The sequence below is a fragment of the Vibrio paucivorans genome (assembly GCF_054053395.1).
Window position 1 is genome coordinate 230686 of the sequence record NZ_CM133230.1, and the last position, 112810, is coordinate 343495.

Below are 112810 nucleotides of genomic sequence, written 5' to 3' on the forward strand. Positions count from 1 at the left end.
ATCTGTGCAACGGTTAACCGTGACCCTGCGGTCGCAATGTACTCTATGCCGCTGTTGTACCTAAAGGGTTACCATGCTCTGCAAGGTTACCGAGTTGCAAACTGGTTATGGAAACAAGGCCGTATTGCACTGGCTACCTATTTACAAAACCAGATCTCTGTAGCATGCCAAGTGGATATTCACCCTGCTGCGCGAATTGGTAAGGCGATCATGCTCGACCATGCGACAGGTATTGTCATCGGTGAAACGGCAGTGGTTGAAAACGATGTGTCTATTCTTCAGGATGTCACATTAGGTGGTACCGGCAAAGAGTGCGGCGATCGTCACCCAAAAATCCGAGAAGGCGTGATGATAGGTGCAGGGGCGAAAATACTTGGCAATATTGAAGTTGGTGAAGGTGCCAAAATTGGCTCTTGCTCCGTTGTCCTTCAACCTGTACCCGCTCATACCACAGTTGCTGGTGTGCCTGCTAAGATTGTTGGTCGTCCGAAAACGGATAAACCGTCATTGGATATGGATCAGCAGTTTAATGGTAAATCACAAAGCTTTATTGGTGGTGACGGAATCTAAACTGATACCGAGCTGTATACTTAAAGAGTTAGCGTTTTCGCTAGCTCTTTTTTGTTTCAGGTAAACCTTTTGATTCCAATAAAAAAGGCTGCCAATTGGCAGCCTAACTTTTGATTATTGTCATTTAAGACAGTGCATCAAGTTCTGTAAGTGTTTCTTCTGCCCAAGTGATCCAAGCTTGGCGAAGCAGCAGATTGCGACGAAGCGTTAAGCGCTCTAAACGCTGCTGCTTGTCTAGAGTAGCTGGGGTCGCATAGTAAGCTGTTTCAATTTCTTGATAGTGTGATACTAGCTTACGAGACTCTTCAACTAGCTCTGAAAGTTGTGTTTTAAAAGGTGCAGAGGCTTGAACGGCACAAGCCATGAGCTTAGCTGAAAACTCATCACGTACTGTTGGGTGAGCTGTAGGTTGGTCGAACCATTCACCAAGAGCGCTGCGCCCTGAATCAGTGATTGAATAAACCTTACGGTCTGGTTTGCCTTCTTGAGGCTCTAGTACACAGGTGACAAGCTCATTTTGAGCCATTTTGTTAAGCTCACGGTACACTTGCTGGTGGCTAGCTTTCCAAAAGTAACCAATGCTCGCAGAGAACTCTTTAGTAATGTCGTATCCGGTAGCATCACGAGTGCTTAAAACGGTTAGGATAACGTGTGGTAATGACATGTCTTCAATCCAAATGATCAATGATGCCAGTATCAAAAGTAACGAAGAGTATTGGAGGCGGATATCTTTTCTAAGCTAGGCTCAAACTTTCTAAGCTAGGTTTAAAGTAGATAAGGTACGTTCAATACATGCCAGATCGTTTCTATTGAGTGGCACAAATAAAACAATTTTGCTTAAGCGTTAAATGCACTTCTGTGGTGCTTATTTAGTTTCGTTGCTTGAAGCAATACCAACTTTATATTGTCGGTTCTGTCACCTTGGTTAAGCCGTATGTCACCTAGAGTGAGTACCTAGAGAGGTATCTAAGCTACGAGTTATGGGTATTAATTTGTTCTCGTAGTGGAGCAGTAGTATATCTAAATAATAAGCATAAAGTGGAATAGATGGCCAGTTTTGCCTAAAAAGCTGACAAAAAACTCAATAGTGGTTTTGTTATGGTTGATAGTACTGGTTTTGTGGGATCTTTTGTCTGGTTTTTGAATTTAAAATGAAGTGTTGAGCAAATTGGCAGATGAATAAAAAGTATCCATCTGCCAATTGAGCAGGCTGTTAGCCAGTATTTCGCATACCTGCGGCAATACCAGCAATCGTAACCATGAGTGCTTCTTCTAATTCAGGTGAAGACTCCTCATTTTGTCGAGTACGGTACAGCAGTTCTGCTTGTAGCATGTTCAATGGCTCAACGTAGATGTTACGCAAACGAATAGACTCTAGGCCCCATGGGTCGCTTTGCATTAGGTTCTCGTTGTTTTCCACATTCAATACAGCTTTGATGTCCTTTTGCAATTGATCACGTAGACGATCACCCAGTGGAAGTAATGGCTCATCAACAAGGCGCTCATCGTAGTAACGTGAAATCTCCATGTTACACTTGGTATATACCATCTCCAGCATGCCTAAGCGAGTAGAGAAGAACGGCCATTCACGACACATTTCTTCCAGCAGCGCTTGATGTCCTTTATCGACAGAGTATTGAATCGCTTCACCAGCACCTAACCATGCAGGAAGAACAAGACGGTTTTGACTCCATGAGAATATCCATGGGATTGCACGTAAACTTTCTACGCCACCTTTTGGATTACGCTTCGCTGGGCGAGAGCCCAATGGAAGTTTACCAAGCTCAAGTTCAGGAGTGGCTTGACGGAAATATGGAACAAAGTCCGCTTCACCACGCACTACGCTGCGGTAAGACTCACAACTAACTTCAGATAGCACGTTCATTAGATCGCGCCACTCTTGTTTAGGCTCTGGTGGTGGCAGTAAGTTTGCTTCTAAGATTGCACTTGCGTACAAGCTAAAGCTGTTGACTGCCACTTCTGGTAAGCCAAGCTTGAAGCGAATCATCTCACCTTGTTCAGTAACACGTAGGCCACCTTTCAAGCTCTTTGGTGGTTGAGAAAGTAGTGCTGCATGAGCTGGCGCGCCACCGCGACCAATTGTGCCGCCACGGCCATGGAATAGAGTCAGTTCTACCCCTTCGTCTTCAGCAACTTTAACTAAGGATTCCATCGCGTGGTATTGAGCCCAACCCGCAGACATTACACCGGCATCTTTCGCTGAATCAGAGTAGCCAATCATGACCATTTGATGATTCTGAATAAAGCCACGGTATAGGTCGATACCCATTAGCTGTTTCACTACCGATTCAGCATTGTTGAGGTCATCCAATGTTTCGAACAGAGGACATACATCCATGCGGTAAGGGCATCCAGATTCTTGCAGGAGTAAGTGAACTGCAAGGACATCGGAAGCAGTGCGAGCCATCGAAATCACATAGGCACCAAAGGCTTCACGTGGTTGAGCAGCTACGATCTTACACGTATCTAGTACTTCCTTAACAGCTTCAGAAGGTTCCCAGTCGCGCGGGAGCAGTGGGCGCTTGGAAGCCAGCTCGTTAGTTAGGAAGGCAACTTTGTCTTGCTCACTCCACTGATCGTAGTCGCCGATACCTAGGTAGCGAGTCAACTCTGACAATACATCGGAATGTCGGGTGCTTTCTTGACGGATATCGAGGCGAACCAGATGTACGCCAAACGCTTTGATACGGCGCAGAGTATCGAGCAACGAGCCATCGGCAATGATGCCCATGCCACACTCATGCAGCGATTGGTAACACGCGTATAGAGGTTCCCAAAGCTGTTCAATTTTTTGTAGTGGCGCTTTCACTGCCAGTTTTTGGCCGTGAATCTTCGCGTCTAGAATATCTTTGGTTTCTGTGAGGAGGGCACGTAACTCTTTCAATACCGCACGGTAAGGTTCATGCTCATCTTCACCAGCAAGCGCGCGTACCGCGTCGTTGCATTGTGTCATCGACAGTTCGCTAACGAGTTCATTGATATCGTTTAGGTAAAGGTCTGCCGCTTTCCATCTCGAAAGTAGCATGACTTCGCGTGTGATGGTGTGAGTGACAAATGGGTTACCGTCGCGGTCACCACCCATCCAAGATGAGAAGTGAACAGGTCGTGCGTCAATAGGTAGCCCTTCACCTAGGTAGCCTTCTAGGCGTTGGTCGAGTTCACGTAGGAAATCTGGAACCGCTTCCCACAGTGAATTCTCAACCACAGCAAATCCCCACTTCGCTTCATCAAGTGGTGTAGGGCGCTGTTTACGAATAGTGTCGGAGTGCCAGCTTTGAGCAATCAATTGTTCTAAGCGTCGCTCTGTTTTACGGCGTTCTTTTTCTGATAAGTCACCCAGCTCTAGTTTTGAAAGGCACTTATTAATCTTCACTAGTTTGTGAATCATTGTGCGACGAGTAATTTCAGTTGGGTGCGCAGTAAGTACCAACTCAATGTTAAGGTCGCGAACGGCCCGAGCGGTGTCTAGTTTGCTGATGTCTTGCTGGCTTAGCTTTGAGAACAGCGTGTTTAGCGCATCGGGTTCACAAACGTTAGCATCACAGTGGCGAGAAATTGTGTGGTATTGCTCGGCCATGTTGGTCAGGTTGAGAAATTGGTTGAATGCATGAGCAACTGGGGTGAGCTGTTCATTCGGCAGGCTTTTGATTTCTTCAATCAAGCTGTCGCGATCTTGTTGATTGCCTGCGAGGGCGGACTTGGAAAGTTTACGAATGGTTTCTACTTTCTCTAGAAGTACGTCACCATGTGCATCCTTGATGGTGTTGCCGAGCAAGTGTCCTAGCATGCTCACATTGCTTCTAAGAGCGGAGTATTTCTCGTTCATTGTCATCCTGCCTTGTAAAAAAATTACATCCAATGTTCCTTGTTAAGTACACAATCTAGCGAAAAGTGTTGTATGGAGTCAAATAAAGCCGTCTAAGATTGCATTTATTATGCAAGTGAGTGTTGATAAGCTTTTGAAGCAGTTAGTTTTATTGATATTGAAATTTTATTACAAGGAGTGAAGGGCGTTTTTAGCTCAGGAGAAAAAGTTGAAGTGGCTCGAAATAAGTGTAGAGAAAGGATGAGGCTGACAGCAAAGCATCAGCCTCACTGAATTCTAGAAGCAATATTTATGCATCGCCTTGGAAAGAATATCTATGGTTGGGTCGATAAACTCAAATGATAAGAACTCATCAGGCTGGTGCGCTTGGTCAATTGAACCTGGACCTAAAACGAGAGTCGGGCAAAGCTGCTGTAGGAACGGTGCTTCCGTACAGTAGTTCACAGTTTCGGAAGGTGTTTGACAAATTTGCTCTACACCACCGATAAAGGGGTGGTCATGTTGACACTCATAACCTGGAATTGGTTCATGCAGTGGCGTAATAGAGAGTCGCCCCGGCCATTTCGCTTCGACTTCTTTGAGTGCGCCGCGCAGCATATTGTCTAATCCATCTAAGCTGATCCCTGGTAATGGACGTACATCGTAATGCAGTTCACAACAACCACAGATGCGATTAGCGCTATCACCACCATGAATGTGGCCAAGGTTGAGAGTTGGACTGGGAATGGCAAACCCAGGGTGGTGATACTCTTTAATTAACTTGTCTCTGAGCTGCATTAAGGCAAATAGGACTTCGTGCATGATCTCGATAGCATTAACACCTAGCGCTGGATCTGAGGAGTGTCCTGATTTCCCGGTGACGCGTACAGCATTCGCGACATGACCTTTGTGGCCACGAATAGGGACTAGGCTGGTCGGCTCACCGATGATGCAGTAGTCAGGTTGAAACGGTGCATTTTCGGTAAAGTGACGAGCTCCCAGCATAGTGGTTTCTTCGTCACACGTCGCGAGGATATATAAAGGCTTAGTTTGTTTGCTCCAATCGACTTTCTTCACCGCTTCAATAATAAACGCAAAGAAGCCTTTCATGTCAGCTGTGCCTAAACCATAGAATTTGTTGTCTGATTCAGTCAGTGCATGTGGATCGAAATTCCAGCGGCCTTCGTCGAATGGCACAGTATCACTGTGACCTGCTAACAGTAACCCTCCTTCACCCGAGCCTTTTTTCGCAATTAAGTTGTGTTTTCCCGGCTCAACCTCAGTAACGGTTACCTCGAAGCCAACGTCTTTCAGCCAAGTCGCTAACTTTTCAATGACCTGTGCATTGCCTTCATCCCAGCTAGGATCGGTAGAACTGATGGATGAGGTTGAAATTAGGCCTCTATAGACCTCAAGAAAACTTGGTAATTGCATATTATCTTCACTTCTACTGTTGACAGAAATACCTTAAGAAGGTAAAACACATATTAAATCATAATTAATGAATAAAAAATCAAAATAAAGCGGTTTTTTAAAATTAATAGTCATTTAATTAGTGTTGTTTACTTAAGATTTGGATGCCTTAAATGTTAAAAGCTGAGATGCTAAAAACCACAATTATCGGCGCTAGCGGCTACACCGGAGCTGAGCTAGCTGTAATGATACATAAACACCCGCAACTTACGCTATCAGGTTTATATGTGTCCGCCAATAGTGTTGACGCAGGAAAAAGTATTGCTCAGCTGCACGGTAAGCTATCGGGTGTCATCGATACTCCTGTCCAGCCTTTGATTGACGTGAAAAAAGCGGCGCAAGAATGCGATGTGGTTTTCCTAGCTACAGCCCATGAAGTCAGCCATGACCTCGCTCACGTTTTTTTAGAGCAAGGTAGCCAAGTGTTCGACCTGTCAGGTGCGTTCAGAGTTAAAAGCGACAATTTCTATCAAGAATTCTATGGTTTCGCGCACCAGCACGAAGCATGGTTGGATAACTCTGCTTATGGATTGGCGGAGTGGAATGCTGAAGCGATTAAACAGCACCAGCTGATAGCGGTACCGGGTTGCTACCCAACGGCGTCGCAGCTTGCTATTAAGCCTCTAGTTGAAAAGGGGCTGCTAGACCTAAATCAGTGGCCTGTGATCAATGCGACCAGTGGAGTATCCGGCGCAGGGCGCAAAGCTTCGATGACCAACAGCTTTTGTGAAGTGAGCCTGCAAGCTTATGGCGTATTCAATCATCGTCATCAGCCAGAAATTGCGACTCACTTAGGGTGTGATGTGATTTTCACGCCGCATTTAGGCAACTTTAAGCGTGGTATTTTGGCGACAACCACGATGAAGTTAGCGAAAGGCGTGACGGCAGAGCAAATTGCACAAGCATTTGAAAGCGCATACCAAGATAAGCCGGCAGTGCGTCTTATGCAGGGAACTCTGCCGACCATTCAAAATGTGGAGCAAACACCATTTTGCGATATCGGTTGGAAAGTGCAGGGCGAGCACATCATTGTCGTCTCAGCGATTGATAATTTATTGAAAGGTGCGTCAAGCCAAGCAATGCAATGTTTAAACATTCGTTACGGTTTTTCAGAGCTAACCGCTTTGCTGTAATCAATGCAGAAAATAGTGTGAAAAGTAACGTTGTGATAAGTAATAAGCGACAGTAGGGATTAAGAAATGACAAGTAGTAAGCAGAATCCATTAGTGATCAAATTGGGCGGTGCTGCATTATCGTGCACCGATACACTTAGCCAAGTTTTTGGTGCTATCGCAACTTATCAACAACAAGCTCAACGACGAATTGTCATCGTGCACGGTGGTGGCTACTTGGTCGATGATTTAATGGCCAAGCTTCAGTTAGAAACTGTTAAAAAAGATGGTTTACGTGTGACACCTTACGATCAAATCCCAGTCATTGCAGGTGCCTTAGCGGGCACAGCTAACAAGCTACTTCAAGGTCAAGCGATCAAAGATGGCTTAAATGCGGTGGGCCTTAGCCTTGCAGACGGTGGATTGTGCCACGTAGAAGAGCTTGACCCAGAACTTGGTGCGGTAGGTAAAGCGACGCCAGGTAATTCACAGGTACTTCAGGCAATTTTAGCTAGCGGTGCACTGCCGATTATTAGTTCAATTGGTTTAACGAATGAAGGCCAACTAATGAATGTGAACGCCGACCAAGCTGCAGTTGCCGTTGCAGGTGCTTTGGATGCTGAGTTGGTTCTACTGTCAGATGTGAGTGGTGTATTGGATGGTAAGGGCCACCTAATTACTAGCCTAGATGCACAGCAAGCAGAACAGTTGATTCAGGGCAAAGTCATTACTGATGGCATGATCGTAAAAGTTTATGCAGCGTTAGAAGCCGCTAATGATCTGGGCCGACCAATTGAAGTCGCGACATGGCGCTACCCTGAAAAACTGACTCAGCTATTTGCAGGAGAAAGCATCGGTACTCAATTTGTACCCGCTTAAATTAGTGAAAAGAATAGAGTTCGTTGGCAGTATGCCAGCGAGCAAATAAAGAATAGTAATGGAAGTAACCCGAGCACTGACCGCCAAGCGCAGCGCAGGGAATTTGGAGAAAGAAAATGAGTAAAGTTCAAGTTAATAAAGTAGTTGTCGCATATTCTGGCGGTCTGGATACCTCAGTAATTATCCCGTGGCTAAAAGAAAACTACGATTGTGAAGTTGTCGCATTCGTTGCGGATGTTGGCCAAGGTGCTGAAGAGCTAGAAGGCATTGAAGAGAAGGCGAAAGCATCTGGTGCATCTGAGTGTTACATCGCTGATCTTAAAGAAGAGATGGTTGCAGAGTATATTTACCCAACTCTAAAAACAGGTGCTTACTACGAAGGTAAATACCTACTAGGTACCTCAATGGCTCGTCCAATCATTGCTAAAGCACAAGTTGAAGTAGCGCGTAAAGTTGGCGCAGATGCATTGTGTCACGGTTGTACTGGTAAAGGTAACGACCAAGTGCGTTTTGAGGGTGCATTTGCAGCTCTGGCTCCTGACCTACATGTGATTGCCCCTTGGCGTGAATGGGATCTTGTTAGCCGTGAAGAGTGTCTGGATTACCTTGCTGAGCGCAACATCCCATGTACCGCATCTCTAACTAAAATTTACTCTCGTGACGCAAATGCGTGGCATATCTCTACTGAAGGTGGCGTTCTAGAAGATACTTGGAACGCGCCAAACGATGATTGCTGGGCTTGGACGGTTGACCCTGAGCAAGCGCCAAACGAAGCCGAATACGTAACACTGAAAGTCGAGAAAGGTGCAGTTGTCGCTGTGGATGGCGAGACAATGACGCCATATAACGCTCTCGTTTACCTAAACGATAAAGGTGTGAAACACGGTGTTGGTCGTATCGATATCGTGGAAAACCGCCTAGTAGGTATGAAGTCTCGTGGTTGTTACGAAACTCCTGGTGGCACCATCATGATGGAAGCACTGCGTGCAGTAGAGCAACTTGTACTGGATAAGACAGCGTTTGAATTCCGTGAAGAGCTTGGTGTAAAAGCTTCTCACCTTGTTTACGATGGTCGTTGGTTCACTCCACTATGTAAGTCAATCCTAGCCGCTTCTGAAGAGCTGGCTCAAGACGTAAACGGTGAAGTGGTTGTGAAACTGTATAAAGGCCAAGCGACAGTGACTCAAAAGCGTTCGGACAACAGCCTGTACTGTGAAGAGTTTGCAACCTTTGGTGAAGATGAAGTTTACGATCAAAGTCATGCAGAAGGCTTTATCCGCCTGTACTCTCTATCAAGCAGAATCAGAGCGCTAAATGAAGTAAAGAAGAATAAGTAATTATTCTGAACAGCAGAAAGAAAACAAAGCCCGCTAGTCACCTAGCGGGCTTTTTGTATCAAATGCATTTAAATTTGCCTTTGTTGAATAATTATGTGAAATAAGTGAATTTTTACTTTGTTTTTATCTTGAATTGAGGTAAGTTTGAACCATACCAAAAAAGGAACTGATTCCAATCAGCTTCCATCATTGCAAAAGCAATGAATTAAGAGCAATTAGGAGAGACACAATGGCATTATGGGGCGGTAGATTTACCCAAGCAGCAGACACAAGGTTCAAAGATTTCAACGATTCACTTCGCTTTGATTACCGACTGGCTGAGCAAGACATTGTGGGCTCGATTGCCTGGTCTAAAGCACTTCAGTCTGTTGATGTACTCACCGAAGAAGAGCAGCAGAAACTAGAGCTAGCGCTTAATGAACTTAAGCTTGAAGTGATGGAAGACCCAAATCAGATTCTACGCTCTGATGCTGAAGATATTCACTCTTGGGTTGAGCAGCAACTGATTGGTAAAGTCGGAGACCTAGGTAAAAAACTTCATACTGGTCGCTCGCGTAACGATCAGGTGGCGACAGACCTTAAACTTTGGTGTCGTCAGCAAGGTCAACAACTTCTTATTGCTCTTGATCGTCTGCAATCTCAAATGGTTTCGGTTGCAAAAGAGCATCAGGGTACGGTACTTCCAGGCTATACCCACTTGCAACGTGCTCAACCAGTTACCTTTGCTCACTGGTGTCTAGCGTATGTTGAAATGTTTGAACGTGATTACTCGCGTTTGAATGACGCGATTAAGCGTTTAGATACTTGCCCACTTGGCAGTGGTGCTTTAGCTGGTACTGCTTATCCAATGGATCGTGAAAAGCTCGCTCATAACTTAGGCTTCCGCCGTGCGACACGTAACTCATTAGATTCAGTTTCCGACCGTGATCATGTGATGGAGCTAATGTCGATTGCTTCTATCTCTATGTTGCATTTATCTCGTCTAGCGGAAGATATGATTTTCTACAACTCAGGTGAATCAAACTTCATTGAGTTAGCCGATACCGTGACGTCTGGTTCATCGCTGATGCCGCAAAAGAAAAACCCAGACGCGTTAGAGCTGATCCGTGGTAAAACGGGCCGTGTTTATGGCTCTCTTGCTGGCATGATGATGACTGTAAAAGCGCTGCCATTGGCTTACAACAAAGACATGCAAGAAGACAAGGAAGGGCTATTTGATGCGCTTGATACTTGGAATGATTGTATGGAGATGGCTGCACTGTGTTTTGACGGTATCAAGGTGAACGGCGAACGTACGTTAGAAGCGGCGAAGCAAGGCTATGCGAATGCGACAGAGTTGGCTGACTACTTAGTCGCGAAAGGTATCCCATTCCGTGAAGCGCACCATATTGTCGGTGTTGCTGTGGTAGGGGCCATTGCTAAAGGTTGTGCGCTAGAAGAATTGTCGATTGAAGAACTGAAAGAGTTCTCTGAAGTGATCGAATCGGATGTTTACGACATCTTAACCATTGATTCTTGTTTGGAAAAACGTAGCGCTCTTGGTGGTGTATCGCCTAAGCAAGTGGCTTACGCAGTAGACCAAGCAGAGAAGCGCCTGGAAACCAGAGACACACTCGCGGTAAAAGTGCGTTCGGCGCGTTTAACGGATATTGAATCCCTAGAAGGCATGGTGACCTACTGGGCGAATATGGGTGAAAACTTACCACGTTCTCGTAATGAGTTGGTGCGTGATATTGGCTCGTTTGCCGTCTCTGAGCATCATGGTGAGGTAACGGGTTGTGCATCACTCTACGTTTACGACTCGGGCTTAGCTGAAATTCGCTCCCTTGGAGTCGAGGCGGGTTGGCATGGTCAGGGCCATGGTACTGCTATCGTTCAGCACCTAGTCGAAAAAGCGCGTCAAATGGCCATTAAGAAAGTGTTTGTTCTAACTCGTACGCCAGAATTCTTTATGAACCATAGCTTCTTGCCGACGTCTAAGAGTTTGCTACCAGAGAAAGTACTTAAAGATTGTGAGCAGTGTCCTCGCCAGCATGCATGTGATGAAGTCGCACTGGAAATTAATTTAATTGAGAAACTGATTGCTAAGGTAGAGGTTGCGTAACCTGCTGTAAGCTAAGGTGAATTGTGGTTCTCAAAAAAAGATCGAAAAAAAGATCATTTTTCTGGGAACCATTGAGAAAAAGCTCGGTCTATTAAAGTACCACTGCTTTTTCTTAGAAGAATCTAAGAAGGCCCCAAACCAGATTTGGTTTTGGGGCTTTTTTCTTTCTAGAGGTTGGAAAAAATCAGTCGTTGGCAGAGCACCAGTGTTTACCGTCTTTACTGACCTTTCTTTTTACGTTTCTTCCAAGGCAATATCACAAAGCGCATCCATAAGTGGAGAAATAGCAACCCGTTGAAGGCGAAGCCTGCCATGATCAGCGCGATGGACTCAATACTCTGCGGATTTTCTTTAAAGCCAAACCACCAAATGATCCAGCACACCACTGATAACACTGTGAGTTGATCCATACAGCGTTTACAACGGCCAATCTTTTTCCAAAACCAATTTTTTTCACAGTGGTTGCATGTCATGGGGAAAGCATATTAGGTACTATGGAGTTATTCCTATAAAAGTACCGCATTAAAGAAGTGAGAAACATGATAGAACGCCAACAAACTAAACAGCGTATGAGCCGAATTGTAAAGCATAACGGTGTTATTTACCTATGTGGCCAAGTATGTGCTGACGCGACGAAAGGCATTACAGAACAGACCCAAACTATGTTAGATAAAGTAGAAGAACTGCTGCTAGAAGCGGGAAGCGATAAAGAACACATGCTTTCGGCTACGATTTACCTAAAAGATATGCAGGACTTCCAAGCAATGAATGCCGTTTGGGATGCGTGGGTACCAGAAGGTCATGCTCCAGCCCGTGCTTGTGTGACCGGTGATATGGCGCGTGAAGCCTTGCTGGTGGAGATTTCTGTGATTGCGGCTGAAAAGTAATTTTAGCTGAGCGCTATCGTAAACGAAAAACGAGCCTAATGGCTCGTTTTTTAGTGTTGCTTAGCAGCCTGGGCCGCAGTCTAAACAATGCTTAATCATTTCTGGGCCAAGGTGTAACTTGGCGTTGAGGTCCCGAAGTGCTGTACGAACGCCTTCCTCAATGACGGGATGGTAGAACGGCATATCTAGCATTTCTGATACTGTCATCTTATTTTGATGTGCCCAAGCCAGTAGGTGCGCGAGATGCTCAGCATTCGGTCCCATCATTTCCGCCCCTAAAAAGCGCCCGGTGCCTTGCTCACCGTATACGTGTAAGATACCTTTGTTTCTAAGCATTACACGTGAGCGTCCTTGGTTTTCAAACGACACTTCACCAGTAGCGAAGCAGCCACAATTGCCCAGACGAGTGGTTAATTGTTTGTAGGTTTCTCCTACCATCGCGATTTGCGGATCAGAGAACACGGCTGAAATGACGGAACGGCGCAGACCTGCTCGGATATCTGGAAAGCGACCTGCATTGTCACCTGCAATTCGGCCTTGATCGGCAGCTTCATGCAGCAGCGGAATTTGATTGCTAGCATCACCGGCAATAAAGATGTTTTCTGCAGATGTTTGCAGAGTGTAATGATCCGCGTTTGGTACGCCGCGTTCATCAAGTTCTACAGTGGTGTTTTCAATAGCAAGTTTGTCGACATTAGGGCGACGTCCAGTTGCAGCCAACACATAGTCGACAACAAAAGTCTCTAAGTCTCCATCATGATTAATGAATTGAATTTCAACTTTGTCAGTGCCATCAATACGCTTCATGCTCTCGACTTTGACATCAGCATCTAAGTAGAACTCTTCTTTAAACGCTTTGTCTGCGTATTGCATTACTTCTGGATCCGTCAGAGGCCCGACTTGACCCCCAATGCCAAATAGCTTCACCTTTACACCTAGGCGATGTAGCGCTTGCCCTAGTTCTAGACCAATAACACCAGGGCCAAATACGGCTACTGATTCTGGCAAGTCATCCCAGTCAAAAACATCATCATTGATGACCAGTCGGTCGCCGAGATCGTTCCATACAGCAGGGTAAGCAGGACGAGAGCCTGTCGCGATCACAATGCGTTTGGCTGAAATTTGGGTATGGTCATCCACTTGTAGGGTGTGATCATCAATGAATTTGGCGTATCCCGAGACTTTATCTTGAGTAGGGATCTCATCCACCCCTTCTAATACAAAGCCAACAAAGCGGTCGCGTTCGCGCTTTACGCGATCCATGACTTCACGGCCATTGATGACAATTTCACCTTGAGGATGAACACCAAAACCAGGGGCCTTTTCTATTTGATGCACACTCTCCGCTGCAGCGATCAGCAACTTGGATGGCATACAACCGACACGGGCACAAGTGGTGCCATATGGACCACCTTCAACCATTACCACGCTGTTGGTATGTGCTTTAGCAGCGCGATACGCGCCTAGGCCAGCGGTACCACCACCGATGATAGCTACATCAACATTTAATTGTTTCATACTGCACACTCGCTTTGCCTCTGTCGCACCGAGGGCGCAAGAGGTTATCAATGGGTTTGTAAATTTAGATAAGTAGTGGAGTTGAACAACGACAAGCGACTAGTTATCTAAACTCGACTGAGGTTTAAAGTGCCCCCCAACGCCCGAAGGTGATGGGAGGCTGAGGGTTCGGAATTAACCTAAGTACGCTTCCAATTCTTCGCTACCACCAATGTGTTTACCACCGATGAAAACTTGAGGAACGGTCGTGCGGCCTGAAATTGCACGTAGGCTGACAGTCGTTGCATCTTTACCCAACACCACTTCTTCATATTGAAGACCGTGGTCTATCAGATTTTGTTTCGCCTTCATGCAGAAAGGGCAGCCTGGTTTGGTAAATACAGTGATTGATTCTTGAGTTTTGTAGTCTGGTGCCACGTGTTTAAGCATGGTGTCTGCGTCTGATACTTTGAACGGGTCGCCTGGCTCGTTTGGCTCAATAAACATTTTCTCAACCACACCGTTTTTCACTAGCATGCTGTAGCGCCATGAACGCTTGCCAAAACCTAGGTCGTTTTTATCAACTAACATGCCCATGCCGTCAGTAAACTCACCATTACCATCTGGAATAAAAGTAATATTTTCAGCTTCTTGGTCACTCTTCCATGCGTTCATTACAAATGTGTCGTTAACAGATACACACAGAATCTCGTCTACCCCGTGGTCTTGAAATACCGAAAACAGCTCGTTATAGCGTGGCAAGTGGCTAGATGAACAGGTTGGTGTGAACGCGCCCGGAAGGCTGAACACAATCACGGTTTTATTTTTGAACAGCTCGTCAGTTGTTACATTTACCCAAGCGTCACCTTGGCGAGTTGGGAAAGTAACTTGAGGTACGTTTTGGCCTTCTTTAGATGCAAACATAATGGTTTCCTTTATTGGATTCTAAATTTGTGTGGTTGAGTCTTATCAGTGTAGTGACTGTGCTCTGTTTCGATGTAGTTATTATTAAATAAAACCTTTGATAGCTCTAATCGTTTAATGTTATGGTTTTGATAGCTAATTCCTATCTAAACTATTTGCTGCCATTACGGTGGTGAGTCATGTCCTTATGGGGAAATTCATGAACATTCGTGACTTTGAATATCTAGTATCTTTGGCTGAGCACAAGCATTTCCGCAAAGCGGCGGAAGCGTGTTTTGTCAGTCAGCCGACGTTGAGTGGCCAGATTCGAAAACTGGAAGATGAATTGGGAACCACGTTACTTGAGCGTAGTAGTCGTCGAGTATTGTTTACCGATTCTGGCTTGCAATTAGTGGAGCAAGCTAAGCGTATTTTGGGTGAAGTGAAGACTTTCAAAGATATGGCTAGCCAACAAACGGGTGCTATGTCTGGGCCGATGCACATTGGCTTTATTCCAACTGTCGGCCCTTATCTATTGCCGAGAATTGTACCTAGCCTAAAAGAGCAATTCCCTGAACTGGAGTTGTATCTGCATGAAGCGCAGACTCATCAGTTAGTGCGCCAGCTAGAAGAAGGCAAACTCGATTGCTTAGTGTTGGCTTCGGTGACGGAAACAGAAATGTTTAAAGAGATCGAAGTATATAATGAGCCAATGAGTGTCGCGGTGCCTTGCGATCATGAATGGGCCAATCTTGATGAAATCGACATGCTAGAGCTGAACGGTAAAACAGTGTTGGCGCTGGGTGATGGCCACTGTTTGCGAGACCAAGCATTAGGTTTTTGTTTCGCTGCAGGGGCAAAAGATGATGAACGCTTTAAGGCAACCAGCTTAGAAACGCTGCGTAACATGGTAGCAGCAGGGGCGGGGATTACTTTGTTACCCGAGTTATCACTACCAAAAGAAAAAGTTAAAGATGGGGTGTGCTATGTTAAAGCAGCGAATCCGATTCCTTCGCGCAGTATTGTGTTGGCGTACCGACCAGGATCTCCACTGAGAGCTCGTTTTGAGCAGCTTGCTGAGGCAATAAAAAAGCAGCTTGAAAGCGCGGTATAGTTGAAACTAGCACAAATAAAAAAGGAGAGCATAAGCTCTCCTTTTTCCGTTTTGACTTGAGTTAGAACAGTTCTTCGGATTCTGAAGAGCTGTAAATATTGTCGTTAATGCGTTCAGCGACGAACTCTTTTGGTTCTGTACCTTGTAAGAAGTACTCAAACATTGAGCTGGAATCAAACTTGTTAGTGAGTAAGCCAGTTTCGCGGTCGATACGCACTCGAACAATTTCCGGTGGTAGTGCTTTTGGTTGCGCTGGTGTGTCTTGCAGCGCGACCTTCATAAAGTCGACCCATGCAGGTTGAGCGGTCTTCGCACCCGCTTCCGCACCAGAGATCTGGTTGTTGTCCAAGTTTTTATTTGGCTTAGTACGGCCTAACTTACGGTTGTGGTCATCGAAGCCTACCCAAGCTGTAGCGACAATACCTGGGCCGTAGCCGTTGTACCATGCATCTTTAGAATCATTAGTGGTACCTGTTTTACCACCAATATCGCGGCGCTTAAGTGGTTGAGCTCGCCAGCCAGTACCGTTCCAGCCAGTGCCATCGCGCCAGTTGCCGCCACCCCAAATGTTGCTGTACATCATTTCTCGAACTAAGAACGCGGTTTGCTCTGAGATGACTTGTGGTGCGTAGTGTGGAGCATTCTCGTCAACGACAACGTCTTGTTCTGCAAACTCGTTTTCAGCCGTTGTTGTCGCGGTTGATTGTTCAGGACAATCATCACGGCAAATAATGCTAGGGTTTGCTTGGTATTCTAAATCGCCAAAAGGTGTTTCGACACGGCTGATATAGAACGGTTCGACGTAGTAACCACCGTTAGCGAACACTGAGTAGCCTTGCGCCATTTTGACAGGGGTTAAGCTACCTGCTCCTAGCGCTATGGTTTCTGAGCGAGGCAGGTCGTTAATATTGAAACCGAAGCGAGTGAGGTATTCACGCGTTTCGTCTAGGCCGACTTCACGTAGAACACGCACGGCCATCACGTTTTTAGACTGTGCTAGACCAATACGTAGGCGTGTTGGACCAACGTAAGTCGGCGGTGAGTTCTTCGGTCGCCACGCCGTACCTTGGCTCTTATCCCACTGGTTGATTGGTGCATCGTTGATTAGGGTAGCCAATGTCATGCCTTGATCAATTGCAGCAGAGTAAATGAATGGCTTGATACTAGAACCGACTTGGCGAACTGACTGCGTTGCACGGTTAAATTTGTTGTGCACGAAGTTAAAGCCACCGACTAGCGATTTTACAGCGCCGTTCTCAGGGTTCATGGCTACAAATGCAGCATTGGCGTTAGGGACTTGGCTTAAACGCCAAGTTGGTAACGCTTCTAGGTTGTCATCGCTTGCTGGTATTTGCACTGAGCGAACCCATATTTGCTCGCCCACCGCTAGGATTTCGTTTGCTTGTTTCGGCTCAGGACCTTGGCGGTCGTCCGTTAAGAACTTACGTGCCCAATTCATCCCAGACCATTCAATGACTTGCTCGCCTTCATTTTTCACTTGTACAGTAGCCGTTTTACCATCAATGCTGGTCACAACAGCTGGCGTAATTTGGCCGTAAGTTGGTACTCGTCTTAGTGTGCTAGTGATTTCTTCTGGGCTAAGCGCTGTTTGTCCGGCTTTCCATAGCACTGTTTCTGCACCACGGTAGCCATGGCGTTCATCGTAAGCCAATAGGTTATCTATAGTGGCAGTGTTAGCCGCTTCTTGTAGCTTAGAGTCAACGGTTGTGTAGATTCGCATGCCCGAGGTATACGCATCTTCACCATAGCGAGATACCATCCAAGAGCGAGCAAGTTCAGCAACATAAGGGGCGCTTAACTCAATTTCAGCGCCGTGGAAGCGGGATTCAATCTCTTCAGCTCTAGCCTGGTCATACTCTTCTTGTGTAATGTATTTTTCATCCAACATACGTAGCAACACAATGTTGCGTCGGTTAGTTGCGCGTTCCAAGGAGTAAATAGGGTTCATGGTAGACGGTGCTTTCGGCATACCTGCCAAGGTTGCGATTTGGCTCAGCGATAAATCTTGTAGATTTTTACCGAAGTAAGTTTGAGCTGCTGCGCCAAAACCATACGAACGATAGCCAAGGAAAATCTTGTTAACGTACAGCTCTAGGATTTCTTGTTTAGTGAGCAACTGTTCAATGTGGATAGCAATGAAAATCTCTTTGATTTTTCGCATGATCTTCTTTTCATTCGATAAGAAGAAGTTACGCGCAAGCTGCTGAGTAATGGTACTCGCCCCTTGCTTCGCCGAGCCCGACATTGCAACGACAATCGCTGCACGGGTAATGCCAATAGGGTCTATCCCCGGGTGTTCGTAAAAACGGCTGTCTTCCGTTGCGATCAAAGCTTCGATCAAGTGCTGTGGAATTTCGTCATACGTGACTGGAATGCGACGCTTTTCTCCGAATTGGGAAATCAGCTTCCCATCTTGACTGAATACTTGCATTGGAGTTTGCAATTCTACGTCGCGCAAAGTAGCTACATCTGGTAGCTCTGGTTTGACGTGATAATAGAAGCCGAAAATAGTAGTGACTCCAAGAATCATGCAAATCAATGTGAATATAAACAAACGCTTTATGAACTTCACCGGAGAATCCCTGATTAGTTGAGGCTGCGTGATCGCAAACCCTTGTACTCTAAGCTAAAAAGTAGCTCAGATTTTAAGATGGAGCCTAATTAATCCATCCACTATACGCAAAATTGAGCTAGATATAGTCGTTGGAGCATACGCTACATGGGTAAATCATTAATAACTGGTATTGATATCGGCCACCATAGTATTAAAGCCGTGGTGCTAAAGCCAGCAAGTGAAGGGTATTCACTAGTTGGGTATAAACAGCTGCCAGTTACAGCTGACGTATTTTCTGATAATCACACCGTTAATTATCAGAAAATTGTAAAGAAACTCAAAGAACTAAGGAAGAGCCTGCCATTATTTAGTCGATATGTCTCAATATCGGTCCCCGATAGCGCGGTAATTAGCAAGGTATTACAAATAGATAGTGAACTTGAGGAGCGTGAACAGGAGTTCGCGATATTTCAGGCTTTTTCTCATCAATCTCCTTTTCCCATCGAAGAGCTGAATTTGGACTTTGTTCCATTAGATAGCTCACTCGGTCAGCCACTCTCTAGTCGTTCTTATCAAGTCTATGCGACGAAAAAAGACGTAATTGATAGCCGTACACTTGCAGCGACCAAAGCGGGATTTAAACCTGTTTTACTGGATACTCAGGCACATAGTTTGGTGCGCATTTGGCAGCAAGCGAGTCAGCAGCTTGGTCAATCTGATTGGCTGCTGGTGGATATCGGCTATAGCCAAACTTCCTTATGTATTGATTTCCCAGCAAAAGCTCCGTTTTGCAAGGAGATTGCGTTTGGTACTCAGTTTTTAGAGTGTGAGGAGCCTAGTGGAAGTCTTGCACCCGAGCGAACAGAGTTGTTTATCAATCAACTTATAGAACGGCTCCAAAGGCAGATGCAGTTGTTGCTTTCCGTAAGTGGTGCGGCATCGGTAAGCGGTATTTGGCTGACAGGGGGCGGGGCGACAACTCCTTTATTAGTGGAAGAGCTCTCTCGTCGTTTGTCGGTGCAGTGCGAGATACTAAACCCTTTAGCGCTGTTTAAGTGCAAATCTTCCAAGTTCAAGCAGCAAACCGTGCACGCGCAAAGCTTTACTTCTGCGGCAGGGTTAGCGTTACGTGGAGCTGAGTGGGTGGAGGCTAAGCATGCTATATAGCGTTAACTTATTACCTTGGCGGGAGCAGAAGAGGCAGCAGCATCGACAGCGCTTCTATCAACTCCTTATTCTTGCAGTATTGGTAGCTGGCGGCATTCAATATGGGTTTGGTGCATTTATTGGCGAGCAGAACACTATTCAGCAGCAACGGCTGAATTACCTTAAAGATTATAACTCCCGGCTGGATAAACAGTTGTCGAGGCTGAAACTCACTGAGCAAGAGCATCAAGCCTTACTTCAGCGCCTAAGTGTTGTGGAGTCCCTGCAGCAACAGCGTAATAAATCGACTGAGTTTATGAACGCAATCCCAGCAATGATTCCGGAAGGGGTTTACGTCGATAAAATTAAAATGAATACCCTTCATGTTGAGCTGACGGGGATTAGTGACAGCATGGCCCGACTCGCGACCATGTTGGATAACCTTGAAAAATCCCCTTTGCTTGAACAGGTCGAAATGCATTCAATTGTCCATGGCAAGCAGCGTTTTGGTAAGAAGTTCCAAACATTCAAAGTCTCTTTCTCTATAAAGCCCTCACAACTTGCGAATCACAGAGAGGGAAGTCATGGCTAATTTACAAGATCTTGATTTAGATGAGATGCCAGAGTGGCCCCTTCTTCCCCAAATGCTAGTGATCGTTTTACTTATCATCGCGCTTCAAGCCGCGGGGTATTGGTTCTATTTGCAGCCTAAACAGCAGCGACTCGAAAACCTAAAACAGCAAGAGCAAACTCAGAAAGCCACGTTGCGGATCAAAGCCAATAAAGTGGCGGCATTACCCAAGATGCAAGAGCAGCTAGACGAGCTAAAGCAACGTTATGATTTTTTACTTCAGCAGCTGCCAGAGCAAAAAGAGTTGGCGAGTATGTTGGCGTCGGTCAATAACCTTGGCTTAGATAACTCACTGACTTTTACTCGGATAGATTGGGGAGAGCGGCAAAATCAGTCATTTCTGTATCGACTGCCGCTCAATATTGAATTGACGGGTAGCTACCACGATATTGGCAGTTTTTCAGAGGCTATTGCAAAGCTGCCCCGCATCATAAATTTTGACGATATTGATTGGCAGCGAGTTAGCCAAGAAAGTAGCACGCTGCATTTTCGTGTTCGAGCTTATACCTACCAATTCAAACCGGAGGTAAGTCATGAAAAGTAAGTACTGGATCGTCTTGCTGGTCACTGTTGCTGGATGCAGAGCGAATCAAGAGCCGCTTAATCAGTTCATCGCACAAACCGAACAACAAGCACAGCGAGAAGTGGCTCAGTTGGTACCAAGCGAACCCTTTGTTGCTTCTGCCTATCAAAGAACGCAAGCTCGTGAGCCTTTTGTATTACCGAAAGAAGCATTGGTTCAAGATCAACCTGTTGTTAAGAAAGACTGCTGGCAGCCTCAAAAACGCAATAAAACAGGGCAGCTTGAGCGCTACGCTCTACGCAAATTGAGGCTGAAAGGAGTCATGGGTAGCAATGGAGCCGTGTCAGCATTAGTGCAAACCCCACAAGGCAATGTCGTCAAAGTGAAGAAAGGCCAGTACATCGGATTGAACAACGGCCGGGTGACACGAGTGGCATCTAATTACCTAATGATAAATGAGACCCTGCCAGACGGGATGGGGTGCTGGAGCAAGCGTAACGTCAAACTTGCCATGAAATGATTTTAAGTGTTTGGAATACAAGAAATGAATAAAGGACTAACAACAAGAATGGCTAAGCTGTTTAACCGTTTGATAGCGGTGTTCATTATGTTCGCCGCTTTGGTCGCATTTGGAGCGTCAAGTGAGGACGATAACGCCAATCAATTGCGCAATATTGATTTTCGGGTGAACAAAGATAAAGACGCATTAATCATTGTGGATCTCGCTTCTCAATCTGCCGTTGTGGATGTACAGAAAGTTCAGGAAGGGTTGAGTATTGAGCTACTTAAAACGGATGTGAGTGATGCAAAACTGTTTTTGCTTGATGTGGAAGACTTCGCAACCGCAGTGCAGAGCATTGAAGTGTTTCGTAAAGAACCGAGTACGCTGTTGGTGGCATCGATACAAGGTGAGTTTGATTACGATTACAGCTTAAAAGGAAAGTATCTAGAAGTGGTTGTGAGTCAATTGGATGAATCACAACAACCTAAGCCGAAGAGTATCCTTGAGAAAGAAGGCAAGCTCATTTCCATTAACTTCCAAGACATACCAGTTCGTAACGTATTGCAGCTTATCGCTGATTATAACGATTTTAACTTGGTGGTATCGGACTCTGTGAGTGGCAATCTGACTTTGCGTCTAGACGGCGTACCGTGGCAGCAAGTACTCGATATCATTCTCCAAGTCAAAGGGCTAGATAAACGCGTCGATGGTAACGTGATTTTGGTAGCGCCAAAACAAGAGCTTGATCTACGTGAAAAGCAGCAGCTTGAGAAAGCACGATTAGAAGAAGAGTTGGGTGAACTCAGTTCTGACATTATCAAGATCAAGTTCGCCAAAGCGTCTGACATCGCCGATATGATTGGTGGAGACAGTGCTGTGAGTATGCTATCTGAGCGAGGCTCAATCAGTATCGATGAGAGAACCAACTCTTTGTTGATAAGAGAGTTAGATGAGAACATTTCGGTGATTCGCGACATCGTAGAATCGCTCGATATTCCAGTGAAACAGGTCCAGATAGAGGCTCGCATTGTTACTGTTAATGAAGGGAATCTTGATGAACTCGGAGTGCGCTGGGGCTTTACTTCAACTAATGGCGATAACACCGTGGGAGGCTCTATTGAAAGCAACCTGTGGCAGCAGGGGTTGTTAGCGGGTGATGAGTTGCCAGTGGAAGACTTTCTTAATGTTAATTTAGCCGCGGCTTCGCCAAATGCGTCGTCGATTGCTTTTCAGGTAGCTAAGCTAGGTTCAGATATGTTGCTCGATCTTGAGCTCTCGGCACTTCAGCGAGAATCTAAAGCGGAAATCATTTCCAGCCCTAGGCTTATCACGACCAATAAAAAGCCCGCTTATATAGAGCAGGGAACAGAGATACCTTATTTAGAGTCTTCTTCGAGCGGCGCAACCAGCGTCGCGTTTAAAAAAGCCGTGCTGAGTTTAAAGGTGACGCCGCAAATCACGCCGGATAATCGTTTAGTTCTCGATTTAAGTGTTACCCAAGATAGACCTGGTGATGTGGTAAAAACGGGCACGGGTGAAGCTGTAGCGATTAATACTCAAAGAATCGGTACACAAGTGCTGGTGAATAACGGTGAAACGGTAGTGTTAGGAGGGATCTTTCAGCACAGTGTGACCAATACCGTCGATAAAGTGCCATTATTGGGGGACTTACCGTTACTTGGTGCATTATTTCGTCGAACGTATGAGCAAGCCGGTAAAAGCGAATTGCTGATATTTGTTACCCCTAAAGTGGTTATTCAGTAAAGCGCTTGTAGGAATGTTGGTCACAAAATTGATGAGAATATAGACGAACAAAAAATAAATTTGCATTAGTGGCACCTTATCTAGATAATTTCGGGTCTTATCACGAATTATCTGTGAGGAATCGGTGCCACAAGCGTCTATAAAGCCATGTTCTAACTGGCTCTTCTTGTGGCGATGTCATTGAATTAACGTTGTAAATTACTGCTAAACATGGCTGAGAAACGCAATATTTTCCTTGTTGGCCCTATGGGGGCTGGCAAAAGTACAATTGGTCGACACCTTGCTCAACAACTGCATATGGAGTTCCTAGACTCTGATACAGTGATCGAAGAGCGCACTGGTGCTGATATCGCATGGGTCTTTGATGTTGAAGGTGAAGATGGCTTCCGTAAGCGTGAAGAATCTGTCATCAATGATCTAACTGAGCAACAAGGTATCGTACTAGCAACTGGTGGTGGTTCTATTAAGAGCAAAGAAAACCGCAACCGTCTGTCAGCACGTGGCGTTGTTGTTTATCTTGAAACAACGATTGAGAAGCAACTTGCACGTACTAACCGTGACAAGAAGCGTCCTCTATTACAAACGGACAACCCGCGCGAAGTACTTGAGTCTTTGGCTGGCGAACGCAACTCCTTATATGAAGAAGTAGCGGATTATACTGTTCGTACTGACGACCAAAGTGCAAAAGTGGTAGCCAACCAGATCGTAAAAATGCTAGAAGAACGTTAAGTCGTTTTTTTAACTGGAGAGCAAACCATGGAACGGATTACGGTCAGCCTAGGTGAACGTAGCTACCCTATCTCAATTGGTGCCGGATTATTCAATGATTCGGCCCACCTTTCTTTCTTAGAAAACTCAAAATCATCGGTAAAGAAAAAAGTTGTCGTGATCAGTAATGTCACGGTGGCTCCTCTGTATGCCGATAAAATCCTCTCTCAACTTGAGCAGCTCAACTGTGATGCGAGCTTGCTTGAGCTCCCTGATGGCGAGCAATACAAAAGTTTAGAGACGTTTAACACCATCATGACTTACCTTCTTGAAGGCAACTACAGCCGAGATGTTGTGGTTGTGGCACTAGGTGGTGGTGTGATTGGTGACTTAGTCGGTTTTGCGGCTTCTTGCTACCAGCGTGGTGTGGATTTCGTACAAATCCCAACGACTCTGCTGTCTCAGGTGGATTCTTCTGTTGGTGGTAAAACAGCGGTTAACCATCCTCTAGGTAAGAATATGATCGGTGCCTTCTATCAGCCCAAAGCGGTTGTGATCGACACTGAGTGTTTGTCCTCTTTACCTGAACGTGAGTTCGCAGCAGGTATTGCTGAGGTGATCAAATACGGCATTATCTATGATGAAGATTTTTTTGTTTGGTTAGAACAAAACCTCGAGAAACTCTATGCTCTTGATCAGCAAGCATTAACTTATGCGATTGCGCGTTGTTGCCAAATCAAAGCTGAAGTTGTGGCGTTGGACGAAAAAGAGTCTGGAATTCGTGCTTTATTGAACCTAGGTCATACATTTGGTCATGCCATAGAAGCTGAACTAGGGTATGGTAACTGGCTACATGGCGAAGCCGTTTCTTCTGGTACGGTTATGGCGGCAAAAGCTGCTCAACTACAAGGCTTAATTTCCGAACAGCAAGTAGAGCGAATCCTCTCTATACTGAAAAAAGCTAAGTTACCAGTGCACACTCCAGAATCGATGTCTTTCGCTGATTTTATGAAGCACATGATGCGCGACAAAAAAGTATTAGCCGGCGAGCTAAGATTGATCCTTCCTACTAGCATTGGTACGGCAGAAGTAGTGAAAGGTGTGCCGGAATCGGTTCTAGAACAAGCTATCGATTTTTGTCGCACTATTTGATCTTATCTTTGAAAAGCTTAGGTTTTTGATAAACTTAAGCCTTTCATCGACTTAATAGCGACAGGAATCTGTCTGTAGGACGGCTTAATGAGTTTAACGCATGAATCCCGTGTGTTGGAGTTAGAGTCTCAATCAGAACTGCTTGAGCGTTTACAGCTACTCACCAATTTTGGATCTAATCTCGTCACGGTTGGTGGGGAATTAGGCTCCGGAAAATCGTGGTTAGCGCAACGCTACTTAGAAGCATGGGCGTCTGAAAAAAATCAGTCTCTTCTGATGTGTCATCCTAACCAAGATGATGCTCAGCGCCGTTCTACTATTCTCAATCAAATCGTACCCAATTCTCTATTTAGTTCACAAGACCCACTCGTGGACAGCCTTACGCATATTCTTGACGATGAGCCTTGTGATGTGGTTATTGTTGTCGACGATGCTCATCTGCTTAACGAAACTTTCATTTCCGAACTGTGGATGTTGGTTTTGGAAGCGCAAAACAATCCTAAGTGGACCATCAATGTCGTGCTGTTTGCTAAGTCGAACAGTATCGAAGGATTACTGACGCGTTTAAGTTACGGGCAAGACCATAAGCCGGTTGAGTTGGAAATAGAGAGCCTTTCAGAAGATGAAGCGGAACGCTTCTTTGAGTTTTTGGTTATTCGCTTTGTTGAAGACGATATGGAAAAGCGTGTTCGCAATGCATATAAGAAAGTGAACCCGCTACCGGGTGAAATCATGGCGTTAGGGGAACAGAAAGTGGAAAAAAGGATTATTATCCGCTCAATAGTGGGCTCACCTGCGAAAATAGCTGCTTTAGTGGCATTGATCTTGTTGATCATTGCCGGTGGCTTTATTTGGCTGCAAAGCCAACCTGGACCTGATGAAAAAGCGCAGCAGATTGCCAGTAATCTAGAGCAAACCGTGATTCCGACCTTGCCTGATGTCGAGCCGAGTGCTGAATCGGCACAAACGGACCAAAGTCGCGCGGATGAGATGGAAGCTGAAACCGAAGCTAGTTACCAAGGGGCAGAAGACGATAGCTCTTCCTTACCGCCAGATGTCGTTGGAGAGACTGCAAGTGTTGGCTCCACTGACGACGACCAGCAAAGAGTAGTGATTACTTCTGATGTTGTTGATGCTTTGCTTGTCGATAAAGCCGAGAGTGTTGATACTTCGAAAATTGATAATGCAATCGAAGCCGCGCAGCAGCAAGCGGAAGCCGTGGCTGAACCTGTTCCTGAAGTGGAAGTGGTTGAAACGCCGCCTGAAACCATTATTAGTTTCTCGTTTGCACGCGATGAGTTGAAAGCCTTTTCGCCGCGTAGTTACACTCTACAGTTGGCTGCGATGAACTCACTAGAAGAAGTTCAACAATTCATTGACCTGCATAAGTTACAAGACCAAGTTCGTGTTTATCCAACTCTGCGTAATGATGTGGAATGGTATATCGTCACGTACGACAATTATCCAACCATCCAGATTGCGCGTGATGCGGTAGAGACACTGCCTAAATCGCTACAAGAGCTAGGCCCGTGGGCGAAATCGTTAAGTCAGGTGCATCGAGAAATCGATCGTGACAAATAACGCTGAGCTTAGCGTGAAAATATGTTACATTCCGCAGCCTTATTATGTGGTTGATAGATAGAGCAGTAAATGAAGAAGCAACGTGCCTTTCTAAAATGGGCTGGTGGAAAATATGGCCTAGTAGAAGACATTCAACGTCATCTTCCAGCTGCTCGTAAGCTGGTAGAGCCGTTTGTCGGTGCGGGTTCTATTTTTCTCAATACTGATTACGATCAGTATCTGCTGGCTGATATCAATCCTGATCTAATCAATTTGTATAATTTGCTTAAAGAGCAGCCGGAAACCTACATCGCGGAAGCGAAGCGTTGGTTTACTCCGGAATACAATCAAAAGCAGGTTTACCTCGACATCCGCCATCAGTTTAACCACACCGATGATGTAATGTATCGCTCCTTAGCCTTTCTATACATGAACCGCTTTGGCTTTAACGGTCTGTGTCGTTACAACAAAAAAGGCGGTTTTAACGTACCATTTGGCTCATATAAGAAACCGTACTTTCCGGAAGCTGAGCTAGAGTTCTTTGCAGAAAAAGCGAAGAAGGCGACGTTTGTGTGTGAAGGGTATGAAGATACTTTCAAGCGCGCGAGAAAAGGTTGTGTGGTTTATTGTGATCCTCCTTATGCACCGCTTTCCACCACCGCAAACTTTACTTCTTATGCTGGTAATGGCTTCTCACTAGACGACCAAGCTGCGCTTGCTGATGTGGCCGAAAAAACAGCCATGCAGCGTGATATACCAGTACTGATTTCGAATCACGATACCAAGCTGACTCGTCGCTTATATCATGGTGCTGACCTTAGCGTAGTGAAAGTAAAGCGCACTATTAGTCGCAATGGTGCTGGGCGAAATAAAGTTGATGAACTTTTGGCCTTGTTCCACGCTGAAAAGAATCAATCAGTTAACTAATCTCTCTCAAACATTTCTTTTCATTGGCTAGGATCTCCTTGCGAGCTTAGGTAGAATTGCGCTCGATATTAATTCGCTGCGCAATTGTGCTCTACACACTCTTAAGAGGTCAGGTATGAAAGATTTTCTAATCGCTCCATCTATTTTGTCTGCAGATTTTGCTCGTCTTGGTGAAGATGTTGAAAGAGTGCTGGCTGATGGCGCGGATGTGGTTCACTTCGATGTCATGGACAACCACTACGTACCAAACCTGACTTTTGGTGCACCGATTTGTAAAGCGCTACGTGATTACGGCATTACGGCTCCTATTGATGTGCACTTGATGGTGAAGCCTGTCGATCGCATTATCCCGGATTTTGCCAAGGCAGGTGCATCGATGATTACATTCCACGTAGAGGCGTCAGAGCACGTAGATCGCACCCTTCAACTGATTAAAGAACATGGTTGCCAAGCGGGTGTTGTACTGAACCCTGCGACCCCACTTTCTTGTCTTGATTACATCATGGACAAAGTAGATATGATTCTTCTTATGTCTGTCAACCCAGGCTTCGGCGGTCAATCTTTCATCCCGAATACTCTGGATAAGTTACGTGCGGTACGCAAAATGATTGATGAGTCTGGTCGAGATATTCGTTTGGAGATCGATGGCGGCGTTAAAGTTGACAACATCCGTGAAATTGCAGAAGCGGGTGCCGATATGTTTGTAGCGGGCTCTGCCATTTTTAACCAGCCAAACTACAAAGAAGTGATTGACGAAATGCGTGCTGAACTTGCAAAAGTAAATGCATAACGGCCACACGCAGCTTAAGTAAAAGTTAAAACGTTAGGGGCGAATCTCGCCCCTTTTTCAATTAGGAATTTGGAATCATTATGTCGTTAGAAACAATCAAACTTATCGCGTTTGACTTAGATGGTACTTTGCTAGATAGCGTGCCGGATTTGGCTGTTGCGGCAGACCAAGCCGTTCAAGAATTGGGCTTCCCATCGGTAACGGAAGAACAAGTGCGAGATTATGTTGGTAATGGTGCTGATATCTTAATTGGTCGAGCGCTGAGCCAGAACTTAACTGTGTCACCTGATCTGAGTGATGAACTCAGAGCAAAAGCGCGTGTTTTGTTCGATGACTTTTATCAGCAAGGTGGGCACAAGCTAAGCCATCTTTACCCATCGGTAAAGGAGACACTTTCAGAGCTACACAAAGCAGGCTTCATTATGGCGCTAGTAACCAACAAGCCATCTAAGTTTGTACCAGAAGTGTTGGAGCAGCATGGTATTGCGCAATACTTCGTAGACGTGATTGGTGGCGATACGTTCCCTGAGAAGAAGCCAAATCCAATGGCGCTTGAGTGGTTGCTTGAAAAGCACCAAATCGAAGCGAGTCAAATGCTAATGGTTGGTGACTCCAAGAACGACATTCTTGCCGCAAAAAATGCAGGCTGCCATTCGTTTGGTTTAACCTATGGTTATAACCATGGTGAGCCAATTTCTGTGTCTCAGCCAGATTATGTCGCAGATACCATCGCAGATTTAGCAGAAGTCTTAGCTGTTTCAGCTTAATAGCGATAAAAGATCTTTCAAAATACTCGTTAATGAGTACACTGAGTAAACCGTGTGATGAGGTAGTGACTACCTGCGTTTACACGGTTTTTTTCATTTATTCGTAATAAGAAGTCAAAGGAATCATTCCCATGAGCAAACCCATCGTATTGAGTGGTGTTCAACCATCAGGTGAACTAAGTATCGGTAACTACTTGGGTGCTCTACGTCAATGGCAACAGATGCAAGATGACTACGATTGCCAATACTGTGTGGTAGACCTTCACGCGATTACGGTTCGTCAAGATCCGAAAGCACTGCATGAAGCGACTCTAGACGCACTCGCAATCTGTCTTGCTGTTGGTGTTGATCCGCAAAAGAGCACGCTATTTGTTCAGTCACATGTACCAGAGCATGCTCAACTTGGTTGGCTTCTTAACTGTTACACTCAAATGGGCGAGTTGGGTCGTATGACTCAGTTTAAAGATAAGTCTGCCCGTTACTCGAAAGACTCATCTAGCCAGTTTGGTGATGTCAATGTTGGTCTATTTGATTACCCAGTACTGATGGCTGCAGACATCCTGTTATACGGTGCGCATCAAGTTCCTGTAGGTAGTGACCAGAAGCAACACCTTGAGTTAGCGCGTGATATCGCTAATCGCTTCAACAACATCTACTCGCCAGAGCAACCAATCTTCCAAGTGCCAGAGCCGTACATTCCTACTGTGAATGCTCGTGTTATGAGCCTGCAAGATGCAACGAAGAAGATGTCTAAGTCTGATGATAACCGTAAGAACGTTATTACTCTGCTTGAAGAGCCAAAGTCAATCATCAAGAAGATTAACAAAGCTCAGACAGATGCTGAGACACCGCCGCGTATTGCACACGATTGGGACAATAAAGCAGGTATTTCTAACTTGATGGGTTTGTACTCAGCAGCAACGGGTATGAGCTTTGAAGAGATTGAAGCGAAGTACCAAGGCGTTGAAATGTACGGCCCATTTAAGAAAGATGTTGGTGAAGCACTAGTTGCGATGCTTGAGCCGATTCAATCTGAATACCACCGTATCCGTGCCGATCGCGCATACATGGATCAAGTGATGAAGCAGGGTGCAGAAAAAGCCTCAGCTCGCGCAGCAGAGACGCTGAAGAAAGCATACGAAGCAGTAGGTTTTGTGGCTCGCCCATAAGACAAATCAATAGCACGAAAAGCCGTCACATCTGTGGCGGCTTTTTTGTTTGTCTGGCTGTCTATACTTAGGAGTATTCGAACTTTTGGGTCAAGGCAATGTGGCGAATATGGTGGTGCGTTGTAGTGTTGTCAGCCAGTGTTGGTATTCGGGCTGAGCAACTTGCTCTAGCTATGTCGACGGAAGCTTATAAAGCATTTGAGCATACCCAATCTATGCGTTTGGCGTTAGAAGCTTTTACGCTGGCAGGGCATAACGTGACGATTAAAGTCGTCCCCGGAGAAAGGGCGCTAAGGTTGGCGAACAGCGGTGAGTTGGACGGCGATTTGTTCCGTCAGCCCCAGGCGGTCAGTGATTTCCCTCATCTCATTCCGGTTCAGGTTCCAATCCATAAAGCGAAATACTATGTTTATGTCTTCTCCAATCGAGAGTGTCCTCTGTCTATCGATGACATCACTCGACTAAAGCCGATCGGATTGTCTGGGCTTAAGTATTTTGAGCTTGTATACGCGAAAAGTGAGGTTGGCTTTCTTCAGGTCGATGGTATGAAGTTGCTAACCGATAGTCTTCGTAAACGCAGAGCTGATTTTACCGTGGCACCCATTGATTTGTTTGGTGCTTATGACAAGCTCGATGGTGCAGAAGACTTTAAACCTTGTTTTGAACAGCCGTTATTTGAAACCCAGTCTTACATCTATCTTCACGCCAAACATCAGCCGCTAATCCCTGCACTCGAAGCTGCGCTGATTTCACTAGGCCTGAGCTATCCATAGTCGCCAAATCTGTCCGAATTTTTGGGGTATCAACTGACTAAATCGAAAGTTTATGTTGGCATATCCTGTGTCACCTTATTGTTTATTAACCAAATTTTCCCACTATTTACTGGGATTGTTGAAAATATGCGCTGGGTTCAGCTATTCGTGATATTAATGCGATTTCGATCTCGATACTGACTGTGAATGTTTTTCTATTGCAACTAAAAGTCCAACATTGTTCGTGCAAAATTCATTTATAAATTCAACGAACGTGATATGGAACACTTTCTTTGATGTCGACTGAACATTGAAGGAGGATTTTTAGAGGTGGACAATGGAAACCAAACTTACTCCTAGCTTGCTTGCTCTCGCGATTGGCGCAACGCTGTCAGTACCTGCTACTGCTGATGTCGTACTTTCTCAATATGTGGAAGGTAGCAGTTACAACAAAGCCATCGAGATTGCCAATACTGGTGATTCAGCCGTAAGTCTCGACGACTTTGTGTTGGCAAAATCCAGCAATGGCGGTGGATCGTGGGACACAACTTTACCGCTAACTGGTCGAGTGATTGCTGCAAATGATGTACTGGTGCTTTCTCATTCCAGTGCGAACAGTGATATTCAAGCGGTGACAGATGAAAATAACTCGTCGGTCGTTAACTTCAATGGTGATGACCCTGTCGCACTGCTGAATTCGGATGGTAGTGTTCATGACATGCTAGGTGAGATGGGAGATGTTGATTGGGGTAAAGACGCCACGTTAGTTCGCAGTGATCTTACGCCATCAGCGACATATCAAGCATCACAGTGGGCGGTATTGGCGAAAGATAATATCGAAGGGCTTGGTTCACTTGAAGCGGGTGAGTTACCTGAAGCATTTGCTTGTACTCAGGACGGCTCAGAGCCAGTATTCACTTCTATCCAAGATATTCAAGGTGAAGGGGATACGTCACCTTTCATCGACGGCTACCCATATATCACCGATGAAGAGTACTTTGTCAAAGGTGTTGTAAGTGCCGTGACAACAGGTATTACAAAAGGCTTTTACCTACAAGCGCTAGAAGACGACTATAACGACAACACCTCAGAAGGCTTATTTGTTTATACTAATTTGTCCCAGTCCGATCTCCAGCCTGGCGATGTCGTGTGTGTTAAGGGTAAGGTACAAGAGTTTTACAACCTTACTCAGTTGAAGGCGGAGAATAACAATTGGGTGAAGCATGGTGAACAAGCTGCGCCTCAAGCGACTGAAATAACCATTCTAGAGAGCGACGAGGACTTCGAGCAAACGTTAGAGCGCTATGAAGGCATGCTGGTTAAGACCACCGAAGCTTTGGACATGCGTGTTACTCGTACATTTGGCTACGACTACGCAGGTCGCCGCAATAATATGGTATTGGCGCAAGGCCGAATCAACATGCAACCTAACCAAATGTTTGCTGCAGGTTCGGATGAAGCATTGCAACAGTCAGAAGAGAATGCGCAGCGTCGCGTATTTGTCGAATCGGATCAAAAAGCCGCTGATGGCCAAGTTCCATTTTACCCTGAGTTTGGCCGCACTGATGTGGACCAGGATGGTTCAACGGAAGATTACATTCGTATCGATGATACCGTTGTTGGCCTAGAAGGTGTGTTGAGTTACAGCTATAACGAGTATCGCTTAATCGCGACGAACCTTCTTACTCAAGACAACTTTGTTCGCAACGATCCTCGTACTGATAGCCCGGATATGGAAGAGGGGGATCTACGCATCGCAACCTTCAATGTCCTTAACTACTTCAACTCGCCATTTGGTGGTGATGCTAACCAGCACGGTGATAATCGAGGCGCAGACAGTTACGAAGAGTTTGAAGTCCAGCAAGAGAAGATCCTTAATGCGATCATTCGTCTTGATGCTGATATTGTTGGTTTGATGGAAATTGAAAACAACGGCTTTGGTGAAGGTGCGGCGATTCGCCAGCTGGTTGAACAGCTCAACTTACGTATCCCTAAGAAGAAAGATCGCTATGAATTTGTTGCGGTAGACTCAAATGGTGATGGCGTTACTGATGAAAATGATTCTGTCGGCACTGATGCGATTACAACTGGGGTTATCTATCGTAAGAAAGTCGTAAAACTGAAAGATACTCTAGTTATACCAATGCCAAGCCAGCAAGCACCAGAAGTGCTTGATGATTCGGGTAAAGTGATTGAAGACGGTAAAAACTATCAGCGTGATACGCTAGCTCCGACTTTCAAAGTGAAAGCGATGAAGGGAATGAAAGGCGAAGACGATAGAATCACAGTTGCTGTTAACCACTTTAAGTCGAAAGGCTCGAAATGTTGGGAAGACGCAGCACCGGTCGAAGACGGTGGACAAGGTGGTGTTGATGCCGATAAACAAGGTTCGTGTGAGCACTTCCGCGTCGCTGCAGCGGTAGCATTGGGTGATGCGCTCAAAGAGGTTAAAGGGCACAAAGTCATTCTAGGAGACATGAACTCTTACGGAATGGAAGATCCAATGTTGGTTCTGACTGACTACAGCGCAGAGCTATACGGAAAAGAAATCAAAGCCGCACGTAATACATACATCGATGGTGAAGTACAGTTTGGTGACCAAGGTGGTGTGATTACCGAAAGTTACGGTTACATCAATGCCGTCGCAATGAAGCACCCAACCAGTTGGAGTTATTCATACAATGATGAGGTGGGGGCACTGGATCACTTGCTGATCAGCAAAAGCTTAAAACACAAAGTAGTGGATGCGACGGATTGGCATATCAATGGTGGTGAGTCGACGCTGTTTGACTATAACGATGAGTACAAAGGCGACCTACCTAAGTACCAAGACCACTACCGCTCTTCAGACCATGACCCTGCGGTATTGGAACTGAATATGGCGGGTTCCTTTAGTTTTGGAGCTGTGATGTCTTTGTTTGGCTTAGCGTTATGGCGTCGCCGACAATAAGTCACATTAAGCTGTAAACCCTATAGGCCAGCTTATGCTGGCCTTATTTTTACTATTTGCAGACTTAACACTTGCCTTTCCGCCTTGGTATTGCACAATACCGCCCTTAAAATGTTTTCACTTTAGAGCCGTACCTTAAAGTTCATGCTACTTATCATCGATAATTACGATTCGTTTACTTACAACCTGTACCAATACTTCTGTGAGTTAGGTGCTGAGGTGAAAGTGGTTCGTAATGATGAAATTGATATAGCCGGAATTGAAGCATTGAATCCAACCCATCTAGTGATTTCTCCGGGGCCTTGTACTCCGAATGAAGCTGGTATCTCACTGAGTGCCATTGAACATTTTGCGGGTAAATTACCTATCCTAGGTGTGTGCTTAGGCCATCAAGCTATTGCACAGGTCTTTGGTGGTGAAGTAGTTCGTGCTCGCCAAGTGATGCACGGTAAAACCTCCCCAATTCGCCATAACAACCGAAGTGTATTTACTGGTCTGAATAATCCATTGACTGTTACGCGTTACCACTCCCTAGTTGTGAAAGCAGATAGCTTACCGGAGTGCTTTGAATTGACCGCTTGGACGGAGTTTGAAGATGGCAGAATGGATGAAATCATGGGCTATCAGCATAAATCATTACCACTGGATGCCGTCCAGTTTCATCCTGAATCAATCAAGACTGAGCAGGGTCACCAGCTCCTCGCGAACTTTCTTCGCCGATAAATCCTGCTTAGGATCACCTTTCTTAACATTTCTTTCATGAATTTACACTCGGGTAGTCTGTGCAAAACTATTCGCAATACGATTCGCTTTCCCTGTTAAAGCCTTTACTGGCTTATGATTAACCTCAGCTTATGCTAGCTATAAGAATAAATTGCTTCATAAAAGTGATTGCTTGATGCATAAATAGTCATGTGAAATGACTATTGGAATGCCACTGAGGCTGCAAAAAGAATTATTCACTATTGAAATAGTTAATTAAATGTAAATACAATGCTGCAGCAGTAAAAATGCAAAATATTATATGCCTTCATAATGTTGATGGTTAATACGCTTATCTGCTCGCATGCGGTATCAAGAGGGAATGTGCAATGACAGTGGAAAACTCAGGTTGTGAAAATCAACAGGTAGAGCGCGGTTTATTCAATGAGGTAATGGTTCCTTGTTATAACCCAATGGAAATGATCCCAGTGAAAGGCGAAGGTGCCAAAGTATGGGATCAGCAAGGTAACGAATACATCGACTTTGCTGGTGGTATTGCAGTGAGCTGTTTAGGTCACTGTCACCCAGCAATGGTAAACGCATTAACAGAGCAAGGTAGCAAGCTTTGGCATCTGAGTAATGTAATGACCAATGAACCAGCACTTCGTTTAGCAAAAAAACTAACAGAAGTTAGCTTTGCCGAAAAAGTCTTCTTTGCAAACTCGGGCGCAGAGGCGAATGAAGCCGCATTGAAATTGGCTCGCCGCTGGGCAGCGGATGTACATGGTGCTGAGAAGTCAGAAATTATCGCGTTTAAGCAAGGTTTCCACGGGCGTACTTTCTTCACTGTGACAGTTGGTGGTCAGGAAGCGTATTCAGATGGTTTTGGTCCTAAGCCGGGTGATGTCACTCACTTGCCATACAACGACGTTGAAGCATTGAAAGCACATATCTCAGATCGCACCTGTGCAATCATGATGGAACCACTTCAGGGAGAAGGCGGCATTATTTCCCCGACTGACGAGTTTGTGCAAACAGTTCGTGAGTTGTGTGATAAGCACAATGCTCTACTTATCTTTGACGAAGTGCAAACGGGTAATGGCCGTACGGGTAATTTCTACGCATATCAAGGTCTAGGGGTTACACCAGACATCCTAAGCACGGCTAAATCGCTCGGTGGTGGTTTCCCAATTGGCGCGATGCTAACGACGACTGAGCTTGCTCAGCATCTAAAAGTCGGTACTCATGGTTCTACATATGGCGGTAACCCGCTGGCATGTGCAGTAGCAGAAGCTGTAGTCGATGTCGTGAGCCAGCCAGAAACGCTGGAAGGCGTAAAAGAGCGTGAAACGCTATTCCGTGATGGATTGGCTAAGCTTAATGATAAATACCAAATCTTTAGTGAAGTGCGTGGTAAAGGTTTATTACTTGGTGCTGCACTTAACGAGCAGTGGCAAGGTCGTGCTCGCGATGTGCTTGTAGCAGCAGGTCAGCAAGGTTTGATGGTACTGGTTGCAGGTGCAAATGTGGTTCGTTTCACACCATCGCTGGTTATCACTAAAGAAGAAATTGAACAAGGATTGGCTAAGCTAGATAAAGCTCTAGCAACGCTAACACAATAATTAAAAACATCTTATAAGGTCAGGCAATCGGGCTTGACCTTATACCAATATCACTAGCCATATGTTCACGGCTTTCGTGTGTAAAACAATGTGCTATGCATTTAGCACTGAGTATACGCGAGCTAGCAAGTCTAACTTCACCATACTTTTCAATATGGCTTTTGTACTGCTGAACTCCTTAAGGTGAGGGGCTCAGTTGTCGGTGATTTGGTATTAGCATCAGGAGGGAGTATCGATGCTGGTTGTTCGTCCAATTGCAATGTCGGATTACGATGCTTTGCACACATGTGCGGTAGAGTCGGGTCACGGATTCACATCTCTTCCAGTTAACGAAGAACTGTTAACTAACCGAATTAAACACTCAGAATACAGCTTTGGAAAGCCAGACGTTACCGAACCGGGTGATGAAGGTTATCTGATGGTGGGCTTTGATAGCGAAACCGGCGAAGTAGCGGGTTGTACTGGTATTGAAGCCTCTATTGGCTGGGATGTTCCGTTTTATTCTTATCACATCAGCACCGTGGTGCACTCATCGCCAAAGTTAGGCGTGAACAATGTGGTTAAACTGCTAACGTTTGGCAATAACTACACTGGCTGCAGTGAAATTTGTACGTTGTTCTTACGTCCAAGTTTCCGTGGTGGTTTGAATGGCCGCTTAATGTCTAAGTGCCGATTCTTAATGATGGCAGAACATCCACATCGATTCTCAGATACCATCTTCGCCGAAATGCGCGGCGTGTCTGATGCAGAAGGTAACTCACCGTTCTGGCAATGGCTACAAGAACACTTCTTCTCGATTGATTTCACGATGGCAGATTACCTAACAGGTATTGGTAAGAAAGGCTTCATCGCTGACTTGATGCCTAAGTTGCCAATCTACATCAACTTACTGAGTAAAGAAGCCCAGGAAGTGATTGGTAAGGTCCACGACAATACTCGCCCTGCTCTCAAGCTATTGGAGCGCGAAGGTTTCACTTGCCGCAATTACGTGGATATCTTTGATGCGGGCCCTACGGTGGAATGTGACCGTCGTAATATCGAGTCGGTACGCCACTCGTTCCGTGCCAAGGTACAAATCGCTGAGCACACCAGCTCTCAAGATTATCTAATCTCGAATACCTCGTTTGAAAACTTCCGTGCCGGCGCAGCGAAAGCAGCTTACGACCAAGCGACGGAAACAGTGATCATCTCTGCTAGCGTTGCGAAAGCGCTCGAAGTGGAAGAGGGCGGCTATGTCCGCATGTTGGCTCAGTAATAGCCTGTCTTGAAACTGAACTTAGACAGTCGAATTTAGAAGGATAGAAACATGACACAGTGGATTGCAGGTGAATGGGTAGCGGGCCAAGGCGAGGCAATGAACTCAATCAGTCCGTTTAACAACGAAGTGATCTGGCAAGGCGACAGCGCAACACCCGCTCAAGTGGAATCAGCGGTAAAAGCAGCGCGTGAGGCATTTGTTAGCTGGAAAAAGCTCAGTTTCGAAGAGCGTGAAAAAATCGTTTTGGCGTTTGCTGAAAAAGTGAAAGAGAACAGCGAAGAAATTGCGCAGATCATTGCCAAAGAAACGGGCAAACCAATCTGGGAAACTCGCACTGAAGCGGCGGCAATGGCAGGTAAAATTGCCATCTCAATTCGCGCCTATCATGACCGCACTGGCGAAGCGCAACGTGAAGCGGCAGGTAACCAAATCGTACTCCGTCATCGCCCGTTAGGTGTGATGGCGGTATTTGGCCCTTATAACTTCCCAGGCCACCTACCAAACGGTCATATTGTCCCAGCACTGCTTGCGGGGAATACGGTGGTATTCAAACCTTCAGAGCAAACGCCTTGGACGGGCGAATTTGCCATGAAGCTTTGGCAAGAGGTCGGTCTGCCTGCTGGTGTGATTAACCTTGTGCAAGGCGCGAAAGAAACCGGTATTGCTCTGGCGGATGCGAAAGGCATTGATGGCGTACTGTTCACGGGTAGTGCGAATACTGGTCATATCCTACATCGTCAATTTGCGGGTCAACCGGGTAAAATGCTAGCTCTCGAGATGGGCGGTAACAACCCAATGGTGATTTCTGACCAATATGGCGACCTAGATGCAACGGTATACACTATTATCCAATCTGCATTTATTAGTGCAGGCCAGCGTTGTACTTGTGCGCGTCGTTTGTATGTACCTCAAGGTGAGAAAGGTGACCAGCTGATCGTTAAGCTAGTTGAAGCAACCAAGAACATTCGTATCGACCAACCATTTGCAGACCCAGCACCGTTTATGGGGCCGCAAATCTCACAAGCAGCAGCGAAGTTCATTTTGGACGCTCAAGCAAACCTACAATCGCTTGGTGGAGAAAGCCTAGTTGAAGCCCAAGCTGGCGTGGCTGCGTTTGTCTCACCGGGTATCATTGATGTGACAAACATTGCTGACTTGCCGGATGAAGAATACTTTGGCCCACTACTGCAAGTAGTGCGTTATCAAGGGCTAGAGAAGGCGGTTGAATTGGCAAATGACACTCGCTTTGGGTTGTCTGCTGGTTTGGTATCAACTGACGACGCAGAGTGGGATTACTTCGTTGATCATATTCGTGCAGGCATCGTAAACCGTAATCGCCAGTTAACGGGAGCAAGTGGTGATGCACCGTTTGGTGGCCCTGGCGCGTCGGGTAACTTGCGTCCAAGTGCTTACTACGCGGCGGATTACTGTGCGTATCCAATGGCATCTATGGAGGGGCAAGAGACTTTACTGCCAGCGACCCTTAGCCCAGGCCTAGCGCTGTAACGATGTTAAGAGTTAAGTCGCCATGGTATTAAGTCAATGCGGCGACTGAACCACATAAAAATAATAGAAGCCTAAAGAGCTTCAGTGGCTATCTGATTGTGGTGCGTCGTTTTCCTGCAATAGATAGCCATTTTTATACGTAGATTTCCAATAACCACAACCAATTAAGCAACACGCTCTACAAGGAGGCGACATGACGCCAACGGTATTATTTGATTCGCTATGGACAGACTACATTGCAAGGTTATGTCCTTCTGCTGAAAAGGTTCACAAACTGCTAAAAGAAGACGAAGCGTTGATCAATGATCATATTGCTTTGCGTACATTTAATGTCGCACCGCTAGGTATCGAAACGCTGGCGCAGCCGTTTTTAGACGTTGGCTATAAAGCTTGTGGCGATTATGTATTTGAAAGTAAAAAGTTGGTGGCGAAGCATTATGAGCACCCAGATCCTACCCAGCCTAAAGTGTTCATCAGCGAGCTCAAAGTGGAAGAGTGTTCAAAGCAGCTACAGAGCATTGTAGCCAAGCTCGTAGAGCAATTGGATCATAGTAAGCTAAAAGGTCATGAATTCTTGTCTGGTGGGCGATTATGGGAGCTAAGCTATGCTGACTTCCAAACATTGGCCAAAGAAAGTGAGTACGCTTCTTGGCTTGCTGCTCATGGATACGGTGCTAACCACTTTACAGTGAGTGTCAATCAGCTAAATGCGTTTGATGAAGTAAAAGGCGTGAATGACCACCTGCGTGAAGCAGGCTTTACTATCAATGAGTCGGGCGGCGAAGTGAAGGGCTCTCCAGAGGTATTATTAGAGCAATCATCGACGATGGCAGACAAAGTGCCAGTGAACTTTACTGAAGGCGCAGAGGTGATTCCTGGTGGCTTCTATGAATTCGCTAAACGCTACCCTATGGCTAATGGTGAACTCTACCCAGGGTTTGTAGCTGCTTCCGCCGATAAAATCTTTGAGAGCACCAACGGCTAATCGAGCGATAAAGCAGATACTTCGCTTGTGGTATCTGCTTGGTTTCACAATGTCAGAAAAACAAAAAAGCCACCAATGTTTCCATTGGTGGCTTTTAAAATTTTTGGTTTAATCAGTGAAGATTAACGAGTACCGTAAACAACGATAGTCTTACCGTGAGCAGAAATCAGGTTTTGCTCTTCAAGCATCTTCAAGATACGACCTACTGTTTCACGAGAACAACCAACGATTTGGCCGATTTCTTGACGAGTGATCTTGATTTGCATGCCGTCTGGGTGAGTCATTGCATCTGGTTGTTTCGCTAGGTTCAGAAGAGTCTGAGCGATACGGCCAGTCACGTCCAAGAACGCTAGGTCACCTACTTTTTGGCTAGTCACTTGTAGGCGGCTTGCCATTTGCGCAGAAAGGCGCATTAGGATATCTGGGTTAACTTGGATAAGTTGACGGAATTTCTTAAATGAGATTTCTGCAACTTCACAAGGAGATTTAGCACGAACCCAAGCGGTACGCTCTTGGTCTTCTTCGAATAGACCAAGTTCACCGATAAAGTCGCCTTGGTTTAGGTAAGAAAGGATCATTTCCTTACCTTCTTCGTCTTTGATAAGAACCGCTACTGAACCTTTAACGATGTAGTACAAAGTTTCAGCTTTCTCGCCCGCGTGAATCAGCGTGCTTTTTGAAGGGTACTTATGAATATGACAATGTGAAAGAAACCACTCTAGTGTTGGATCGGTTTGAGGTTTACCTAGAACCATAATATCTCACTTCCTCTGCAGGGTACGCTTGCCGCTTTCCATATTTTAGCTAAGCCTTAAATTGACTTACTAGGATAAGAGCACTTTACAAATGCTGCAAGCTAACTTGTGTTTCGGTTAAGAATAGTACCCTTTTCCGGGTACGATTTCTTGATTTTAATCGGGTCATAGCACGGATATTTTAAGCAAAAGTGTGCACATGATCACGGTATGAAAAGTAAACGACTTTTCTGTAGGGTTATCTAGCCAATTTTTCCAGTTTCGATGAGTTGTTGTAGGATTGGCCTTGCAATCAGTTCCATAGCAAAACTCATCTTACCGCCCGGTACAACAAGCGTGTTGTGGCGCGACATAAACGAACCATCAATCATCGCAAGCAAGTATGGGAAGTCGACATTCTTGATGCCACGTAGGCGAATCACGACAAAACTTTCGTCCAAACTCGGGATGCCTTTCGCATTCAATGGGTTAGACGTATCGACCGTGGGTACACGCTGAAAATTAATGTGAGTACGAGAAAATTGTGGCGTGATGTAGTTTAGGTAGTCGTCCATTGAGCGGACAATGGAGTCCATCACGGCTTCACGGGAATGGCCACGATCGCGAGTATCTCGAACGAATTTCTGAATCCATTCAAGGTTAACGATAGGTACCATGCCAATCAGTAGATCGACGTGCTGTGCCACGTTGACTTCGCCATCAACGACACCGCCATGGAGGCCTTCATAAAATAGGACGTCGGAGTCTTCTGGCAAATCTTGCCAAGGTGTAAACGTACCTGGCATTTGATTGTAAGGCACGGCTTCGTCAAAGGTGTGTAGATAACGGCGGACTTGGCCAACCCCTTCGTTACCATACTTACGGAAAAATTCTTCTAGGGTTGGGAAATCGTTGGCTTGCGGGCCAAAGTAACTGATGTGTTTTCCTTGCTCACGCGCTTTACGAATCTCCACATCCATTTCTGGACGTGTGAAGCGGTGGAAGCTATCGCCTTCAACCCATGCAGGTTTTACGTTCATCATATTGAACATTTTGCGGAAGGCTTCGGAAGTGGTGGTGGTTCCTGCTCCTGAAGAACCAGTCACCGCAATAATCGGGTGTTTTGCAGACATGACAAACCTTGTCTTAAAAGTAACTTACTTGTTAGCAAAGCCCACTATAGCACGGCAAAGAAAAACGTCTACTTTGGCGCACTACGTGCGTTATCAGCTTTATAGATGCTTTTTAAGTTGAATATCAACTGTCTCATGCAACTCAGAAAAAACGATGACTGCTTCACCGTTTTGCAGCTGCAATTTAACGTGGTCAACTTTATCTTGTAGCGAAAACTCCATTTCGCCGTAGTCCGTGCCTTCGCGGAGCACAAACTCTTTGATTAAGTTTTCTAGTGTGTCTGGCTGGATGTCTTGCCAAGGGATGATCATAAATACCTCTTCACTTTATGATGCGATTGACTCTTACTTCCACGCGACTTTTCTGATTTGCGCGCTTTTCCTAGTTTATACGTATAGCTGAGCTGCGTCAGAGTTTTCTGCCGCTTCGCTGTCGATAGGAGATTTAGCACTAGTGAAACTTTCGTAATAAGCAGGGAGAGCTTCTTCCAACCAAAAGCGTGGCTTCAACACGCTACCCGTAACGAAGCCGACATGCCCCCCTTGCGCGAATAGGCGGTAATCGATGTTGTCGGGTAGAACGAACTTCGGAATCACTTGATCCGTCATGAAAGGATCGTCTTTGGCATGGATGATCTGAAGAGGGAGCTTAATGTCTTTGAGCTTGTGAATTCCAGAACACTGCTGATAGTAATCTTGTGCGTCTTTAAAGCCGTGTAGCGGAGCGGTGATCAGGTCATCAAATTCATAAAGCTTTGTCACTCGCTTAATACTGTTGTACGACAGCCCCAGTTCACCTTTCAATAAGTGGTGTTTCTGTAGGGCGCTCTTCTTTAGTGAAGAGAGTAAGTAGCGTCGGTACACACGAGAGAACCCCACCTCAATTCGTTCTGAACAGGCGCCTAAATCTAATGGCGCTGATACTATGCTAGCGGCATCGAGCAGTGGCTGCTGATTGTATTTTGCCAAGTAGTTGGCAAGCATGTTACCGCCGAGAGAGATACCCACCGCGATTTTACGTTGATTGGGAAACAGATTATCTAAATGCTCCAAAAACAGTCGAGCGTCTTCTACTTCTCCAGAGTGGTAAGCGCGGGCTTGTTGGTTGGGCTTTCCGCTGCAGCCGCGAAAGTGCATCATCACAGATAGCCAGCCATCTTGTGCGAAGGCATCCATTAACCCATTAGCATAGGGGCTGTAAAAGCAGCCTTCTAAACCATGGAAAAGTACAAAGACAGGTTTGTTACGTGCAGACTCATTGCTCCAGTCTTCGCTCCAAGCGAGATCTAAGAAATCGTTGTCCGGCGTATCCAATGTTTGCCAAATAGGTGAAAACAGCGCCTGCTTGCGGATAAAACGCGGGGCAAGTGTTTGTAGGTGAGGGTTGGTTAGCCCTGTCGCGGCAATAAATTGAGTCATAGGCAGTCTTTGTGGATTAGCTTATTGATTCACTTGTGTCGGAGCTGGCTCTGAAAATGCTTGGAACAGATGTTCTCCACCTAATTGTCTGCAGTAGCGAAGTGTGAGTGGTTCACTTTGGTTGTTGGTAAGCTGCAGTGAGTTCATGCAATCGACTAAATCCGATTGCTGTTGCTTTTCCAACTGTAGCTCAAATTGCAGGGATTCTCGATATAAGGTATCAGGAAGGTGAACCTTAGCTTTGCGTCTAAGCTCACGGAAACTATGCAGGAGTGCTTCTGAGCGCCCTAAACACTCTTCGACTTTATGCCAGTCTTCGTCACGAAAAGAGACCTGCTGTTCATCAAGCCACTTGAGTAGCAGCAGTAGGTTTACATTGCCGTGGAACTGGTTTTGTAGCTGCAAGCACGCCTCTTTCACTTCACGCACGCTGTAGTACTGCAAGCTAAACTGCCATAAGCGCTCCAGTGTTAACGAAATGCGGACGTGCTCTATAGTCATTGTTGGTTGAATTCCTTTTCCATCTGCTCAAGGACTTCTTGTTGTGCCATCCAGTCCATCTCGACGTCTTCTAATTCGAATTTACTGCTGGCTTGAAGTGCGAGTACCTGATTAAGTTTAGCTTTATTTTCTGCTTCATACAGTGAAGTGTCTGATAATTGTGTTTCTGCGTCTTCAAGTGCCTGCGAAAGTTTGTCCATTTTCGTTTCAAGCTGAGTAAGCATCTTACGAATTGGGGCGGTTTGTTTGCGGAAGTCCGCTTCTCTGCGCTTTTGATCTTTTTTCGCTGCTGCACTGTTAGTGGTGTCTTTCGCTGGTTGCTGTGCTTGCGCTTCTTTGCGCTCTGCTTTTTGTTGCTCTGTTAGCCACTTGTAGTAATCATTGAGGTCGCCATCAAATGGTGCGACTTGGCGATCATGGACCAGGTACAAGTCGTCAGTTGTGGCGCGAAGTAGATAGCGGTCGTGCGATACGATCACCATCGCCCCCTCGAAGGTTTGTAGCGCGAGAGTCAGTGCTTGGCGCATGTCCAAATCTAAGTGGTTGGTTGGTTCATCGAGCAGTAATAGATTTGGTTTTTGCCAAACGATCAGCGCTAATACCAAGCGAGCTTTTTCACCACCTGAAAACGGAGCGACTTTTTCTAGTGCTTTATCACCTTGGAAGCCAAAGCTACCTAGGTAGTTACGCAGTTCCAGCTCGTTTTTATCAGGCGCGATCTGTATCATGTGTTGCAGTGGCGTTTCTTCTGGGTGAAGCGTTTCTAACTGATGCTGAGCAAAGTAGCCAATTTTGACGCCTTGCGAGTAAGTTAAATCACCGCCTTGTGGTGTCAGTTCTCCAGAAAGCAGTTTAATTAAAGTCGATTTACCTGCGCCGTTGCGTCCAAGTAGGCCGATACGGCTACCCGGAACGAGGTTAAGGCGAATCTTCTCAAGGATCAGAGTATCGTCGTAGCCAGCAGAAACTTCATCCATCATCATGATTGGGTTGGGTAGTGCGGCAGGCTCTCTGAACTCGAAACTGAATGGGTTATCGAACTGCGCGGGTAACACCTTCTCCATTTTCTCGAGTGCTTTTATGCGGCTTTGTGCTTGGCGCGCTTTAGAGGCTTTGTAGCGAAAGCGATCAATATAGCTTTGCATATGTGCCATTTGCTTCTGCTGTTTTTGGAACATGGCTTGTTGTAGGACGAGTTTCTGCGCACGCTGATCTTCAAATGATGAGTAGTTACCGGTGTACTCATTCATGGTTTGGTTTTCGATATGGACAATGCGTCCTACAATTGGATCAAGGAAGTCTCTATCGTGTGAGATGAGGATCAGCGTTCCTGGGTAATTTTGTAGCCAGCGCTCAAGCCACATAACCGCGTCGAGATCTAAGTGGTTAGTCGGTTCATCGAGTAGCAGTAGGTCTGAACGACACAGTAAAGCTTGCGCGAGGTTTAGGCGCATACGCCAACCACCAGAAAACTGTGTGAGGTTCCAGCTCATTTGCTGCTGGCTAAAGCCTAGACCATCGAGGAGTTCAGCAGCGCGTGATTTGATGGTGTAACCACCAATGGTTTCAATTTTTCCGTGGATCTCTGCAACGAGAGTACCGTTATCGGCCTGTTCAGCGTCTGCAAGTTGCCTCTCTAAATCGCGGTATTCTCGGTCACCATCGATCACGTACTCAAGCGCTGGGCGTTCTAGCGCTGGTGTTTCCTGAGCAACCCAAGCGAGCTCCCAATGAGCGGGTTGGCTAAAAGAGCCAGCATCGATGGACAGTTCATCTTTCATCAAGGCAAATAGCGTTGACTTACCACAGCCGTTTTTGCCGACTAGGCCGACTTTATCGCCGGGATGAATAGTTGCGGATGCTTGCTCTAAAAGAGGTTTGCCGCCACGAAGGAGTTGGATGTCAGAAAAGATAATCATAGAAGTTCAATTTGCGCTGTCGTTTTTAACGCGAAGAATAGTAGGGGGAATACCGATAAATGTCGATCATTATACAATTTGAGTTATCATGCTAAAAACGATAACAAATTGATAACGCATTTTTGCTAGGAAGTCTGCCCAAGGAATGACGGAACATAAAGACGCTATATTACAGTCTTCAACCCCACAGCCTCCAAAAGTTCTGGTGATTTATGCTCACCCGGAACCCGATAACTCGATTGCTAACCAGGTGATGATTAAGAAAATCTCGTCACTAGAGCATGTAAAAATTCACGACCTCTATTCAGAGTATCCCGATTTCTTTATTGATGTGAATTATGAGCACCATTTGTTGCTTGAGTACGATGTCATCGTATTTCAGCACCCTCTCTACATGTATTCATGCCCTGCGTTATTAAAAGAATGGTTTGACCGCGTGCTCGGTAAAGGCTTTGCGTTTGGTAATGAGAGCGCTCTGCAAGGCAAAATCTGGCGTAGCGTCATTACCACTGGTGGTAATAAGGACGCGTTTGGTGCAAGTGGTTATAACAAATATCCGCTAGAGCAAATTCTTCAGCCATTCGAGCTAACGGCAGCATTGTGTCGAATGGAATGGATCGAGCCGCTTGTATTGTACTGGTCTCGCAATGTCAGTGATATGGACCGCTATCAGCACGCTGAATCTTATCGTCAGTGGTTGATGAACCCAACCAAAGAGCTAAGGAGAGAGTATGGCACTTGAAAATGACTTTCTCCAAAGCAGCGTAATTTTCCTCGCTGCTGCGGTTACAGCGGTTCCTATTGCGCAGCGATTAGGCTTAGGCTCGGTTCTAGGATACCTGCTAGCTGGCGTAGCAATTGGACCTTGGGGGCTTGGTTTAATCAGCGATGTAGAAGCAATCCTACATTTCGCCGAGTTCGGTGTAGTGTTGTTATTGTTTTTGATCGGATTAGAACTCAACCCAAAAAAGCTATGGCAGATACGCGGCCCAATATTAGGTCTGGGTGGCGCGCAGGTTGTCATTACCACTGCTGTGCTGGCTTCAATTGCCTATATTGCAGGCGTTAGCTGGCAGACGAGCTTAGTCATAGGTATGGGCTTAGCCCTTTCTTCGACAGCAATTGCTCTTAAAGTGATTGAGGAACAAGGGCTGGCGGGAACGGAAACAGGTCAGTCTGGATTCTCGGTACTGCTTTTCCAAGATATTGCTGTTATCCCTATGCTGGCGTTGTTGCCGATCTTAGCGGGTAACACGGCCGGTAACTGGCTGGATGCAATGTGGATGCTAGGTGGCATTGCTGGCTTGTTGGTCGGCGGTCACTTCTTACTAAGGCCACTGTTCAAGTACGTTGTGCTTAGTGGTGTCAGGGAGTTATTCACGGTTGCAGCTCTGCTATTAGTGATTGGTATTGCTCTGATCATGAAACAGCTAGGTCTTTCGATGGCTCTTGGCACTTTCCTTGCGGGTGTGCTTTTGGCTGAGAGTGAATATCGTCATGAGCTGGAGATAGCGATTGAACCGTTTAAAGGTTTATTACTTGGGCTGTTCTTTATCTCTGTAGGCATGGCGGTAAACCTAGGTCTATTGGCCTTTGAGCCGATTAAGGTCATTTTGGCCGTGATTGGCTTGGTGGCGATTAAAGGTTGGATACTTTACCTATTGGCGCGCTTTTCTGGCACTAGGGCTAAAGCTCGCAGCAAAATGGCGGCCATTCTCAGCCAAGGTGGTGAGTTTGCATTCGTTATCTTTACTGCAGCAAGTGCAGAAGGCTTATTAACGACCGAACAATCTTCTTTCCTATTGGTGGTCGTTAGCCTGTCTATGGTGACCACGCCATTATTGTTAATGGCACAAAAGCATTGGTACGCCAAAGATTTAAACAGCGAGCAAAGCACAGTAACGTCTGATGTAGTCAATAAAGAGCCTAGAGTTATCATTGCCGGCTTTGGTCGTTTTGGTCAGATTATTGGGCGTTTGATGTACGCCAATAAAATTAAAATTACGGTACTAGAAAGTGATGCAAGCCAGATCAAATTGCTTAGAAAGTACGGCTACAAAGTGTTTTATGGCGATGCGACTCAACTCGACTTGCTACGAGCAGCAGGTGCATCCAGTGCTGAAGCAATTGTTATCTGTACCGATGCTCCTGATGAAATTATGAAGATTGTTGAGCTATGTAAACATCACTTCCCTAAGTTGAAAATTCTTGCTCGTGCGCGAAGCCGGGTAGAAGCGTATCAGTTACTCAATCATGGGGTAGAAAACTACTCCCGAGAGACCTTCTTAGGGGCACTTGATTTAGGTAGGCAAGCGCTCACAGAGTTAGGAATGCATCCTTACCAAGCAAAACGCGCTGAAGCCCACTTTAGAAAGCTCGACAATGCCATGCTTAAAGAGCTATTACCTCAGCATGCAGACGATAAACAATTAGCGTTAAGAGCCAAAGAGGCGAGAAAAGAGCTTGAAGAGATTTTTGGCAGGGAAATGGATAAAGACCGCCAGTCAAGAAACTACTGGGAACAGCAGTAGTCACCTTTCTTACCGCAGAGTTGTGCTTACATATAGGTAGTAGGAGTAAATATGAAAGCGAAAAAAAGATTTATTGCCGGAGCAAGTTGCCCGCAATGTAAAACGCAAGATACTTTGCGTTGGTGGATAGAAAACAATATAGAGTTAGTGGAATGTGTTGAGTGTGACTACGCTGAGCAGCGTACGCCAAATCCGCTTGCTAAAGACTCTGTCAACAAAACACAACAAGCCGAGCCAGAAATGATCGGGATTTTTAAACCGGAATAATTGAGTTTCTTTAATTGATCCCCATAATACCAGTGTAAAGATGTAGCTTGAACCAATCTTCAAGCCTTAACCGCCTCGGAGCAATTATGAAAATTGAAAAGAACGTAGTCGTTAGCCTAGCGTACCAAGTAAAAGTTGAAGACGGCGTTGTCGTTGATCAGTCAACTGCAGAAGCACCGCTAGATTACCTACACGGTCACAACAACCTAATCACTGGCCTAGAGAAGCATCTAGAAGGCAAAGTGGCAGGTGACAAGTTCTCTGCAACTGTTGCTCCTGAAGAAGCGTATGGCGAGCACAACGATGCACTTGTTCAACGTGTTCCAGCGAATGTTTTCCAAGGCGTGGAAGAAATCGAAGTAGGTATGCGTTTCCTAGCGGACACTGACCAGGGTCCAATCCCAGTTGAAGTGACTGAAGTCGATGGCGATGAAGTTGTAGTTGACGGTAACCACATGCTTGCTGGCCAAACACTGACTTTTGACGTTGAAGTTATCGCAACTCGTGAAGCGACAGCTGACGAAATCGAACACGGCCATATTCACCAAGCTGGTGGCTGTTGTGGCGGTCACGGTGAAGAAAAAGAAGGCGGCTGCTGCGGTGGCGAAGAAAAAGCTGACGACCACGAATGTTGTGGTAGCGGAAGCTGCAGCTCTCACTAATCTTGAGCAATTTTGTTTACAAGTAGCTCGTTACTCAAAAAACTTGCTACCTTAAATAAATGTAATAAAGCGCTTATCGTTGATTCGATGGGCGCTTTTTGTTTATCTTGAATAAAATCTTTGTTGCGAAGGAAACATTATGTCTCAGCCATTTTCCATTGCCATTCATGGTGGTGCCGGCACGATTTTGAAACAGCAAATGAGTGCAGAGTTAAAGGCATCGATACTCCATGACTTAGAAGCGTCAGTGCGTGCGGGTCACCTAGTTCTAATTAGTGGTGGAGATGCGCTAGATGCTGTTGTGGCTGCAGTGAAGGTCCTTGAGGACTCTCCCAACTTTAATGCTGGTAAGGGCTCTGTGATGACGAATAAAGAAATCATAGAGATGGATGCTTCGGTGATGCATGGTAAAGAAGGAGCTGCTGGGGCAATTGCCGCGGTGAGGCATATTAAAAACCCAATTGAGTTGGCTCGTGATGTAATGAAGAAAAGTAATCACGTACTGCTTATTGGTGAGGGTGCCGAAGAGTTTGCTTTTGAGAATGGCTATAGCTACACCGAGCAAGACTACTTTTACACCGACCGTCGTTATGAGCAACTTCAATCAATGAAAGAGAAGGGGCTGTTCGCCTTATCGGAATCGAAATACCCCGACGACAACAAGTACGGCACGGTTGGCGCAGTGGCGCTCGATCAGCAAGGTAATTTGGCAGCAGCGACGAGCACTGGTGGAGTGACCAATAAACAATATGGTCGTGTTGGTGACTCTTCTATTATTGGTGCGGGAACAGTTGCTGAAAATGGTAATGTGGCCGTGTCGACTACGGGAATGGGGGAGTTCTTCATTCGTAAAATGGTTGCTGGTGATGTTGCAGCACGTATGCGTTATTTGAAAGAAGATGTGCATATTGCTAGCGAGACAGTGATTCAAGGTGAGCTTAAATCGATGGGGGGAGAAGGGGGCCTTATCGCGATTGACAGTGCTGGAGATATACACTTTGCAATGAACAGCTCCGGTATGTATCGCGCCGGTATCGATGTCAATGGCCAAATCAGTGTAAAAATCTATGCGGATGAGTAAACAGCGTTAGTTCGACTTCTTTTCTATTTTTGATCAATAAGTTAAGTCTGTATTGATAAGCCATGATTAAAAAATGACTGCAAGAAATGTGATTCAGTGCTAGAATCCATTTTTAACTAGCAATCAGACTTGGAAAGATGGGAAATAACGTAGTCGTTCTAGGCACCCAATGGGGTGACGAAGGTAAAGGTAAAATCGTAGACCTTTTAACTGAAGATGCAAAATACGTGGTTCGCTACCAAGGCGGTCACAACGCAGGTCACACTCTTGTCATTGACGGTGAAAAAACCGTTCTCCACTTAATTCCATCAGGTATCCTTCGCGATAACGTAAAGTGTGTTATCGGTAATGGCGTAGTATTATCACCTGATGCGCTACTAAAAGAGATGAAGCCTCTTGAAGAGCGTGGCATTCCTGTAAAAGAGCGTCTTTTCATTTCTGAAGCTTGTCCTCTAATTCTTCCATACCACATTGCTATCGACCAAGCGCGTGAAATCGCTCGTGGTAAGAAAGCAATTGGTACGACTGGTCGTGGTATCGGTCCTGCTTACGAAGACAAAGTGGCTCGTCGTGGTCTTCGTGTTGGCGATCTTTTCGATAAAGAAATGTTCGCTGAAAAACTGAAAGAAGTAATGGAATTCCACAACTTCCAACTAGAGCACTTCTACAAAGCTGAAACAGTAAGCTACGAAGAAGTACTTGAGCAGTGCATGGGTTACGCTGACCTACTGACGTCAATGGTTATTGATGTGACTGACGAACTAGACGCAGCTCGTAAGCGCGGCGATAAGATCATGTTCGAAGGTGCTCAAGGTACGCTACTAGATATCGACCACGGTACTTACCCATACGTAACTTCTTCTAACACGACTGCTGGTGGTGTTGCTGCAGGCTCAGGTTTCGGTCCTCGTCATATCGGTTACATCCTTGGTATTACTAAGGCGTACTGTACTCGCGTTGGTTCAGGTCCATTCCCAACAGAACTTTACGACGGTCTAGATAAGCAAGACCCAGTTGGTAAACACCTAGGTGATGTTGGCCACGAGTTTGGTGCAACAACGGGTCGTCTACGTCGTACTGGTTGGTTTGATGCAGTTGCTATGCGTCGTGCAGTACAAATCAACTCGATCTCTGGTTTCTGTCTAACTAAGCTAGATGTTCTTGACGGTCTAGAAGAGCTAAAAATCTGTACTGGTTACAAGATGAAAGATGGCTCAATTCTAGAAGTTTCTCCGATGGCTGCTGAAGCTTTCGAAGAAGCAACGCCAATTTACGAAACTATGCCAGGTTGGTCTGAGACAACGTTCGGTGCTAAATCAATCGATGCGCTTCCACAAGCTGCTCTTGATTACATCAAACGTATTGAAGAACTTACTGGTGTACCAATTGATATCGTATCAACAGGTCCAGATCGTAACGAAACAATCATTAAAGTTCACCCATTTAGCTCTTAATGGTTGATTCTTAAAATGTTCTTAAAGCCGGCTATAACAGCCGGCTTTTTTATATCTGTTTCACGGTTGTTTTTTGTACGCCGTATGGCAAACTGTTGCCAGATAGTGGCAAATTTTGTCTAAAGAGTTTGCGGATGTTGCCGATAAAGAAATCAAGCTAAGCTTTAATAGTGCAAAATGCGCTATTGCGGCGATCGGAACACATTAAGAGTGCAGATATGAAGCTACGTACGGTAGCAGCTTCGTTAATACTGGCGCTAAGCTCATCATTAAGTCATGCCAATGTGGCAGAAGTGGGTGAGCCTGTCCCCATTTATACTGAAGCTGAACTAATTAAACTGATACAACAGAACAAACATCTAGAGCGAGTCAAAGCCGATAACTGCCAGTTGGTAGAGGATATCGTGGCTCGAGCAACGCGGATAAGCTTGCCATCCTATGAATTTTTGTATGGCGATATGTTGGCTTGGGGCGTCTGTGTTGAGCAAGATGTTGAGTTGGGCCTCTACTACATGGAGAATGCTGCGCACCAAGGGTTAGCAACGGCTCTTGAGCAGCTCGGCCGTTATTACTCCCGCGGGACATTAGTTCAGCAAGATAAAGAGCGAGCTATTCCATACCTGCGTGAAGCTGCTGCAATGGGCAACTTAAATGCGCGTATTCACTTAGCTGAACTACTGCTTCGAGATTATGGTAGCCCACTTGACTATGAAGATGCCTACCGCTGGTTGTACAACTCAGTGACAGCAGATCAGAGAACTCATAAACGGATATCTATCTTACGCCAAGGTCTTGAACGGCGAATGCCAGGTAATGTGATTGCCCGGGCTAAACGGCGGGACACGCCTTGGTAAAAATACCGGAATTTTTTAGAAACGCTCTCAGCACTAATTTGATTAGTTGGAGAGCGTTTTTTGTTTCTTTTTCAAAGCTTAACTGTAGCTAATGTATAGAACCGGATATACTAGTTACAAACCCTCCCTCGCTTAAGCAGGCCTGCCTATGTCAGACACAATCAATAACGACCCTTTTGCGGATCGCGAATCAAAGAATTACGAAAATCCGATCCCTAGCCGAGAGTTCATTACTGAATTCCTTACCCAAGCTAATGTGCCAATGAATCGCAATGATCTGTTTGAAGCACTGCAACTTTCGGGAGAGGAACAGTATGAAGGTTTACGCCGTCGTTTAAGAGCGATGGAACGTGACGGTCAGTTGGTATTTACTCGCCGTCAGTGCTACGCCTTGCCAGATAAGCTGGAAATGATCAAAGGCTATGTTATTGGACATAAAGATGGTCATGGTTGGGTAAGGCCAGAAGGAAGTGTGGGGAAAGATGATGATGTCTTACTCCCTCATCATCAAATGCGTACCATCATTCATGGTGACTATGTGCTTGTACAACCAGCAGGTACAGATAAGCGAGGTCGTAAGGAAGGGCGGTTAGTTCGAGTCTTAGAAGAACGAAAAACTCAGATAGTGGGTCGTTTCTTCTTAGAATATGGTTATTCGTACGTGGTGGCCGACGATTCACGCATTAGCCAAGATATCTTAATCCCTAATGAGCATAAGGGCAGTGCCCGTATGGGGAATGTCGTCGTGATTGAAATTACCGACCGCGGTAGTCGATCTAGAGGTATGACGGGTAAAGTGATTGAAGTACTGGGTGAAAACATGGCACCTGGAATGGAAACTCAAATTGCCATTCGTACTCACCAAATTCCTAATGTGTGGCCTGATGAAGTTGACAAGCAGATAGCTAACCTTGGCGAAGAAGTGCCTGAAGAAGCGAAGAAAGGTCGAGTCGATTTGCGCGAGCTACCTTTAGTTACCATTGATGGGGAAGATGCACGTGATTTTGACGATGCTGTTTACTGTGAAGCAAAGAAAAGTGGTGGTTGGCGTCTTTGGGTTGCGATAGCCGATGTGAGCTATTATGTTCGACCAGAGACGGCTCTGGATAAAGAAGCGATTAATCGCGGTAACTCGGTTTACTTCCCGTCTCAAGTAGTACCGATGCTACCTGAAGTATTATCGAATGGATTATGTTCACTTAACCCTCAAGTTGATCGCTTGTGTATGGTGTGTGAAATGACCATCTCGGCAACAGGTAAGCTATCAGGTTATAAGCATTATGAAGCTGTGATGAACTCTCATGCTCGTCTGACTTATAACAAGGTCGGCGCTATCTTAGAGGGAGATGAAGAGCTAAGGCAACGTTATGACAGTTTAATCCCTCATTTAGAAGAGCTGCATAACATGTATAAGGTGCTTAAGAAAGCACGTGACAACCGCGGCGCAATTGAATTTGAAACCGTTGAAACCAAGTTCATTTTTAACGCTGATCGTAAGATTGATAGCATAGAGCCTGTGATTCGTAATGATGCGCATAAGATTATTGAAGAATGTATGATCTTAGCCAATATTGCATCAGCGTCCTTAGTTGAGAAAGCCAAGGAACCTTCGTTATTCCGTATCCATGAATCACCGGGTGAACTTCGCTTACAAGGTTTCCGAGATTTCCTTGGCGAGTTAGGTTTGAACTTAGCGGGTGGGCTTGAGCCATCACCAACGGATTATGCGAACTTAATGAAACAAATTGGTGAGCGACAAGACAAAGAACTGATTCAAACCATGCTGCTGAGATCGATGAAGCAAGCGGTATATAACGCAGACAACTGCGGCCACTTTGGATTGGCACTTAAACGTTATGCTCACTTTACTTCACCAATTCGCCGTTACCCAGATTTACTGTTGCACCGAGCAATCAAGTACCTGATAGCGAAAGAGAACGGTACAGTGAAGGATCGTTGGACACCAACTGGGGGCTTTCATTACTCGTTTGATGATATGGACGTATTTGGTGAGCAATGCTCTATGACTGAACGCAGAGCAGATGATGCGACTCGAGAGGTTTCTGATTGGCTCAAGTGTGAATACATGCAAGACCACGTTGGCGAAGAGCTTGACGGTGTGATTGCTAATGTCACGGGTTTTGGTTTCTTTGTGCGACTAACTGAGCTGCATATTGATGGCTTGGTACATATTTCTTCCCTAGCTAATGACTACTATCAATTTGATCCGATAGGTCAAAGGCTTATCGGTGAAAGCTTCGGAGCTATCTACCGCCTAGGTGATGCAGTCAAAGTAAAAGTTTTATCAGTGAACTTAGATGATCGCCAAATTGACTTTGAATTAGTTGAAACAAGTCGTAAGCTACGCGGCAAAGGAAAAACAGCCAAGAAACGTGCCGCAGAAGCTCAGAAGAAAGCGAAGAGCAAGAAACGTGCGTCAGTAAAAGCGCGTAAGCCTGGCGTGGCGGCAAAACCTTTGGTTGAGCCAACCAAGCGTCCAGATGGAAGTAACGAGGGGAATGCTGAAAAAGGCTCTCGTAAGAAATCTAAGGCAGAAAAAGCACGTAAGAAAAAGTCGCGTACTAAAAATAGTAAGGCTCGCGGCAAGAAATCATAATCGGATTAGAACATGAGTAACGAATTTATCTACGGAATTCACGCAGTGAAAGCCGTATTGGAAAAAGATCCAGCGCGTTTTATTGAAGCGTTCGTATTGAAAGGTCGTCAAGATGACCGACTTCTACCTCTGCTGAATGAACTGCAAGTGTGTGGTGTCTCTATTCAGCAAATGGGGCGTAAAGCGTTAGATGATAAAGCTCGAGGGGCAAACCACCAAGGTATCATTGCCAAAGTTAAGCCTGCAAAGCAGCTTAATGAAAATGACCTTGATGGCATTTTGGCTCAACACGAGCAGCCGCTCTTATTGGTACTTGATGGCGTTACCGACCCGCACAATTTAGGCGCGTGCTTACGTAATGCTGATGCAGCGGGTGTTGCTGCAGTAATTGTGCCTAAGGATAAATCAGCTCCTCTTACGGCAACGGTGAGCAAAGTAGCCTGTGGTGCAGCTGAAACAGTACCTTTGGTCCGTGTGACCAACCTAGCGCGCACAATGAGAGCGTTGCAAGAGCAGGGGATCTGGTTTGTTGGAACGGCTGGTGAAGCCACCCACGATATTTACCAAGCAAAGCTAACTGGTCCATTGGCTATCGTAATGGGAGCTGAAGGAGACGGAATGCGTCGACTCACTCGCGAAACTTGTGATGATTTAATCAAGATCCCAATGGCTGGTAGCGTGTCGAGTTTAAACGTATCGGTTGCCTCTGGTGTTTGCCTTTTTGAAGCAGTTCGCCAACGTTTAGCTTAATCAGCTCCTTCAATCAAAAGCGCAGATTGCTCAGGCAGTCTGCGCTTTATTGTTTTCAGTCGACCACAGGTTAGAAACCTAAATCCTGCCTTATTCTGAAGTGCCACTTTGAAATCCCAATAGAGCAAGGCTAACAATAACCAAGTTTTCCTGCCCCGTTTATTTTTCAAACAACCCTTGCATGTAAAACTGTGATCTGTATAATGCAGCGCACTGGTTAAGCCAGTTGTGAACCAATGAGCATCGAGGAGCTGATAATTCTTAGGATTTATCAGGTAATGTAAACTCAGCTTATGTTCGCGGTTAATACAATTAGCTACTTATTCTCACGAATAACTGCACCGAAGGTGACTTTGGCTTCAGGGGTAGTTTAATCGAAAATTAACTGACAATGCGTCCTAATCTTGGATGCTACGGTTTCACATAAATCAATCGGCATTCTCTCGTCTTGACGAGTTTGAGTGGCGATATTGTTTGTGTAATTTTTAATTATTGGAGCTCTGTCTCATGCAGAACCAACGTATTCGTATCCGCCTAAAAGCTTTCGATTACAAACTAATCGACGCTTCTACTGCGGAAATCGTTGAAACAGCAAAGCGTACCGGCGCACAGGTTCGTGGTCCAATTCCACTGCCTACTCGTAAAGAGCGTTTCACTGTTCTTATCTCTCCACACGTCAACAAAGATGCACGTGACCAGTACGAAATTCGTACTCACAAGCGTTTGATCGACATCGTTGAGCCAACAGACAAAACTGTTGACGCTCTAATGCGTCTAGATCTTGCTGCTGGCGTTGATGTACAAATCAGCCTAGGTTAAGGGAGATTAGAAGAATGATTGGTCTAGTCGGACGTAAAGTGGGTATGACCCGCGTATTTACTGAAGAAGGCGTTTCTATCCCAGTAACTGTTGTTGAGGTTGAAGCGAACCGTGTATCTCAAGTTAAAACTCTTGAGAACGATGGCTACGCAGCAATCCAGGTAACTGCTGGTGCTAAGAAAGCTAACCGTGTATCTAAGCCAGAAGCTGGTCACTTTGCGAAAGCAGGTGTAGAAGCTGGTCGCGGTCTTTGGGAATTCCGTTTAGAAAACGGCGAAGAGTTTGAAGTTGGCGCTGAGCTAAACGTAGAACTTTTCAACGAAGTTAAAAAAGTAGACGTTACTGGTACATCTAAAGGTAAAGGCTTCCAAGGCGCTGTTAAGCGTTGGAACTTCTCTACTCAAGATATGACTCACGGTAACTCTTTGTCTCACCGTGCACCGGGTTCAATTGGCCAATGTCAAACTCCAGGTCGCGTGTTTAAAGGCAAGAAAATGGCAGGTCACATGGGTGCTGAGCGTGTAACGACTCAAAACCTAGAGATCGTACGTGTTGACGCTGAGCGCAATCTGCTTCTTATTAAAGGTGCAGTCCCAGGCGCAACTGGCGGTAACGTGATCGTTAAACCAGCTGTTAAAGCATAACGTCTCAGGAGTAAGTAATGGAATTAATGGTTAAAGGTGCTGATGCACTAACTGTTTCCGAAACTACTTTCGGACGTGAGTTTAACGAAGCTCTTGTACACCAAGTAGTTGTTGCGTACGCAGCAGGTGCTCGTCAAGGTACTCGTGCTCAAAAGACACGTTCAGAAGTTTCTGGCGGTGGCGCTAAGCCATGGCGTCAAAAAGGTACTGGCCGTGCGCGTGCTGGTACAATCCGTAGCCCAATCTGGCGTACAGGTGGTGTTACTTTTGCTGCGAAACCACAAGATCACAGCCAAAAAGTTAACAAGAAAATGTACCGTGGTGCTATGAAGAGCATTCTTTCTGAGCTAGTTCGTCAAGAGCGTCTAATCGTTGTTGATAACTTCTCTGTAGAAGCTCCAAAAACTAAAGAGCTAGTAGCTAAGCTTAAAGAGCTTGAGCTAACTGACGCTCTAATCGTGACTAGCGAAGTAGATGAGAATCTATTCCTAGCGGCTCGTAACCTGTACAAAGTTGACGCTCGCGACGTAGCTGGTATTGACCCAGTTTCTCTAATCGCGTTTGACAAGGTTGTAATTACTGCTGAAGCAGTTAAGCAAGTTGAGGAGATGCTAGCATGATCACTGAAGAGCGTATCCTAAAAGTTCTACGTGCACCGCACATCTCTGAAAAAGCAACTATGGCAGCTGAGAAAGCGAACACTATCGTTTTCAAAGTAGCTAAAGATGCAACTAAAAAAGAGATCAAAGCAGCTGTAGAAAAGCTATTTGAAGTTGAAGTTAAGTCTGTAAATACTCTTATCACTAAGGGTAAGACCAAACGTCAAGGTCTACGCCAAGGTCGCCGCAGCGACGTTAAGAAAGCGTACGTTACTTTGAAAGAAGGTCAAGATCTTGACTTCGTTGGCGGCGCGGAATAACAGGAGTAGTTAAAAATGGCTATTGTTAAATGTAAGCCGACTTCCCCTGGTCGTCGTCACGTCGTTAAAGTTGTTAACGCTGACCTACACAAGGGTAAGCCATACGCACCTCTTCTAGAGAAAAACTCTAAGAACGGTGGTCGTAACAACAACGGTCGTATCACAGTACGTCACATCGGCGGTGGTCACAAGCACCACTACCGTGTAATTGACTTCAAACGTACTAAAGACGGTATCCCAGCGAAAGTTGAGCGTCTAGAATACGATCCAAACCGTAGCGCTAACATCGCTCTAGTTCTGTACGCAGACGGTGAGCGTCGTTACATTATCGCACCTAAAGGTGTTCAAGCAGGTGACCAGATCCAATCTGGTGTTGATGCGCCAATTAAAGCAGGTAACACTCTGCCAATGCGCAACATCCCAGTAGGTTCTACTGTACACTGTGTTGAACTTAAGCCTGGTAAAGGTGCACAGCTAGCTCGTTCGGCTGGTGCTTATGCTCAAATCGTTGCTCGCGACGGTGCATACGTAACTATCCGTCTACGTTCTGGCGAAATGCGCAAAGTACTTTCTGAAGGCCGTGCAACAATCGGTGAAGTTGGTAACTCTGAGCACATGCTACGTGAACTAGGTAAAGCTGGTGCTAACCGCTGGCGCGGTGTTCGTCCAACCGTTCGCGGTGTGGTAATGAACCCAGTAGACCACCCACACGGTGGTGGTGAAGGCCGTACTTCTGGTGGTCGTCACCCAGTTTCTCCTTGGGGTCAGCCAACTAAAGGCTTCAAGACTCGTAAGAACAAGCGCACTGACAAGTACATTGTACGTCGTCGTAACAAATAATCTATAAAGAGGAATCGCCATGCCACGTTCTCTCAAGAAAGGTCCATTTATTGACCTACACTTGCTGAAGAAGGTAGAGAAAGCGGTGGAAAGCGGAGACAAAAAGCCTATTAAGACTTGGTCCCGTCGCTCAATGATCATCCCAACAATGATTGGTTTGACCATCGCTGTCCATAATGGTCGTCAACACGTTCCAGTATTTGTAACTGAAGAAATGATCGGTCACAAACTGGGCGAATTTGCACCAACACGTACTTACCGCGGTCACGCTGCGGATAAGAAAGCTAAGAAGCGTTAAGGAGTAGATGATGGAAGCATTAGCTAAACATAACTTTGCTCGCATTTCGCCTCAGAAAGCTCGCTTAGTTGCAGACCAAATTCGCGGTAAGTCAGTAGACCAAGCACTAGAAATCTTGACGTTCAGCAACAAAAAAGCTGCTGATCTAATCAAGAAAGTTCTTGAGTCAGCTATCGCAAACGCGGAGCACAACGAAGGTGCAGATATCGACGATCTAAATGTCGCTAAAATCTTCGTAGATGAGGGCCCTATCATGAAGCGTATTATGCCTCGTGCTAAAGGCCGTGCGGATCGTATCTTGAAGCGTTCAAGCCACATCACTGTTGTTGTAGCAGATCGCTAAGAGACTAGGAGAGTAAGCAATGGGTCAGAAAGTACATCCAAATGGTATTCGTCTTGGCATCGTTAAGCCTTGGAATGCTACATGGTTTGCTAACACCAAAGATTTCGCTGACAACCTAGACGGCGACTTCAAGGTACGTCAGTTCCTTACTAAGGAACTACAAAAAGCGTCTCTATCACGCATCGTTATCGAGCGTCCTGCTAAGAGCATCCGTGTGACTATTCACACTGCTCGTCCAGGTGTTGTTATCGGTAAGAAAGGTGAAGACGTTGAGAAGCTACGCGCAGCTGTAGCTAAAATTGCAGGTGTACCAGCGCAAATTAACATCGCTGAAGTACGTAAGCCTGAGCTGGACGCACAACTTGTGGGTGACAGCATCGCGTCTCAACTAGAGCGTCGTGTTATGTTCCGTCGTGCTATGAAGCGCGCAGTACAAAACGCAATGCGTCTAGGCGCTAAAGGTATCAAAGTGGAAGTAAGCGGTCGTCTAGGCGGCGCTGAAATCGCACGTTCTGAGTGGTACCGTGAAGGCCGTGTGCCTCTACACACTCTACGTGCTGACATTGATTACGCAACTTCTTCGGCTCACACTCAATACGGTGTGATCGGCATTAAAGTTTGGATCTTCAAAGGTGAGATTCTAGGCGGTATGCCAGCTGCTAACGCAGTAGAGCCAAAAGGCGACAAGCCTAAGAAGCAGCGTAAAGGCCGTAAGTAAGGAGTCGACAGATGCTACAACCTAAACGTACTAAGTTCCGTAAGGTTCAAACTGGTCGTAACCGTGGTCTAGCGAAAGGTACCGACGTAAGCTTCGGTACATTCGGTCTTAAAGCAGTCGGCCGCGGCCGTCTAACTGCTCGTCAGATCGAAGCAGCTCGTCGTGCAATGACACGTCACGTTAAGCGTCAAGGTAAAATCTGGATCCGTGTGTTCCCAGACAAACCAATCACAGAAAAACCGCTAGAAGTTCGTCAAGGTAAGGGTAAAGGTAACGTTGAGTACTGGGTAGCCCAAATCCAACCTGGTAAGGTTATGTACGAAATGGACGGTGTACCTGAAGAATTGGCACGTGAAGCGTTCCGCTTAGCGGCACGTAAACTGCCTTTCAAGACTACATTTGTAACTAAGCAGGTGATGTGATGAAAGCACAAGATCTACGCGAAAAGAGCGTTGAAGAGCTTAACGCTGAGCTATTGAATTTGCTACGCGAACAGTTCAACTTGCGCATGCAAGCTGCAACTGGTCAGCTACAGCAAACTCATACTCTGAAAGCTGTACGCCGTGATATCGCACGTGTGAAAACTGTTTTGACTGAGAAGGCAGGCGCATAATGAGCGAACAAAAACGTACTCAACAAGGTCGTGTTGTTAGCGACAAGATGGACAAGTCTATCGTTGTTTCTATCGAGCGCATGGTTAAACACCCAATTTACGGCAAGTTCGTAAAGCGCACGACTAAAGTACACGCACATGACGAAAACAACGAGTGTGGCCTAGGCGACACAGTTGAGATCGCTGAGTGTCGTCCACTGTCTAAGACTAAGTCTTGGACTTTGGTTAAAGTCCTAGAAAAAGCGAAAATTTAATTTCGGTTTTTCTTCGATAATAAAGCGGCTCCAAATTTTTTTTGGGGCCGCTTGTTTTTTGTCTACCCAATCACAAAAAAGGGTGGTACAATTCGCGTCCCTTTAAAGAGGCAGCCCGACCCGAGAGGGTCTAGTTTTTAATATTTAGCGGAGCACTAACAATGATCCAAATGCAAAGTACACTTGACGCTGCAGATAACTCTGGCGCGCGCAAGGTAATGTGTATTAAGGTTCTGGGTGGCTCACACCGTCGTTACGCACACATCGGCGACATCATCAAAGTTACTGTAAAAGAAGCAATTCCACGCGGTAAAGTTAAAAAAGGTGATGTTCTGAAGGCGGTAGTTGTTCGCACCCGTAAAGGCGTTCGTCGTCCAGACGGTTCTGTCATTCGCTTCGACCGTAATGCTTGTGTATTGTTAAACGACACTACTGAGCAACCAGTCGGCACTCGTATCTTTGGCCCAGTGACTCGTGAACTTCGCAACGCGAAATTCATGAAGATTGTATCACTGGCTCCAGAAGTTCTGTAAGGAGCACGAAAGATGGCAGCTAAAATCCGTCGTAATGACGAAGTAATCGTTCTTGCTGGTAAAGATAAAGGCAAGAAAGGTAAAGTAACTAAGGTTCTAGCAACTGGTAAAGTTATTGTTGAAGGTATCAACCTTGTTAAGAAGCACCAAAAGCCTGTACCGGCTCTAGGTCAACAAGGTGGCATCGTTGAACAAGAAGCAGCTATTGATGCTTCTAACGTTGCAATCTTTAACGCAGCTACTGGTAAAGCTGACCGTATCGGTTTCCGTATCGAAGATGGCAAGAAAGTTCGTTTCTTCAAGTCTAACGGCGAAACCGTTTCTAACTAATAGAAGTAATTTGGAGTTCTACTATGGCGAAACTGCATGATTACTACAAGTCGTCTGTAGTCGCTGAGCTTACCAAAGAGTTCGGCTACACAAGCGTCATGCAAGTCCCTAGGATTGAAAAAATCACCCTAAACATGGGCGTTGGTGAAGCAATCAACGATAAGAAACTGCTAGAAAACGCAGCAGCTGATATGGCAACGATCTCTGGTCAAAAGCCACTTATCACTAAAGCGCGTAAATCTGTTGCAGGTTTCAAAATTCGTGAAGGCTACCCAATTGGTTGTAAAGTAACCTTACGTGGCGAACGTATGTGGGAGTTCCTAGAGCGTTTAATCTCTATTGCTCTTCCACGTGTACGTGATTTCCGTGGTGTTAGCGCGAAGTCTTTTGACGGTCGTGGTAACTACAGCATGGGCGTTCGCGAGCAAATCATCTTCCCGGAAATCGACTACGATAAAGTCGATCGTGTACGCGGTCTTGATATCACTATCACGACGTCAGCTGGTACCGATGCGGAAGGCCGTGCTCTGCTGGCTGCCTTTAACTTCCCATTCCGTAAGTAAGGTGAAGGGTTACTGTTATGGCTAAACAATCAATGAAAGCACGTGAAGTAAAACGTGCAAAGCTAGTTGCTAAGTTTGCTGAAAAGCGCTCAGCACTAAAAGCTATCATCAGCGATGTAAACGCATCTGAAGAAGATCGTTGGAATGCAGTTCTTAAGCTGCAATCTCTTCCACGTGATTCGAGTGCATCACGTCAGCGCAACCGTTGTAACCAAACTGGTCGTCCACACGGTTACCTACGTAAGTTCGGTCTAAGCCGTATCAAAGTTCGCGAAGCTTGCATGAAAGGCGAGATTCCTGGACTTCGTAAGGCTAGCTGGTAATTTGCCACTTAATCATTTGGAGTAAATCTTATGAGCATGCAAGATCCGATTTCGGATATGCTGACCCGCGTTCGTAACGGTCAGGCAGCAAACAAAGTTGCTGTTAAAATGCCTTCTTCAAAGCTTAAAGTTGCAATTGCTGCACTACTAAAAGCTGAAGGTTACATCACTGACTTCGCTGTTGAAGGCGAAGTAAAACCTGAGCTAGAAGTTACACTTAAGTACTTCCAAGCTAAACCAGTAATTGAGCAAATCAAGCGTGTATCACGTCCTGGTCTGCGTGTCTACAAGAACAAAGACTCGCTACCAACTGTGATGGGTGGTCTTGGTATTGCTGTAGTATCCACTTCCAAGGGTCTGATGTCTGACCGTGCTGCTCGCAAAGCAGGTCTTGGTGGTGAAATCATCTGCTACGTAGCGTAATAGGAGTAGAATATGTCTCGTGTTGCTAAAGCACCTGTCGCTATTCCAGCTGGCGTAGAGGTGAAACTAAACGGCCAAGAAATTACTGTTAAAGGCGCTAAGGGCGAACTATCTCGCACTCTTAACGATGCAGTAGTGATTGCACAGGAAGAAAACAACCTTACTTTCGGTCCAAAAGAAGGTGCTGCTAACGCTTGGGCACAAGCAGGTACTGCTCGTGCACTAGTTAACAACATGGTTGTTGGTGTTACTGAAGGCTTTACTAAGAAGCTAACTCTTAAAGGTGTTGGTTACCGTGCTGCTATGAAAGGCAACGCTGTAGGTCTAACACTTGGCTTCTCACACCCAGTAGAGCACGCTCTACCTGAAGGTGTTAAAGCAGAATGCCCTAGCCAAACTGAGATCGTTATTACTGGTTGTGATAAGCAACTAGTTGGTCAAGTTGCGGCTGACATTCGTTCTTACCGTGAGCCTGAGCCTTATAAAGGTAAAGGTGTTCGTTACGCCGATGAAATCGTGCGTACTAAAGAAGCTAAGAAGAAGTAAGGTAACACTATGGATAAGAAAGCATCTCGCATCCGTCGTGCTACACGTGCACGTCGTAAGATTGCAGAACTGGGTGCAACTCGCCTAGTAGTACACCGTACTCCTCGTCACGTGTACGCTCAGGTTATTGCAGCTAACGGCTCTGAGGTTATCGCAGCAGCTTCTACTGTAGAAAAAGCGATCCGTGAGCAAGTTAAGAACACTGGTAACATCGATGCAGCTAAAGCAGTAGGTAAAGCTATCGCTGAGCGCGCTCTTGAAAAAGGCGTTTCTGCTGTTGCATACGATCGTTCTGGTTTCCAATACCACGGTCGAGTAGCGGCGCTAGCAGAATCTGCTCGCGAAGCTGGTCTGAAATTCTAAGGTAGGGTTGGAAGATGGCTAAAGAACAACAAGTTCAAGCGAATGATTTGCAAGAAAAGCTAATCGCAGTTAACCGTGTATCTAAGACGGTTAAAGGTGGTCGAATCATGAGCTTTACTGCACTAACTGTTGTTGGTGACGGTAACGGTCGCGTAGGTTTCGGTTACGGCAAAGCTCGTGAAGTACCTGCAGCGATTCAAAAAGCAATGGAAAAAGCGCGTCGTAACATGACTACTATCGCGCTTAACGAAGGCACTCTTCACCACCCGGTGAAAGGTCGCCACTCGGGCTCTAAAGTTTACATGCAGCCTGCTGCTGAAGGTACTGGTGTTATCGCAGGTGGTGCGATGCGTGCAGTACTAGAAGTTGCTGGTGTACACAACGTACTATCTAAAGCATACGGTTCTACGAACCCTATCAACATCGTTCGTGCAACGATCGATGCACTAGGTAGCATGAAGTCGCCAGAAATGGTTGCTGCTAAACGTGGTCTAACTGTTGAATCTATTTCGGAGTAAGAACACCATGGCAACTATTAAAGTAACTCAAACTAAAAGCTCAATTGGTCGCCTACCTAAGCACAAACTGTGTCTAAAAGGTCTTGGTCTTCGTAAAATCAACCATACAGTAGAACTTGAAGATACACCGTGTGTACGCGGTATGATCAACAAGGTTTACTACATGGTTAAAGTTGAGGAGTAATCAGAATGCGTTTGAATACTCTATCACCGGCTGCGGGTTCTAAGCCTTCTAAGAAGCGTTTAGGTCGTGGTATCGGTTCTGGCCTTGGTAAAACAGGTGGCCGCGGTCACAAAGGTCAAAAGTCACGTTCTGGCGGCTCTGTACGTCCAGGTTTTGAAGGCGGTCAAATGCCTCTGAAACAACGTCTACCAAAATTCGGTTTCACTTCTCGTAAGAGCCTAGTGTCTGCTGAAGTTCGTCTAGCTGAGCTAGTGAAAGTAACTGGTGACGTAGTTGATCTTAACAGCCTTAAAGCTGCTAACATCGTTACTAAGAACATCGAATTTGTAAAAGTTGTTCTTTCTGGCGAACTTAGCAAAGCTGTGACTGTTAAAGGTCTACGCGTGACTAAAGGCGCTAAAGCTGCAATCGAAGCTGCAGGCGGTAAAATCGAGGAATAATCTCGAGGAACGAGGTACAGATGGCTAAGAAACCAGGACAAGATTTTCGTAGTGCTCAGAGCGGCTTAAGTGAACTAAAGTCGCGCTTATTATTCGTAATTGGTGCACTTTTAGTATTCCGAGCGGGCTCTTTTGTGCCGATTCCTGGTATTGACGCAGCTGTACTTGCCGATTTGTTCGAACAGCAAAAAGGTACCATCGTAGAAATGTTTAACATGTTCTCCGGTGGTGCTCTTGAGCGTGCATCTATTTTAGCATTGGGCATCATGCCGTATATTTCGGCTTCGATTGTTGTCCAATTGCTAACTGTAGTTCATCCAGCGTTAGCGGAACTCAAAAAAGAGGGTGAAGCAGGCCGTCGTAAGATAAGCCAATATACACGCTACGGCACGCTTGTACTTGCAACATTCCAAGCTATTGGTATTGCAACAGGCTTACCAAACATGGTCGACAATCTGGTTGTTATCAACCAAACCATGTTTACGCTAATTGCAACCGTAAGTTTAGTAACCGGTACCATGTTCCTAATGTGGTTAGGTGAACAAATTACAGAGCGAGGAATTGGTAATGGTATCTCATTACTAATTTTTGCAGGTATTGTTGCTGGATTGCCTTCTGCAATCGGTCAAACAATCGAGCAAGCGCGTCAAGGTGAATTGCATGTACTTCTTCTATTGCTGATCGGTGTATTAGCTTTTGCTGTAATTTACTTCGTTGTTTTCATGGAGCGTGGTCAACGTCGTATCGTTGTCAACTATGCGAAGCGTCAACAAGGTCGTAAAGTTTTTGCAGCGCAAAGCACTCACTTGCCTCTTAAAATTAATATGGCAGGTGTTATACCAGCGATTTTTGCATCAAGCATTATCCTGTTCCCAGGAACACTGGCTCAGTGGTTTGGTCAGAATGGTGAGAGCAGCGCGTTCGGTTGGTTAACTGACGTGTCTTTGGCTCTTAGCCCAGGTCAGCCTCTGTATGTAATGTTGTATGCAGCAGCAATTATTTTCTTCTGTTTCTTCTACACGGCGTTAGTATTTAACCCGCGTGAAACAGCAGATAACTTGAAGAAGTCCGGTGCATTCGTACCCGGTATCCGCCCAGGTGAGCAGACAGCGAAATATATCGATAAAGTAATGACACGTTTAACCTTAGCTGGTGCACTGTACATTACCTTTATCTGTCTGATTCCCGAGTTCATGATGGTCGCGTGGAACGTACGTTTCTACTTCGGCGGTACATCACTACTTATCGTAGTAGTTGTTATCATGGACTTTATGGCACAGGTACAGACTCATCTGATGTCACAACAGTATGATTCTGTGTTGAAAAAAGCGAATCTGAAAGGGTACGGCCGTTAATCCGGCGGTAGTCTCAGATTTCATTACGGAGTTTAGCAATGAAAGTTCGTGCTTCCGTTAAAAAAATCTGCCGTAACTGTAAAGTTATCAAGCGTAACGGTGTCGTTCGCGTGATTTGCAGTGAGCCAAAGCACAAGCAACGCCAAGGCTAATTAGCAGAAATTTTTACTTGAAATATAAGGTAGTGTCGAGTATATTCCTCGGCCTACCTTTTGCGTGCAAAAGAAGTAGTATCCCACAGCGTATCCATCACGGGCTTTGCTGTGGTTAATTCTTTTATGAAACACTTAGGAGTGAATAATGGCCCGTATAGCAGGCATTAACATTCCTGATCAAAAACATGCTGTAATCGCACTAACTGCGATCTACGGTATCGGTAAAACTCGCTCTCAAGCTATTCTAGCTGACGTGGGTATTGCTGAAGATGTTAAGATCAGTGAACTATCTGATGAGCAGATCGATCAACTGCGTGATGGTGTAGCTAAATACACTGTAGAAGGTGATCTACGTCGTGAAGTATCAATGAACATCAAGCGTCTTATGGACCTTGGTTGTTACCGTGGTCTTCGTCATCGTCGCAGTCTACCACTACGTGGACAGCGTACTAAAACCAATGCTCGCACCCGTAAGGGTCCGCGTAAGCCGATCAAGAAATAATCGGGAAGGTAGAGTACAATGGCTAAACAACCAACTCGCGCGCGTAAACGCGTTCGCAAACAAGTTGCAGACGGTGTTGCGCACATCCATGCTTCTTTCAATAACACAATCGTAACTATTACTGACCGTCAAGGTAACGCTCTAGCATGGGCTACTGCAGGTGGTTCAGGCTTCCGTGGTTCTCGTAAGTCTACTCCGTTCGCAGCACAGGTTGCAGCTGAGCGTTGTGCTGAAATGGCTAAAGAATATGGCCTAAAGAACTTGGAAGTTATGGTTAAGGGTCCAGGTCCAGGTCGTGAATCTACTGTTCGCGCACTGAACGCTGCTGGTTTCCGCATCACAAACATCGTTGATGCTACACCAATCCCTCATAACGGTTGTCGTCCACCTAAGAAACGTCGCGTATAACGTTTTTTAGATTACTGGAGAAAGATCATGGCAAGATATTTGGGTCCTAAGCTGAAGCTTAGCCGTCGCGAAGGTACTGACTTATTCCTTAAGTCTGGTGTACGCGCGATCGATACCAAGTGTAAAATTGATAACGCACCAGGTGTACACGGCGCTCGTCGCGGTCGTCTATCTGAGTATGGCGTTCAGCTTCGTGAGAAGCAAAAAGTTCGTCGTATCTACGGCGTTCTAGAAAAACAATTCCGTAACTACTACAAAGAAGCTGCGCGTCTTAAAGGCAACACGGGTGAAAACCTACTTCAGCTTCTTGAAGGTCGTCTTGATAACGTAGTTTACCGCATGGGCTTTGGCGCAACTCGCGCAGAAGCACGCCAACTAGTTAGCCACAAAGCTATCCTAGTTAACGGTAACGTTGTAAACGTTCCTTCTTTCAAAGTTTCGGCTAATGACGTTGTTTCAATTCGCGAGAAAGCTAAAAAGCAAGCTCGTGTTAAAGCGGCTCTAGAAGTTGCTGAACAACGTGAAAAACCAACTTGGATTGAAGTAGATGGTGGCAAAATGGAAGGTACATTCAAGCGTATGCCTGAGCGTTCTGACCTGTCAGCTGACATCAACGAACAATTGATCGTCGAGCTTTACTCTAAGTAAGGTTTAAACTAAAGAGAGGACACAATGCAGGGTTCTGTAACAGAATTTCTTAAGCCACGTCTTGTTGACATCGAACAGATCAACACGACACACGCAAAAGTAACTCTTGAGCCGTTAGAGCGTGGTTTCGGTCATACTCTGGGTAATGCACTTCGCCGTATTCTTCTATCTTCTATGCCAGGTTGTGCTGTAACAGAAGTGGAAATTGAAGGCGTACTACACGAATACAGCACTAAAGAAGGTGTACAAGAGGATATCCTTGAGATTCTTCTTAACCTGAAAGGTCTTGCTGTTCGCGTTGCCGAAGGCAAAGATGAAGTGTTTATTACGCTGAACAAATCAGGCTCAGGCCCTGTGGTTGCAGGTGACATCACCCATGACGGTGATGTAGAGATCGTAAACCCGGAACACGTAATCTGTCACCTAACTGATGACAGTGCTGAGATCGCAATGCGTATTAAAGTAGAACGTGGACGTGGTTATGTTCCAGCTTCTGCTCGTATCCATACTGAAGAAGATGAGCGTCCAATCGGTCGTCTACTTGTTGATGCAACTTACAGCCCAGTAGACAAAATTGCCTACTCTGTAGAGGCAGCACGTGTAGAACAGCGTACTGATTTAGACAAGCTTGTTATCGATATGGAAACGAACGGTACTCTTGAACCTGAGGAAGCTATCCGTCGTGCAGCTACTATCCTAGCTGAACAATTGGATGCATTCGTAGATCTTCGTGATGTACGTGTTCCTGAGGAGAAGGAAGAGAAGCCAGAATTCGATCCGATCCTACTGCGTCCTGTAGACGATCTTGAACTAACAGTTCGCTCTGCTAACTGTTTGAAAGCAGAAGCGATTCACTACATCGGTGATCTTGTACAGCGCACTGAGGTTGAGCTACTTAAAACGCCAAACCTTGGTAAAAAATCTCTTACTGAGATTAAAGACGTACTTGCATCACGTGGTCTTTCTCTGGGCATGCGCCTAGAAAATTGGCCACCAGCGTCTATCGCTGAAGATTAATCGATACTAGTTAGAAGGATTAGGTCATGCGCCATCGTAAGAGTGGTCGTCAACTCAACCGCAACAGCTCACATCGTAAAGCGATGTTTAGCAACATGGCTAGCTCTCTAGTACGTCATGAAGTTATCAAGACTACTTTGCCAAAAGCAAAAGAGCTACGTCGCGTAGTTGAGCCTTTGATTACATTAGCTAAGACTGATAGTGTTGCTAACCGTCGTCTAGCATTTGCACGCACTCGTGATAACGAAGTAGTTGCAAAACTATTCAACGAACTAGGTCCACGTTTTGCTGCTCGTCAGGGCGGTTACACTCGTATCCTAAAAGCTGGCTTCCGTGCCGGTGATAAAGCTCCAATGGCTTACATTGAGCTTGTTGATCGCCCAGCTGCTGAAGAAGCTGCTGAGTAATCAGTTCGTTAGAACAAAAAAAGGCCGAGCGAAAGCTCGGCTTTTTTTGTATCTGTTGAAATCTCAACATTACCAGTTAAATTACTCCGACCATAGCTTCTCTAAGGAGGTTAGCAGTCCACTACTCGCACCTTGCTCGGTTAAGTAACCTAAGATCACGGGTGTAAACTGGCTGATCATTGATGGATCCAGTCCAACACTTTCAAATGCCTTTTTAACTGCTGGCATGTCTTGTAGTCCACTAGCTAGGGTTGACACTTGATTGAACTCAGCCAACCCCGGAATGAGAGATGTTAGCTCTTTATTTTGCCCTGAGGAAAGTTGGCTTTGTGCTAAAGATAATAAGGCGCTTCCTCCAGTCATTGCTTGCTGTTTTGATACGGGAAGTTGCTCAGTTAACTGGTCAGCTATTGGTGTTGATTCTGCACTCATTCCTTTTGCTACCATATCCATCAAGCCTTGCTGCTCTTCTTTATCTGTCAGGCTGTCTAGGAAGGCATATGTTGGTGTAGAGGTGAGACCAATAGTGGCGACGAGAACTAAGTAGTTTTTCATACTTTTTCCTTGTTGTTTAACTCTTCCATATAGTTTAGATAAAAAAAGCAGCGCGATGCGCTGCTTTTTAAACAATCGTAACAATGAGATTGCTTACAGGATTGCTAGTAGTTCTACTTCGAATACTAGAGCTGCAAAAGGAGGAATAGCAGCACCTGCACCGCGCTCACCGTATGCTAGGTCTTGTGGGATGTATAGCTTCCACTTAGAACCAACTGGCATTAGTTGAAGCGCTTCAACCCAACCTTTAATTACGCCCGTTACTGGGAATTCAGCTGGTTGACCGCGAGATACTGAGCTATCGAATACAGTACCGTCTGTTAGTTCGCCGTGGTAATGAACTCGAACTTGCTTGTCTGAAGTTGGGATTTCACCTGTACCTTCAGTAATGATCTCATATTGTAGACCTGATTCAAGAACAGTAACTTCAGGGCGAAGAGCATTGTCTTTTAGGTACGCTTCACCGTCTGCTGCTGCTGCTTTAGCTGCTTCTTGACGAGCTGATTCTGCACGAGTATGAAGCTCTTGCAGTGCATTGTTGATCTCATCAATTTCGATAGCTGGCATATCACCAGTTAGTGCAGTTGCGATACCTGCTGCGATAGCATCAACGCTTAGGCCTTCTAGACCAGAACCTGCAAGTTGTTGGCCCATTTGCAGACCAATACCGTAGCTTGCTTTTTGCTCTACAGTTTCAAATTTTACTTCAGACATGAAAGTCACTCTTTGTATGATAGACAAGAAAGAGCACAGGATAACAGGTATAGAAAAAGGATGAAACGCCTGCCACAACTGTATAGCGCGATAAGTCTACAGTGTGAGCTCTATCTTACTACGCCGCGAAAATTACAATATTTTACCGACTAATGACCTTGCTAAGCTAAATTCCCTATACTCAGAGCGAGTCTGTTTTTATACTAATCATATTCAAGTTTGGGAACGGATAGTAATGAATCGCCGTAAGAAGAAACAGCAGCAGGTTGATTACGTTGCATTAATTCAGGAAAGAGTTAAGCAGGTAGATTGGAAGAAAGCGAGTTTAGAACTAAAGTCGCTTTGGTTAAGCTTGCCTAAATTGCATCAAAGAGCACTAATGGTATTAGTACCACTTGTGATGATTTTGCTGGTTTTACCCACTCCTAAACCGGAAGTTGAGCCTTCCATCAAGCCGAATCAAAGGGTAGAGATAGACATTAATACCCAAGGTTTGAGTGAACAGAAAAGCCAAGCAACAGTCACTGCCCCAATCGAATCTTGGAGTGAATACACGGTGAAAAGTGGCGATACGCTTGCCCAAGTATTCCGTGCAAATGGTTTGCCAATGGCAGATTTAAACGCTTTGGTAAAAGTTGAGGGTACCGACAAGCCATTAAGTCGAATTAAGAAGGGCCAGTTAGTGCGTTTTAAACTCGCATCTGATGGTAAGCTCGATATTCTTCAGCTAGAGAAAAATAGTGGTTCAGTGATGTTTTTCCGTCTTTCTGATGGAGGGTTTGGACGCAGTAAGTAACGGATGCTTTTCCCTTCTTCTTAACACGCTCTTCCAAGGTAGTAGCGGAGCTATTATCAATGCTATGCCCGCTATGGTGAATCCATCTGGGATCTCGTTAAACCCAATTGCTCCAATAATAGCAACGAACACCAACCCCGAATATTCCGCTAACGCAACTTGGCTAGCCTGTGCCTTTTTGTATGCCAGGACCGCGAGTCCGTTGTAGGTTAGAATCAATACGGCGCTTACCACTATCCATAGTACCTGCGTATTTGTAATTGGTTGCCAGTAAATGTAGGCAAGAGCCGTTGATACTGGCAGAGAACTCAACGTTGTCCAAAATAGTGTAGCTATCATAGGTTGTTCTGAAGGTAGCCTACGCACCAATATATTAAATAGCGCTAAAGTGATTGCGGTACCGAGTGCAAAAATCGCTGCCCAATGAAATTGTGAAGGTCTGAGCACAATTAACACCCCAATAAATCCAATGCAGGTAGAGATTACTTTAGTGACATTTGGTGTTTCTTTGAGTAGCCAAATCGACAGAGGCAGCATGATCAGTGGGGCGGCATAAAAGACAGCGTTAGCAGTAGCCAAAGGTAGATAGGTTATAGCGACCATCATACAGCCGCTGCCGATCATAATCAGTTGTCCTCTAGTCACTGTAGTGATTACGGCGGTTAACTTGCGTTGTCGATGATGAAGCTGTAACCAAAAAGGTAGGATGATCGCGACCGAAGTGAGTTGCCGTATGAATATGTATTGGAAGGGAGATATCCCTCCCTCTAACAATTTTACCGCTACATCAGACAACGACGCCGCTAGATTTCCAACAACCAGTAACATTACCGCAACGGATTGAGGTGACATCGCTAGTCCTTACGAAGCATATCTATATGTGGGATACCGTCTTCCAAGTAAGGTGGTGAGCTTTTTTTAAAACCGTGCGCTTGGTAGAAGTGCTCGAGATGAGCCTGAGCACCTATCTCGATATCTTTATTTGGCCATAATTGTTCGCACTCCAACAGTGCTTTTGCGACGAGTTTGTGGCCTATGCCGTCACCACGTACGTTTTCTTTAGTTGCGATTCTACCTATGCTGATATTGGAGTAACTGACGCCTGCTGGGAGTAGGCGAGCGCATGCGACAATTTCGCCGCTCTGTCGGCCAATTAGGTGATGCACCTCGGTATGGGTATCTTTGTCGTCGAGTTCAGGGTAAGGACAGTTTTGTTCTACAACAAAGACGTTCACTCTAAGTTTAAGTAGTTCGTAGAGTTCATATTGGGATAACTCGGAAAAGCGTTTTAGTTGCCACTCAATCATTGGATAGTACTGGTTGTCTGAAATATTGATAAACTATAGCAATGAGAGGAAAGGGTGGCATTAACATATGTTAAGAGGTTGCCCGGTTTTTTATTCGGCTTAAGCTAATGGCGGTGATCCCCAAATAGGCCGCGATTTGATAGTCATTGAGTCGTTCCAGTAGTTCTGGGTAATGTTGGCAAAACAACTCGTAACGTTCTTCTGGTGTATATAACAACATAAAGCGTTCTTTGTTCTCTTTGTACATAAGCTGCGTTTCGAGCAGTTTTAGATAGATAGGGTGATTGACCTCCCGCCATTGCTGGAAAACCTTTATTGGTAGACAAAGCAGTGAACAAGCCGTTAGCGTTTCTAATAAGTAAGGAGAGGGTTGGTTTTTTATTACGCTTTCAAATCCAATGATCCAGTCGAGTTCCCAGTAAAACTCTTTGCTGAACTCTTTTCCCTTTTCTGTCAGATAGCCTGCATGGCATACACCATCAAGAACGAAGTAAATATGGGACGCGATCTCCCCTTGATTGATTAGGATATGGCGAGTTGGGAGTTCTAACTCTGTCGTCACTTCGCCAATTTGAGTAATTTCGTCTTGAGTAAAACCATGCTTATCAAGTTGCTGAATAAGTCTTAAATCCATCTTTGCTCCTACAAAAAAGCCGCAACATGAGTTGCGGCTTTTTACTTTATATAACTAATGCCTATTTTTGTAGATCAATCTGGTAAACACCAAAGCCAACATCGTCTGTCGCGACACGTTTCATTGGGTACTGACCTTTCTCTTCGATGAACTTCGCAGCTTTTTCACTTGGTGAAGTTTCAAAACGGATATCCAGCTTCTTGTCCGACTTGATAGGAGCGAATGTCCAGTTGTTGTCTGCACTTGGTGTTACTTCACCTTTCTCTTGGCTCACGCGAGAGATGTATGCCGCGATAACTGAACGGTTTTCATCTGGAGAATCGAACGCAACGAACTCAGAACCAGTGCCAGGGAATTTGTTGCTGTATGCACGGTAGTTGTTAGTTGCAATAATGAAGTCTTGATTCATTTCGATAGGCTTACCTTGGTAAGTTAGTCCTACGATACGCTCAGAACCTTCGTTAATAACTTTACAGTTACCATCGTATTTTGCTGGTTGAGTAACATCGATCTGGTAGTTCACGCCATCGATAACATCGAAGTTGTAAGTGCGGAAACCATCCCAGTCGATAAGTTGTTGAGGCGCAGTGCTGTTCACGTCAATTTGCTTGAACTGGCCTGCAGTACACTCTAGCCACTCTTTTACTTCTTTACCTGTTACTTTCATCGCTACTAGCGTATTCGGGTACAAGTAAAGGTCCGCGGCGTTACGGAACGTTAACTGGCCAGATTCAACTTCAGTAAAGTTTGCAGGGTCATTCTTACGGCCGCCTGCTTTAAATGGTGCAGCAGCAGAAAGAACAGGGATATCCGCTAGATCAGGGTCACCTTGGATGAAACGCTCAACGTAATCTTTTTGAGCTAGGTTGACGATTTGCACGGTTGGGTCGTCTTGAACAAGTGCTAGGAAGCTGTACATCACATCGTTCGCTTTACCAATTGGTTGGTTAACGAAGTCACGTGTGCCTTTGTGGTCGGCTTCTAGTGCTTTAACGATACCAGCGTCCGCGTCCGCCAGAGATTTCTTTTCTGTTTTGCTGTAGATCGGGCGAGCTTCAGATTGGCCTTTTTCTACTTCCCACTTACCGTCTTTTTGAACCAGAGTTAGATCCATGATACCAACGTGACTACCCCAACGGCCTGGCATTACAGCCGCTACGCCATTGATTGTGCCGTTTTCGTTGTCGATCCCTTGCATGTTGTCAAAGCCCTTACCAGGGAATACAGCATGCGAGTGACCAAATGCAATGGCATCGATACCTTCAACTTCTGATAGGTAGTAAGTTGAGTTTTCTTCACCTTGCTTGTACGGGTCCATTGAGACACCAGAGTGCGGGATAGCAACAATCACTTCCGCACCTTCTTCCTTCATTTGAGGAATCAGTTCTTCTGCGGTTTCTTTAATGTCACGAGCGGTAACTTTACCCTCAAGGTTCTTCTTATCCCAAATCATGATTTGTGGTGGAACAAAGCCGATGTAACCCACTTTTACTTCATGCTCTACGCCCGCAGTATCTTTAAATGTGTGCGTTTTGATGATGTATGGCTTGAAGTAGTGCTCACCTGTTTTGGCATCAAATACGTTTGCACTGATGTAAGGGAACTCTGCATCATTGATAGATTCAGCTAGGAATTCTAAGCCGTAGTTGAATTCGTGGTTACCAATGTTACCAGCATCATAGTTTAGCTGGTTCATCGCTTTGTACGCCGGGTGAACTTCGCCAGCTTCGATGCCTTTGTCTGCCATGTAGTCACCCATTGGGCTACCTTGCAGCAAGTCACCATTATCAACAAGAACACTGTTGGTTACTTCAGCACGAGCTTCTTTAACCAGTGTTGCAGTACGAGCAAGACCGATCTTTTGGCTTGGCTTGTCTTTGTAGTAATCGTAATCCATTAGGTTGGTATGAATATCTGTTGTTTCAACAACACGTAGTTTGATTACTTCGTCAGTATCTGGAGTAGTCGTACAACCAGATAGCGTCGCTAGGCCAAGACCTGCGATTACTGCGATTGATAAAGGTTTGATTGCCGGTTTCATGGAAAGCTCCAATTTGGAATAGAAGAGATTTGTTGCGTAATGTAACAAATTACTATGCAAACAAATTAATTTGGAGCACGAAAGTGTGAACCCTTTCGGCGTTATAAGGCGAAATTTGGCGCTAAGTATAAGAATTTAGCATTTTTTAATAAATCGGCATTCTGTTTATAAATGCTCTTATTGTTTTAAGTAATAAAAAATGAAATTTTAGAATTTCCGGTAATATATGCAGGTGTCCATAATGCGACTATCTGAAAGTATTAAGTGATGGGCTACAGCAGTGGAGTTGAGAGTCTCAAAAGTTAGATTGGTTCTTATCTAATACTCAAATCAACAATAGTGCTATTGCCTTCTCAATATACTTTCGACCAAAGATTTAGGGACATAAATAAGCCTAAAGGCTTAAAAGGAAACACATATGGATCAACAACGCCTGACTCACTTAAAGCAGCTCGAAGCTGAGAGTATTCATATTATCCGCGAGGTCGCCGCTGAGTTTGATAACCCAGTGATGATGTACTCGATTGGTAAAGACTCTTCAGTGATGCTTCATTTGGCTCGCAAAGCTTTCTACCCAGGGAAAATTCCTTTCCCTCTACTCCATGTCGATACGGATTGGAAATTCCGTGAAATGATCGAATTCCGTGATCGTACCGCTGAAAAGTATGGCTTCGATTTACTTGTTCATAAGAACCCAGAAGGTTTGGCGATGGGGTGTAGCCCATTTGTTCACGGCTCGTCGAAGCATACTGACATCATGAAAACGCAAGGGTTAAAGCAAGCGCTCAATAAATATGGCTTTGACGCAGCTTTCGGTGGTGCTCGTCGTGATGAAGAAAAATCTCGTGCAAAAGAGCGCGTTTACTCCTTCCGTGATAAAAATCATACATGGGATCCTAAGAACCAACGTCCGGAGCTTTGGAAAACGTATAACGGTCAGGTGAATAAAGGGGAGAGTATCCGCGTCTTCCCACTATCTAATTGGACCGAACTTGATATCTGGCAGTACATCTACCTGGAAAATATTGAAATCGTGCCACTTTACCTATCTGACAAAAGACCAGTAGTTGAACGTGATGGCATGCTGATCATGGTGGATGACGATCGTATGGAGCTTCAGCCGGGTGAAGTGATTGAAGAGAAAAGCGTTCGTTTCCGCACATTAGGTTGCTACCCATTAACTGGTGCTATCGAGTCTGAAGCGAATACGTTGACCGGCATTATAGAAGAGATGCTAGTGGCAACATCCAGTGAGCGCCAAGGACGAGCGATCGACCACGATCAGTCAGGATCGATGGAACTTAAAAAACGACAAGGCTACTTCTAAGGATCAAGGAACGATTATGAACAGTGCAGTAGAAGCTCAACTTGCTGAGCTAGGTATTGAAGGTTACCTAAACCAACACCAACATAAATCCCTACTTCGATTCCTTACTTGTGGCTCGGTAGATGATGGTAAAAGTACTTTGATTGGGCGCTTACTCCATGACACACAACAGATTTATGAAGATCAGTTAGCAGCGGTTCATTCTGATAGCCAGCGTGTTGGTACAACTGGCGAAAAACCGGATTTAGCACTATTGGTTGATGGCCTTCAGGCTGAGCGTGAGCAAGGGATTACCATTGATGTTGCTTACCGCTATTTCTCGACTCAAAAACGTAAATTCATCATTGCCGACACTCCAGGGCATGAGCAATACACTCGCAATATGGCTACTGGAGCATCAACTTGTGATTTAGCTGTCATTCTAATTGATGCACGCAAAGGTGTGTTGGATCAGACGCGTCGTCACTCGTTTATCTCCAACTTATTGGGCATTAAACACTTTGTTGTTGCGGTCAATAAAATGGATTTGGTCGATTATTCTCAAGATCGCTTCGAGACGATTCGAGATGAGTACTTAGCGTTTGCTGAAAACCTGCAAGGTGACACAAATATTCAGATTTTGCCGCTATCGGCGCTAGAAGGTGAAAACGTTGCCTCTTCAAGCGCGCAAATGAAGTGGTTTGATGGTCCATCGTTACTTGACCTTCTGGAAGGTGTTGATATTGATGCAACGAAATCATCGGGTGATTTCCGTTTCCCCGTTCAGTATGTCAATCGTCCTAATTTAGATTTTCGTGGCTTTGCTGGAACAATCGCTTCTGGAACAGTAAAAGTTGGTGATGAAATTAAAGCGTTACCTTCAGGCAAAACCTCAAAGATTGAGCGTATTGTGACCTTTGATGGTGACTTAGAAGAAGCGCAAGCAGGTTTAGCCGTTACTCTGACGTTAGAAGATGAAATTGATATTAGCCGTGGCGATCTTATCGTTCTGCAAAATGCGCAGGTGGAATCAAGTAACCATCTTCTCGCAGACATCGTATGGATGACTGAACAGCCTCTACAACCTGGCCGTGAGTACGATATCAAAGTCGCAGGTAAGAAAACGGTAGGGCAGGTTGAAGCGATTCGCCACCAATACGACATTAACCAATTATCTAAGCATGATGCTAATGAATTACCTTTGAACGGGATTGGTTTATGTGAGTGGTCGTTCACCGAATCGGTAGCTCTTGATAACTACCTATCTTGTGCTGACACGGGAGGTTTTATCGTTATCGACCGTCTAACTAATGTGACTGTTGGGGCAGGGTTAGTTCGAGAAAGCTTAACCCATATCGAACGTACGGCGGGAGACTTCTCAGCGTTTGAGTTAGAGCTTAATGCGCTTGTTCGTAAACACTTCCCTCACTGGGAGGCGAAGGACTTAAATCAGCTATTTAAGTAAATAGCATTGCGGAGCTGAGAAAGCTCCGCTAGTTAAGGATGAGTTATGTGGGAACAGGGATTTGTGTTGGCGATGCTTCTTGTCATCATCACATGCTTAATTGTCACCAAGATTAAACCAAGCTTTATTTTTGCAGGTACTGCATTTGTGGCTTTTCTGGTCGGGACAATAGAGCTAAACACGATCGCATCGAATTTCACTAACTCATCTTTACTGACTCTAGTACTGCTAATTTTAGCCTCAAGTGCCTTGGAGAAAACGCGCTTGATTAGCTGGGTTAGCCAGTCTATATCTGATGGTAAGTTAGGGGTTGTCGTGGCTAAATTGGGTCTCTCTACAGCCATTCTTTCTTCCTTTACCAATAATACTGCCGTAGTGGTTTCGTTAATTGGTGCCATCAAACGCAATCCCAAACACGCTCCCTCCAAGTTACTCATCCCGCTTTCTTATGCGGCAATTTTTGGTGGTACGCTTACGTTAATAGGCACCTCAACCAACCTCATCATTAATAGTTTTGTTGAAGATGCGGGCTTACCAAGCTTAACGTTCTTTACTCCAACTCTCATCGGCCTCGCTGTTCTGGTTGGGGGAGTACTCATACTTATCCCAATGAGCTACTTGCTTCCGAGTTATGATGAGCAAGGGCAAGATGAACTGCCCTATTTCTTGGAAGCCCGGGTTGAACCTGGCTCCCCACTCGTTGGAAAAAGTATTGCAGAAAACAATTTACGGGCGCTTAGAAAGCTGTTTTTAGCCGAAGTTGTCCGTGATGGACAAAGCTTACCGTCGGTAGAGCCAGACTTCGTGCTCAAAGAGAAAGATCGGCTGCTGTTTTGTGGGGACATCGAAAGTGTTACGACCCTGCAGGAAATCCAAGGGTTAACCTTTTTTGGTCAGCATCATCTTAATGGTCAGGGCTTTATCGAGGTCATCGTCAGTTCTTCGGCCAGTTTTTGCAACAAGACATTGAAGTCTAGTCACTTTCGTGACCGCTTTGATGCTGTAGTAGTGGCGATTCGTCGCGGGCATGAGAGGCTAGAAGGTGGCCTAGGGAACATTGCTCTGGAAGCTGGAGACACTTTAGTTCTAGTGCCTGGAAAGCGTTTTGAAGCAGAACGAAGAGCGCACCGAAAAGAGTTCGTTTGGGTCAATAATCTTGACTCAAGTGCCAAGCTTGACAGTAGTAAGTCAACCATGGTGCTTTTAGGGTTTGCATTGACTATCGGCTTAGCCTTACTGGGGTTAGTTCCCATTATTAAAGGGCTAGCGGTTTATCTGATCGCTTTGCTCGCGTTTGGAATTGTGCAAGTGAGCGAGCTTAGACGGCGTTTCCCGACCGATATTGTTGTCATAGTTGGTTCGGCGCTTTCTATTGCACAGCTCATGCTATCGAGTGGGTTGTCGATGAGAATGGGCGAAATGTTTATGCAGGCCTTTAATGGTTGGGGGGTGTTTGGCGCCTTAGTCGCAACATATCTAATGACCCTAATTCTCACTGAGTTGGTGACTAACAACGCGGCCGCCGCTTTAGCTTTTCCCATTGGTTATAGTATGGCGTTGGGATACGGCGTTGATCCTATGCCTTTTATTATGGCTGTTTTGTTTGGTGCTAGTGCTAGCTTTATTTCTCCTTATGGGTATCAAACCAACTTGCTGGTATACAGCGTTGGCAATTACCGATTGGCTGACTACATCCGTATTGGTATCCCTATATCAATAGTTTACTCAGTGCTTGTACTTGGGTTGATCCCTCTATTTTTCCCGTATTGATTTGAAGTTTAAGGAATAAACTATGACTACAGTAACATCTGCTAAAGATGAAAACATTGTTTGGCACAAGCATGTTATCGACAAAGGATTTCGAGCTAACCTTAAAAAACAAAAACCAGCAGTGCTTTGGTTTACTGGGTTGTCTGGCGCAGGGAAATCTACCGTAGCTGGAGCGCTTGAAAACCGACTCGCAGAGCTTGGGTATCATACATACCTACTTGATGGCGATAACGTACGTCATGGATTGTGTAGTGACCTTGGTTTTTCAGATCAAGATCGCCGTGAGAACATTAGACGGATAGGAGAACTTGCGAAGCTGATGGCTGATGCTGGGCTGATTGTGTTATCTGCTTTTATTTCCCCGCACCGAACAGAGCGCCAATTGGTTAGAGATATGTTACCAGAAGGAGAGTTCATCGAAGTGTTTGTGAATACCGCACTTGATGTATGCGAGCAACGTGATCCTAAAGGACTTTATCAGAAGGCTAGAGCGGGAGAAATCTCGAACTTCACTGGAATCGATTCTGAGTATCAAGTACCAGAAAACCCTGAGATTGACCTTCCCGCGGGAGAAAAGTCAATCGAAGAGCTAGTTGAGTTGTGTATGGAGGAGTTAGAGTCGAGAGAGATCATTGCTCTACGTCAAACCGTATGATGAATTGAGCTGTTAGCTTCAGTGTGCACAGTAAACTTTTGGCTAAGCACAGCAATCATTTGATCATAATATTGGCTGTTGGGCTTATTACCCAACAGTTTACACAGCTCATTTCCTGTCGGGCTAAATCGGTAATATAGCAGCCTGACCCCTTTGGTTTGAGCCTGTAGCGATAGTGTTTTGCCTTGATACGTGAGTGGCAATGGCGGTTCGACTTCAATTTCTCCTGATTCGAGCTCGGTACCATGTAGTAGGCCCAATTCGATCAAAACAAGTAAGCTAGAGTAGGGCAATTGATAATTGCCGATGTTGATAGCGCTAGTGGTATCACGCTTACCAAAGTGAAAAATACCACCTCTCGCTTTAAAACCGATTAGTAGCTTACGGCTATTGTCACTGCCGAAGCTACAGGCTAATGCTGCGGCGCGTTGTAAGGTTTGAGCTTCTTTCGGGCTCATGTCCTGAAGGACTTTTAGAGCTTTCATTGATGTAGACCCAGGGTTCGTTACTTCCCTTTTTAGTACTTGGGCCCACAAACGTTGCATCGCAGGGTTGTGGATCTCCTGTGCCATATCGAAAAAACGATATAACCAATCTTTGTCTGGTTCCCCAGCTGTCTCATCTCGACAAGACTGATGAGTTGCTTTCAGAATTTGTTCCAGATTTTGTTGACGTTGTTCACGTCGCTTACGTTCTCGAAGCAATGCTCTGTCTAGCGTCGACTTCTCCGGTGCTTCACTTTGCAGCAGCGCATCAAGGCCATAAGTCTGAGCAATATTGATCACTCGACTCGCGCTATCTTTAATGTAGCTTGATTTCTTTTCGTGGCTTTTCTTGGATTGCGTCGCACCTTCGTGCTCTATTACAACGGGCTTGTTTTCCTGCGCCATGTTAGCTCCAACTCAGTAAGCTTTTGGATTCACTGGTTAAAATGTAACTCGGAAACCGATTGCCTGCCACACAAAGGTTGTGAGCCCGCTTTAAAAATGGCTATCACGAATGATAATAATTTGTTAAAATTGTTACTTGTGTAAGTGAGGGCTTATGAAGTATTTGAATGAGAATAAACTGAAAAAGCACCTGTCAATCGCATTACTATTACTAGTTTACCTAGGGGTTCTAGCGTATTTATCTAAATACATTTCGTAGAGCAGTGGATTAACAAGGTGCTTTGATTATATAACTAGTTGTTACATATCATCATATTCAGCGATAGCTGTACCCTCGATGATATAAGCTGTTTCAGCCAATTCATGGTTAAACGTTTCTGTTTTTAACTTTCCAATCACATATATAACATCCCAAAGTTGCTGAACTGGCGCACCTTCTGGGAATTTCACGTAAATGATTTGGTTTGGTGGTGGCGGTGGCACATGGATACATGCCCCAAAGTAAGGCACCAATAAGAATTCCGTTACGATGTTTTCATCCCCTTCAAGTGGGATAACAAAGCCTGGAATTTTAACCGTACTACCGTTGAGTTCTGGTCTTACACTACCTACCTTAGATTGCGCCATGGTGGCGCCAGAGTGGTCAATCGCCGGCATGCCTATTGCGTCAAATTGATTACGTTCATGTTCTGGGACAAGGTCTATCCAATCCAGAGTGAGTACGTCTTCGCTACTACTGGCTTGAGCCAGAGCTGGAAAAAGCGAGGTTAAGATAACTAAGACATAGAGTGTCATTGTTTTCATATTTGTGCTTCCTAGATTCTAATGGTCATACCGTCGCTCAGAGATTGGCGGTAAGCTCTAAATGCTGGGATGAAACCTATAATAATACCAGCTAATTGTACAAACCCTAGAAGCATCCATTCGTGAGCCGTTATACCTGTGAGCGCGATGTTGATTCCATATTGCTGAGAAATTATCGGTTGAGCGATACTAAGAATCAAATAGACTCCAGCGATACCCGTGATAATGCCGGCGAACGTTAAAGCACTTGCTTCACTAATCAGTAACGCGAAGACATGCTTTGGCCTAGCGCCCATCGCTCTGAGTATCGCCATCTCACGGCGCCGTTCTTGCAGGCTAGTGAGTAGGCTACTTAGCATTCCGAGCAGTCCTGCGATGACTACAAAAATAGATACCGCCATCAGTGCTTGTTCTGCCACTGACATCATGCCCCATAATTCATGTAGGGCTATGCCTGGTAATATCGCGCTTAGAGGTTCTTTGTTGTAGGTATTGATTTGGCGTTGTAGAGCAAAGGTTTGGATTTTTGATTTCAATCCAAGCATCATTGCAGTAATTTGTTTCACTTCAAAACGATGGCTTTCGAGTTGCTCTGCTGTGGGGGTTGGCCCAAGGCGAGCGCCAGACTCCCAGCCCACATGAATGGCTTCGATCGCCTCGAGCGATACGTGAACGGTTTTGTCTACGGGTGTCCCGGTCGGTGCTAGAATCCCTACCACCTTAAATGGAAGGTTATCGTGTCGACTAAATCCGACATCACTGATCCCATGGGCGATGATCATTTCAGAACCAATATCATAGCCTAACGACTTTGCGACATCAGAGCCGATAACACCTTCAAATAAACTGTTGAACTCTCGGCCTTTTGCAAATGTGAGAGGTTGCTTTTGCCCATATTTGAAATGCTCAAAATAACTGTGATTGGTGCCCATGACGCGGAAGCCACGGTGCGAATCACCCAGTGAGATTGGAATTGCCCAGTCTACTGCAGGGTGTTGACTAAACTCTTGGTAACTTTTCCAGTCGATATTGTTGGTCGCATTTCCGATACGAAACACTGAATAAAGCAGTAGGTTAACTTGGCCTGAACGTCCACCAACAATGAGATCGGTACCAGAAATAGTATTGGCAAAGCTACTTTTAGCCTGAGTTCGAATCCGTTCTACCCCCATGAGTAGAATGACGGAAATCGCAACGGTTAAGATGGTGAGAATCGCAGTCGCTTTTCTATTGGTCGCACTCTTCCATGCTAAATTTGCTATCGCTTTCATTGTGCCGCTCCTGCTTGGTTGAGATCGCGAAGATTGATACTGCGATTAAATAGAGGTTCCAAAGTGGGATCGTGGCTAACAAAAATAAGCGTCGATTGAGCTTGGTTTGCTTGCTCCATAAGAAGCTCAATAAATGCAGTACGATTATCATGATCCAGCGCCGAGGTTGGTTCGTCAGCAATCACTAGTCTAGGTGAACCCATCAGAGCTCTGGCGGCGGCGACTCGTTGTTGTTGTCCGATACTGAGCTCGACGACCGGTTTATCAAGCAGATCTGGAGATAAGTGCAAGCGTTCCAGTAGCAGCCGAGCGGTATTTGAAGGTGTATCGGTGAGTTTAGTTTGTCTTTGTGTTGAAAACTGGCATGGCAGAACAACGTTATCCACCACGTTTAAATAAGGCAGTAGGTTAAACTGCTGGAAGATATAGCCTATATTATCTGCCCTGAATTTATCTCGCTGACGAGCGCTCAACTGAGATAAGTCTGTCCCTAAAATTTCTATGCGTCCCTGCTGACATTCATTAATTCCGGTCAGTAAGCTGAGTAAAGTCGATTTACCACAGCCACTAGGCCCTTTAATGAAAACGTGCTCCCCTTGCTCGATAGTCAGTGCGGGAATATCTAGTATAGCCTGCTGAGCATTTGGCCAAGTAAATTTCAGCTCACTCAATGTGACCACGGGTTGATTTGTCATAGCGTAGATTCCAAAGCTTTGATTGCTAGCCTTAGCAGCGAATTTCGCTGCTAAGGCTTAATGGAAATTAAAGAGAGATTGAAGCGTTACCTTTCGACAATTTTGTTGCGGTTTGGGCATTGTCGGTCAGTAGGTTAACACTGATTGACTCAGTCGTTGGGAAGTGGTTAAACCATTGAGTATCAATAGACTTTAATTTGTCTAAGTTGTCGCAGTGGTAATGATATTCCACGGTAAATGAGCCGTGACCATCGTGGTGTTCATCGTGGTCATGATGTCCATGATCGTCGTGCTTATCATGGTGTCCATGATCGTCATGCTTATCGTGGTGCCCATGGTTGTCATGGTCATCATGATGGTCATGCTTTTCGTGGTCGTGGTCGTGGTCGTGGTCGTGGTCGTGGTTGTGGTCGTGATCGCTATGGTCGTCACCGCCCAAAGTATGGCTGACCGATGCAGTCTCGATATGGCAGTTGGCTGCGCTAGTTAAGGTGATTACATTGTTTGCTTGTTCAAGCTTTGCAATGGTATCGCTCATCAGTGCTTTCTGCTCTTCATTCTTGGGAGCGTGCTCAAAACCTACTACGTCTGCACCAGGTGCAGTAAACTCCATCAATAGCTCATTGCCGTCCTGAACAATATTGAGCTCGACATGACCATGGGCGTGGGCGTCATGTTGTCTAAATCCTTCCTCGGCGAAAACAGAAGTGCTTAGTGCTAACCCGATTAATGCCGCTAATGGTGTTTTTGTATTCATTGATTGTTTCCTCAGTACTCAAATAGTTATAAAAAATCATTATGTTAAAAGAGTAGTCAGAAATGGCGGAGAGCGGGCTAGGTATGCGTAATATGGCTCAGAACCATCAATAGCATGACGCTTCTCTTTTTGGAGAATACACCGATAACTCGGTGTTAATGTTGGAGCTGTTGGCGTGACAGCACCATGCACGGCAGAAAACTGCTCACACTGGTGGTGTGCATGGTGGCTCGGAATAAAGTCATATTGGTGCTGAACAGATGCAAAGCCTAGCCAGAGCGTTAAAGCTATGGTATTGAATGCGATTAAGCGAAAAGAGTTCTTGCAATGCCGAAGGGTAGACACAACCAATCACCAATAAAACAACGAAGTGTTATAATATAACAACGGATGTTGGTTGTGTCAGGCGTTTATTAAAACATTGACGTCAAAGGGCTAAAGGTTCGCTTTGACAAGTTCCAGCACAGAAGCGATTTGGGCGTCATCGAGTGCACCCTCGTGGACAAATAGAACTTTACCTTGTTTGTCTTGAACAACAATTGCTGAAGACTCTTCTTGTAAGCCCCAAGAGCTGGCAACGACACCGGATTCATCCAATACCATGGAAGACCAAGGGAATTCTTGTTTACTATCTTCTGCTGAAGACTTAACAAAAGACCCCGTCCCCCACATTGCATCATCTTGATTAATGATAGTGGTGGTTTGGTAATCAGATTCTGAGAATTTAGCTGCAGTGATGGCTTGCATGAGGGGCGCGTTCATTTCCTTTGAGCTACTGCGGCCCGCAATCGCCTGTATAACTCGAACTTTGCCAAGCATCTCGGCATTACTCCAGCTTTGATAGGTTGTGTCGTCTCCGCTGATTAGGATCTCTCCGTATTTATCTACTTTCACGTCAGGAACGGTCTGACCAATAGATAAGTTGTGAGCGAGAACTGTTAGTGGAGAGCAAGCAAGTAGGGTTGCTATTAATAGTTTATGTTTCATTATTATCTTCCTTATTTAGCGCGTAAAACTCACTCTTTCTGAATAGTTATTAGCTACCCATATGAGTTAAATTTCAGCGTTAACAAGTATAACCCGATTTTTGTAACATAATACAGCCACCTCGCTCCTTGCCGTTAAGTCTCAATTAGAGAATATTTTGGTTGAAGCATAACTATTCAAGACTATAATATCGCTATCTAGGGGGAAATTGGATTCACTCCCTGTGAAGTCTCTCAGGAAGAAGAGATTGTTGTACCGCAAAAGGATATTGAGGTTTTATGCTGCGCGAATTTACTATCTATCGCCCACGTCAGGTGGCACGTTTCGTTAAAACCCTTTTTAAAGGGCAATTCACTATCGCCGGAATTGGCGAATTTCAGTTTGATAACGGGAAGGTTCTACTCCCCGATACCACAGACCTGCAAAAGATGACCGTATTTAAAGAGATTAATGGCGTCATTGCGACTATGCAGGCATAGACTTCTACTATCTCGGAACTATTCTGGTGGGAAGCACACACCAGTGCCACCTAATCCACAATACCCGTTAGGGTTTTTGGCAAGGTACTGCTGATGATAGGTTTCTGCCAGATAGTACTTGCCGGCAGGCAATATTTCAGTAGTGATGGTCCCTTGTTTTTGTTCGGTTAGCAAAGCTTGATAGGTTTCTTTGCTTTGCTCTGAAATGGTTAACTGCTCTTGGTCGTAAACATAGATGGCAGAGCGATATTGAGTGCCTAAGTCGTTGCCTTGGCGCATTCCTTGGCTAGGATCATGGCGTTCCCAGAAAACATTCAGTAGTTGTCTGAGTGGTAAAACTTGAGGATCGAAAACGACGCGTACCACTTCGGTATGGCCGGTTTGCCCTGAGCACACTTCTTCATAAGTCGGGTTGCGAGTATAGCCACCAGAGTAACCAACCGAAGTCGATACCACACCATCTAGTTGCCAGAACAATCGCTCAGCTCCCCAGAAGCAGCCCATACCAAATAAAATTTCTTGGCAACCATTTTCAGGAGGTGCGGTCAAACTAGAATGATTGACATAATGGACATCATCAACAATGAGCGCCTGCTCTCGCCCTGGTAACGCTTGGTCGGCGGTGATCATTATCTGCTTTTGTTTCATTGTGGATTTCCTTATTGCGATGATTTTAACAGTAGACCGCTTAATTAACTGATTTCATACAGACTTCAATAAATAATGTCGGTATTATTTCTACTACTTCCGTAACCCTAGATTTGCCTTAATAGAAGCATGATAAGAAAGCCATTACCAGTTTTACTCGCCTTCCTTGGCATGCCTGTTAGCGCCGCTGGTGTTGAGCTATCTATTGAAGGTTTGTCGGGCGCCCTGCAAGATAATGTTGATGCTTATCTGGTCTCTATTCCTGAAGAAGAATATTCCACAAGCTTACGTTTTCAATCTCGAATTGAACGAACTATCACAGAGGCATTAAACGCTTTAGGTTATTACCACCCAACGATTGATTTTACTGTCGCGGAAAGTGGCGATGAACTGATAGCCACCGTAACGCCTGGTGAGCCGGTGCGTATCAAACTGGTGGACATAGTGGTGACTGGCGAAGCGGAAAATGACGACTCGTTTACTAACCTTATAAAACGCAGCGGCCTTAAAGAAGGGCGCAGATTAAATCATGGGGCGTACGATGCATTGAAGTCAGGTATGCGTAATTTGGCTTTGCAGAGAGGGTATTTCAATGGCCAGTTTGAGCAAAGCAAATTGGAAGTCGTTCCTGAGCTTAATCAAGCGTTTGTTCGTTTACATTACGATAGTGGTAAGCGGTTCCATTTTGGCGAGACCTCGGTAAAGGGCAGCCAGATTGAAGAAGATCGGGTTCAATCGCTACAGCCTTACAAAAAAGGCGAACCTTATCTTGCATCCAAAGTTGGTGAATACAACCAGAACCTATCCAATACGGATTGGTTCTCATCTGTGTTTGTTGAACCTGATCTAGAGTCGCTTGGCGATGATCGTGAGCTACCGATGAAGGTCTCCCTAGCGCCTCAAGCGCAGAATAAAATCGAAACGGGTTTGGGCTACTCAACGGATGTTGGGGTGAGAGGCACATTGAAGTGGAAAAAGCCGTGGGTGAATGAACGAGGCCACAGCTTCGATAGTAGCTTTTCACTTTCCGCTCCAGAACAAACTATTACAGCGGGGTATAAAATCCCGTTGGAAGACGTACTGCATGAGTTTTATCAAGTCCAGTACGGCATGAAAAATGTCGATAACCGCGATACTAAAAGTTTGGAATCGAACCTTTCACTAGAGAGGCATTGGCTGGTGGATGATGGCTGGAATAAAACAGTGCGTGTCCGTTACCTGATCGAAAACTATACCCAAGGCTTGCAAGACGATGTTGGCCAGTTCGTACTGCCAGGTGTGTCATTTACCCGTACTCGAGTACGAGGAGGAGCGATGCCTTCTTGGGGTGACCGTCAGACATTGACTTTTGAATACGGTGACTCCGCGGCCTTATCGGAAACTCGAGTGTTTCGTGTATTAGGTGGTTCTTCTTGGATTCGTAGTGTGGGGCGCAATCATCGCGGATTACTGCGAATGGAAGGGGGCGCCAACATAACGGATGAATTTACCAAGCTCTCTCCTTCATTACGTTTCTTTGCTGGTGGCGATAACAGCCTGCGAGGTTACGGCTATGAGTCGATATCCCCGACCGATGAAAGTGGTGCATTGACCGGTGCTAAGTACATTTTTACCAGTACGTTAGAGTATCAATATCGTGTCACGGGTAATTGGTGGGGCGCGGTGTTTTTTGATGCTGGTGATGCATTTAACGATTCTCCTGATATAAAAAGAGGTACTGGTGTGGGCGTACGCTGGGCATCACCTGTAGGTCCAATTCGGTTAGATTTCGCTTGGGGGCTAGATGCTAATAAGGGCGATGAATTTAAGGTCCACTTTACGTTAGGGCCAGAGCTATGATCAAACGCGTACTGAATTGGACCAAATGGTGCACAATCTCGCTGATTACGCTGTTAATCGTTTTGATCCTTGCCATCATTGGGCTTCTATATACTAACGCAGGCTTGAGTGTCGCCTTGTGGGGGGCACAAAAAGCCCTTCCACAATTGACGGTTGAGTCTAGCACTGGCGCGATCTTTCCACGTTTTAGCTTGAATAATGTTCGCTACCAAGATGAGTCCTTGTTTATTGATACCAAACTTAAACAGGTGACTCTAGCTATCAACCCAAGCTGCTTTCTAGAGCCGAAAGTGTGTATCACTGAACTAGCTGTAGATGGGTTGGACTTTTCTATGCCGCAACTGGCACCTTCTGAACCAGCGCCAGACTCACCCGAAAGTACCGGTAACACACGTTTCAGAATGCCAATACCTATCAATGTGGGACGTTTGGCGTTGTCTGATATCCAATTGGATATATTGGGTACTCAAGTTGGATGGCAATCATTTACGACCAGTGCTTCTATGGTTCGTCACCGACTGAGAATAGGTGATACGAATTGGCAAAATATCTATTTGGAGTTGGCCAAATCAGAGCCGAGTGAGCCTAAACCTAAAAACAGTACTGCGACGCCTCCGACGCCAATTAAACTGCCTGAAGTGTTCATTCCCATTAATGTCGATATCAAGCGTTTTGATGTAAATCAGTTCACCCTACAACAGGAGCAACCTTTAGTAGTGAACCACCTTGGCCTCGAAGGAAGTGCAGGTGACTTCAATGTCGATATACGCAGGATAGAGCTCGATATGCCCCAAGTTAGCGCTGATGCACTGGCTAAAGTTGAGCTGAAACAAGGCTATCCGTTGGAACTCGAACTTAATAGCCTGATTAAGCAAACTGATCTTAAAGGGCAAGCGATCCATTTAAGTGCATCAGGCAGTGTTGAAAAGTTACAGGCCGAAGCCGAGCTTAAAGGGGCAATTGGAGCCAAACTTGTAGCGAAATTGCAGCCTTTGCAACCAGAATTGCCATTTGACGTTCAACTGAAGCAAGGTCAAGTACAGTGGCCGATACAAGGAAAGGGTGACTACGTTGTAGAACAACTTGAACTCACCACTAAAGGGTCGCTAGAAGGTTACTCACTTGACTTAGACAGCCAAATCTCTGGAGCACAGTTACCTGATATGACCTTAACTGCCAGAGGTTATGGCACGTTATCTGATATCGATATCCAACAAATCGATCTGGCTACACTTGGCGGTCATGTTGCAGGAGCCATTAAAGCGAACTGGGATACTCCAGTAAGCTGGGCGGCAGATTTGTCCCTAAGTGATATTCAGCCAGGCTTGCAGTGGCCACAAGCCGAAGGCTCACTGAGTGGTAAGCTCGCAACAACTGGCGGGCTTACAGAACAAGGCGGTTGGCAGGTAGATTTACCCCTATTAGATATCGACGGATTGCTGCGTAATTACCCACTGAATCTTGAAGGCTCATTAAAGGCTTCCGACATCCAAGGGACAGGAGAGCTTCTCGTGACGACGCCAAAGCTGGTGCTCGCTCATGGAGAAAATAAGCTGGAAGTTGCGGGAGAGCTGGATAAAACCTGGGATATGAACGCCAAGTTGCACTTGCCTGATTTAGCTAAATCGATTCCAGATTTGTCCGGAAGAGTTGAAGGCGACGTGAAGTTAGCCGGGAAAATGCAGCAGCCTGATGTGAAGCTGGACCTACGGGCCGATGGTATTCACTGGCAGGATCAAGCTGCTCTTGAACAATTAACACTGCAAGGTAGCGTGCATACAGCCCCAAACTTAAGTGCAGATTTAACTCTTAATGCTTACCAGTTGGCGTATCAAGATCAGCTTGTCGATAGTATCAAACTGGATGTTTCCGGAGGCGAAGAGTCTCATCAGGTCGCGTTGGATGTGATATCTGAGTTGGTTTCTACCAGTTTATTGATTACTGGAAGCTTACAACAATCTCCCAGTCTTATTTGGAGTGGGCAGTTAGAAAGGCTCAGTCTCACCTCAATGCAAGGCCCTTGGCGCTTGGAACATCCGACGCTGATTACCGTCGATGTTGATAAGCAGCAAGCCAATATTGCTGCGCATTGTTGGCTACAAGCAGGCTCTTCGCTCTGCTTAGATAAAGATACAACGGTAGGTAAAAATGGTGAAGCAGCATTAAGCATCAAGCAGTTTGACTTCGCGCAGATAAAATCGCTTTTGCCACACCAAACAGAGATACAAGGCTTAGTGGATGCACAAATTTGGGCAAAGTGGGCGGAGTCTCAACCACCTGAAGTGAAAGTGAATGTGCAGCTTCCTAAAGGCCATGTTGAACAAACTATCGAGCAGCCAATCGTGCTGGGTTGGGAGAGTATTGAGCTCAATGCTGAACTCAAACAAGACCGCTTAGATGCGGATTGGATGATTGATGTAGTCGACAATGGTGATTTGTCTGGGCGTATCTCGATCCCTGATGTGCTGGCTAAAAACAAGCAAATTGACGGTGCACTCAAGCTCACTCCATTCAGCCTTGACTTCCTTTCTCCAATCGTGGGTGATTTCAGTAAGTTAAAATCCACACTCGAAACCGATGTCACGTTCAGTGGCCCGATTCTGCAGCCCAAAGTGCAAGGTCGCTTAACAGTATCGGACATCTTACTCAAAGGGGATATTTCACCGGTTGATGTGAATTCGGGCCAGCTTACGCTCGACCTGAATGGTTATGAAGCAGAGCTCAATGCGGGCATTCAAACTCCTGATGGTGAGCTTAAGTTAGCTGGTGAAGCGGATTGGCAAGATATCGAAGATTGGCGTGCTCATTTACGGGTGTTTGCCGATGAATTATTGGTCAAGGTTCCGCCTATCGTACAAGTCAAAGTTGTTCCCGATATGACGATTTCGGCGACGCCAACATTGGCCAAAATTGAAGGCGATATCGGCTTGCCTTGGGGGCGTATTGTAGTTGAAGAACTCCCACCGAATGCGGTCTCAGTTTCCAAAGACCAAGTGATTCTGGATGAATCTTTGCAGCCGGTAGATGGTAGTGGCTCGTTGCCGCTGAACATTGAAACTAACGTTAACATCACCATTGGCGATGACTTTAAATTGTCGGCGTTTGGCCTTGAGGGGGGACTAAAAGGCCAGCTCAATGTGACTCAAAAAGATAAAGGCCCATTTATTACGGGTGAAGTGAATATCGTCGATGGTTCTTACCGTTCTTTTGGTCAGGATTTGTTGATTGAAGAGGGCAAAATCTTAATGAACGGGCCTGCCGATCAGCCATATGTTGCAATCACCGCGATCCGTAATCCTGATAATACCCAAGATGATGTTACGGCTGGGGTTCGTGTTACTGGCCCTGCAGATGAACCGTCACTGACTATCTTCTCTGACCCTGCTATGCCACAAGCGAATGCGCTTTCATATCTGCTCCGTGGGCAGGATATTGACGCAGAAACGGGGGGGAACACCATGACTACCACTTTAATTGGATTGAGCTTAGCCAAGAGCGGTCGCTTAGTGGGTGAGATTGGCCAGGCGTTTGGGGTGCAAGACCTTCAACTGGATACCGCTGGTACGGGTGACGATTCTCAGGTAACGGTGAGTGGCTATGTACTCCCAGGCCTGAAAGTGCAGTATGGGGTGGGGATTTTTGAGCCTGTCGGAGAATTCACAGTACGTTACCGACTGATGACTGACTTATATGTTGAAGTGGTGTCTGGTTTAGATAACGCCGTTGATCTGCTATACCAATTTGAGTTTGACTAAAATAGTCTTGTAGCTTGGTAGCTTAGGAGGAGCAAATGCAACATTTAGTATTTGTATATGGAACGTTGAGGCAAGGCGAAGTGAATAGTCACTTACTTGCTAACAGTGAACTACTAGGGCAATTTGAAACTGGGCCTCATTACGCTTTGTTTGATTTGGGTGAGTACCCTGCGATCTCTGATGGTGAGCAGTCTATACTTGGAGAAGTCTATCGAATAGATGACACAACGCTTGCTAATCTGGATGTACTTGAAGATGTGCCTAATGAGTACCGACGATCGTCACTAGATACGCCTTTTGGTAAAGCTTGGGTATATCTCTATCAAGACGAATCAAAATTATCAGTACCCATTCAATCCGGTGATTGGTGCTATAAAGTGTGAACCTTTTCTGCGAACCAAACGTATAACAAGGCAGTGCAGTGGAATTTAAGCTAACAATTGGAGAACAACGATGAAAACTCTAATGCTAATGAGTGCTATGTTATTGACCGCATGCGCGCACAGCCCACTCCCTCTGACTGCTGAATCTTCGGGTTGGGAAGCGTTTGGAAAACAGCAAGCGCTAGATGGCCAGTTAAAAATTTCTCAGCAATCATTAGAAAAGCGAGCCGATGTTTCGGTTTGGAATCCTGATTTATACTCTGCTTACAGTATTGGGTATGAAATGGGGAAACAAGAATACTGTAGTCAAAGTGCTTATATCTTAGGGGTAAAACAAGAACGGTACCTAGGTATTTGCGATGACATCAATATCTTCTTTCAACAAGATTATGTCTCGGGGCGCCACTCCACCGCTTCTATGTAGCGATACGGTCAGCTAGAAAAGAGCCTGCTTTTAAGCAGGCTCTTTCAGTTTATTTTTGTGCACGTTCGTAAGACGATAAAATTTCGGCACGCGCTGCTTCAACATCAGCCCAACCATCGACTTTTACCCACTTACCTGATTCCAGCTCTTTATAGCGCTCAAAGAAGTGAGTGATTTGCGCTTTAAGTAACTCGGGAATGTCACCCACATCTTGGATATGGTCATATTCTTTAGATAGCTTAGAGTGCGGAACCGCAAAAACTTTCGCGTCTTCACCCGACTCATCAGTCATTTTTAATACACCAACTGGTCGGCAACGAATGACAGAGCCCGGCATCAGTGGGTGTGGTGTTGGGACGAGTACATCAACAGGATCGCCATCGAGAGACAAAGTATGGTTCACGTACCCGTAGTTACATGGATAGAACATAGGTGCAGACATAAAGCGGTCTACGAATACGGCACCTGAGTCTTTGTCGACCTCATACTTGATTGGGTCGGCATTGGCTGGGATTTCAATCACGACATAGATGTCATCTGGCAGCGATTTCCCTGCCGGTACATTATTCAAACTCATACAAATTTCCTTTTGTCATAGCTCTGAGCTGAGTAAAGCTCGTTAATGTAAGTGTAACTTTAAAACTTCAACCGAGTATAGTTATCAAATTATCGAACATGGGTAAATTATGAATTAGTCTAATCCATAGTAATTTGGTCAAGTACTCGAGTGCGCTCATGCCCTGCCATCGATAGCAATAAAAAAGGGTAAGCACTTGCTTACCCTTTTTAGTGAAATGAGTGATGGATTACTCTTCGCGATACGTTTCCATGAACTCTTCGACTTTTTTGACCATGTTTTTAGAGCCACAGAAGAACGGCACTCGTTGGTGTAGTTCAGTTGGCTTGATGTCCATGATGCGAGTCGTACCATCCGAAGCTAAACCACCGGCTTGTTCCATTAGGAATGCCATTGGGTTGCACTCATAAAGAAGGCGTAGTTTGCCGTTTGGATGACTTAAAGTGCTTGGATAAAGGTAGATACCACCTTTTAGCAGGTTGCGGTGGAAATCTGATACGAGTGAGCCAATGTAGCGTGAAGTGTAAGGGCGCTTTTCTTCAGGCACATTCTCTTGGCAGTACTTAATGTACTTTTTCACGCCCATCGGGAAGCGGATGTAGTTACCTTCGTTGATAGAGTAAATAGTACCGTCTTGAGGAATCATCATGTTTTCATGAGATAGACAGAAGGTGCCAATCGATGGGTCATAAGTAAAGCCGTTAACGCCCTTGCCAGTGGTATAAACCAGCATGGTTGAAGAACCATAAACAACATAACCGGCGGCTACTTGTTTGTTGCCAGGTTGAAGGAAGTCCTCTTCTGTTGGCGGTGTGCCTACAGGAGAAACACGGCGGTAAATCGAGAAAATCGTACCAACAGAAACGTTAACGTCGATATTGGAAGAGCCATCAAGTGGGTCCATTAGCACCACGTATTTCGCGTTCTTGTTGAGCTCTTTATTGAACGCGACAGCTTCGTCTTCTTCTTCACTAGCAACACCACAAACTTGATCACGAGCTTCAAGTGCGGCCTTAAACTTGTCGTTTGCATACACATCAAGTTTTTGCTGTTCTTCGCCTTGTACGTTATCCGTACCAACAGCACCAGTGATATCCGCTAGCCCAGCTTTGTTAATCTCTCGGTTAACAATTTTTGCAGCAAGTCGAATAGAAGACAAAAGAGATGAAAGATCACCGCTAGCGTGGGGGAAGTCCGTTTGTTTCTCAACAATGAACTCGCCAAGGGTGCGCATTTCAGACATGTTATTTCCTTAACTATCTTTGGGAGTGGGGGAGTTAGCGCAAGTGTTGGCCTCTTATTGGGCTTTGGGTGCGCATAATTGTTAGTGTATGCGCCAGATCTTATTAATGGTAATGAACTAACCGACTGAGATCTCAATTCATTTGTCGACTGTTGCTTATTTGCAAAGCTGCTCGCTTTTAATAATGAAATGGCGATAATGAGTCATTCGTTTTAAATAACCGTTGCTAGGTTAGGTTTTATGCATATTCACATTTTAGGTATCTGTGGCACTTTTATGGGCGGTGCAGCAATTCTAGCGCGTCAACTAGGTCACAAAGTGACTGGCTCCGACGCGAATGTATACCCGCCAATGAGCACACTTTTAGAATCTCAAGGTATCGAAATTATTGAAGGTTTCGACCCGGTACAATTAGAGCCGAAGCCAGACTTGGTGGTGATTGGTAATGCCATGAGCCGTGGAAATCCTTGTGTTGAACATGTGTTGAATACCAACCTGCGTTATACCTCTGGGCCACAGTGGCTACAGGAATTTTTACTTCATGACCGGTGGGTGCTGGCTGTATCTGGTACTCATGGTAAAACGACCACTTCCAGCATGTTGGCGTGGATTCTAGAAGATTGTGGCTACCAGCCTGGCTTCTTAGTTGGGGGAGTGCTTGGTAATTTTGGTGTGTCTGCTCGCTTAGGGGAAAGTATGTTCTTCGTGGTAGAGGCCGACGAATACGACAGTGCTTTTTTCGACAAACGTTCTAAGTTTGTTCATTACCATCCAAGAACGTTAGTGATGAATAATCTAGAGTTCGATCACGCCGACATCTTTGATGATCTTGAAGCGATAAAGCGACAATTCCACCACCTAGTGCGCACTGTCCCAGGCAATGGACGAATTTTGGCGCCTCAAAGTGATGAAGCGATTGCTGATGTGTTGCAGCGAGGTTGTTGGAGTGAAACAGAGCTAAGTGGTGAGTCGTCAGACTGGTACGCCAAAAAAGTACAGATTGATGGTTCGGTATTCGATGTGTATTTCAAAGGTGAACTTGTGGGCCAAGTAAATTGGGACTTGGTTGGCGATCATAACGTCGATAACGCACTAATGGCGATTGCCGCGGCGCGTCATGTTGGTGTCACTCCAGATCTTGCGTGTGAGTCTTTAGCCAAATTCATTAATACCAAGCGGCGTTTAGAGTTAAAAGGCACAGAGCACGGCGTAACCGTCTACGACGATTTTGCTCATCACCCAACCGCCATTGAACTTACACTAGGTGGTTTGCGTAATAAAGTGGGTAAAGACAAGATAATTGCCGTGCTTGAACCTCGCTCTGCTACGATGAAGCGTGGTGTACATAAGGAAACGCTCGCAGCGTCTTTGAAGCAGGCCGATTCTGTTTACCTCTATCAGCCTGACAATATCGATTGGTCGGTGGAAGAAGTGGCTCAGCAATGTAGCCAAACAGCATTTGTAAGTGGCGATATTGAGCAATTTGTCGCTAAAATTAGTCAAGAAGCTCAGCCAGGAGAGCACATCTTAGTGATGAGCAATGGTGGCTTCGAAGGCATCCACGACAAACTATTACAATCGCTAAAGGCGAAATAATACCAATGGCATCATCACAAAAGTCCATTACTCTGGCATTTACTGGCGCTTCGGGCGCCCCATATGGTCTGCGCTTACTCGAGTGTTTGTTAGCAGCAGACTATAAAGTGTATTTACTCATTTCTTCTGCAGCGCGAGTGGTGCTTGCTACCGAGCACGATCTCAAGTTACCTGCAGGGGCAGAGGCGGCTAAAAAAGCATTGGTTGCACATTTGAACTGTGATAGCGAAAAGTTAGAAGTATGTGGCAAAGAGGATTGGTTCTCTCCTGTGGCATCCGGTTCCGCTGCGCCAAAGCAAATGGTGGTTTGCCCGTGTTCAGCAGGCAGTGTTGCTGCTATCGCTCACGGTATGTCTGACAACCTAATTGAGCGAGCGGCTGACGTGGTAATGAAAGAGCGAGGTCAGTTACTGCTGGTGGTGCGTGAAACGCCATTTTCTACTTTGCATTTAGAGAATATGCACAAGCTATCGCAAATGGGGGTGACCATCATGCCTGCGGCCCCTGGCTTTTACCATCAGCCCAAATCTATCGAAGACTTAGTTGATTTCATGGTGGCACGAATCCTAGATCATCTTGGTGTGGAACAAGGCTTGGTTCCTCGCTGGGGCTACGATCAACGTAGTGAATCTTGATCCTTATAGCTAATTATCTCAATAACAATTACAATTTGGACAACTCATCGGGGAGCTTATTATTCACTTTATGAATGTGGGCTGAGATCAAGCGTCTGCTTGGGACCCGCACGATAAGGTTTGTGCTTCTACAAACCCACATCTTCACCTGACCCAGATAATGCTGGCGTAGGGATTGAGTTAGGAACTTCAATAGCAGTAAAGGACTATGTCTTCCTCCCTCAACCTCGCGCCGCTCAAACCAAGGAGAGCGAGCAGTGAAAACCACACTTAGCGCAATTGCACTGGCCACAATGGCTTCTTTTTCTGTCCAAGCCGAAGAAAACACGTTAACCGTCTATACCTACGACTCTTTTGCATCTGATTGGGGCCCAGGCCCGAAAGTAGAGCAAGCGTTTGAAGCGCACTGTGGTTGTAACGTAGATTTTGTGGCTCTGGATGACGGAGTGTCGATCCTTAACCGATTGCGTTTGGAAGGTAAAAATAGCAAAGCAGATGTGGTATTAGGCCTTGATAACAATCTTATGGCTGAAGCGAAACAAACCGGCTTACTTGCTGAGCATAAGGTAGATACCTCCTCGATTTCACTACCAAGTGGTTGGAGTGATACCACCTTTATTCCTTACGACTATGGTTACTTCGCTTTTGTCTATAACAAAGAGAAGCTAGCTAACCCACCGAAAAGCTTGAAAGAACTGGTTGAGCAGCGTGATGATCTTAAGGTTATTTACCAAGATCCTCGTACTTCCACTCCGGGACAAGGTTTAATGCTGTGGATGAAATCGGTGTATGGCGATGAAGTGACGCCAGCATGGCAATCTCTGGCGAAGAAGACAGTGACCGTCACTAAAGGCTGGTCGGAAGCGTACTCTATGTTCTTAGAGGGTGAGTCAGATATGGTGCTGTCTTACACTACGTCACCGGCGTATCACTTGATTGCTGAGCAAGACGACAAGTTTGCCGCTGCTAACTTTTCTGAAGGTCATTACACTCAGGTCGAGGTGGCAGCGAAAGTGAAAGGCAGTAAAAATGAAAAGCTGGCTGATGAGTTTATGAACTTTATCCTAAGTGATGAATTCCAATCGGTGATGCCAACCGGTAACTGGATGTACCCAGTAACGGATGTCGAGTTACCAAAAGGGTTCGAAACTCTGTCGGTACCAAGTAAAGCGCTGAGCTTTTCTCCTGAAGAAATTGCTGAAATGCGTAAACCATGGATCCGTGAGTGGCAACATGCACTTACGTTCTAATCGGGGCTTGATTTGAACACTATCCCGAAAGTGGGTATTTGGGTCGCGATAGCTATCGCGGCCTTTGTCATTTCAGCGCTTGGAGCGTTATTGCTAGAAGCGCCGTCGTTGAACCTAAGCGCGGTCTGGTCAGATCCGTATTATCGTCATGTTACTCAGTTTAGTTTCTACCAAGCCCTGCTCTCAAGTGTACTGAGTGTCGGGTTAGCGATACCTGTAGCTCACGCTTTGTCACGGCGTCAATTCAAGGGACGCAGTCTATTACTCAAGTTATTTGCGACAACATTGGTATTGCCAGTTCTGGTTGGTGTGTTTGGGTTACTCGCTATTTATGGCAATAGTGGCTTACTTGCCAACATGTTAAAGCAAATCGATCACTCTTTGCCTTTTTCTATATACGGCTTGAACGGCATATTACTGGCACATGTGTTTTTTAATCTTCCGTACGCGAGCCGTTTGTTACTGCAGGCGCTAGATACCGTTCCTGCGGAGCAGCACAAACTGTGTGCTCACTTAGGAATGAGCCATTGGCATAAATTCAAGTGGGTTGAGTGGCCTAGGCTTCGTCAGCAACTTCCTCATGTGTTTGGTTTAGTCTTTATGCTGTGCTTCACTAGCTTTGCTACGGTGATGGCGTTAGGCGGTGGCCCTAAGTCGACTACTATTGAGCTGGCAATATATCAGGCGATTAAGTTTGATTTTGATTTGCAAGCTGGAGCTCTGCTCGCGCTGTGGCAGATGTTGTTGTGCGGTGTACTTGCTTTGTCTATCCAGCGTTTAGCCAAACCGATAGCGGTTTCTACTGGGAGTGTGTCGCCGGGAAAAATACTGATTCAGGATAGCTTTAGTTCGAAAGTGTGGGACTTTTTTTGGATTGCAGGAGCATGTCTATTGGTTATCCCGCCCCTTGCTATGGTGGTTTTGAGTGGTATTAACGAGCAGGCTTTGCTGGTGTTTACTGATGGCCGATTCTGGTTAGCGTTTGGCGCGTCTCTTAAAGTGGCTATTTCAGCGAGTGCGATTGCGTTAGTGATAGGTATGGCTATATTGACGACCAGTCGGGCTTTAAGGCTGAGGAATAAAAACAGTAAAGCAGACGGAATCGAGTTGATTGGTACCATTATTCTCGTTACGCCGGGTCTGGTGATCAGCACGGGTTTATTTCTGCTACTACGTTATTTTGCGGATGCATTTAGTTATGCCTTTTACGTGGTGGTTGTGGTTAATGCTTTGATGGCGTTGCCGTATGTCATCAAGACGTTATCTCAGCCTATGCTGCATGTTGCTCAGCAATATCAGTACCTGTGCGCGAGCTTAGGTATGCGAGGGTGGCAACGATTTAAGGTGGTCGAATGGCGCGCGTTACGAAAACCGATCGCGCATGCGTTTGCGATTGGCTTTATGTTTTCGATTGGTGATCTCAGTGCCATTGCTCTGTTTGGTAGCCAAGAGTTCCGAACGTTACCCCTGTATTTGTTCCAGTTACTTGGCAGCTATCAAATGGAAGCCGCTGCGGTTGTGTCTGTAACCTTACTGCTACTCAGTGTTGGTTGCTTCACACTTACCGAAATGTTGTTTAAAACGGGCTCAAAACAGGCAAAAAAAGACAAGAGAGGGCAAGATGTTATCGGTTGAACAGGTTGAATACTACTATCATCAAGAGCTGTTTGAGTTTGATATTCAAGTTCGGCCCGGTTCAATTGTGGCTTTAATGGGGCCTAGCGGGGCAGGGAAGTCGACGCTTTTTAGTCTTGTGGCAGGTTTTATCGAGCCAAGTCGTGGCCGGATAGACGTCGATGGTACGTCTCTATTGGGTAAACCTCCTCATCAGCGACCTTTTGCGATGCTGTTCCAAGAGCATAATTTGTTTGCGCACTTAAGTGTGCGAGAAAACATAGGGCTGGGTCTGCACCCAGGGTTAAAGCTGGATAATCAGCAGCAACAGCTCGTAGTTGAAGCTGCGCAGCAAGTCGGTGTGGATGCTTATCTAGACAGGTTACCAGAGCAGTTGTCTGGTGGACAAAGGCAACGCGTTGCCCTTGCGCGCTGCTTTGTTCAGCCGCATCAGATTTGGTTGCTCGACGAGCCTTTCTCGGCACTTGATCCGATTTTACGTGAAGAGATGCTGAGTTTAGTGAAGAAGCTAGCCATGGAGCGCGGTATCACCGTCGTGATGGTGACTCACCATATCAGCGATGCTAAAGCGATTGCGACGCATTTTGCTTTTATGACTCACGGTAAGGTAGCGCTGGTGGATAGCATTGAACACTTATCAGCACAGCATGCTAATCCAGCTTTAGCTGAATTTGTACGCGCAGGTGAGTAGGGATTAAAACTGGCGAACGTCAGTGAAAGTTAGATATAAAAAAGCCGAGATTCACTCGGCTTTTTAGACTTTTCTTTCTGAGATTGTTTGTGCTCACCAAAGAGTGATTAGGGGTTGTTGAACTTTCGAACGAAATTTAACCGCGAAAGATCAACAGACCCTATAGCTCTTCTTCGTTTAGCTCTTTCAACACTTGAAAGATTTCACGGTAAGCTTTAGCAGGCTTACCTGCTTTTTTCTCTTTGTTGGCTTGGCGAGCAAGTTGGCGTAAGCGCTGACGATCAGCCTGTGGATACTGCTCGACCGCTTCAGCAATTGCACTGTCGCCTTCTTCAACAATGCGGTCACGCAGCTGCTCCAGTTTGTGCAGTTCCGCGGTCGCTTGTGAGTGCTTATTGCGAACTTTGTCTAACGCAGCTTGAAGAGGTTCTGGATCTTCATTGCGCATTAATTTGCCGATGTATTGAAGCTGACGACGTCGTGCTTCGTTTTTAAAGCGTTGAGCGTCTTTAATCGCGTCCGCCAAGTCTTCACTTAATGGAAACTTTTCAAGTACAGAGGGCTTTAAGCCGACCAGTTCTTCACCGAGCTTTTGTAGCTCTTCCATGTCATTTTTCATCTCGGTTTTACTTACCCAGATGATTTCTTCTTCCGGTTCCCAGGGCGCTTTCTGGTTTTTACGAGCCATCTTTTCTGCCTATATCACTATCTCAAACTAATATTAGGTCTATTTTAACAAGAATCGTGGGGAGAAAGCGAAATTCTTGTTATCCTAACGCTATCAATGGCAATTACTTAGATTCGATATGGATGTAAAACAACAAGTTGCTCAACAGCAAGTTGAGCTTGAAGCTGCGGTTGCGAAAGCGTTAGAGCTAGCTTCAGTGAGTGCTGATGCGGCTGAAGTGGCCATTACTAAATCAACAGGCCTAAGCGTTTCTACTCGCATGTGTGAAGTGGAAAATGTCGAGTTTAATAGCGATGGGGCTCTGGGTATCACGGTATACCGAGGCCAACGTAAAGGCAGTGCGTCTACATCAGATTTAAGTGAGAAAGCGATCAGCCAGACGGTAGCGGCTGCGCTTGATATTGCTCAATACACCTCAGAGGACCCTCATGCAGGCCCTGCGCCTAAAGAGTTGATGGTGCAAGATATTCCTGATCTTGACCTGTTCCACCCGGATACTCCAGACCCAGATTACGCCGCGAAAGTGGCGATTGCAGCTGAGCAGCAAGCGCTGGCTTATAGCGATAAAATTAAACAAAGTGATGGCGCAAGCTATGACAGTCACTATGGTCTAAAGGTCTATGGCAATAGCCATGGTTTACTTGCTAGCTACGCTTCGAGCCGTCATAGTACTAGTTGTTGTGTGATTGGCCAAGGAGCCAATGGTGAGATGGAACGTGACTACAGCTACACCGTTGCCCGTCATCGTGATGAGCTTTGGGCTCCTGAAAAAGTGGGTCAACTAGCCGCTGAGAAAACCGTTAACCGATTAGATGCGAAAAAACTGACCACAGGTAAGTACCCTGTTATGTTTGCAGCGGATGTCGCGACTGGACTATTAGGTCATTTGGTGATGGCGATCAGTGGCGGTAACTTATACCGTAAATCTTCTTTCTTACTCGCTCACCTTGGTAAGCAAGTACTTCCAGAATGGTTTAACGTATCGGAGCGCCCACACGTATTGCGTGGCCTTGCATCTAGCCCTTTTGATAGTGAAGGTGTGTTTACTCAAGATCGTGAAATTATCACTGATGGTGTATTGTCGACTTACCTGCTTACCAGCTACGCAGCACGCAAAATGGGCATGACTCCAACGGGGCACGCTGGTGGTATCCATAACTGGTTTGTGAAATCTACTGGGCAAGGTTTTGAGCAGATGCTTAAAGAGCTTGGTACTGGCTTCTTAGTGACTGAAGTCATGGGCCAAGGTGTGAATATCGTGACAGGTGATTACTCACGTGGTGCGGCTGGTTTCTGGGTTGAAAACGGTGAAATTCAATATCCAGTGTCGGAAGTGACCATTGCAAGCAACCTCAAAGATATGTTTAACCAAATTGTGGCCGTGGGTAACGACGTTGAAACTCGCTCACAAATTCAGACGGGTTCTATTTTGCTGGAATCAATGAAAGTCGCGGGTGAATAACATAGCCTGACGGTAGCGAATATTATGGTTAATAGAAGGGCTCGTACTAGATAGTACGAGCCCTTTTTGATTTGGAACTTTAGTAACGAGCTTTAGAGTGCGACTAAATTAAAATCGTCGCAAGCCCTAAGAATACGGAGAGGCCGATGACATCGGTCACGGTAGTGAGCGCCATACCACCCGCTAAGGCTGGGTCAATATTCATTTTCTTGAGTAGAATTGGGATAGTTACCCCAGCAATCCCTGCAACCAGTAAGTTAGTCATCATGGCTGCGGAGATAATGCCGCCAAGCATCCAGTCACTCTTCCATGCGACAACAATACCACCAATGATCAGCGCCCAAAGAATACCGTTAAGGAAACCGATAGCGGCTTCTTTAAGCAGTAATTCGCGTTTGTTACTGTCACCGATATGGCCTAAGGCTAAACCGCGGATGACGAGAGCAACAGTTTGGTTACCTGCTACGCCGCCCATTGAAGGCACGATGGTCATCAATACTGCGATAGCAGCCATTTGATCTAATGTCGCTTCAAACATGTTTGAAACTGAAGCCGCAGCAAGAGCAGCTAAAACGTTGGCTCCAAGCCAAACACTACGCTTACGTGCCGACTTTACTACAGGTGCAAAGGTATCTTCGTCATCATCAAGGCCAGCCATACTCATCATTGAGTGCTCTGCATCTTCACGAATGACATCTACCACGTCATCGATCGTTATACGGCCAACCAGATGTTGGTTTTCATCAACAACAGGTGCAGAAACCCAGTTACGACGTTCGAACAAGCTGGCGACATCTGAGTCGCTGGTATCGACAGAAATCGCTTCATCCGCGTCATCCATTACTTCGATAACCGGAACATCTGGTTGAGTCGTGAGTAGAGTCGTCAGCGATAAATGGCCTATAAGGCGGCTTTCTTCGTCGATGACGTAAAGTGCATCGGTCGCCTCAGGCAGTTCACCTTTCATGCGCAGATAACGAAGGACTACGTCGACGTCGACGTCACCACGAATGGTTGTGACGTCAGTATTCATTATCCCGCCAGCAGTGTCCTCTGGATACGACAGCGCGGTTTCAACACGCAATCTATCAGCCGTGTCCATTTGCGATAGGACTTCACGTGAGACATCATCAGGTAGGCTTCGCAGGACGTATGCAACGTCATCGGTGTCCATACCTTCTGTTGCTTCTGCCAGCTTTTCTGGCGCCATCTTGGAGACAAGCGCATCTTTAACGTCTTCGCTTAACTCGTCGAGGATTTCACCGTAATCTTCAGGATCGGTGAGCTGCCAAAGAACGTCACGGCTTTTACGTGGTGAGGCTTCAAGGAGGTGAGCAATATCTTCTGGCTCCATATCCTGCAGTTGGCGTCGGACATGGACAAAACGGCCATTTTCTAGAGCTTCAGTAACTTCTTGGAGGGCTTGGTGAGCTTGGTCAAATTCTATTTGCTCTGCCATTGATTCCCCCTAAACTCTTAATACTTACAATGTTTTAAATAGTAACTTAAATATATAGCTTGGTTAATAAGATATTGTGAACAAACGGCTATTTAATGAGTTTATGGGCAGGTTATTCGTCTTCGTCGAACTTGTGTTCGATTAAGTTACACACCGCTTCCAGCGCTGGGGCGGCGTCATTGCCTTCGGCGGTGATAGTCACGTGTTCGCCTTGAGCAGATTCGAGCATCAGCAACCCCATGACGCTATCGGCTGTGGCTTCTTTGTCTTCGTGATTGCGAATAGTCAGAATCGCTTCAAACGATTGAGCTAATTCGACCAATTTAACAGCAGCACGAGCATGAAGACCTAATCGGTTCTGAATGAGTACAGTTCGGCTTTGCTGCTGCATGGTAAGAGTCCTATGAGTGATGTTTTTCTAACGAAGTGTGGCGGATTTGAACTTGATGGCCCAGCTGAGAAAAATACTCACCAATTTGTTGAGTCAAATACACTGAGCGGTGTTTTCCGCCAGTACAGCCAATCGCCACAGTGAGATAGCTGCGATTGTTTTTCTCTAGCATAGGTAGCCAGTTGTCAATAAAGCCTTGGATTTGCAGTTTGAGGTCGATGACTTCTTGGTGAGATTCCAAGAAGGATTTAATCGGAGTATCGAGTCCGGTTAACGGCCTTAACGCGGGTTCCCAGTGAGGGTTAGGTAAAAAACGAACATCAAATACGTAATCAGCATCATTAGGTAAGCCATATTTGAACCCAAATGATTGGAATACCATGACAAGCTCTTGTCGTTCCCTTCCTTCTACTCGCATACGAACGGTTTCGCTGAGTTCGTGTAGAGATTGGTTACTACTGTCCAACACTAGGTCGGCATGCTCTTTTAGTGGTGCGAGTATCTTGCGTTCAAGCTCAATCGCTTGGGCCAACGAAGGTTTTGAATCACTTAACGAGAGCGGGTGTAGACGGCGAGTTTCACTATAGCGCTTTAGGAGCGTTTCTTGGTTAGCACCTAAGAAAAGAACGTTAACGTCAGTGCTTTGCTTTAGCTTTTCAAGCAAGTCGTCAACTAGTGTCGGCTCTTTAGGTAAGTTTCGGATATCGATACTAACGGCGACATTTTGCTTGCTGTCAGATACCGACTGAATAAAAGCATCAAGTAGACTAACGGGCAAGTTATCTACACAGTAATATCCAAGGTCTTCAAGCACTCTTAGAGCGACACTTTTACCTGCACCAGATTGACCACTCACAACGATTAAACGCATCGCAATACTGCCTACTTGTTAACCATGATGTTATAGAGCTCTTGATCGCTTTGTGCGTTTCTCAGCTGCTTAAGGATTTGTTTGTCGTTAAGACGTTCGGCCATCGAAGAAAGTGTTTTCAGGTGCTCTTTACATTGTGCGTCTGGCACGAGCAGAGCGAAAAGAAGGTCGACAGGTCGATTGTCTATAGAATCAAATTCGATAGGTTGTTCACATTGAAGAAGTACGGCTACCGCTTGGTCGCTCGACATCATACGAGCATGGGGAATGGCGATACCATTTCCAATGCCAGTACTGCCCACCTTTTCACGGCTGAGCATACATTCAAAAAGTTCGGTGGAGTTTTGACCAGTTTGCTGTGCGACGATTTCGCTGATCATTTCTAGAGCGCGTTTTTTGCTCGTGCATTGGACTGCACTTTTAGTGCAGTCCAATGAAAGTACTTCGCTGATTTGCATGATTAGTGGCTACTTAGCTTTTCTTTATGCTTGTTAAGTTGTCTAACGAGTTTATCCACTAGTGCATCGATTGCAGCGTACATATTTTCGTCGTCTGCAGTTGCGTGGATATCCCCTTGGTTTACGTGAAGGGTAGCTTCAGCGATTTGTCTTACTTTCTCAACACGCAATACAACGTGTACGTTATTGATATGGTCGAAAAATCGCTCAAGTTTTTGAAACTTTGAGTTTACATAGTCTTGCAGTGAATCGGTAAGATCAACGTGATGGCCATTAATGTTAATTTGCATAGACTTTCCTTCTCGGTTATAGGCCTTAAAGTAGGCGTTTGCGCTGACTTGAAGGGGCAATGCCCAAAGATTCTCGGTACTTAGCTATGGTTCTTCTAGCGACCTGAATCCCTTGATCAGCCAGTAATGCTGCAATCTTGCTGTCACTGAGTGGTTTCGCGGTGTTTTCCGCTGCCACCAGTTTTTTAATCAAAGCGCGAATTGCAGTGGATGAACACTCTCCTCCGTTGTCTGTACTAACGTGACTAGAGAAGAAGTACTTCAATTCAAATATGCCTCTAGGGGTATGCATAAACTTCTGAGTCGTAACACGTGAAATAGTGGACTCATGCATATCAACAGCGAGGGCAACATCATTTAGGACCATTGGTTTCATGGCCTCTTCCCCATACTCGAAGAAATCACGTTGGTGTTCAACTATGCATTTTGCAACTTTGAGCAACGTCTCGTTTCTACTTTCTAGGCTTTTAATTAACCACTTTGCTTCTTGCAAATTGGTTCGAATGTACTGGCTATCGGCACTGTTTCCTTTGCCTAAGCTAGCATATTGTTGATTTACTTTAAGTTTTGGAACACTGTCTGGGTTGATGGTAACCACCCACTTACCATGGTCTTTGAAAACAGACACATCAGGAATGACATACTCAGCGTGATCTGGGGTGATGCGACTACCTGGACGAGGATCCAGTTGTTGGATAAGCGCCAGTACGTCTCTTAACTCTGCTTCTTTAAGTTTGGTTTCTTTAATGATCAGCTTGTAGTCTCGATTACCAAGATGATCGATATGGTTGTTCAAGACCAATTTGGCTTCATTTAGCCAAGGAGTATCTTCTGGGAAAGTCGCCAGTTGTAATAACAAGCAATCTTGAAGGTTTAAAGACGCAACGCCCAGTGGGTCAAATTGCTGGATGCGTTTACGCACAGCTTCAATTTCATCCAGTTCGATCTCTTCATTATCAAAGCTGTCGAGGATGTCTTCACTGCTAATCGTAAGGTAACCATAATCATCGATAGCGTCGATGATAGCTAGCGCAATGGTTCGGTCGGTTTCACTGAATGGAGTTAAGTCGAGCTGCCACAACAGGTAATCATGCAGTGACTGCGTAGTTTCACCTTGGTAAATAGGTGCATCGTCATCTAGAGCAATACCAGTGCTACCTGTATTCGCGCTGTATACATCATCCCAAGTGGTATCGATTTCGAGTTCGTTGCTGATTTCTGATTTTTCGATCAACTCGGAGCTGTCTTTAGGCTCAGGCTCTGCAACTTCTACGGTAGGCTCTTTTTCCTCATTAGTGCTTTTTTCTTCGCTCGATGCTGGTTCATCGCTACCTTCTTCAACATCAAGTAGCGGGTTGGAGTCCAGCGCTTCTTGAATCTCTTGTTGAAGATCCAAAGTAGACAGTTGCAGTAAGCGAATCGCTTGCTGCAACTGAGGAGTCATGGCTAATTGCTGACCTAGCTTGAGTTGTAATGAGGGTTTCATTCAGTGTCGCTTACCTTATTATTTTTAGATTCCGCTACCGACTCTATTTAATCATAGACGGAATTGTTCACCGAGATAAACTTGTTTTACTTGTTCATTATTGAGAACGTCCGCCGGTGTTCCTTCAGCGATCAAGTGCCCTTGGCTTACGATGTAAGCTTTTTCACACACATCAAGCGTTTCACGCACGTTGTGGTCGGTGATCAGCACACCTAGGCCACGATCTCTTAAGTGTTCGATGATCTTTTTGATGTCGATAACTGAGATTGGGTCAACCCCGGCAAAAGGCTCATCCAGCAAGATGAACTGTGGGTTTGCTGCTAATGCGCGCGCTATCTCTACGCGTCGACGCTCACCACCTGACAACGCCATCCCCGCGCTTGCACGGATATGTTGGATGTGGAACTCTTCCAGAAGGTCTTCAAGTTTATCTTGGCGCTCCTCACGAGTCATTTCTTCACGAGTCTGAAGAACGGCCATGATGTTATCTTCCACCGATAATTTACGGAAGATAGACGCTTCTTGCGGCAAGTAGCCTATACCCATGCGAGAGCGGCTGTGCATTGGAAGAATACTGATATCTTGATTGTCGATGCTTATTTTGCCTTCGTCTCGAGCGACGAGACCAACAATCATGTAAAACGATGTGGTTTTACCTGCACCATTCGGGCCGAGTAGGCCAACGATTTGACCAGACTCTACTTCTAAGCTCACATCAGAAACTACGCGGCGGTTTTTGTAGCTTTTCGCTAGGTGCTCTGCTTTTAATATTGCCATATTAGTTTTGGGCTGCCTGTGGTTGAAGAACGGTGCTGACACGGTCGCCTGTTTGACCGTCGGCAATGAGCTTCTGCTCGGTGATTCTATAGCGGATCTTGCTGCCACGGATTACGCTGTCGTCTTGTGACAGCATGGCTCGCTTAATCATAGTGAGTTGGTCATCGACCATTTTGTAATACAGCTCTTCTGCTTCACCATAAAGGGTTTTGCCATCGTCAGTCAGCTGTGAAAACGTCGCTAGATCGCCATAGCCTTCAATCTCTTGGATTGTGCCATCTTTTGGGTCACGAATGACGATTACTTTATCGGCATTCATATTGATACTGCCTTGCTTAAGCTTTACATCGCCGAGGAAAGTCACTCGGTTGCTCTGCATATCTAGGTGCTGGCTGTCAGAGTCGATGTAGACAGGCTGGTCTTGGTCTGTAGATAGTGCCATGGCATTGCTTGATGCCAATAGGCAAGCAAATAGACTAAGGTGTGAGAGTTTCATATCTACCTTGTACATGGTTGTAAAGAACAGCGGTATTGTCAGCAAAATTGCCTTTCATCGCCTGTCCTTCCGTTTCAAATTGAGGGCCGACAAGAACAACTCGATTGTCTGCCCAAAAGTCTCGATTATCAAGTTTTATGCTCATTTCGTCGGTAGACATAGTGTCAAATCCCGAGTCACTGAGTAGGTTTTTAGCCAAAACGTTGTCGTATAATGTCAGGACTTGCTCTTCACTGAGGATGGCTCGGTCAGCAGTGATTTCCCATTCCTGAATGACACCTTCTTTATAGATTTTCAGTACAGGAAAATCGAACTCAGTGTCGCCACTTTTCGCGAAGTGGTCTAAGTGTGTTGAAGTTATGATGTAGCTGCGGATTCCGTCTTCTGCGTAAGAAACGTTCTCCATGTTGGTGCCGCTAAACATCGGCAACTCCTGATCTGGAGTTACTTGGATATCGAATGTTTGTTCTTTGTCGAAGAGGTAATAAGCCGACCAACATGCAACAAAAAACAGTAAAGTATAAATAATACGAGATAAACTCATATACTTAAGCCTTTATGTACGTCTAACTCATCACGCGCTTGAAGAATAAGATCGCAAACCTCTCGTACTGCGCCATGCCCACCTTTGATAGTAGTGACATAATTCGCTCGTTTGGCGAGAAGTGGGTGACCATCAGCGACGCAAACTTGTAGTGCAACTTTTTCCATTACTGGCCAGTCAATCAAATCATCACCGATGTAACCAGTTTGCTCGGGTGCAATATTAAGCTTACGACATATGTCTTGGTATGCTTTAATTTTGTCGTCTTGCCCCTGGTAAATCAGAGATATACCAAGAGCCTTCATGCGATTTTCTACAATTTGAGATTGACGGCCTGTGATAATGGCTACTTCAATCCCGGCGTTCATTAACGATTTGACGCCATAACCATCGCGAGTATGAAACGTTTTCAGCTCCTCGCCATTATTACCCATGTAGATTAAGCCATCTGAAAACACACCATCGACATCGCAGATCAGCAGTTTAATCTCTTTGGCAATTTTTAACAGGTTTTGTTCTACTGGACCATAAAGAGTTTCAATTAATTTGCTCATTACATCACTCCAGCTTTTAATAAATCGTGCATATTAAGCGCACCAACCAGTTTGCCGTTATCACACAACATAAGGCCATTGATGCTTTTCTCTTGCATTAAGTTAACCCCTTCAGCTGCAAGCATATCTGGGCTGGCTGTTGTTGGGTTTTGAGTCATTACTTGGCCAATGGTTTCAGTATGGATATCGACGCGCTTGTCGAGAATACGACGTAAATCACCGTCGGTAAAAATGCCGACGAGTTGCTGAGTGTCGTCAACAACAGCTGTCATGCCCAAGCCTTTTTGGCTAATTTCCAATAATGCATCGCGGATTACCGTATCGGCGGTGACCATAGGTAACTGCGCTCCGGAGTGCATAATATCGGATAATTTGAGTAGCAGCTTACGCCCAAGCGCACCACCTGGGTGAGAGAGCGCAAAATCTTCAGCAGTAAAACCACGAGCCTCGAGTAGGGCAATTGCAACAGCGTCCCCCATGACGAGCGTAGCCGTGGTACTGGATGTTGGAGCTAGCCCGAGTGAACAGGCTTCTTTCGGTACCGTAATTTGCAGGTGTGCGTCAGATAGCTTCGCCATATTGGATTGCGGCTTACCTGTCATACTAATGATACGAATATTCAAGCGCTTCAATACTGGGAAAAGAGAAAGAATTTCTGTTGATTCTCCAGAGTTTGAAATAGCAAGAACGATGTCACCAGGTTCAATCATACCAAGGTCGCCGTGCGCAGCTTCACCAGGGTGAACAAAGAATGCAGAAGTGCCAGTGCTTGCCAGTGTTGCGGCAATTTTGTTACCGATGTGGCCTGATTTTCCCATCCCCATCACGACAACCTTGCCTTGGTTAGACAAAATCGTTTCACAGGCTTTGGTAAAGTCTTGATTAAAATACTGGTCCAGTTGTACCAATGCAGCGACTTCGGTATCTAACACTCGTTTCGCTACGCTACGGAAATCAAACGTTGATGACATCAAAATACTCCACTAATGGGGAAAGGTGTTAAGCGCTCATGTTCATGATGAGATAGCCTTGGTAGGCAATGAAAGCGATGAACAATACGCCACCTTCTATACGGTTAATGCTGCGAGATTTGCCCAGAGCCATCGCAACTAGCAGTAGAGACACACCCAGCATAACCCAGAAGTCGCGTCCCATTGCGTATTCGCTCAGCATTGAAGGATTAAGGATGCCTGGAAGGCCCATTACAGCAAGAATGTTAAACACGTTTGAACCGATAATATTACCAACGGCCATATCATCTTCGCCTTTAAGGACTCCGGCTAAAGAAGCAGCTAGCTCAGGTAAGCTAGTACCTACCGCGATAATAGTTAAACCAATAACTAGGTCACTCATACCGAAGTATTTAGCAATAACAACTGCGTTGTCTACTAATGTGCCAGCAGCAATAGGCAGAATAATTAAACCAATGACTACCCACATCGCGGCTTTGCCATTGCTTACACCGTCAGGAATCTCGGATTCTTGCTCCTCTAGCAGCACATCGCCGTTTTGCTTTTCTTTACGGCTGATGTGTAGCATCGCGAAAATGAAAGCAGCAAATAGAACAAACAGCAGTACGCCTTCGTAAAAACCTAGGTGGCTATCCCATAAGATGGCGCCAGCAACCAGCGTAACGACAATCATCAATGGCAATTCACGGCGCAATACCGCAGAGCTTATAGATAGTGGTTTGATGAGGGCGGTGATACCTAAAATTAAAGCAATGTTGGCAATGTTTGAACCTAACACGTTCCCC

The 112810-nt window shown here is 45.5% G+C and carries 120 protein-coding genes and 1 pseudogene (2 of these 121 running past the window's edge); 79 read left to right on the forward strand and 42 right to left on the reverse strand.

The genetic code is table 11. The annotated features are described in order from the left end of the window. Positions 1-570: the 3' portion of a serine O-acetyltransferase gene (gene cysE / locus ACXABW_RS01075; protein WP_252029087.1), read on the forward strand. 252 nt of this gene lie to the left of the window's left edge; only the last 570 of its 822 coding nucleotides appear in the window; the start codon falls outside the window, past its left edge; the stop codon is at positions 568-570. A gap of 124 nt (positions 571-694) precedes the next feature. Here the strand turns inward: cysE and ACXABW_RS01080 are convergent, their stop codons facing one another. The 3 genes from ACXABW_RS01080 to argE all read right to left on the reverse strand — a co-directional run bounded on the left by ACXABW_RS01080 (position 695) and on the right by argE (position 5830). Beyond that, entirely contained in the window at positions 695-1234 is a 540-nt protein-coding gene (locus ACXABW_RS01080; RefSeq protein WP_252029088.1) for a PadR family transcriptional regulator, read from the reverse strand. 549 nt (positions 1235-1783) lie between these two features. Further along, entirely contained in the window at positions 1784-4417 is a 2634-nt protein-coding gene (gene ppc / locus ACXABW_RS01085; protein WP_457523605.1) for a phosphoenolpyruvate carboxylase, read from the reverse strand. 276 nt (positions 4418-4693) lie between these two features. Beyond that, positions 4694-5830: an acetylornithine deacetylase gene (argE, locus tag ACXABW_RS01090; protein ID WP_457523606.1), complete on the reverse strand. Its 1137-nt coding sequence runs from the start codon at positions 5828-5830 to the stop codon at positions 4694-4696. Positions 5831-5997: 167 nt separating this feature from the next. Between argE and argC the strand changes: the two genes are divergently transcribed. The 4 genes from argC (at position 5998) to argH (ending at position 11301) form a co-directional block, all read left to right on the forward strand. Next, complete coding sequence (gene argC / locus ACXABW_RS01095; RefSeq protein WP_457524928.1) at positions 5998-7002, forward strand: N-acetyl-gamma-glutamyl-phosphate reductase; 1005 nt, start codon at positions 5998-6000, stop codon at positions 7000-7002. 66 nt (positions 7003-7068) lie between these two features. Then, a complete protein-coding gene (gene argB, locus ACXABW_RS01100) occupies positions 7069-7860 on the forward strand; it encodes an acetylglutamate kinase (RefSeq protein WP_252029091.1) in 792 nt (263 codons plus the stop codon). Between the two features lie 116 nt (positions 7861-7976). Then, positions 7977-9197: an argininosuccinate synthase gene (locus tag ACXABW_RS01105; RefSeq protein ID WP_252029092.1), complete on the forward strand. Its 1221-nt coding sequence runs from the start codon at positions 7977-7979 to the stop codon at positions 9195-9197. Between the two features lie 229 nt (positions 9198-9426). Beyond that, entirely contained in the window at positions 9427-11301 is a 1875-nt protein-coding gene (gene argH / locus ACXABW_RS01110) for an argininosuccinate lyase (RefSeq protein WP_457523608.1), read from the forward strand. A 218-nt stretch (positions 11302-11519) separates the two neighbouring features. On the opposite strand, the gene ACXABW_RS01115 is transcribed toward argH, so the two are convergent. After that, the gene (locus tag ACXABW_RS01115) at positions 11520-11774 is read right to left on the reverse strand and encodes a DUF3624 domain-containing protein (RefSeq protein ID WP_457523610.1); all 255 of its coding nucleotides are present in this window, start codon (positions 11772-11774) and stop codon (positions 11520-11522) included. Positions 11775-11840: 66 nt separating this feature from the next. On the opposite strand from ACXABW_RS01115, the gene ACXABW_RS01120 reads away from it, so the two are divergent. Further along, positions 11841-12188, forward strand: coding sequence for a RidA family protein (locus tag ACXABW_RS01120; protein WP_252029096.1), 348 nt, complete (start codon positions 11841-11843; stop codon positions 12186-12188). 60 nt (positions 12189-12248) lie between these two features. On the opposite strand, the gene ACXABW_RS01125 is transcribed toward ACXABW_RS01120, so the two are convergent. After that, complete coding sequence (locus ACXABW_RS01125; RefSeq protein WP_457523612.1) at positions 12249-13706, reverse strand: dihydrolipoyl dehydrogenase; 1458 nt, start codon at positions 13704-13706, stop codon at positions 12249-12251. 174 nt (positions 13707-13880) lie between these two features. Next, entirely contained in the window at positions 13881-14609 is a 729-nt protein-coding gene (locus ACXABW_RS01130; protein ID WP_457523614.1) for a redoxin family protein, read from the reverse strand. Between the two features lie 199 nt (positions 14610-14808). Between ACXABW_RS01130 and oxyR the strand changes: the two genes are divergently transcribed. Then, positions 14809-15702 carry a DNA-binding transcriptional regulator OxyR gene (gene oxyR / locus ACXABW_RS01135; protein ID WP_457523616.1) on the forward strand — a complete coding sequence of 298 codons (894 nt, stop codon included), beginning with the start codon at positions 14809-14811 and terminating at the stop codon, positions 15700-15702. Between the two features lie 61 nt (positions 15703-15763). Here the strand turns inward: oxyR and ACXABW_RS01140 are convergent, their stop codons facing one another. Then, on the reverse strand, positions 15764-18295 hold the full coding sequence (locus tag ACXABW_RS01140) for a penicillin-binding protein 1A (RefSeq protein ID WP_457523618.1): 2532 nt from the start codon (positions 18293-18295) through the stop codon (positions 15764-15766). 147 nt (positions 18296-18442) lie between these two features. On the opposite strand from ACXABW_RS01140, the gene pilM reads away from it, so the two are divergent. The 19 genes and pseudogenes from pilM to ACXABW_RS01235 all read left to right on the forward strand — a co-directional run bounded on the left by pilM (position 18443) and on the right by ACXABW_RS01235 (position 39691). Next, the gene (pilM, locus tag ACXABW_RS01145) at positions 18443-19444 is read left to right on the forward strand and encodes a type IV pilus assembly protein PilM (protein ID WP_457523620.1); all 1002 of its coding nucleotides are present in this window, start codon (positions 18443-18445) and stop codon (positions 19442-19444) included. Continuing rightward, positions 19434-20015, forward strand: a complete 582-nt coding sequence (locus tag ACXABW_RS01150; protein ID WP_457523622.1) for a PilN domain-containing protein — start codon at positions 19434-19436, stop codon at positions 20013-20015. Before pilM ends, ACXABW_RS01150 begins: the two co-directional genes overlap by 11 nt. Beyond that, positions 20008-20598 carry a type IV pilus inner membrane component PilO gene (locus tag ACXABW_RS01155; protein WP_252029103.1) on the forward strand — a complete coding sequence of 197 codons (591 nt, stop codon included), beginning with the start codon at positions 20008-20010 and terminating at the stop codon, positions 20596-20598. The genes ACXABW_RS01150 and ACXABW_RS01155 overlap by 8 nt, the downstream gene beginning before the upstream one ends. Beyond that, a complete protein-coding gene (locus ACXABW_RS01160) occupies positions 20588-21097 on the forward strand; it encodes a pilus assembly protein PilP (RefSeq protein WP_252029104.1) in 510 nt (169 codons plus the stop codon). Before ACXABW_RS01155 ends, ACXABW_RS01160 begins: the two co-directional genes overlap by 11 nt. A 123-nt stretch (positions 21098-21220) precedes the next feature. After that, positions 21221-22843: pseudogene (locus ACXABW_RS01165) on the forward strand (type IV pilus secretin PilQ); the annotation flags it as partial. Between the two features lie 210 nt (positions 22844-23053). Further along, the gene (gene aroK / locus ACXABW_RS01170; protein ID WP_252029106.1) at positions 23054-23572 is read left to right on the forward strand and encodes a shikimate kinase AroK; all 519 of its coding nucleotides are present in this window, start codon (positions 23054-23056) and stop codon (positions 23570-23572) included. A 27-nt stretch (positions 23573-23599) separates the two neighbouring features. Beyond that, complete coding sequence (gene aroB / locus ACXABW_RS01175; RefSeq protein ID WP_457523625.1) at positions 23600-24703, forward strand: 3-dehydroquinate synthase; 1104 nt, start codon at positions 23600-23602, stop codon at positions 24701-24703. Between the two features lie 87 nt (positions 24704-24790). Further along, a complete protein-coding gene (locus ACXABW_RS01180; RefSeq protein ID WP_457523627.1) occupies positions 24791-26284 on the forward strand; it encodes an AAA family ATPase in 1494 nt (497 codons plus the stop codon). A gap of 69 nt (positions 26285-26353) precedes the next feature. After that, the gene (locus ACXABW_RS01185) at positions 26354-27190 is read left to right on the forward strand and encodes a Dam family site-specific DNA-(adenine-N6)-methyltransferase (protein ID WP_457523628.1); all 837 of its coding nucleotides are present in this window, start codon (positions 26354-26356) and stop codon (positions 27188-27190) included. Between the two features lie 115 nt (positions 27191-27305). Further along, positions 27306-27980, forward strand: coding sequence for a ribulose-phosphate 3-epimerase (gene rpe, locus ACXABW_RS01190; protein WP_252029110.1), 675 nt, complete (start codon positions 27306-27308; stop codon positions 27978-27980). Positions 27981-28060: 80 nt separating this feature from the next. Beyond that, on the forward strand, positions 28061-28747 hold the full coding sequence (locus ACXABW_RS01195) for a phosphoglycolate phosphatase (RefSeq protein ID WP_457523630.1): 687 nt from the start codon (positions 28061-28063) through the stop codon (positions 28745-28747). A 131-nt stretch (positions 28748-28878) separates the two neighbouring features. Beyond that, positions 28879-29916 (forward strand): tryptophan--tRNA ligase, encoded by a 1038-nt coding sequence (gene trpS / locus ACXABW_RS01200; RefSeq protein ID WP_126575787.1) that lies wholly within the window; start codon positions 28879-28881, stop codon positions 29914-29916. A gap of 98 nt (positions 29917-30014) precedes the next feature. After that, positions 30015-30689 (forward strand): hypothetical protein, encoded by a 675-nt coding sequence (locus ACXABW_RS01205; protein ID WP_457523633.1) that lies wholly within the window; start codon positions 30015-30017, stop codon positions 30687-30689. Between the two features lie 316 nt (positions 30690-31005). After that, on the forward strand, positions 31006-33618 hold the full coding sequence (locus tag ACXABW_RS01210) for an ExeM/NucH family extracellular endonuclease (protein WP_457523635.1): 2613 nt from the start codon (positions 31006-31008) through the stop codon (positions 33616-33618). A 144-nt stretch (positions 33619-33762) separates the two neighbouring features. Continuing rightward, complete coding sequence (locus ACXABW_RS01215) at positions 33763-34341, forward strand: aminodeoxychorismate/anthranilate synthase component II (protein WP_457523636.1); 579 nt, start codon at positions 33763-33765, stop codon at positions 34339-34341. Between the two features lie 368 nt (positions 34342-34709). Continuing rightward, entirely contained in the window at positions 34710-35942 is a 1233-nt protein-coding gene (locus ACXABW_RS01220; protein ID WP_252029115.1) for an aspartate aminotransferase family protein, read from the forward strand. A 235-nt stretch (positions 35943-36177) separates the two neighbouring features. Continuing rightward, complete coding sequence (astA, locus tag ACXABW_RS01225; protein WP_252029116.1) at positions 36178-37197, forward strand: arginine N-succinyltransferase; 1020 nt, start codon at positions 36178-36180, stop codon at positions 37195-37197. 51 nt (positions 37198-37248) lie between these two features. Then, entirely contained in the window at positions 37249-38706 is a 1458-nt protein-coding gene (gene astD, locus ACXABW_RS01230; RefSeq protein ID WP_457523638.1) for a succinylglutamate-semialdehyde dehydrogenase, read from the forward strand. Positions 38707-38899: 193 nt separating this feature from the next. Further along, positions 38900-39691: a DUF1338 domain-containing protein gene (locus ACXABW_RS01235; RefSeq protein ID WP_265687758.1), complete on the forward strand. Its 792-nt coding sequence runs from the start codon at positions 38900-38902 to the stop codon at positions 39689-39691. Between the two features lie 122 nt (positions 39692-39813). Here the strand turns inward: ACXABW_RS01235 and crp are convergent, their stop codons facing one another. The 6 genes from crp to ACXABW_RS01265 form a co-directional block, all read right to left on the reverse strand. Then, positions 39814-40446 (reverse strand): cAMP-activated global transcriptional regulator CRP, encoded by a 633-nt coding sequence (gene crp / locus ACXABW_RS01240; RefSeq protein WP_004410522.1) that lies wholly within the window; start codon positions 40444-40446, stop codon positions 39814-39816. Between the two features lie 242 nt (positions 40447-40688). After that, positions 40689-41558: a phosphoribulokinase gene (locus tag ACXABW_RS01245; protein ID WP_252029119.1), complete on the reverse strand. Its 870-nt coding sequence runs from the start codon at positions 41556-41558 to the stop codon at positions 40689-40691. 99 nt (positions 41559-41657) lie between these two features. Next, positions 41658-41870, reverse strand: coding sequence for a YheU family protein (locus ACXABW_RS01250; protein ID WP_252029120.1), 213 nt, complete (start codon positions 41868-41870; stop codon positions 41658-41660). 75 nt (positions 41871-41945) lie between these two features. Next, positions 41946-42977, reverse strand: a complete 1032-nt coding sequence (locus ACXABW_RS01255) for a hydrolase (RefSeq protein WP_457523640.1) — start codon at positions 42975-42977, stop codon at positions 41946-41948. A 21-nt stretch (positions 42978-42998) separates the two neighbouring features. Further along, positions 42999-43478 carry a TIGR02444 family protein gene (locus ACXABW_RS01260; RefSeq protein WP_252029122.1) on the reverse strand — a complete coding sequence of 160 codons (480 nt, stop codon included), beginning with the start codon at positions 43476-43478 and terminating at the stop codon, positions 42999-43001. Next, a complete protein-coding gene (locus ACXABW_RS01265; protein WP_457523642.1) occupies positions 43475-45397 on the reverse strand; it encodes an ABC transporter ATP-binding protein in 1923 nt (640 codons plus the stop codon). The genes ACXABW_RS01260 and ACXABW_RS01265 overlap by 4 nt, the downstream gene beginning before the upstream one ends. Before the next feature lie 145 nt (positions 45398-45542). On the opposite strand from ACXABW_RS01265, the gene kefG reads away from it, so the two are divergent. The 37 genes from kefG (at position 45543) to rplQ (ending at position 69776) form a co-directional block, all read left to right on the forward strand. Then, the gene (gene kefG / locus ACXABW_RS01270; RefSeq protein WP_252029124.1) at positions 45543-46139 is read left to right on the forward strand and encodes a glutathione-regulated potassium-efflux system ancillary protein KefG; all 597 of its coding nucleotides are present in this window, start codon (positions 45543-45545) and stop codon (positions 46137-46139) included. Then, the gene (kefB, locus tag ACXABW_RS01275) at positions 46129-47928 is read left to right on the forward strand and encodes a glutathione-regulated potassium-efflux system protein KefB (protein ID WP_252029125.1); all 1800 of its coding nucleotides are present in this window, start codon (positions 46129-46131) and stop codon (positions 47926-47928) included. The genes kefG and kefB overlap by 11 nt, the downstream gene beginning before the upstream one ends. A gap of 51 nt (positions 47929-47979) precedes the next feature. Continuing rightward, positions 47980-48195 (forward strand): YheV family putative zinc ribbon protein, encoded by a 216-nt coding sequence (locus tag ACXABW_RS01280; RefSeq protein ID WP_252029126.1) that lies wholly within the window; start codon positions 47980-47982, stop codon positions 48193-48195. Between the two features lie 86 nt (positions 48196-48281). After that, complete coding sequence (slyD, locus tag ACXABW_RS01285; RefSeq protein ID WP_252029127.1) at positions 48282-48857, forward strand: peptidylprolyl isomerase; 576 nt, start codon at positions 48282-48284, stop codon at positions 48855-48857. Between the two features lie 139 nt (positions 48858-48996). Continuing rightward, the gene (locus tag ACXABW_RS01290) at positions 48997-49938 is read left to right on the forward strand and encodes an isoaspartyl peptidase/L-asparaginase family protein (protein WP_457523646.1); all 942 of its coding nucleotides are present in this window, start codon (positions 48997-48999) and stop codon (positions 49936-49938) included. Between the two features lie 137 nt (positions 49939-50075). Then, a complete protein-coding gene (locus ACXABW_RS01295) occupies positions 50076-51392 on the forward strand; it encodes an adenylosuccinate synthase (RefSeq protein ID WP_252029129.1) in 1317 nt (438 codons plus the stop codon). 218 nt (positions 51393-51610) lie between these two features. Continuing rightward, positions 51611-52246 (forward strand): flagellar protein MotX, encoded by a 636-nt coding sequence (gene motX, locus ACXABW_RS01300; RefSeq protein ID WP_252029130.1) that lies wholly within the window; start codon positions 51611-51613, stop codon positions 52244-52246. Positions 52247-52394: 148 nt separating this feature from the next. Beyond that, positions 52395-54863 (forward strand): ribonuclease R, encoded by a 2469-nt coding sequence (gene rnr / locus ACXABW_RS01305; protein WP_457523648.1) that lies wholly within the window; start codon positions 52395-52397, stop codon positions 54861-54863. 12 nt (positions 54864-54875) lie between these two features. After that, on the forward strand, positions 54876-55613 hold the full coding sequence (rlmB, locus tag ACXABW_RS01310) for a 23S rRNA (guanosine(2251)-2'-O)-methyltransferase RlmB (RefSeq protein ID WP_252029132.1): 738 nt from the start codon (positions 54876-54878) through the stop codon (positions 55611-55613). Positions 55614-56120: 507 nt separating this feature from the next. Beyond that, the gene (gene rpsJ / locus ACXABW_RS01315) at positions 56121-56432 is read left to right on the forward strand and encodes a 30S ribosomal protein S10 (protein ID WP_001181007.1); all 312 of its coding nucleotides are present in this window, start codon (positions 56121-56123) and stop codon (positions 56430-56432) included. Between the two features lie 14 nt (positions 56433-56446). Beyond that, entirely contained in the window at positions 56447-57076 is a 630-nt protein-coding gene (gene rplC / locus ACXABW_RS01320) for a 50S ribosomal protein L3 (protein ID WP_252029134.1), read from the forward strand. Between the two features lie 17 nt (positions 57077-57093). Continuing rightward, positions 57094-57696 carry a 50S ribosomal protein L4 gene (gene rplD, locus ACXABW_RS01325; RefSeq protein WP_038209089.1) on the forward strand — a complete coding sequence of 201 codons (603 nt, stop codon included), beginning with the start codon at positions 57094-57096 and terminating at the stop codon, positions 57694-57696. Next, positions 57693-57995 carry a 50S ribosomal protein L23 gene (gene rplW / locus ACXABW_RS01330; protein WP_004398471.1) on the forward strand — a complete coding sequence of 101 codons (303 nt, stop codon included), beginning with the start codon at positions 57693-57695 and terminating at the stop codon, positions 57993-57995. The genes rplD and rplW overlap by 4 nt, the downstream gene beginning before the upstream one ends. A gap of 15 nt (positions 57996-58010) precedes the next feature. Next, positions 58011-58835: a 50S ribosomal protein L2 gene (rplB, locus tag ACXABW_RS01335; RefSeq protein WP_252029135.1), complete on the forward strand. Its 825-nt coding sequence runs from the start codon at positions 58011-58013 to the stop codon at positions 58833-58835. A gap of 19 nt (positions 58836-58854) precedes the next feature. Next, positions 58855-59133 (forward strand): 30S ribosomal protein S19, encoded by a 279-nt coding sequence (gene rpsS, locus ACXABW_RS01340; protein ID WP_005435078.1) that lies wholly within the window; start codon positions 58855-58857, stop codon positions 59131-59133. 10 nt (positions 59134-59143) lie between these two features. Then, complete coding sequence (gene rplV, locus ACXABW_RS01345) at positions 59144-59476, forward strand: 50S ribosomal protein L22 (protein ID WP_004745877.1); 333 nt, start codon at positions 59144-59146, stop codon at positions 59474-59476. 19 nt (positions 59477-59495) lie between these two features. Beyond that, positions 59496-60194, forward strand: a complete 699-nt coding sequence (gene rpsC / locus ACXABW_RS01350) for a 30S ribosomal protein S3 (RefSeq protein ID WP_021704473.1) — start codon at positions 59496-59498, stop codon at positions 60192-60194. A gap of 11 nt (positions 60195-60205) precedes the next feature. Beyond that, positions 60206-60616, forward strand: coding sequence for a 50S ribosomal protein L16 (gene rplP, locus ACXABW_RS01355; RefSeq protein WP_006075723.1), 411 nt, complete (start codon positions 60206-60208; stop codon positions 60614-60616). Next, entirely contained in the window at positions 60616-60807 is a 192-nt protein-coding gene (rpmC, locus tag ACXABW_RS01360; protein ID WP_004410456.1) for a 50S ribosomal protein L29, read from the forward strand. The genes rplP and rpmC overlap by 1 nt, the downstream gene beginning before the upstream one ends. After that, entirely contained in the window at positions 60807-61061 is a 255-nt protein-coding gene (rpsQ, locus tag ACXABW_RS01365) for a 30S ribosomal protein S17 (protein WP_252029137.1), read from the forward strand. The genes rpmC and rpsQ overlap by 1 nt, the downstream gene beginning before the upstream one ends. A gap of 161 nt (positions 61062-61222) precedes the next feature. Continuing rightward, complete coding sequence (gene rplN / locus ACXABW_RS01370; RefSeq protein WP_006075569.1) at positions 61223-61594, forward strand: 50S ribosomal protein L14; 372 nt, start codon at positions 61223-61225, stop codon at positions 61592-61594. A 12-nt stretch (positions 61595-61606) separates the two neighbouring features. Then, the gene (gene rplX, locus ACXABW_RS01375) at positions 61607-61924 is read left to right on the forward strand and encodes a 50S ribosomal protein L24 (protein ID WP_096994896.1); all 318 of its coding nucleotides are present in this window, start codon (positions 61607-61609) and stop codon (positions 61922-61924) included. A 23-nt stretch (positions 61925-61947) separates the two neighbouring features. After that, the gene (rplE, locus tag ACXABW_RS01380; RefSeq protein WP_239841884.1) at positions 61948-62487 is read left to right on the forward strand and encodes a 50S ribosomal protein L5; all 540 of its coding nucleotides are present in this window, start codon (positions 61948-61950) and stop codon (positions 62485-62487) included. A gap of 17 nt (positions 62488-62504) precedes the next feature. Continuing rightward, entirely contained in the window at positions 62505-62810 is a 306-nt protein-coding gene (gene rpsN / locus ACXABW_RS01385; protein WP_038228838.1) for a 30S ribosomal protein S14, read from the forward strand. Positions 62811-62840: 30 nt separating this feature from the next. Beyond that, entirely contained in the window at positions 62841-63233 is a 393-nt protein-coding gene (gene rpsH / locus ACXABW_RS01390; RefSeq protein ID WP_252029139.1) for a 30S ribosomal protein S8, read from the forward strand. Between the two features lie 12 nt (positions 63234-63245). After that, positions 63246-63779, forward strand: coding sequence for a 50S ribosomal protein L6 (gene rplF / locus ACXABW_RS01395; RefSeq protein ID WP_252029141.1), 534 nt, complete (start codon positions 63246-63248; stop codon positions 63777-63779). A 9-nt stretch (positions 63780-63788) separates the two neighbouring features. Beyond that, positions 63789-64142, forward strand: a complete 354-nt coding sequence (gene rplR / locus ACXABW_RS01400; RefSeq protein ID WP_252029143.1) for a 50S ribosomal protein L18 — start codon at positions 63789-63791, stop codon at positions 64140-64142. Between the two features lie 14 nt (positions 64143-64156). Continuing rightward, positions 64157-64660: a 30S ribosomal protein S5 gene (gene rpsE / locus ACXABW_RS01405; RefSeq protein ID WP_004745894.1), complete on the forward strand. Its 504-nt coding sequence runs from the start codon at positions 64157-64159 to the stop codon at positions 64658-64660. 7 nt (positions 64661-64667) lie between these two features. Beyond that, on the forward strand, positions 64668-64844 hold the full coding sequence (gene rpmD / locus ACXABW_RS01410) for a 50S ribosomal protein L30 (protein WP_252029144.1): 177 nt from the start codon (positions 64668-64670) through the stop codon (positions 64842-64844). 5 nt (positions 64845-64849) lie between these two features. Beyond that, positions 64850-65284 (forward strand): 50S ribosomal protein L15, encoded by a 435-nt coding sequence (gene rplO / locus ACXABW_RS01415; RefSeq protein ID WP_457523655.1) that lies wholly within the window; start codon positions 64850-64852, stop codon positions 65282-65284. Between the two features lie 20 nt (positions 65285-65304). Next, on the forward strand, positions 65305-66639 hold the full coding sequence (gene secY / locus ACXABW_RS01420) for a preprotein translocase subunit SecY (RefSeq protein WP_252029148.1): 1335 nt from the start codon (positions 65305-65307) through the stop codon (positions 66637-66639). A 38-nt stretch (positions 66640-66677) separates the two neighbouring features. Continuing rightward, positions 66678-66791, forward strand: a complete 114-nt coding sequence (gene rpmJ, locus ACXABW_RS01425; RefSeq protein WP_000868186.1) for a 50S ribosomal protein L36 — start codon at positions 66678-66680, stop codon at positions 66789-66791. A gap of 148 nt (positions 66792-66939) precedes the next feature. Next, positions 66940-67296: a 30S ribosomal protein S13 gene (gene rpsM / locus ACXABW_RS01430; protein ID WP_252029150.1), complete on the forward strand. Its 357-nt coding sequence runs from the start codon at positions 66940-66942 to the stop codon at positions 67294-67296. Positions 67297-67314: 18 nt separating this feature from the next. Continuing rightward, positions 67315-67704, forward strand: a complete 390-nt coding sequence (gene rpsK / locus ACXABW_RS01435) for a 30S ribosomal protein S11 (RefSeq protein WP_001118870.1) — start codon at positions 67315-67317, stop codon at positions 67702-67704. A 27-nt stretch (positions 67705-67731) separates the two neighbouring features. Next, the gene (rpsD, locus tag ACXABW_RS01440) at positions 67732-68352 is read left to right on the forward strand and encodes a 30S ribosomal protein S4 (protein WP_252029152.1); all 621 of its coding nucleotides are present in this window, start codon (positions 67732-67734) and stop codon (positions 68350-68352) included. 24 nt (positions 68353-68376) lie between these two features. Next, complete coding sequence (locus tag ACXABW_RS01445; RefSeq protein WP_252029154.1) at positions 68377-69369, forward strand: DNA-directed RNA polymerase subunit alpha; 993 nt, start codon at positions 68377-68379, stop codon at positions 69367-69369. A 26-nt stretch (positions 69370-69395) separates the two neighbouring features. Beyond that, the gene (gene rplQ / locus ACXABW_RS01450) at positions 69396-69776 is read left to right on the forward strand and encodes a 50S ribosomal protein L17 (RefSeq protein ID WP_005383141.1); all 381 of its coding nucleotides are present in this window, start codon (positions 69396-69398) and stop codon (positions 69774-69776) included. A gap of 81 nt (positions 69777-69857) precedes the next feature. Here the strand turns inward: rplQ and ACXABW_RS01455 are convergent, their stop codons facing one another. Then, complete coding sequence (locus ACXABW_RS01455; RefSeq protein WP_457523657.1) at positions 69858-70331, reverse strand: DUF2780 domain-containing protein; 474 nt, start codon at positions 70329-70331, stop codon at positions 69858-69860. Between the two features lie 93 nt (positions 70332-70424). Continuing rightward, a complete protein-coding gene (locus ACXABW_RS01460; protein WP_252029158.1) occupies positions 70425-71045 on the reverse strand; it encodes an FKBP-type peptidyl-prolyl cis-trans isomerase in 621 nt (206 codons plus the stop codon). Positions 71046-71280: 235 nt separating this feature from the next. Here ACXABW_RS01460 and ACXABW_RS01465 point away from each other — a divergent pair, with 235 nt between their 5' ends. After that, the gene (locus ACXABW_RS01465; protein ID WP_457523659.1) at positions 71281-71841 is read left to right on the forward strand and encodes a LysM-like peptidoglycan-binding domain-containing protein; all 561 of its coding nucleotides are present in this window, start codon (positions 71281-71283) and stop codon (positions 71839-71841) included. Here the strand turns inward: ACXABW_RS01465 and ACXABW_RS01470 are convergent. The 4 genes from ACXABW_RS01470 to cpdB all read right to left on the reverse strand — a co-directional run bounded on the left by ACXABW_RS01470 (position 71791) and on the right by cpdB (position 75823). Beyond that, on the reverse strand, positions 71791-72693 hold the full coding sequence (locus ACXABW_RS01470) for a DMT family transporter (RefSeq protein WP_457523661.1): 903 nt from the start codon (positions 72691-72693) through the stop codon (positions 71791-71793). The two genes, ACXABW_RS01465 and ACXABW_RS01470, sit on opposite strands and share 51 nt — an antisense overlap. Before the next feature lie 2 nt (positions 72694-72695). Further along, entirely contained in the window at positions 72696-73148 is a 453-nt protein-coding gene (locus ACXABW_RS01475) for a GNAT family N-acetyltransferase (RefSeq protein ID WP_252029164.1), read from the reverse strand. Between the two features lie 70 nt (positions 73149-73218). After that, the gene (locus tag ACXABW_RS01480) at positions 73219-73782 is read right to left on the reverse strand and encodes a Crp/Fnr family transcriptional regulator (RefSeq protein WP_265688017.1); all 564 of its coding nucleotides are present in this window, start codon (positions 73780-73782) and stop codon (positions 73219-73221) included. 61 nt (positions 73783-73843) lie between these two features. Next, positions 73844-75823 carry a 2',3'-cyclic-nucleotide 2'-phosphodiesterase gene (gene cpdB / locus ACXABW_RS01485; protein ID WP_457523663.1) on the reverse strand — a complete coding sequence of 660 codons (1980 nt, stop codon included), beginning with the start codon at positions 75821-75823 and terminating at the stop codon, positions 73844-73846. 418 nt (positions 75824-76241) lie between these two features. On the opposite strand from cpdB, the gene cysD reads away from it, so the two are divergent. The 4 genes from cysD to cysC are packed head-to-tail and all read left to right on the forward strand — an operon-like array spanning position 76242 to position 81019. Continuing rightward, the gene (cysD, locus tag ACXABW_RS01490) at positions 76242-77150 is read left to right on the forward strand and encodes a sulfate adenylyltransferase subunit CysD (protein WP_252029170.1); all 909 of its coding nucleotides are present in this window, start codon (positions 76242-76244) and stop codon (positions 77148-77150) included. A gap of 16 nt (positions 77151-77166) precedes the next feature. Next, complete coding sequence (gene cysN, locus ACXABW_RS01495) at positions 77167-78594, forward strand: sulfate adenylyltransferase subunit CysN (protein ID WP_252029172.1); 1428 nt, start codon at positions 77167-77169, stop codon at positions 78592-78594. 45 nt (positions 78595-78639) lie between these two features. Further along, entirely contained in the window at positions 78640-80364 is a 1725-nt protein-coding gene (locus ACXABW_RS01500) for an SLC13 family permease (RefSeq protein ID WP_457523665.1), read from the forward strand. A gap of 22 nt (positions 80365-80386) precedes the next feature. Further along, positions 80387-81019, forward strand: coding sequence for an adenylyl-sulfate kinase (cysC, locus tag ACXABW_RS01505; protein WP_457523667.1), 633 nt, complete (start codon positions 80387-80389; stop codon positions 81017-81019). Here the strand turns inward: cysC and ACXABW_RS01510 are convergent. The 7 genes from ACXABW_RS01510 to ACXABW_RS01540 form a co-directional block, all read right to left on the reverse strand. Then, entirely contained in the window at positions 81007-81909 is a 903-nt protein-coding gene (locus ACXABW_RS01510; protein ID WP_252029178.1) for a TIGR03899 family protein, read from the reverse strand. The genes cysC and ACXABW_RS01510 overlap by 13 nt on opposite strands. 300 nt (positions 81910-82209) lie before the next feature. Then, entirely contained in the window at positions 82210-82713 is a 504-nt protein-coding gene (locus ACXABW_RS01515) for a DUF3299 domain-containing protein (protein ID WP_457523670.1), read from the reverse strand. Between the two features lie 11 nt (positions 82714-82724). Continuing rightward, on the reverse strand, positions 82725-83984 hold the full coding sequence (locus ACXABW_RS01520; protein ID WP_457523672.1) for an ABC transporter permease: 1260 nt from the start codon (positions 83982-83984) through the stop codon (positions 82725-82727). Then, entirely contained in the window at positions 83981-84679 is a 699-nt protein-coding gene (locus tag ACXABW_RS01525; protein WP_457523674.1) for an ABC transporter ATP-binding protein, read from the reverse strand. Before ACXABW_RS01525 ends, ACXABW_RS01520 begins: the two co-directional genes overlap by 4 nt. Before the next feature lie 67 nt (positions 84680-84746). Beyond that, positions 84747-85436 carry a zinc uptake protein ZrgA gene (zrgA, locus tag ACXABW_RS01530; RefSeq protein ID WP_457523676.1) on the reverse strand — a complete coding sequence of 230 codons (690 nt, stop codon included), beginning with the start codon at positions 85434-85436 and terminating at the stop codon, positions 84747-84749. Positions 85437-85475: 39 nt separating this feature from the next. Continuing rightward, positions 85476-85781 (reverse strand): DUF2607 family protein, encoded by a 306-nt coding sequence (locus ACXABW_RS01535; RefSeq protein ID WP_457523678.1) that lies wholly within the window; start codon positions 85779-85781, stop codon positions 85476-85478. Positions 85782-85871: 90 nt separating this feature from the next. Next, the gene (locus ACXABW_RS01540) at positions 85872-86423 is read right to left on the reverse strand and encodes a YtfJ family protein (protein WP_457523679.1); all 552 of its coding nucleotides are present in this window, start codon (positions 86421-86423) and stop codon (positions 85872-85874) included. A 278-nt stretch (positions 86424-86701) separates the two neighbouring features. On the opposite strand from ACXABW_RS01540, the gene ACXABW_RS01545 reads away from it, so the two are divergent. After that, positions 86702-86902 (forward strand): DUF1107 family protein, encoded by a 201-nt coding sequence (locus ACXABW_RS01545; protein WP_252029193.1) that lies wholly within the window; start codon positions 86702-86704, stop codon positions 86900-86902. A gap of 18 nt (positions 86903-86920) precedes the next feature. Here ACXABW_RS01545 and msrA read toward each other — a convergent pair whose 3' ends face one another. Continuing rightward, positions 86921-87550: a peptide-methionine (S)-S-oxide reductase MsrA gene (gene msrA, locus ACXABW_RS01550; RefSeq protein ID WP_457523681.1), complete on the reverse strand. Its 630-nt coding sequence runs from the start codon at positions 87548-87550 to the stop codon at positions 86921-86923. A 129-nt stretch (positions 87551-87679) separates the two neighbouring features. On the opposite strand from msrA, the gene tamA reads away from it, so the two are divergent. From tamA to ACXABW_RS01570, 4 genes are all read left to right on the forward strand, one after another. Beyond that, positions 87680-89389: an autotransporter assembly complex protein TamA gene (tamA, locus tag ACXABW_RS01555; protein WP_252029197.1), complete on the forward strand. Its 1710-nt coding sequence runs from the start codon at positions 87680-87682 to the stop codon at positions 89387-89389. Continuing rightward, entirely contained in the window at positions 89386-93144 is a 3759-nt protein-coding gene (tamB, locus tag ACXABW_RS01560) for an autotransporter assembly complex protein TamB (protein ID WP_457523683.1), read from the forward strand. The genes tamA and tamB overlap by 4 nt, the downstream gene beginning before the upstream one ends. A 35-nt stretch (positions 93145-93179) precedes the next feature. After that, positions 93180-93527, forward strand: a complete 348-nt coding sequence (locus ACXABW_RS01565; RefSeq protein ID WP_252029201.1) for a gamma-glutamylcyclotransferase family protein — start codon at positions 93180-93182, stop codon at positions 93525-93527. Positions 93528-93597: 70 nt separating this feature from the next. After that, on the forward strand, positions 93598-93951 hold the full coding sequence (locus tag ACXABW_RS01570; protein ID WP_457523685.1) for a DUF2799 domain-containing protein: 354 nt from the start codon (positions 93598-93600) through the stop codon (positions 93949-93951). Between the two features lie 49 nt (positions 93952-94000). Here the strand turns inward: ACXABW_RS01570 and ppa are convergent, their stop codons facing one another. Both ppa and fbp read right to left on the reverse strand, forming a co-directional pair. Further along, the gene (ppa, locus tag ACXABW_RS01575; protein ID WP_252029205.1) at positions 94001-94528 is read right to left on the reverse strand and encodes an inorganic diphosphatase; all 528 of its coding nucleotides are present in this window, start codon (positions 94526-94528) and stop codon (positions 94001-94003) included. Positions 94529-94757: 229 nt separating this feature from the next. After that, entirely contained in the window at positions 94758-95771 is a 1014-nt protein-coding gene (gene fbp, locus ACXABW_RS01580; RefSeq protein WP_457523687.1) for a class 1 fructose-bisphosphatase, read from the reverse strand. A 240-nt stretch (positions 95772-96011) separates the two neighbouring features. Between fbp and mpl the strand changes: the two genes are divergently transcribed. From mpl to thiQ, 5 genes are all read left to right on the forward strand, one after another. Next, positions 96012-97367: a UDP-N-acetylmuramate:L-alanyl-gamma-D-glutamyl-meso-diaminopimelate ligase gene (gene mpl, locus ACXABW_RS01585; RefSeq protein WP_457523689.1), complete on the forward strand. Its 1356-nt coding sequence runs from the start codon at positions 96012-96014 to the stop codon at positions 97365-97367. Positions 97368-97372: 5 nt separating this feature from the next. After that, a complete protein-coding gene (locus tag ACXABW_RS01590) occupies positions 97373-98002 on the forward strand; it encodes a flavin prenyltransferase UbiX (RefSeq protein ID WP_252029212.1) in 630 nt (209 codons plus the stop codon). 257 nt (positions 98003-98259) lie between these two features. After that, positions 98260-99252, forward strand: a complete 993-nt coding sequence (gene thiB / locus ACXABW_RS01595; protein ID WP_252029214.1) for a thiamine ABC transporter substrate binding subunit — start codon at positions 98260-98262, stop codon at positions 99250-99252. A 12-nt stretch (positions 99253-99264) separates the two neighbouring features. After that, on the forward strand, positions 99265-100887 hold the full coding sequence (gene thiP, locus ACXABW_RS01600) for a thiamine/thiamine pyrophosphate ABC transporter permease ThiP (RefSeq protein WP_457523690.1): 1623 nt from the start codon (positions 99265-99267) through the stop codon (positions 100885-100887). After that, positions 100874-101578 carry a thiamine ABC transporter ATP-binding protein gene (thiQ, locus tag ACXABW_RS01605; RefSeq protein ID WP_252029219.1) on the forward strand — a complete coding sequence of 235 codons (705 nt, stop codon included), beginning with the start codon at positions 100874-100876 and terminating at the stop codon, positions 101576-101578. Before thiP ends, thiQ begins: the two co-directional genes overlap by 14 nt. 160 nt (positions 101579-101738) lie before the next feature. Here thiQ and yjgA read toward each other — a convergent pair whose 3' ends face one another. Further along, positions 101739-102266 (reverse strand): ribosome biogenesis factor YjgA, encoded by a 528-nt coding sequence (gene yjgA, locus ACXABW_RS01610; RefSeq protein WP_265686811.1) that lies wholly within the window; start codon positions 102264-102266, stop codon positions 101739-101741. Between the two features lie 118 nt (positions 102267-102384). On the opposite strand from yjgA, the gene pmbA reads away from it, so the two are divergent. Further along, entirely contained in the window at positions 102385-103728 is a 1344-nt protein-coding gene (gene pmbA / locus ACXABW_RS01615; protein WP_457523692.1) for a metalloprotease PmbA, read from the forward strand. Between the two features lie 103 nt (positions 103729-103831). Here the strand turns inward: pmbA and mgtE are convergent, their stop codons facing one another. The 12 genes from mgtE to ACXABW_RS01675 form a co-directional block, all read right to left on the reverse strand. Then, entirely contained in the window at positions 103832-105187 is a 1356-nt protein-coding gene (mgtE, locus tag ACXABW_RS01620; protein ID WP_252029225.1) for a magnesium transporter, read from the reverse strand. A gap of 112 nt (positions 105188-105299) precedes the next feature. After that, the gene (locus tag ACXABW_RS01625) at positions 105300-105578 is read right to left on the reverse strand and encodes an HPr family phosphocarrier protein (RefSeq protein ID WP_252029227.1); all 279 of its coding nucleotides are present in this window, start codon (positions 105576-105578) and stop codon (positions 105300-105302) included. Positions 105579-105588: 10 nt separating this feature from the next. After that, positions 105589-106449 (reverse strand): RNase adapter RapZ, encoded by an 861-nt coding sequence (gene rapZ, locus ACXABW_RS01630; protein ID WP_252029229.1) that lies wholly within the window; start codon positions 106447-106449, stop codon positions 105589-105591. An 11-nt stretch (positions 106450-106460) separates the two neighbouring features. Further along, positions 106461-106907, reverse strand: coding sequence for a PTS IIA-like nitrogen regulatory protein PtsN (gene ptsN, locus ACXABW_RS01635; RefSeq protein WP_252029231.1), 447 nt, complete (start codon positions 106905-106907; stop codon positions 106461-106463). Positions 106908-106909: 2 nt separating this feature from the next. Then, on the reverse strand, positions 106910-107197 hold the full coding sequence (hpf, locus tag ACXABW_RS01640; RefSeq protein ID WP_252029232.1) for a ribosome hibernation promoting factor: 288 nt from the start codon (positions 107195-107197) through the stop codon (positions 106910-106912). A 25-nt stretch (positions 107198-107222) separates the two neighbouring features. Continuing rightward, positions 107223-108683, reverse strand: a complete 1461-nt coding sequence (locus tag ACXABW_RS01645; protein WP_252029234.1) for an RNA polymerase factor sigma-54 — start codon at positions 108681-108683, stop codon at positions 107223-107225. Positions 108684-108734: 51 nt separating this feature from the next. Then, positions 108735-109460: an LPS export ABC transporter ATP-binding protein gene (lptB, locus tag ACXABW_RS01650; protein ID WP_252029236.1), complete on the reverse strand. Its 726-nt coding sequence runs from the start codon at positions 109458-109460 to the stop codon at positions 108735-108737. Between the two features lies 1 nt (position 109461). Next, on the reverse strand, positions 109462-109956 hold the full coding sequence (gene lptA / locus ACXABW_RS01655) for a lipopolysaccharide transport periplasmic protein LptA (RefSeq protein WP_252029238.1): 495 nt from the start codon (positions 109954-109956) through the stop codon (positions 109462-109464). Continuing rightward, positions 109937-110500: an LPS export ABC transporter periplasmic protein LptC gene (gene lptC / locus ACXABW_RS01660; protein WP_252029240.1), complete on the reverse strand. Its 564-nt coding sequence runs from the start codon at positions 110498-110500 to the stop codon at positions 109937-109939. The genes lptA and lptC overlap by 20 nt, the downstream gene beginning before the upstream one ends. Further along, positions 110497-111054 carry a 3-deoxy-manno-octulosonate-8-phosphatase KdsC gene (kdsC, locus tag ACXABW_RS01665; RefSeq protein WP_252029241.1) on the reverse strand — a complete coding sequence of 186 codons (558 nt, stop codon included), beginning with the start codon at positions 111052-111054 and terminating at the stop codon, positions 110497-110499. Before kdsC ends, lptC begins: the two co-directional genes overlap by 4 nt. Further along, positions 111054-112025: a KpsF/GutQ family sugar-phosphate isomerase gene (locus ACXABW_RS01670; RefSeq protein ID WP_457523695.1), complete on the reverse strand. Its 972-nt coding sequence runs from the start codon at positions 112023-112025 to the stop codon at positions 111054-111056. The genes kdsC and ACXABW_RS01670 overlap by 1 nt, the downstream gene beginning before the upstream one ends. Positions 112026-112053: 28 nt before the next feature. After that, a protein-coding gene (locus ACXABW_RS01675) for a calcium/sodium antiporter (RefSeq protein ID WP_252029245.1) crosses the window boundary here: on the reverse strand, positions 112054-112810 show its 3' portion. Its footprint extends 209 nt past the window's final position; only the last 757 of its 966 coding nucleotides appear in the window; the start codon falls outside the window, past its right edge; it ends in the stop codon at positions 112054-112056.

Coding starts and splice junctions, on each gene's coding strand:
- kefG (WP_252029124.1), top strand. CDS start 45,543: ATGACGGAACATAAAGACGCTATATTACAGTCTTCAACCCCACAGCCT.
- ACXABW_RS01645 (WP_252029234.1), bottom strand. CDS start 108,683: ATGAAACCCTCATTACAACTCAAGCTAGGTCAGCAATTAGCCATGACT.
- fbp (WP_457523687.1), bottom strand. CDS start 95,771: ATGTCTGAAATGCGCACCCTTGGCGAGTTCATTGTTGAGAAACAAACG.
- ACXABW_RS01255 (WP_457523640.1), bottom strand. CDS start 42,977: ATGACTCAATTTATTGCCGCGACAGGGCTAACCAACCCTCACCTACAA.
- ACXABW_RS01540 (WP_457523679.1), bottom strand. CDS start 86,423: ATGAAACATAAACTATTAATAGCAACCCTACTTGCTTGCTCTCCACTA.
- lptB (WP_252029236.1), bottom strand. CDS start 109,460: ATGGCAATATTAAAAGCAGAGCACCTAGCGAAAAGCTACAAAAACCGC.
- rpsS (WP_005435078.1), top strand. CDS start 58,855: ATGCCACGTTCTCTCAAGAAAGGTCCATTTATTGACCTACACTTGCTG.
- rpmJ (WP_000868186.1), top strand. CDS start 66,678: ATGAAAGTTCGTGCTTCCGTTAAAAAAATCTGCCGTAACTGTAAAGTT.
- ACXABW_RS01445 (WP_252029154.1), top strand. CDS start 68,377: ATGCAGGGTTCTGTAACAGAATTTCTTAAGCCACGTCTTGTTGACATC.
- secY (WP_252029148.1), top strand. CDS start 65,305: ATGGCTAAGAAACCAGGACAAGATTTTCGTAGTGCTCAGAGCGGCTTA.
- rplW (WP_004398471.1), top strand. CDS start 57,693: ATGATCACTGAAGAGCGTATCCTAAAAGTTCTACGTGCACCGCACATC.
- rpsH (WP_252029139.1), top strand. CDS start 62,841: ATGAGCATGCAAGATCCGATTTCGGATATGCTGACCCGCGTTCGTAAC.
- ACXABW_RS01265 (WP_457523642.1), bottom strand. CDS start 45,397: ATGATTATCTTTTCTGACATCCAACTCCTTCGTGGCGGCAAACCTCTT.
- rpmD (WP_252029144.1), top strand. CDS start 64,668: ATGGCAACTATTAAAGTAACTCAAACTAAAAGCTCAATTGGTCGCCTA.
- ACXABW_RS01510 (WP_252029178.1), bottom strand. CDS start 81,909: ATGGCGCAGGAAAACAAGCCCGTTGTAATAGAGCACGAAGGTGCGACG.
- argH (WP_457523608.1), top strand. CDS start 9,427: ATGGCATTATGGGGCGGTAGATTTACCCAAGCAGCAGACACAAGGTTC.
- ACXABW_RS01460 (WP_252029158.1), bottom strand. CDS start 71,045: ATGTCTGAAGTAAAATTTGAAACTGTAGAGCAAAAAGCAAGCTACGGT.
- ACXABW_RS01160 (WP_252029104.1), top strand. CDS start 20,588: ATGAAAAGTAAGTACTGGATCGTCTTGCTGGTCACTGTTGCTGGATGC.
- rplX (WP_096994896.1), top strand. CDS start 61,607: ATGGCAGCTAAAATCCGTCGTAATGACGAAGTAATCGTTCTTGCTGGT.
- ACXABW_RS01545 (WP_252029193.1), top strand. CDS start 86,702: ATGCTGCGCGAATTTACTATCTATCGCCCACGTCAGGTGGCACGTTTC.
- ACXABW_RS01080 (WP_252029088.1), bottom strand. CDS start 1,234: ATGTCATTACCACACGTTATCCTAACCGTTTTAAGCACTCGTGATGCT.
- ACXABW_RS01150 (WP_457523622.1), top strand. CDS start 19,434: ATGCTATATAGCGTTAACTTATTACCTTGGCGGGAGCAGAAGAGGCAG.
- rplP (WP_006075723.1), top strand. CDS start 60,206: ATGCTACAACCTAAACGTACTAAGTTCCGTAAGGTTCAAACTGGTCGT.
- ACXABW_RS01465 (WP_457523659.1), top strand. CDS start 71,281: ATGAATCGCCGTAAGAAGAAACAGCAGCAGGTTGATTACGTTGCATTA.
- ACXABW_RS01115 (WP_457523610.1), bottom strand. CDS start 11,774: ATGACATGCAACCACTGTGAAAAAAATTGGTTTTGGAAAAAGATTGGC.
- ACXABW_RS01520 (WP_457523672.1), bottom strand. CDS start 83,984: ATGAAAGCGATAGCAAATTTAGCATGGAAGAGTGCGACCAATAGAAAA.
- cysC (WP_457523667.1), top strand. CDS start 80,387: ATGACTACAGTAACATCTGCTAAAGATGAAAACATTGTTTGGCACAAG.
- ACXABW_RS01500 (WP_457523665.1), top strand. CDS start 78,640: ATGTGGGAACAGGGATTTGTGTTGGCGATGCTTCTTGTCATCATCACA.
- ACXABW_RS01125 (WP_457523612.1), bottom strand. CDS start 13,706: ATGAAACAATTAAATGTTGATGTAGCTATCATCGGTGGTGGTACCGCT.
- rpe (WP_252029110.1), top strand. CDS start 27,306: ATGAAAGATTTTCTAATCGCTCCATCTATTTTGTCTGCAGATTTTGCT.
- slyD (WP_252029127.1), top strand. CDS start 48,282: ATGAAAATTGAAAAGAACGTAGTCGTTAGCCTAGCGTACCAAGTAAAA.
- ACXABW_RS01130 (WP_457523614.1), bottom strand. CDS start 14,609: ATGTTTGCATCTAAAGAAGGCCAAAACGTACCTCAAGTTACTTTCCCA.
- msrA (WP_457523681.1), bottom strand. CDS start 87,550: ATGAAACAAAAGCAGATAATGATCACCGCCGACCAAGCGTTACCAGGG.
- kdsC (WP_252029241.1), bottom strand. CDS start 111,054: ATGAGCAAATTAATTGAAACTCTTTATGGTCCAGTAGAACAAAACCTG.
- crp (WP_004410522.1), bottom strand. CDS start 40,446: ATGGTTCTAGGTAAACCTCAAACCGATCCAACACTAGAGTGGTTTCTT.
- ACXABW_RS01195 (WP_457523630.1), top strand. CDS start 28,061: ATGTCGTTAGAAACAATCAAACTTATCGCGTTTGACTTAGATGGTACT.
- ACXABW_RS01180 (WP_457523627.1), top strand. CDS start 24,791: ATGAGTTTAACGCATGAATCCCGTGTGTTGGAGTTAGAGTCTCAATCA.
- aroK (WP_252029106.1), top strand. CDS start 23,054: ATGGCTGAGAAACGCAATATTTTCCTTGTTGGCCCTATGGGGGCTGGC.
- rpsK (WP_001118870.1), top strand. CDS start 67,315: ATGGCTAAACAACCAACTCGCGCGCGTAAACGCGTTCGCAAACAAGTT.
- ptsN (WP_252029231.1), bottom strand. CDS start 106,907: ATGCAAATCAGCGAAGTACTTTCATTGGACTGCACTAAAAGTGCAGTC.
- ACXABW_RS01260 (WP_252029122.1), bottom strand. CDS start 43,478: ATGACTATAGAGCACGTCCGCATTTCGTTAACACTGGAGCGCTTATGG.
- ACXABW_RS01245 (WP_252029119.1), bottom strand. CDS start 41,558: ATGTCTGCAAAACACCCGATTATTGCGGTGACTGGTTCTTCAGGAGCA.
- rplO (WP_457523655.1), top strand. CDS start 64,850: ATGCGTTTGAATACTCTATCACCGGCTGCGGGTTCTAAGCCTTCTAAG.
- rplN (WP_006075569.1), top strand. CDS start 61,223: ATGATCCAAATGCAAAGTACACTTGACGCTGCAGATAACTCTGGCGCG.
- rplF (WP_252029141.1), top strand. CDS start 63,246: ATGTCTCGTGTTGCTAAAGCACCTGTCGCTATTCCAGCTGGCGTAGAG.
- ACXABW_RS01475 (WP_252029164.1), bottom strand. CDS start 73,148: ATGATTGAGTGGCAACTAAAACGCTTTTCCGAGTTATCCCAATATGAA.
- ACXABW_RS01625 (WP_252029227.1), bottom strand. CDS start 105,578: ATGCAGCAGCAAAGCCGAACTGTACTCATTCAGAACCGATTAGGTCTT.
- ACXABW_RS01205 (WP_457523633.1), top strand. CDS start 30,015: ATGTGGCGAATATGGTGGTGCGTTGTAGTGTTGTCAGCCAGTGTTGGT.
- ACXABW_RS01215 (WP_457523636.1), top strand. CDS start 33,763: ATGCTACTTATCATCGATAATTACGATTCGTTTACTTACAACCTGTAC.
- rpsQ (WP_252029137.1), top strand. CDS start 60,807: ATGAGCGAACAAAAACGTACTCAACAAGGTCGTGTTGTTAGCGACAAG.
- rplQ (WP_005383141.1), top strand. CDS start 69,396: ATGCGCCATCGTAAGAGTGGTCGTCAACTCAACCGCAACAGCTCACAT.
- rplR (WP_252029143.1), top strand. CDS start 63,789: ATGGATAAGAAAGCATCTCGCATCCGTCGTGCTACACGTGCACGTCGT.
- thiQ (WP_252029219.1), top strand. CDS start 100,874: ATGTTATCGGTTGAACAGGTTGAATACTACTATCATCAAGAGCTGTTT.
- ACXABW_RS01210 (WP_457523635.1), top strand. CDS start 31,006: ATGGAAACCAAACTTACTCCTAGCTTGCTTGCTCTCGCGATTGGCGCA.
- rplB (WP_252029135.1), top strand. CDS start 58,011: ATGGCTATTGTTAAATGTAAGCCGACTTCCCCTGGTCGTCGTCACGTC.
- astD (WP_457523638.1), top strand. CDS start 37,249: ATGACACAGTGGATTGCAGGTGAATGGGTAGCGGGCCAAGGCGAGGCA.
- ACXABW_RS01525 (WP_457523674.1), bottom strand. CDS start 84,679: ATGACAAATCAACCCGTGGTCACATTGAGTGAGCTGAAATTTACTTGG.
- argE (WP_457523606.1), bottom strand. CDS start 5,830: ATGCAATTACCAAGTTTTCTTGAGGTCTATAGAGGCCTAATTTCAACC.
- rpsM (WP_252029150.1), top strand. CDS start 66,940: ATGGCCCGTATAGCAGGCATTAACATTCCTGATCAAAAACATGCTGTA.
- rpsC (WP_021704473.1), top strand. CDS start 59,496: ATGGGTCAGAAAGTACATCCAAATGGTATTCGTCTTGGCATCGTTAAG.
- ACXABW_RS01250 (WP_252029120.1), bottom strand. CDS start 41,870: ATGATCATCCCTTGGCAAGACATCCAGCCAGACACACTAGAAAACTTA.
- kefB (WP_252029125.1), top strand. CDS start 46,129: ATGGCACTTGAAAATGACTTTCTCCAAAGCAGCGTAATTTTCCTCGCT.
- rapZ (WP_252029229.1), bottom strand. CDS start 106,449: ATGCGTTTAATCGTTGTGAGTGGTCAATCTGGTGCAGGTAAAAGTGTC.
- trpS (WP_126575787.1), top strand. CDS start 28,879: ATGAGCAAACCCATCGTATTGAGTGGTGTTCAACCATCAGGTGAACTA.
- rplV (WP_004745877.1), top strand. CDS start 59,144: ATGGAAGCATTAGCTAAACATAACTTTGCTCGCATTTCGCCTCAGAAA.
- oxyR (WP_457523616.1), top strand. CDS start 14,809: ATGAACATTCGTGACTTTGAATATCTAGTATCTTTGGCTGAGCACAAG.
- rnr (WP_457523648.1), top strand. CDS start 52,395: ATGTCAGACACAATCAATAACGACCCTTTTGCGGATCGCGAATCAAAG.
- ACXABW_RS01235 (WP_265687758.1), top strand. CDS start 38,900: ATGACGCCAACGGTATTATTTGATTCGCTATGGACAGACTACATTGCA.
- lptA (WP_252029238.1), bottom strand. CDS start 109,956: ATGAAACTCTCACACCTTAGTCTATTTGCTTGCCTATTGGCATCAAGC.
- ACXABW_RS01185 (WP_457523628.1), top strand. CDS start 26,354: ATGAAGAAGCAACGTGCCTTTCTAAAATGGGCTGGTGGAAAATATGGC.
- tamA (WP_252029197.1), top strand. CDS start 87,680: ATGATAAGAAAGCCATTACCAGTTTTACTCGCCTTCCTTGGCATGCCT.
- cpdB (WP_457523663.1), bottom strand. CDS start 75,823: ATGAAACCGGCAATCAAACCTTTATCAATCGCAGTAATCGCAGGTCTT.
- ACXABW_RS01155 (WP_252029103.1), top strand. CDS start 20,008: ATGGCTAATTTACAAGATCTTGATTTAGATGAGATGCCAGAGTGGCCC.
- aroB (WP_457523625.1), top strand. CDS start 23,600: ATGGAACGGATTACGGTCAGCCTAGGTGAACGTAGCTACCCTATCTCA.
- yjgA (WP_265686811.1), bottom strand. CDS start 102,266: ATGGCTCGTAAAAACCAGAAAGCGCCCTGGGAACCGGAAGAAGAAATC.
- rpsJ (WP_001181007.1), top strand. CDS start 56,121: ATGCAGAACCAACGTATTCGTATCCGCCTAAAAGCTTTCGATTACAAA.
- ACXABW_RS01565 (WP_252029201.1), top strand. CDS start 93,180: ATGCAACATTTAGTATTTGTATATGGAACGTTGAGGCAAGGCGAAGTG.
- rpsE (WP_004745894.1), top strand. CDS start 64,157: ATGGCTAAAGAACAACAAGTTCAAGCGAATGATTTGCAAGAAAAGCTA.
- argC (WP_457524928.1), top strand. CDS start 5,998: ATGCTAAAAACCACAATTATCGGCGCTAGCGGCTACACCGGAGCTGAG.
- ACXABW_RS01295 (WP_252029129.1), top strand. CDS start 50,076: ATGGGAAATAACGTAGTCGTTCTAGGCACCCAATGGGGTGACGAAGGT.
- ACXABW_RS01670 (WP_457523695.1), bottom strand. CDS start 112,025: ATGTCATCAACGTTTGATTTCCGTAGCGTAGCGAAACGAGTGTTAGAT.
- tamB (WP_457523683.1), top strand. CDS start 89,386: ATGATCAAACGCGTACTGAATTGGACCAAATGGTGCACAATCTCGCTG.
- ACXABW_RS01455 (WP_457523657.1), bottom strand. CDS start 70,331: ATGAAAAACTACTTAGTTCTCGTCGCCACTATTGGTCTCACCTCTACA.
- rplE (WP_239841884.1), top strand. CDS start 61,948: ATGGCGAAACTGCATGATTACTACAAGTCGTCTGTAGTCGCTGAGCTT.
- ppa (WP_252029205.1), bottom strand. CDS start 94,528: ATGAGTTTGAATAATGTACCGGCAGGGAAATCGCTGCCAGATGACATC.
- rpmC (WP_004410456.1), top strand. CDS start 60,616: ATGAAAGCACAAGATCTACGCGAAAAGAGCGTTGAAGAGCTTAACGCT.
- pilM (WP_457523620.1), top strand. CDS start 18,443: ATGGGTAAATCATTAATAACTGGTATTGATATCGGCCACCATAGTATT.
- ACXABW_RS01220 (WP_252029115.1), top strand. CDS start 34,710: ATGACAGTGGAAAACTCAGGTTGTGAAAATCAACAGGTAGAGCGCGGT.
- cysD (WP_252029170.1), top strand. CDS start 76,242: ATGGATCAACAACGCCTGACTCACTTAAAGCAGCTCGAAGCTGAGAGT.
- ACXABW_RS01480 (WP_265688017.1), bottom strand. CDS start 73,782: ATGGATTTAAGACTTATTCAGCAACTTGATAAGCATGGTTTTACTCAA.
- rlmB (WP_252029132.1), top strand. CDS start 54,876: ATGAGTAACGAATTTATCTACGGAATTCACGCAGTGAAAGCCGTATTG.
- ACXABW_RS01590 (WP_252029212.1), top strand. CDS start 97,373: ATGGCATCATCACAAAAGTCCATTACTCTGGCATTTACTGGCGCTTCG.
- rplD (WP_038209089.1), top strand. CDS start 57,094: ATGGAATTAATGGTTAAAGGTGCTGATGCACTAACTGTTTCCGAAACT.
- astA (WP_252029116.1), top strand. CDS start 36,178: ATGCTGGTTGTTCGTCCAATTGCAATGTCGGATTACGATGCTTTGCAC.
- motX (WP_252029130.1), top strand. CDS start 51,611: ATGAAGCTACGTACGGTAGCAGCTTCGTTAATACTGGCGCTAAGCTCA.
- rpsN (WP_038228838.1), top strand. CDS start 62,505: ATGGCTAAACAATCAATGAAAGCACGTGAAGTAAAACGTGCAAAGCTA.
- argB (WP_252029091.1), top strand. CDS start 7,069: ATGACAAGTAGTAAGCAGAATCCATTAGTGATCAAATTGGGCGGTGCT.
- ACXABW_RS01120 (WP_252029096.1), top strand. CDS start 11,841: ATGATAGAACGCCAACAAACTAAACAGCGTATGAGCCGAATTGTAAAG.
- ACXABW_RS01290 (WP_457523646.1), top strand. CDS start 48,997: ATGTCTCAGCCATTTTCCATTGCCATTCATGGTGGTGCCGGCACGATT.
- rplC (WP_252029134.1), top strand. CDS start 56,447: ATGATTGGTCTAGTCGGACGTAAAGTGGGTATGACCCGCGTATTTACT.
- ACXABW_RS01515 (WP_457523670.1), bottom strand. CDS start 82,713: ATGAAAACAATGACACTCTATGTCTTAGTTATCTTAACCTCGCTTTTT.
- ACXABW_RS01570 (WP_457523685.1), top strand. CDS start 93,598: ATGAAAACTCTAATGCTAATGAGTGCTATGTTATTGACCGCATGCGCG.
- ACXABW_RS01105 (WP_252029092.1), top strand. CDS start 7,977: ATGAGTAAAGTTCAAGTTAATAAAGTAGTTGTCGCATATTCTGGCGGT.
- hpf (WP_252029232.1), bottom strand. CDS start 107,197: ATGCAAATTAACATTAATGGCCATCACGTTGATCTTACCGATTCACTG.
- rpsD (WP_252029152.1), top strand. CDS start 67,732: ATGGCAAGATATTTGGGTCCTAAGCTGAAGCTTAGCCGTCGCGAAGGT.
- ppc (WP_457523605.1), bottom strand. CDS start 4,417: ATGAACGAGAAATACTCCGCTCTTAGAAGCAATGTGAGCATGCTAGGA.
- cysN (WP_252029172.1), top strand. CDS start 77,167: ATGAACAGTGCAGTAGAAGCTCAACTTGCTGAGCTAGGTATTGAAGGT.
- ACXABW_RS01280 (WP_252029126.1), top strand. CDS start 47,980: ATGAAAGCGAAAAAAAGATTTATTGCCGGAGCAAGTTGCCCGCAATGT.
- ACXABW_RS01470 (WP_457523661.1), bottom strand. CDS start 72,693: ATGTCACCTCAATCCGTTGCGGTAATGTTACTGGTTGTTGGAAATCTA.
- lptC (WP_252029240.1), bottom strand. CDS start 110,500: ATGAGTTTATCTCGTATTATTTATACTTTACTGTTTTTTGTTGCATGT.
- zrgA (WP_457523676.1), bottom strand. CDS start 85,436: ATGAATACAAAAACACCATTAGCGGCATTAATCGGGTTAGCACTAAGC.
- mgtE (WP_252029225.1), bottom strand. CDS start 105,187: ATGGCAGAGCAAATAGAATTTGACCAAGCTCACCAAGCCCTCCAAGAA.
- pmbA (WP_457523692.1), top strand. CDS start 102,385: ATGGATGTAAAACAACAAGTTGCTCAACAGCAAGTTGAGCTTGAAGCT.
- mpl (WP_457523689.1), top strand. CDS start 96,012: ATGCATATTCACATTTTAGGTATCTGTGGCACTTTTATGGGCGGTGCA.